71 protein-coding genes, 2 rRNA genes and 1 riboswitch (2 of these 74 running past the window's edge) are annotated in these 88000 nt (G+C 47.3%); of the genes, 24 read left to right on the top strand and 49 right to left on the bottom strand.

Annotated elements, in window-relative coordinates; all coding sequences use genetic code 11:
• Window positions 1–732: the 3' portion of a LacI family DNA-binding transcriptional regulator gene (locus tag ABXS70_RS21405; RefSeq protein WP_342556235.1), read on the top strand. 303 nt of this gene lie to the left of the window's left edge; only the last 732 of its 1035 coding nucleotides appear in the window; its start codon lies beyond the left edge, outside the window; it ends in the stop codon at window positions 730–732.
• A gap of 237 nt (window positions 733–969) precedes the next feature.
• On the opposite strand, the gene ABXS70_RS21410 is transcribed toward ABXS70_RS21405, so the two are convergent.
• Entirely contained in the window at window positions 970–1728 is a 759-nt protein-coding gene (locus tag ABXS70_RS21410; protein WP_342554369.1) for an SDR family oxidoreductase, read from the bottom strand.
• A 267-nt stretch (window positions 1729–1995) separates the two neighbouring features.
• Between ABXS70_RS21410 and ABXS70_RS21415 the strand changes: the two genes are divergently transcribed.
• The 4 genes from ABXS70_RS21415 to ABXS70_RS21430 all read left to right on the top strand — a co-directional run bounded on the left by ABXS70_RS21415 (window position 1996) and on the right by ABXS70_RS21430 (window position 5299).
• Window positions 1996–2514, top strand: a complete 519-nt coding sequence (locus ABXS70_RS21415) for a TetR/AcrR family transcriptional regulator (protein ID WP_366290731.1) — start codon at window positions 1996–1998, stop codon at window positions 2512–2514.
• Between the two features lie 83 nt (window positions 2515–2597).
• The gene (locus ABXS70_RS21420) at window positions 2598–3641 is read left to right on the top strand and encodes a cupin domain-containing protein (RefSeq protein WP_342554367.1); all 1044 of its coding nucleotides are present in this window, start codon (window positions 2598–2600) and stop codon (window positions 3639–3641) included.
• 129 nt (window positions 3642–3770) lie between these two features.
• Window positions 3771–4490 (top strand): YoaK family protein, encoded by a 720-nt coding sequence (locus ABXS70_RS21425; RefSeq protein ID WP_342554366.1) that lies wholly within the window; start codon window positions 3771–3773, stop codon window positions 4488–4490.
• Window positions 4491–4684: 194 nt separating this feature from the next.
• A complete protein-coding gene (locus ABXS70_RS21430; protein ID WP_366290735.1) occupies window positions 4685–5299 on the top strand; it encodes a hypothetical protein in 615 nt (204 codons plus the stop codon).
• 93 nt (window positions 5300–5392) lie between these two features.
• On the opposite strand, the gene ABXS70_RS21435 is transcribed toward ABXS70_RS21430, so the two are convergent.
• The 4 genes from ABXS70_RS21435 to ABXS70_RS21450 all read right to left on the bottom strand — a co-directional run bounded on the left by ABXS70_RS21435 (window position 5393) and on the right by ABXS70_RS21450 (window position 12232).
• Window positions 5393–6532, bottom strand: a complete 1140-nt coding sequence (locus tag ABXS70_RS21435) for a toxic anion resistance protein (protein WP_342554364.1) — start codon at window positions 6530–6532, stop codon at window positions 5393–5395.
• Between the two features lie 35 nt (window positions 6533–6567).
• Complete coding sequence (locus ABXS70_RS21440; protein ID WP_342554363.1) at window positions 6568–8256, bottom strand: substrate-binding and VWA domain-containing protein; 1689 nt, start codon at window positions 8254–8256, stop codon at window positions 6568–6570.
• A gap of 12 nt (window positions 8257–8268) precedes the next feature.
• A complete protein-coding gene (locus ABXS70_RS21445; RefSeq protein WP_366296727.1) occupies window positions 8269–9000 on the bottom strand; it encodes a hypothetical protein in 732 nt (243 codons plus the stop codon).
• An 895-nt stretch (window positions 9001–9895) separates the two neighbouring features.
• Window positions 9896–12232 carry a beta-L-arabinofuranosidase domain-containing protein gene (locus tag ABXS70_RS21450; RefSeq protein WP_366290739.1) on the bottom strand — a complete coding sequence of 779 codons (2337 nt, stop codon included), beginning with the start codon at window positions 12230–12232 and terminating at the stop codon, window positions 9896–9898.
• 205 nt (window positions 12233–12437) lie between these two features.
• Between ABXS70_RS21450 and ABXS70_RS21455 the strand changes: the two genes are divergently transcribed.
• Both ABXS70_RS21455 and ABXS70_RS21460 read left to right on the top strand, forming a co-directional pair.
• Window positions 12438–13205 (top strand): AraC family transcriptional regulator, encoded by a 768-nt coding sequence (locus ABXS70_RS21455; protein ID WP_342554361.1) that lies wholly within the window; start codon window positions 12438–12440, stop codon window positions 13203–13205.
• 145 nt (window positions 13206–13350) lie between these two features.
• On the top strand, window positions 13351–13863 hold the full coding sequence (locus ABXS70_RS21460) for a GNAT family N-acetyltransferase (protein ID WP_366290742.1): 513 nt from the start codon (window positions 13351–13353) through the stop codon (window positions 13861–13863).
• Between the two features lie 217 nt (window positions 13864–14080).
• On the opposite strand, the gene ABXS70_RS21465 is transcribed toward ABXS70_RS21460, so the two are convergent.
• Window positions 14081–15124 carry a 2,3-butanediol dehydrogenase gene (locus ABXS70_RS21465; RefSeq protein ID WP_342554359.1) on the bottom strand — a complete coding sequence of 348 codons (1044 nt, stop codon included), beginning with the start codon at window positions 15122–15124 and terminating at the stop codon, window positions 14081–14083.
• A gap of 351 nt (window positions 15125–15475) precedes the next feature.
• Here ABXS70_RS21465 and ABXS70_RS21470 point away from each other — a divergent pair, with 351 nt between their 5' ends.
• Entirely contained in the window at window positions 15476–16381 is a 906-nt protein-coding gene (locus ABXS70_RS21470; RefSeq protein WP_366290745.1) for a LysR family transcriptional regulator, read from the top strand.
• Window positions 16382–16618: 237 nt separating this feature from the next.
• Here the strand turns inward: ABXS70_RS21470 and ABXS70_RS21475 are convergent, their stop codons facing one another.
• The 14 genes from ABXS70_RS21475 to ABXS70_RS21540 all read right to left on the bottom strand — a co-directional run bounded on the left by ABXS70_RS21475 (window position 16619) and on the right by ABXS70_RS21540 (window position 34004).
• Window positions 16619–18373 (bottom strand): methyl-accepting chemotaxis protein, encoded by a 1755-nt coding sequence (locus tag ABXS70_RS21475; RefSeq protein ID WP_342554357.1) that lies wholly within the window; start codon window positions 18371–18373, stop codon window positions 16619–16621.
• 304 nt (window positions 18374–18677) lie between these two features.
• Window positions 18678–19178: a hypothetical protein gene (locus ABXS70_RS21480; protein WP_342554356.1), complete on the bottom strand. Its 501-nt coding sequence runs from the start codon at window positions 19176–19178 to the stop codon at window positions 18678–18680.
• A 15-nt stretch (window positions 19179–19193) separates the two neighbouring features.
• A complete protein-coding gene (locus tag ABXS70_RS21485) occupies window positions 19194–19508 on the bottom strand; it encodes a hypothetical protein (RefSeq protein WP_342554355.1) in 315 nt (104 codons plus the stop codon).
• A gap of 221 nt (window positions 19509–19729) precedes the next feature.
• The gene (locus tag ABXS70_RS21490; RefSeq protein WP_342554354.1) at window positions 19730–19999 is read right to left on the bottom strand and encodes a hypothetical protein; all 270 of its coding nucleotides are present in this window, start codon (window positions 19997–19999) and stop codon (window positions 19730–19732) included.
• Between the two features lie 15 nt (window positions 20000–20014).
• Window positions 20015–21187: a hypothetical protein gene (locus tag ABXS70_RS21495; protein ID WP_366290749.1), complete on the bottom strand. Its 1173-nt coding sequence runs from the start codon at window positions 21185–21187 to the stop codon at window positions 20015–20017.
• A gap of 91 nt (window positions 21188–21278) precedes the next feature.
• The gene (locus ABXS70_RS21500) at window positions 21279–21998 is read right to left on the bottom strand and encodes a YiiX/YebB-like N1pC/P60 family cysteine hydrolase (RefSeq protein ID WP_342554352.1); all 720 of its coding nucleotides are present in this window, start codon (window positions 21996–21998) and stop codon (window positions 21279–21281) included.
• A gap of 355 nt (window positions 21999–22353) precedes the next feature.
• Complete coding sequence (locus ABXS70_RS21505) at window positions 22354–23718, bottom strand: amino acid permease (RefSeq protein WP_342554351.1); 1365 nt, start codon at window positions 23716–23718, stop codon at window positions 22354–22356.
• A 134-nt stretch (window positions 23719–23852) separates the two neighbouring features.
• Window positions 23853–24134 (bottom strand): hypothetical protein, encoded by a 282-nt coding sequence (locus ABXS70_RS21510; protein ID WP_366290752.1) that lies wholly within the window; start codon window positions 24132–24134, stop codon window positions 23853–23855.
• 164 nt (window positions 24135–24298) lie between these two features.
• On the bottom strand, window positions 24299–24757 hold the full coding sequence (locus ABXS70_RS21515; protein WP_366290755.1) for a GNAT family N-acetyltransferase: 459 nt from the start codon (window positions 24755–24757) through the stop codon (window positions 24299–24301).
• 653 nt (window positions 24758–25410) lie between these two features.
• Entirely contained in the window at window positions 25411–26874 is a 1464-nt protein-coding gene (locus ABXS70_RS21520) for a DUF1963 domain-containing protein (protein WP_366290758.1), read from the bottom strand.
• 19 nt (window positions 26875–26893) lie between these two features.
• Complete coding sequence (locus ABXS70_RS21525) at window positions 26894–28075, bottom strand: alanyl-tRNA editing protein (RefSeq protein WP_366290761.1); 1182 nt, start codon at window positions 28073–28075, stop codon at window positions 26894–26896.
• A gap of 377 nt (window positions 28076–28452) precedes the next feature.
• Window positions 28453–30600 carry a hypothetical protein gene (locus ABXS70_RS21530; RefSeq protein WP_342554346.1) on the bottom strand — a complete coding sequence of 716 codons (2148 nt, stop codon included), beginning with the start codon at window positions 30598–30600 and terminating at the stop codon, window positions 28453–28455.
• A 494-nt stretch (window positions 30601–31094) separates the two neighbouring features.
• A complete protein-coding gene (gene dhaK / locus ABXS70_RS21535) occupies window positions 31095–32864 on the bottom strand; it encodes a dihydroxyacetone kinase subunit DhaK (RefSeq protein WP_342554345.1) in 1770 nt (589 codons plus the stop codon).
• Window positions 32865–34004 carry a glycerol dehydrogenase gene (locus ABXS70_RS21540; protein ID WP_090917434.1) on the bottom strand — a complete coding sequence of 380 codons (1140 nt, stop codon included), beginning with the start codon at window positions 34002–34004 and terminating at the stop codon, window positions 32865–32867.
• Between the two features lie 367 nt (window positions 34005–34371).
• On the opposite strand from ABXS70_RS21540, the gene ABXS70_RS21545 reads away from it, so the two are divergent.
• Together ABXS70_RS21545 and ABXS70_RS21550 are read left to right on the top strand one after the other, a co-directional pair.
• Entirely contained in the window at window positions 34372–35403 is a 1032-nt protein-coding gene (locus tag ABXS70_RS21545) for a PocR ligand-binding domain-containing protein (protein ID WP_342554344.1), read from the top strand.
• 106 nt (window positions 35404–35509) lie between these two features.
• A complete protein-coding gene (locus ABXS70_RS21550) occupies window positions 35510–36499 on the top strand; it encodes an aldo/keto reductase family protein (RefSeq protein ID WP_366290766.1) in 990 nt (329 codons plus the stop codon).
• 6 nt (window positions 36500–36505) lie between these two features.
• Here ABXS70_RS21550 and ABXS70_RS21555 read toward each other — a convergent pair whose 3' ends face one another.
• From ABXS70_RS21555 to ABXS70_RS21570, 4 genes are read right to left on the bottom strand one after another with little or no spacing between them, the layout of a single operon-like run.
• The gene (locus tag ABXS70_RS21555; protein WP_342554342.1) at window positions 36506–37381 is read right to left on the bottom strand and encodes a LysR family transcriptional regulator; all 876 of its coding nucleotides are present in this window, start codon (window positions 37379–37381) and stop codon (window positions 36506–36508) included.
• Between the two features lie 28 nt (window positions 37382–37409).
• Window positions 37410–37883, bottom strand: a complete 474-nt coding sequence (locus ABXS70_RS21560) for an SMI1/KNR4 family protein (protein ID WP_342554341.1) — start codon at window positions 37881–37883, stop codon at window positions 37410–37412.
• Window positions 37880–39013 (bottom strand): beta-eliminating lyase-related protein, encoded by a 1134-nt coding sequence (locus ABXS70_RS21565; RefSeq protein WP_366290770.1) that lies wholly within the window; start codon window positions 39011–39013, stop codon window positions 37880–37882. Before ABXS70_RS21565 ends, ABXS70_RS21560 begins: the two co-directional genes overlap by 4 nt.
• Window positions 39014–39027: 14 nt before the next feature.
• The gene (locus ABXS70_RS21570; protein ID WP_342554339.1) at window positions 39028–39888 is read right to left on the bottom strand and encodes a LysR family transcriptional regulator; all 861 of its coding nucleotides are present in this window, start codon (window positions 39886–39888) and stop codon (window positions 39028–39030) included.
• Window positions 39889–40143: 255 nt separating this feature from the next.
• Here ABXS70_RS21570 and ABXS70_RS21575 point away from each other — a divergent pair, with 255 nt between their 5' ends.
• The 5 genes from ABXS70_RS21575 to ABXS70_RS21595 all read left to right on the top strand — a co-directional run bounded on the left by ABXS70_RS21575 (window position 40144) and on the right by ABXS70_RS21595 (window position 43593).
• A complete protein-coding gene (locus ABXS70_RS21575) occupies window positions 40144–41136 on the top strand; it encodes a zinc-binding dehydrogenase (RefSeq protein WP_366296729.1) in 993 nt (330 codons plus the stop codon).
• A gap of 264 nt (window positions 41137–41400) precedes the next feature.
• Window positions 41401–41619 carry a hypothetical protein gene (locus ABXS70_RS21580; protein WP_342554338.1) on the top strand — a complete coding sequence of 73 codons (219 nt, stop codon included), beginning with the start codon at window positions 41401–41403 and terminating at the stop codon, window positions 41617–41619.
• A gap of 25 nt (window positions 41620–41644) precedes the next feature.
• Window positions 41645–42163 (top strand): HEAT repeat domain-containing protein, encoded by a 519-nt coding sequence (locus ABXS70_RS21585; RefSeq protein ID WP_342554337.1) that lies wholly within the window; start codon window positions 41645–41647, stop codon window positions 42161–42163.
• Complete coding sequence (locus tag ABXS70_RS21590) at window positions 42160–42573, top strand: hypothetical protein (protein WP_342554336.1); 414 nt, start codon at window positions 42160–42162, stop codon at window positions 42571–42573. Before ABXS70_RS21585 ends, ABXS70_RS21590 begins: the two co-directional genes overlap by 4 nt.
• A gap of 231 nt (window positions 42574–42804) precedes the next feature.
• Window positions 42805–43593 carry a formate/nitrite transporter family protein gene (locus ABXS70_RS21595; RefSeq protein WP_342554335.1) on the top strand — a complete coding sequence of 263 codons (789 nt, stop codon included), beginning with the start codon at window positions 42805–42807 and terminating at the stop codon, window positions 43591–43593.
• Between the two features lie 227 nt (window positions 43594–43820).
• Here the strand turns inward: ABXS70_RS21595 and ABXS70_RS21600 are convergent, their stop codons facing one another.
• The 5 genes from ABXS70_RS21600 to ABXS70_RS21620 form a co-directional block, all read right to left on the bottom strand.
• Window positions 43821–44279, bottom strand: coding sequence for a GNAT family N-acetyltransferase (locus ABXS70_RS21600; RefSeq protein ID WP_342556232.1), 459 nt, complete (start codon window positions 44277–44279; stop codon window positions 43821–43823).
• 243 nt (window positions 44280–44522) lie between these two features.
• Window positions 44523–49499, bottom strand: a complete 4977-nt coding sequence (locus tag ABXS70_RS21605) for a DUF4132 domain-containing protein (RefSeq protein WP_366290777.1) — start codon at window positions 49497–49499, stop codon at window positions 44523–44525.
• 31 nt (window positions 49500–49530) lie between these two features.
• Window positions 49531–49950 (bottom strand): hypothetical protein, encoded by a 420-nt coding sequence (locus tag ABXS70_RS21610; protein WP_366290780.1) that lies wholly within the window; start codon window positions 49948–49950, stop codon window positions 49531–49533.
• 329 nt (window positions 49951–50279) lie between these two features.
• A complete protein-coding gene (locus ABXS70_RS21615) occupies window positions 50280–52409 on the bottom strand; it encodes a molybdopterin oxidoreductase family protein (protein WP_342554332.1) in 2130 nt (709 codons plus the stop codon).
• Window positions 52410–52447: 38 nt separating this feature from the next.
• Window positions 52448–54700 carry an FAD-dependent oxidoreductase gene (locus ABXS70_RS21620; protein WP_342554331.1) on the bottom strand — a complete coding sequence of 751 codons (2253 nt, stop codon included), beginning with the start codon at window positions 54698–54700 and terminating at the stop codon, window positions 52448–52450.
• Window positions 54701–55232: 532 nt separating this feature from the next.
• Here ABXS70_RS21620 and ABXS70_RS21625 point away from each other — a divergent pair.
• Window positions 55233–56465 (top strand): nitrate/nitrite transporter, encoded by a 1233-nt coding sequence (locus tag ABXS70_RS21625; RefSeq protein ID WP_366290784.1) that lies wholly within the window; start codon window positions 55233–55235, stop codon window positions 56463–56465.
• 89 nt (window positions 56466–56554) lie between these two features.
• Here the strand turns inward: ABXS70_RS21625 and fabF are convergent, their stop codons facing one another.
• Complete coding sequence (gene fabF / locus ABXS70_RS21630; protein ID WP_342556231.1) at window positions 56555–57793, bottom strand: beta-ketoacyl-ACP synthase II; 1239 nt, start codon at window positions 57791–57793, stop codon at window positions 56555–56557.
• Window positions 57794–57937: 144 nt separating this feature from the next.
• Here fabF and ABXS70_RS21635 point away from each other — a divergent pair, with 144 nt between their 5' ends.
• Together ABXS70_RS21635 and ABXS70_RS21640 are read left to right on the top strand one after the other, a co-directional pair.
• On the top strand, window positions 57938–58786 hold the full coding sequence (locus ABXS70_RS21635) for a helix-turn-helix transcriptional regulator (protein WP_342554329.1): 849 nt from the start codon (window positions 57938–57940) through the stop codon (window positions 58784–58786).
• A gap of 76 nt (window positions 58787–58862) precedes the next feature.
• Window positions 58863–59537 carry a response regulator transcription factor gene (locus ABXS70_RS21640; protein ID WP_342554328.1) on the top strand — a complete coding sequence of 225 codons (675 nt, stop codon included), beginning with the start codon at window positions 58863–58865 and terminating at the stop codon, window positions 59535–59537.
• A 32-nt stretch (window positions 59538–59569) separates the two neighbouring features.
• Here the strand turns inward: ABXS70_RS21640 and ABXS70_RS21645 are convergent, their stop codons facing one another.
• From ABXS70_RS21645 to ABXS70_RS21665, 5 genes are all read right to left on the bottom strand, one after another.
• Window positions 59570–62794 (bottom strand): response regulator, encoded by a 3225-nt coding sequence (locus ABXS70_RS21645; RefSeq protein WP_366290789.1) that lies wholly within the window; start codon window positions 62792–62794, stop codon window positions 59570–59572.
• A 305-nt stretch (window positions 62795–63099) separates the two neighbouring features.
• The gene (locus ABXS70_RS21650) at window positions 63100–63936 is read right to left on the bottom strand and encodes a MetQ/NlpA family ABC transporter substrate-binding protein (protein WP_342554326.1); all 837 of its coding nucleotides are present in this window, start codon (window positions 63934–63936) and stop codon (window positions 63100–63102) included.
• A gap of 68 nt (window positions 63937–64004) precedes the next feature.
• Window positions 64005–64676 carry a methionine ABC transporter permease gene (locus ABXS70_RS21655; protein WP_366290792.1) on the bottom strand — a complete coding sequence of 224 codons (672 nt, stop codon included), beginning with the start codon at window positions 64674–64676 and terminating at the stop codon, window positions 64005–64007.
• Window positions 64673–65482: an ATP-binding cassette domain-containing protein gene (locus tag ABXS70_RS21660; protein WP_342554324.1), complete on the bottom strand. Its 810-nt coding sequence runs from the start codon at window positions 65480–65482 to the stop codon at window positions 64673–64675. The genes ABXS70_RS21655 and ABXS70_RS21660 overlap by 4 nt, the downstream gene beginning before the upstream one ends.
• Window positions 65483–65615: 133 nt before the next feature.
• Window positions 65616–68054, bottom strand: coding sequence for a PQQ-binding-like beta-propeller repeat protein (locus ABXS70_RS21665; protein ID WP_366290796.1), 2439 nt, complete (start codon window positions 68052–68054; stop codon window positions 65616–65618).
• 275 nt (window positions 68055–68329) lie between these two features.
• Between ABXS70_RS21665 and ABXS70_RS21670 the strand changes: the two genes are divergently transcribed.
• The gene (locus ABXS70_RS21670; protein ID WP_366290798.1) at window positions 68330–69292 is read left to right on the top strand and encodes a copper amine oxidase N-terminal domain-containing protein; all 963 of its coding nucleotides are present in this window, start codon (window positions 68330–68332) and stop codon (window positions 69290–69292) included.
• Between the two features lie 131 nt (window positions 69293–69423).
• Here ABXS70_RS21670 and ABXS70_RS21675 read toward each other — a convergent pair whose 3' ends face one another.
• The 6 genes from ABXS70_RS21675 to ABXS70_RS21700 form a co-directional block, all read right to left on the bottom strand.
• Window positions 69424–70125 carry an ankyrin repeat domain-containing protein gene (locus ABXS70_RS21675; RefSeq protein ID WP_366290801.1) on the bottom strand — a complete coding sequence of 234 codons (702 nt, stop codon included), beginning with the start codon at window positions 70123–70125 and terminating at the stop codon, window positions 69424–69426.
• Window positions 70126–70134: 9 nt separating this feature from the next.
• Window positions 70135–71643, bottom strand: a complete 1509-nt coding sequence (locus ABXS70_RS21680; protein ID WP_366290804.1) for an S-layer homology domain-containing protein — start codon at window positions 71641–71643, stop codon at window positions 70135–70137.
• Window positions 71644–71767: 124 nt separating this feature from the next.
• Window positions 71768–72460, bottom strand: a complete 693-nt coding sequence (locus ABXS70_RS21685; RefSeq protein WP_342554319.1) for a response regulator transcription factor — start codon at window positions 72458–72460, stop codon at window positions 71768–71770.
• Window positions 72457–73935, bottom strand: coding sequence for a HAMP domain-containing sensor histidine kinase (locus ABXS70_RS21690; RefSeq protein WP_342554318.1), 1479 nt, complete (start codon window positions 73933–73935; stop codon window positions 72457–72459). The genes ABXS70_RS21685 and ABXS70_RS21690 overlap by 4 nt, the downstream gene beginning before the upstream one ends.
• Before the next feature lie 332 nt (window positions 73936–74267).
• A complete protein-coding gene (locus ABXS70_RS21695; protein ID WP_342556230.1) occupies window positions 74268–74936 on the bottom strand; it encodes a pectate lyase in 669 nt (222 codons plus the stop codon).
• Window positions 74937–75316: 380 nt separating this feature from the next.
• Complete coding sequence (locus tag ABXS70_RS21700; protein WP_342554317.1) at window positions 75317–76198, bottom strand: radical SAM/SPASM domain-containing protein; 882 nt, start codon at window positions 76196–76198, stop codon at window positions 75317–75319.
• Between the two features lie 247 nt (window positions 76199–76445).
• Window positions 76446–76548: riboswitch (TPP riboswitch) on the top strand.
• Between the two features lie 205 nt (window positions 76549–76753).
• Between ABXS70_RS21700 and thiM the strand changes: the two genes are divergently transcribed.
• From thiM to ABXS70_RS21720, 4 genes are all read left to right on the top strand, one after another.
• Window positions 76754–77566 carry a hydroxyethylthiazole kinase gene (gene thiM, locus ABXS70_RS21705; protein ID WP_366290809.1) on the top strand — a complete coding sequence of 271 codons (813 nt, stop codon included), beginning with the start codon at window positions 76754–76756 and terminating at the stop codon, window positions 77564–77566.
• Window positions 77563–78375, top strand: a complete 813-nt coding sequence (gene thiD, locus ABXS70_RS21710; protein WP_342554315.1) for a bifunctional hydroxymethylpyrimidine kinase/phosphomethylpyrimidine kinase — start codon at window positions 77563–77565, stop codon at window positions 78373–78375. The genes thiM and thiD overlap by 4 nt, the downstream gene beginning before the upstream one ends.
• On the top strand, window positions 78375–79040 hold the full coding sequence (thiE, locus tag ABXS70_RS21715; RefSeq protein WP_366290813.1) for a thiamine phosphate synthase: 666 nt from the start codon (window positions 78375–78377) through the stop codon (window positions 79038–79040). Before thiD ends, thiE begins: the two co-directional genes overlap by 1 nt.
• A gap of 388 nt (window positions 79041–79428) precedes the next feature.
• On the top strand, window positions 79429–79884 hold the full coding sequence (locus ABXS70_RS21720) for a winged helix-turn-helix transcriptional regulator (protein ID WP_342554313.1): 456 nt from the start codon (window positions 79429–79431) through the stop codon (window positions 79882–79884).
• Between the two features lie 34 nt (window positions 79885–79918).
• On the opposite strand, the gene ABXS70_RS21725 is transcribed toward ABXS70_RS21720, so the two are convergent.
• Window positions 79919–81106: an MFS transporter gene (locus ABXS70_RS21725; protein ID WP_342556229.1), complete on the bottom strand. Its 1188-nt coding sequence runs from the start codon at window positions 81104–81106 to the stop codon at window positions 79919–79921.
• A gap of 338 nt (window positions 81107–81444) precedes the next feature.
• Here ABXS70_RS21725 and ABXS70_RS21730 point away from each other — a divergent pair, with 338 nt between their 5' ends.
• A complete protein-coding gene (locus tag ABXS70_RS21730) occupies window positions 81445–82194 on the top strand; it encodes a MerR family transcriptional regulator (RefSeq protein ID WP_342554312.1) in 750 nt (249 codons plus the stop codon).
• Between the two features lie 201 nt (window positions 82195–82395).
• Here the strand turns inward: ABXS70_RS21730 and ABXS70_RS21735 are convergent, their stop codons facing one another.
• The 7 genes from ABXS70_RS21735 to ABXS70_RS21765 form a co-directional block, all read right to left on the bottom strand.
• Window positions 82396–82878 (bottom strand): hypothetical protein, encoded by a 483-nt coding sequence (locus tag ABXS70_RS21735; RefSeq protein ID WP_366290816.1) that lies wholly within the window; start codon window positions 82876–82878, stop codon window positions 82396–82398.
• A gap of 258 nt (window positions 82879–83136) precedes the next feature.
• Window positions 83137–83793, bottom strand: coding sequence for a deoxynucleoside kinase (locus tag ABXS70_RS21740; RefSeq protein WP_342554310.1), 657 nt, complete (start codon window positions 83791–83793; stop codon window positions 83137–83139).
• Window positions 83790–84413: a deoxynucleoside kinase gene (locus tag ABXS70_RS21745; RefSeq protein ID WP_366290819.1), complete on the bottom strand. Its 624-nt coding sequence runs from the start codon at window positions 84411–84413 to the stop codon at window positions 83790–83792. Before ABXS70_RS21745 ends, ABXS70_RS21740 begins: the two co-directional genes overlap by 4 nt.
• 330 nt (window positions 84414–84743) lie before the next feature.
• Window positions 84744–85217, bottom strand: a complete 474-nt coding sequence (gene tnpA / locus ABXS70_RS21750; RefSeq protein ID WP_366290822.1) for an IS200/IS605 family transposase — start codon at window positions 85215–85217, stop codon at window positions 84744–84746.
• 285 nt (window positions 85218–85502) lie between these two features.
• Window positions 85503–85976, bottom strand: coding sequence for an IS200/IS605 family transposase (tnpA, locus tag ABXS70_RS21755; protein WP_366290822.1), 474 nt, complete (start codon window positions 85974–85976; stop codon window positions 85503–85505).
• A 186-nt stretch (window positions 85977–86162) separates the two neighbouring features.
• Window positions 86163–86279 (bottom strand): 5S ribosomal RNA (gene rrf, locus ABXS70_RS21760).
• A gap of 150 nt (window positions 86280–86429) precedes the next feature.
• A 23S ribosomal RNA gene (locus ABXS70_RS21765) occupies window positions 86430–88000 on the bottom strand; it runs 1355 nt beyond the window's last position.

An 88000-nucleotide genomic window follows, 5' to 3' on the forward strand; every position in this document is an offset into this window, starting at 1 on the left:
GAAACGTCCTCCGATGATGAATTACAGGCGATTTCCCGTCTTGTGCATGGTCGCAGGGTCGACGGCATTCTGCTGCTCGGTTCCAAACGCGATGATCCCATCATCTCTTTTTTGGAAGAGGAGAAATTTCCCTTTGTGCTGATTGGCCGGAGTGAAACCCACCCGAATGCACCGATGGTCGATAACGATAATGTGCAGACCGCGTATGATGCAACGCAGCATCTGATTGCTCAAGGTCACACACGTATCGGATTTGTGAGCGGCCCGCCGGACATTACGTTATCGCATGATCGCATGCGTGGATATCGGAAGGCTCTTGATGAATCGGGGCTAACGGCTAATAACGACTGGATTGTGGAGGGGGAATTTCTGCAGGAAAGCGGCTTCCGGGCTATGTCCCTGTTCATGTCGCTGCCCGACAGACCTACCGCCATTGTCGTTATCGATGATAATGTTGCTTTCGGTGTGCTGAGAGCGCTTGCCGAGCTTGGATACCAAGTGCCTGAGGACATCAGCGTGGTCAGTTTTAACAATATCGCTTTGTCCGAACTTGCTTCGCCTCCGCTCAGTTCCATTGATATCGGGACATATCAGCTCGGGTATACCGCCGTTCAGGTTCTGCTCAAAATACTCAGCAGCGAGCCTCTTGCTCAGAACCCGGTGATTATCCCCCACCGCCTGATCGTACGTGAATCCTCACTGTATTCGAAGGCAAAGCCCTTCCTGAGTTAAGCGCTCTACCTCATTTTTTGTATTATGCAAACGTTTGTCTAACCGTCCTTTTTTCTTCAGGACTTGAATGCTGCAGAAGACAATTCTAAGGCGCATGCCGAGATGCTGAAGAATGGTCATAACATGAAGAACGAGAATGACAAAGAAGCCGTAATCATACGGCTTCTTTGGTTATCGTATATTTACGAGTCATGAATCGTTGTCCCACCTGTCGGTTTAATCAGAACAAGAAGCAGATTAGTAAGAACTCCAGCCTGCGTCAGCCGTAATTACGGTACCATTTACAAAACTGGATTCGTCCGATCCGAGGAATAAAGCCACTTTGGCAATCTCTTCACTCGTTCCGACCCGTGGGTTGATGGCCATTCCCTGCTGCTGTCGTCCCGCTCCGAATGGGTTAATGCCCGTCATGGATGCACCGATATTCGTTGCAACCGCTCCCGGTGCAATGGCATTGCAGCGAATACCCTGCTCGGCGTACATGTATCCTGTATTTTTGGTGAAGCCCACCACAGCATGTTTTGATGCCGTATATGCGCCTCCAGCCCGTCCACCATGCAGGCCACCCGCTGAAGCAATATTTACGATCACCCCCTGCTGTTTTTCCAGAAAAATCGGCAGCACTTTGCGTGTTGTGCGCATCACACTTGTTGTGTTCACGGCAAATACCTTCTCCCACCGCTCATCCGTAATATCCGCTGCCGGCTCCATCCCGTCCATAATGCCCGCATTGTTCACCAGAATATCTACTGTTCCGTATCGGCTTACCGCTTGATCAATAAGCTGCTGTACATCTTCCTCTTTCGCAACATTAGCCAGAATAACGAAGGCTTCCCCACCGTCTGCCTCTATTTCTTGAACGACAGCCTGAGCAGCTTCTTCGTTAATATCGGAAACAACGACCCTTGCTCCTTCCTGCGCATACAATGCGGCAATGGCCTTTCCCATTCCCGAGCCTGCACCTGTGACAATAGCCACTTTATTTTGAAGTTTCATATCGTTACGCCTCCTCTGATGTATTCGTTTACACAAAGATACCAAACAAATGTTCATTATCTCTTATCCTTAGTATAATAAGTCATAGCTTTTCGATACAATCAGTAAAACCTTGTCCCATTGTACGTTAAACAACAGGCTGTCACCTGTTTGTACGTTATCTTTTATAAATATCATCAGGGAGGAATTCCAATGCCCGAAACATCAGACGCAATAGATCGAAGAATCCGAAAATCCAAAGCTGCGTTGAAGGAGGCTCTCCTTCATTTGATGCAGCAACGTAATTTCAAGGAAATCTCCATCTCGGATATTGTGCAGCAGGCTGACCTGAATCGGGGAACCTTTTACAGACATTATCAATATAAGGAAGACTTGTTCAACGAAATCCTGCATGATGTTACCCAGGATCTGGTAACTTCATTCCGTAAACCTTATGAGGGGATGAAGGAATTTCAGGTGGGACGGATGCCCTCTTCCGCCATTACCATCTTCGAACATGTGCATCAGCATGCCCAATTCTATACACTCGTGGTGCAGTCCGAAGCATCATCCAGCTTTCAGCGTATGATCTGTGATGTACTGCGTGATTTGTCTTTACAGGATCTGAATCATATTTTCCCGCCCCATATTAACCACGAACTGCTTGCAAGCTATCAGTCTCATGCCATATTCGGCATGATCATGGAGTGGATCAGACAGGATTTCAAGCACAGTCCTGCTTACATGGCGGAAGAGTTGTTCAAAATTATTCATTTTACGCCCGCACACGATTTAAAAAATGAATAATTTCTCAGAATATGGGTATAATATTATAGTTATATTCAATTATTTACACATTGTCTACTGAATTCAAATTTGAAGCAGGAGGTATGATGATGAAATCTTTCAAGTATCGTCTTGAGCAAAAAGAACCCCGTACCGGTCCCGGCGGCATTACTCGCGGAGCCTCGGTTCATGACTTCCCCGCATCCATCGGCATTGCGGGAGTATCCATGCGCCTGGAACCAGGCGGCATGCGCGAACTGCACTGGCATGCGAACGCGGCCGAGTGGGCGTACGTCATCAGCGGTTCCTGCCGCACAACCGTCATTCATCCCGATGGTCATGCGTATACCGATACCTTCGAACCCGGAGATGTATGGTATTTCCCGCGTGGATATGGTCACTCCATTCAGGGGCTTGGACCGGAGGAATGCCACTTCATTTTGATTTTTGACAATGGAGATTTCTCAGAAGACCACACGTTCAGCATCACCGACTTCCTGACTCAGACACCAGACGCCATTGTTGCCCAGAACCTTGGTATCTCCCTCGAGCAGGCAGCCAAGCTCAATCAGGGCGAAGCCTATTTTGCCAAAGGTCCGGTACCCGATGACAGCTCCTCCTCAGCAACTTATCGCCGTAATTCTGAGCTGACCACCCCACACCGTTATCCGTTACACGCCAAACAGCCGCGCCGGGCACCAGGCGGGGGTACACAGCGGACGGTAACCGTCGAAGACTTCCCGATCTCCACCACGATGGCGGGATCTCTGATCGAGCTTCAGCCGGGCGCTCTGCGAGAACTGCACTGGCACCCCAATGCGGATGAGTGGCAGTACTATATCAGCGGCAGCGCCGAAATGACCGTCTTTCTCGCCGAAGGGCAGGCCGTAACCGAGCAGTTTGAAGCTGGAGACATTGGTTACGCTCCGATGGGTGCAGGGCATTACATCAAAAATACGGGTGATGATGTCTGCCGTGTACTCATTGGATTCAACAGTGGACATTATGAAGCCATTGATCTTAGTGAATGGATCGCAGGCAACCCGGTAGATGTGCTCTCCACGAATCTGGGCATCTCTCGTGAGGAAGCTGAACAACTCCCTGACGATACGTTGTTTATTGCACCGGATCAGAACAAGGGAAAATAACAAAGAAAGCTATAAGTTAACGCTGCAAGGTTCATTCCCGGCGATTAGCTTATTTAAGGGAATGTCAGCTTAAACTCAAGCGAGATTAAGCGAACCCGATGGTTACCCGAAAATGGAGGACAGATGCCTATGCATTCCGTACATGACTCGTCTTCCCCGAAAGTTAACAACGAGAGTATCGGACACACGGTAGAACGTTTGGAGCCGGGATTTTCCCGGCTTTTGTTATCTTCCGTTCTTGTACTGCTCGCCGGTTTCATCGATTCCATTGGATATTTGGGGCTGGGTAAAGTGTATTTATCCTTCATGAGCGGCAACAGCACCAAGCTGGGCATCGCTCTTTTTGAGGCAGATTATGCGTTATGGGCAGCGACCGGGACTGTCGTTCTTTTATTTATTGCAGGAGCATTTGTCGGCACTTTCATTACAGAGTCATGGTGGAAATGGCATCTGACCCTTATTTTGATCGTGGAGTGTGTATTGTTTCTTTTCGCAATCATGTTGTCAATCCTGTTCCACACGCAATACATCATATTCCCGATCGCCATGGCGATGGGCATGCAAAATACGATGCACCAGATGGTTGCCCATGCAGATGTAGGCAAAGGTTTTGTTTCAGGTACGCTTTTTGGTATCGGTCAGGCCTTGGCCAAAGCTGCACGCGGCAAAGCTCCGGCTTCCGAGTGGGCCGTGCTTGCACTGTCTTGGTTTATATTTGTCATTGGCGCGGCGCTGGGCGCCTGGATGCTCGTTAATAGCGGTCTGCTCCTATCCCTCATTACAGCGCTGTTGTTTCTTGTCCTGATTATCCCCTATGTCATTTATATGCAGCGTCTAAAAAACGGTTGACCCGAAATCGCGGGCCAACCGTTTTTCACCTTTAGTTCTAGCAAACCTTACTCGGCTTCATATATACTATATGAGGAAGGATTAGCCATGACTCTGACAAATTTCCTAGTGATCTAGGATCTGTCTATTGGTTGGCAGGATTTACCATGTGACATTACGTGCAGAAAACAGGATAAAAGGAGGTGACATTTCACGTGAAAAGATCAAGTATTATATCATTAATGACCAGTTTCATTTTACTTGGCGGGGTGCTTCTCTTTCCTGCTCCTCAAGCCAATGCTGCCGTAGAAGAATTCTCTACATATTGGGTTCAGGACGAGTTTGCGGACGAATATCAGTCTGAAGTAGATTTAATAGACGATGCAGAAGAGCCTGAGGCAGTAGATGAGTTTATTCAGGAAAAAGCGGAATTAAAAAAATATCTGGATCAGATTTTTGCTATCGAGCCCTATGAGTCTAGAGCTCTTGATTCCTTGAGTAGTGTTGGTAACACCGTATCTTCAGCGAATCGAAAATCGATGTTTCTGAAGCTGACGAATACGGTAATTCCGAATTATACCAAATTCGTCTCCAAAGCAAAACTGATCCAATCCAACAACCCAGAAATCAAAAAAATTCATACCTCCTTCATCAAAGGAACTTATATGCAGCTTGAAGGTTACATCCTTTACAAGCAAGCTGTTTCCAAGAACAACGTGAACTACACGATCCTTCAACAAGGTAATGCTAAAGTTCAAGCTGCCGATGCTATTCTTGACCAAGTTACTGACTCATTGTTAGCGTATGCTGACAAAATTGGGTACGAGTAATCCCTGTATGCAATCACTGCAAAAAAAGCAACCATCCTTAACTAGTCATTAGGGAATGGTTGCTTTTTCTAGTCATTCTCATTGATTGATTGATTACAGACCAAGCTTCTGCCCTTTCTCCAATCGCTGAATCTGCTGTTCTCCGGTCTCCGCCAATTCACGGAACTGACCGATGGTTTCGCGCATTCTTGGCAGGGCTTCCTGTTTATAGACCGAAATGGAGTCGAGCGCGGACAGCACATCCGTAAAGGCCTGCTTCATCGTATCCACCGAGATGCTTGCCTCGTACGCCTGCTTCTGGATCGCGGTCCCCTGATCCTTCAGCATTTTGGATGTACCGGCGATTAGATCGTTGGTGGTACGGTTAAGCAGTTCAATCTTCTGCAATACAATCTTCTGATTGTACAGCGCACTGGCAACGGTGACCGCAATTTTCAGTGCGGAGATCGTCACATTTTTCGCCCGATCCACGCCGCGAATCAACTCTTTGTTGTTCCGGATAACCACTTCGATCGCCATAATCCCCTGCTGGTTTACAACCAGCATCTGCTGCAGATCCATTACCCGCTGACGGAGTGGGAAGAGCACTTCTTCGGTAATAAAACGCACTTTCTCGGGGTCTTCGTTACGAACCTTGGCTGCCTCAATCTGCGCATCGATCGATTCATCCATCAGCATGCCAAGCTGAATCTCCTTCTGAAGCCGCTTGGTCAGTTCGCGCAGGCTCTGCTGCTCGATCTCAAGCGTGGTATTGTCATTACGGAGCGTTGCACGTCCCTTGTCGAGTGAAACGACAATATCGGCGATAACGGCGTCAGCTTTCTGGTACTTGAGAAAATACGCGCGCAGCGGGTTGAACAGCTTGCCCAGAAAGCCTGTTTTGGCGAAATCGACCACGCTCGGGTCGAGATCCTTCAGCTGCATGTGCAGTTCGGTCAGGCCTTTGGCGACCTGGCCGCCCTCGTCTCCCGTCTTGGACAGATGTCCGACGGAGACTTGAAGCAGCGCGTTTTTCTCGGAAGAGGATCGCATCGTGTTCATGCCAAAGCCGTCAATCGACTGCAAAATCTCCTTGCGTTTCTCCAGGGATTCCAGGTCCAGGTTCATAATCATATCCACATTGGAATTCGCTACCTGCTGCAGCTCCGCCACCTCGGCGGGCACCGGTTTGATCTCTTCTTCAATCACCTTCTGAATTTCCTTCTGGCTCGGTATCTCCATTGTAAAGGACATCCGCAGTTCCCCCTTTTAGTTACATCGGCTTAGGCTTACATCTGTACGTTAAACAGGTTTCCGATTTTGTAGACGACATCGTCAGTGTCCGCGTTAATGCTCGCAGCTTCGTTAATGCTGGAGATGCTCTCCAGTGCTTTGATGTCTGCATTGTAGCCGATGGTATAGATCGGTACTTTGTATGTCTCAACCAGACCCCGGATATCCTTCAGCGTATGACCTTCGTTCGTCTCCCCGTCACTCAGGACAAAGATCAGCGGTTTCACGTTAGGGTTCGCGGTCATATAGTCCTCCAGCATCTTCATCGCGACAACGATGCCATCAAAAGTCGCTGTGCCCCCTCCAGCCTGAAGGCTGTCTACCGTTCCTACAAACATGGACTGCTGATTCGTATCATACTTTGCAATCGGGAGATTGACGGTAACTCCGCTGGAGTATGAGACCAGTCCAATGCTGTTTTCCGTACCCAGATATTTCTGGCCTTTGCGCAGTGATTCCTTAAGTCGGTTCAGCGGCTCCCCGTCCATGCTTCCAGATACATCCGTGACAAATACAGCTGCAATCGGTTTGCTTCCGTTTTTCTTCTCTTTCCAGACTTTCTGTGCAGACAGCAGTGTACCGCCGTCCACGGAAGCCAGTTCAGATTTGTAATCCTGCAGGCCGTTAAAGCCGAAGTCCTCTGCTTTTTTCTGATACTGATCCTGCGTGACAAAGTCGGCAAACTTCTGGACGATCTCCTGCTTGTTCTGCGGCAGTTGACCGAGTTCATACAGCGGGCTGTCATGTCTTGCACCAAAAGGAGTGAAGACGTATCCGCTTTTGAGATCTGCTGTATTAACATATGTCTGGTACTCCAGAACGAAGGCGTCGAGTCTACCCGACTTGGCTGCTTCCCGCATCTGAATGGTAGTAGATGCTGTGAATGGCACGTTTGCCTGGAATTTTTCGAAGCCTTGAATGGCTTTCTCGCCGAGTGGATTGGCACCGTCATATGTGTTTAGTGCAGTGACGAGGAAATTGAGTCCCGTCGAACTGGCAAATGGATCCGTATACCCCATCGAAAGTTCATTGTTTGCAATGGCTTCGGTTACCGTTTTGACGTTCACAGAGCCGTAGGTGTCCACTAAAGCATCATATTTAGCTTTGGAGATAACGATTCCTGGCACATTGCCCACCAGCCGCTTAGTAACCAGCTTGGTCTTCACCCCGCTCGCCTCCACCATTGCGCCCCACAGCTCATTGGACGGTGTGAAGGCATCAGGAACATATTTGCCGGACTTAATGTAATCCGCAGCAGTACCGGAGGCAATATTGCGGATTTTGACCGAGATCGGTTTGCCGCCAGCCGTGATGTTCGCTTGGTTAAATGCCTCTGCTGTCTCGGTTAACCATCCATCCACTCCGCTGCCCGACTTCTCGGGGGAGGAGAAAATTTCAACATAATCATTCGTTGTGTTCTCCACTGTAATGGGGAACTTCGAAATATCTGGCAGCGATTCTGCAACATCCACCGGATCGAGATCAATCTGTCCTTTGACCGGCTCTGCCGTGGCTGGTGCGATGTCAGCGTACAATTTGCCAAGTTCCTTACCTGCATTTTCGGTCGTGACTTGTGTGGACGTTTTGCCAAAGTTCGATGTCAGTGTGATCCCGGCATAGACTAGGCCAAACACCAGTACCAGCATGATGATCGATATGAACAAAAACTTTCCCTTCTTCGCCATACGTACAACCCCTCACTGTCTGTATAATTTGGTATGTTTGATCAACTGATCAATCTCCTGCATACAAGGCATCTGTTCAATATCTCCGGCTTCAAAGCTGTCCAGCCGTGAAATCTCCAGCAGCAGCTGATCCAGCTTAAGCAAAATCTCTTCATTCGTGTGAAGCGAGTCTTTCACATAAGTCAGGTAATCGTTGTATACTTTTGTCTTTTCCTGAAAAAGCTTCTGCGGCAGATTCACCGATTTGGATTTCATCATGCTGGCATAATCGGCTTCATCAAAGACATTGAGTCGGTTCAGGATGCTGCGAATATTCAGATATAGCAGCTTCTCCACCTCTTCGGCGACCGAAGCAAATTTCTTAAAGCTCAGCTCGCCAGGATCAAACCGCTGATGAAGCACGTTCATCAGGGTTTCCTTTTTCTTTTTCATCCGGTTCAGTTGGGACAGCCCCAGCGTAATGTCTTCTTCAAGGATTCTGATGCGTCTGTAAAAAGATAAAGCTTCTACATAATCTTCATGTGTTTCGATCTGTTTCACAGGTAAAACGACCGGCTGCTTGAACAATAAAGTGTAACTGCCATAGAAGAGTGCGAGTGTGCTGCCGAACAGCAATGTTACGGAAAGGGCTGTCTGGAAAGCACTCTCTCCAAATCCGAGTCCCGCAAAGCCTGGGGAGAAGGCCAGAACGTCCACAGCCACAATGCCGAGGATGAGTGCAAAAAATTGTATGTACCTGGTCATGGGCAATCATCCGACCTCCTTTCATGTTAGATATTAGAACTTCCTGTCGTTTATTCCCTGTCATCCTTATTGCTATTGTACATGATGTGAGCGCTCTCAGGTGGATAGGATTGGAAATTGCGGTGTGAATATTGGGCCTTCATGCAGGCTGGAATATCAAGGATCAGATAATTGGCCCTTATGATCGATTAAAGATTGGATTGTAAACAGTGATACAATAATATACGTGGCTCGGGCTTATCCCATTATCTTTTTAATGGACAACACAGAACGGCTGGCTGTGTAGGCTGCAGGTTCATTTAGTATAGTTACGGGTTTTATCGCCATCCCCGTGGTACATCGGGAGTGCGGAATAAATACAGTTATTGGGTAATACGTGGAAATTCGAGCTGCGTGTCATTTTTTATATACGCCTTGTCTTCGCGAATCCGGAGCTTGCTGCGTGTTTTTCTGAGTCATGACCAAAAAGACAAAAACGGCGAACTCCACCGTTTTCGTCTCTTGTCATTATTGCATATATCATTCTATTTGCATGCTGGCACACGGTCTTGATCACACCATGTGCATCCGAATAAATCAGGCTAACGATGCCAGATGATTCTATTTGGTACTTTTCAGCTCATCTAACCATGTAACGATTCCAAGAAACGCTATTCCAACATTGGAAGCATATATTCGTCCATTTTGGCCTGTTTCGGCTGTAATAGCGTCGATGGGAATCGTTAGATTTCGGAACAGGCCTAATTTGCCCAAATAAGCTCTGTACGAATCGTTAGAATTTCAAGCAGCGTATTGAAACCAATCCAAGCCTTTCAACATCATTCCATTCACATCAACTCGTAACATGACCCGAACTTTAGCTAACTAAAACTCCTCAGGCTTATACTACTCCTCTTTACACCTGACTACCGAAGACATCCAGAAACTCCGGCCTGCTGCGTGTCGTGCGAACTTCGGTTACTTTCCCGGCGCATCCGCTGTCTCCACTGGCTTGAAAGGTCACTTTCACACTCTCTTTACCTCTGGTGATTACCTCAGGAATGTCATAGACAGCATAAAATACCTCGCCAATTTTATTCATATGAATGCGCTGCTCTCCGATAACAGTATCTTCCACCAAAATGCTGAACTGCCTTTCATACCGAACTCCTTCTCGCTCAAAATGCAGGTAATCCCCGCCCCAATAGGCTGCGCACAAATAATTCGAGGCACCCGGGTCCACAGCCAAACGATAGCTGAACGCTGCTTCTTTCACACCGTACGCCTCCCGCCACATATAGAGCCTGCTGCGGCCATCTGTACCAGAACCGTTGTACTTCTCTCCACGGCAGCTGCTTTCCAACTGATGCCCGATTTCATCCTGCTGACCATCTGGCTGCACGCTGTCGATTGTGATGTCATTCAGTGCCTTCTCCAACACATCGCCCTCATCATTTAACGACCAATACACCGTATAGAACTCATGGTGCACGTCATAGAACGGGATCAGCTTCACAGCTTCCCCGGTGGACGTGACTTCCTCGCTAAGTTCAAATGTAAGTGTCTCTTTATCAACAACCCTGATCCACTCGTTCACATCCTCTTCCTCCGTGCGAATGACGGGGACAGGAGCTGTCTTCGGATTCAGCGCGGTTTCGTCAATAATGGTATCTTCGGGAAGCCCTTCGCTTCCGAGCGCACCAGCAAGCACAATCGGGCCGTAAAGAAAAGCTGCCTTGTGAGCATCATCACGGGCTGTATATTTACGCAGTGCCATCGGCAGCGTAATCGTAATGACATCGCCCGCTGTCCAAGTGCGGTCGATGGACAGGTAACCGGGTTCCAGCTGTGTATACGACTGGCCCGAATTCCCGTTAACTACTGCTGTCATCGGCTCCTGGAGCCAGGACGGCACACGTAATTTGAGACAAGCCGAAGTGCTGCCTTCGGTGATCGTCAGGGTCCCTTTTTCCGAATAAGGGAAGTCGGTTTCCAGTTTCAATGTCAGCCCCTGCGAAACCCAATCCAGCTCCGAGGCGATGAACAGGTTAACATACAGATCATGTCCATCCTCATAGTAGATCGCCTCGGCATATTTGCCGGGGTTCTCCATGCCTGATCCGGTGCAGCACCACCAAGCGGTATCACGTGTGCCGTAAATTTTGTAATGACCCTGCAGGGTGGAGGCAAAGTACGTTTTATTGCCCGTATCCGGGTCCTGTGTGCCGAGAATATGGTTATAGACAGCGTTCTCATAATAGTCCATATAACCACTGTCCGGATTCCAGGCAAACAGCTGCTTCGTCAGATGCATCATGTTGTGGGTACAGCAGCTCTCTCCGGTTTTGATGCCAAGACTTTCCATACCCTTTGCCTCGTAATGCTCGGATATGCTCGTCGCGCCAAACACATATGAACGATGCTTCACCGTCGTATCCCAGAAAAATTGCGCTGCTGTCCGATACTTCGTCTGTACCGGGTCTTGATTATAGATTTCGGCTGCGCCGATGACTTTGGGAATCTGGGTGTTGGCATGCCTTCCCTGCAGTTCATCCCTCTCCTGCTCCAACGGCTCCAGAATGAGTTCATGTGTGAACTGCCCGGCTGCTTTCAGATATACTGCGTTTCCTGTAATTCCGTACAGCTGGGCAAACACTTCGTTCATCCCGCCATGCTCACACAGCAGCATCGTCTGAATCTGCTCCTCGGTCATGAAGTTCAGTCCCTCCACTGCCCAATCCGCAAAACGTATAACCACGCCCAGTGCCTGCTCATTGCCCGTCATTTGATAAGCGTCAATCAGACCGCGATAGATTTTATGCACGCTGTACCACGGAACCCAATATTCACCGATGTTGAATCCGCCGATATGTTCCGCACGAAAAGCAATACGGAAAGCCTCCTCAGGCAAACCTCCGATATATCCGCTGCCCGTCGTCTGTTGAATTGCCGCCAGTTCACTCACAGCATAATCAAGCGTTTGCTTTAATGCGGAATTGCCCGTCGCCTGATATGTTACCGCGAGAGCCGACATGTAATGTCCTAGGGAATGTCCGCTAATCGAGCGCGCCTCCCAGCCTGCATAACGTTCCTTGCGAGGTGTTAACCCGTGAGCTTCATAACACGGCGCCAGAAAACGGTCAATTTCCAGAGATACCAAGTAGCGTTCTCCGGTATGCTGCGACGTTTGAAATGGGCCTTCCAGCAAATCAACGTGTGCGGGACCCAGAAATCCTTTTCTTGTATCGATCATGCCGCTCGCTCCTTTGACATATGTAATAACTTCAAATGATTTTTTCGGTAGGACTGGATGCAGCAGAAAAGGATAAAATCCGTGCTGTACTCCGGCCAGAACTTATCTCTACCATCTAGCTTTTCCCTTGAATGTCCTCATATTATCAAATAAACTACAGTTACAGCAGACTCAGAATCCAAGAAAAGGTGGATAAATCCGTTCTATGTCAAAACTAGTGGAGCACTATTTATGCGGAAAATTTATATCAGAGGGTAACTGGAGTCACATGCGGCGCAGCATGCCGGTTCACGAGATGATTTTGATGCTGGAGGGTGAGATGTATATTGCCGAGGATCAGGAACAATACGTTGTTCGTGCCCATGATCTGCTGTTTCTACAGGCCGGGCGGACTCACTATGGTTACCAAATAAGCGATGCACCTGTCAGCTTTTATTGGGTACATTACGGGTCGGCGCAGGGCACATTTTGCAATTTTCCAACGCATGCATCCATTCAGGTTCCTTCCATGGCCAATCAGCTGTTTAAGCAGCTGCTGCATGTGTCCTCCTTCTCGTCCGATGAGGCAGATGCTGCTGCATTACTGCTCTTCAAGGAACTGGAACGCAATCTGCGAACGGACTACCGTCCTCATAATGCTGTCGTGGATCACATCTGTAAATGGGTCGATATCCATCTGCATACCCACATTACAGTGAGCGAGATCGCGGAGAATTTTAATTTTAACAAGGACTATATTTCCAAAATGGTAAAGCGGGAAAAAGGGATCGGGCTCAAAACGTATATCCTCAACGAACGCATGCGCCGTGCCAAACGACTGCTGCTGAATACCAACGCCAGTGTGAAGGAGATTTCAGCCCAATGCGGCTTTAGTGACTACAAGCTGTTTCTGCGCACATTCAAGCAGCACGAGGGAAGCACGCCAACCGAATATCGTAATCATCTATACAGTACTCAGCTTAATCGTTTATGAGAATGGACATGATAGCCTTAGTCAAAGATATAGAAATGTTGAAATCCCTTATAAAATATTCCGATACATTGGCTCCAATTGCCCGTGATATAATGCAAAGAAACATCATATCCCACTTCACGCATAAGAGAAGGAGAATTAAAATATGACCACGGCCGCCATTACGATTCATCCCGCTGACCCAGCTGACTATGCCGAGATTGTTGACATTCTGGTTGCCAGTTACGCTGAGTATCAGACATCGTTCGAACAATCTGATCGCTGGGAAGCCTATCTGAAAGATATCCGGGATTCCTTGGATAATCCGCACTTAACCGAATTATGGATCGCCAAGATTGAAGATCGGATTGTCGGCACTGTTCAGTTGTTCGAAACTGCACATCATGCTTACCCGAACTTTGAGCTGCCAATTGTTTATCCATTTATCCGCCTGCTGGGTGTTGATCCCGAATGGAGAGGACACGGCATTGCGCGTGAGCTGCTTCAGCGTTGTGTACAATCTGCGAAAGAGATGGGGAAAAACACAGTATATCTGTACACCGGCGGTCAGATGCTGAATGCCATTCGGCTGTATGAACGATTCGGGTTTATCGAAGACCCCGAGTTCAGTTCCGTGAATGGCGGAGGCAATGCCATCTGTTATCGGTATGATTTCTGACAAACGGCCGGGATCGGAAGCTGCTGCTTGTTATCCACAGGATACAGCTCTTTCGGGCTGGGCCTGGCATCCCAAGATTTGACGTATGAATCAAGAATAAGGGCTGTCCCGATGCCATCTTATAGATGACATGATGGGAACAGCCCTTCTACATTTTACGTTTACCGTTTACCGTTATAACTTGTTGGCATCAGTTGTTAACATCCGAAAACTGATCCTAGCCGCCAATTTCAATCAAAATTTTCGCATGACTCTTATCGCTCATCAGCAGTTCCAAGCCATCCTGTACAACATCCTGCAGTTTGATTTTTTTCGTAATAACCTGCTTCACATCCAGTGCTCCTTCAGCAATCAGAGCGATCACTTCAGGGAAAATGTGTCGGTAAGCCAACGTAGCCGTCAGATTGGCCTCTTTCACCAGCATGTCGAAGAAATTCACCTGCAGCGGATTTGGAATTGCCGCGATTACTACGACTTCCCCGCCCTTTTTGATTACTGAAACAGCACTATCCATCGTTGGCTGCACACCAGCTGCTTCATACGCCACATCAATCCCGCCAGATTGCTCCGTAATGACCTGAGTTGCATCCACCTTGCTGCTGTTCACCGGGATTGCGCCAAGTTTAGCCGCCAGTTCCAGACGATCCTCGAATACATCGACAGCATACACCTCAGATGCTCCGGCTGCTTTGGCTGACAGGATTGTTAACAGGCCGATTGGACCTGCTCCGTATACAGCGACCTTGTTCCCCACCTGCAGCTTACTGTGACGTACAGCATGAAAAGCAACCGCAGTCGGTTCAACGAGTGCCCCTTCTTCAAAGGAAACATTGTCTGGTATTGGGTGTACCATGTAAGATTCAACTACTACGTATTCAGCAAAACCACCATCACCGTTTAACCCTACAAAACCAAACTGTGTACACTGATTATATCTGCCTTGGATACAGTACTCGCAGGTTCCGCAGTGGTAAAGCGGTTCTACCACGACTCGATCACCGATGTTGATACCGCTTACACCATTACCTATACCACTAACCGTACCTGCAAATTCATGCCCCAGCGTCAATGGTGCTTTTTGACCCGAAAGTGGGTGATTTTCTCCCTCTTGAATACCTACGCCATGGTGATAAGCGTGCAGGTCACTGCCGCAGATTCCGGCGTACTCAACTTTGATCTGAACCTGTCCTGACTGAGCAACCGGCACTTCGCGATCTTCCACACGTACGTCTTTGTGTCCATACCATACTGCTGCCTTCATTCTGTCATCCCCTTTTTAAATTAGTCGAACTAAGATGTTCACACTGAGCACTCCGATGACAAAATAACCTTTCACGGTTGCGCTCCGATTTTTTTTGCTTCCATTCTGCAAAGGTAAAAATCAGATGATAAATGCGGAGCGTATGCTTCCGATGCCAGCCTGCTCTCAGAAAGCTTGCAGCTTCGATCTTTCAGGTTTTCTGTCCTCTTCGTTACTGTGTAAATAAAAGTTCAACTAATAATGAACTAGTATCCTGCTTGTCTATATATTATATCGCTATTCGTTCATTATTCATATTTATAGATATTTATGTTAACATTACTTTTACTAATGTTGAACGGGGATGAACCCATGAATCTGGAACAGCTCGAATACGTTGTTGAAATCGCAAAAACCCAATCTTTCTCCGCTGCATCAGAGCAGCTTCACGTCACTCAATCTGCTATTAGCCAATCCGTTCACCGTTTGGAAAAAGAGCTGGGCCTGATTCTATTCGTGCGTTCCAGACAGGGCACCCATCCCACACCGGAAGGCAGACAATTTATCGCCAAAGCGCTGGACATCCTGCAGCGAATCGATGAATTGAAAGCTTTGAATGAAGCCGCCTCTACGCTGACAGGTGATCTGCATGTTGCTACTTTTCCAAGTGTCATGCATTATCTGGTGCAGTCAGCTGCCGACATGAAGCGGGACCATCCGCAGCTGAGACTGTCCATTGAAGAGAAAGGTTCCATGGAAGTCATTGAAGACATTCGTATGAACAAGACACATCTGGGCTTTATCGCCATTTACGCGAAACAACTGCGCGAATTGGATGGACTGCATTTTACACCAATGTATTCAAGCAAGCTTGTTGTATGCACCCATCAGCTGTCCGAACTGGCCAAACACACACGTGTCACCCCTGAGCAGCTAAAAGAACATAAACTCGCGTTATATCGGGACGGTTTTATTGAGGATTTCCTGCAAGAGTTCACCTATGAATATGGGCATCTGTCCATCTTATTCAAGACCAATAATTCGGAAGCCATCAGCACGGTGTTGAAAAATAACATCGCCGCAACCATCGGGCATGACTTCTCCTTTCACCAGCACCCGCTTTGGAAAGAAGGATTGATTAAGATGGTCGAGATTACCGAGATCCAGCAGCCCAAAATGCAGATCGGCTTCGTGCAGACAGAATCCAGAGAGGCTGCGGCTGCGGCAGAACAATTTGCCCGACGCTTCAAACAAGCGATTGAACTGGGCCATCTGTGATCTGTTATCCCGTGATCTGATATCTTCGCCGCAAGGTGCTATCTGCTCTCATCAAAAAGTGCTCCTCCACTTGGGCGGAGCACTTTTGCTTATTAACTCTGATGTTATATCTTTTTGTCTTTATATATCTACCGTTGATCTCGTTACATTTCCTGTATCATGTTTCTTTTCAAATCTTTCTATCTGCTTGTCTTCTATTCGTAGTCATTAAGGGGTTTACTTTTCCTATAACTAAATTTATACCTTCACTTTTTCTACGGCTTCGCTCATCTCATTCGTCTGCTGTTCCAGCATCGTAGATGTTTCCGCGACCTTACGGAACATCACGGATTGATCCTGCATCAGACGGTAAATCTCATCCGAATGATCGGACACGCCTGCAGAAATCTGTGAAATGGTGTTGACGGAAGCTGCCGCTTCTTCCGAGCCCGCTGTAATTTCCTCAGCCGCAGCAGAAACCTCTTGAATACGCTGGGTTACCAGTTGAAATGCATCTACAACCTGTGAGAACGTCAGCTCTGCCTCGGCTGTATATATTACGCCTTGACCGATCTCCTGAGCGGTATCAACCATACGGGTACCAATCTGCTGTGATTCCTGTTCAATGCGAAGCAGCAGATCCGAGATTCGTTCCATCGATGAACTGGAAGCTTCGGCAAGTTTTCTCACTTCTTCCGCAACCACGGCAAATCCTCTGCCATGCTCACCCGCATGGGCCGCCTCGATCGAAGCATTAAGTGCCAGCAGTTTGGTCTGACTTGCAAAGTCACGCACCGTATGCAGTGCACCGCTGATTTCAGCAGAATAGTTGTTCAGCACCTGCACCATCGTGGTAACCTCCCCAGATACCTCAGAGATGTTTTCCATTTGTTTCTTCATCACGGTCATGCGCTGCTGCCCCGATTCCGCCGCAGTAAGAGCTGCTGCTGCCGCATCTGACACTACATTGGAGGATTCAGATATATCATTGATGCCTTTTGCAATCTCTTCCATCGCATGGGCGCTGTCACTGGCACTTTGCTTCTGGGTATGCGCACCTTGTCTAATCTCCTCCACAGCACGATCCACAGTTCGGCTCATAGCAAGCATCTCATCCGTGCTTCGATTAAACGCCTTGGTGGATTCGGATAACAATTCGGTTGTTGAGGCCACTCCACCAACCATATCACTTACGATTTTATTCAGGTTACCAGACATATGTATCATCGCTTCATATGTTGTTCCAATCTCATCTTTACTCCGCAAACGGTATGCTGTCAAAGTACGATTAGCTTCGGCAAGCTCGCCTTGTGCCATCTTTTCTACACTTGATTTAAGTGGATGAAGCGGACGCAATCCTCTAACGATAAACCACATCACTACAGCTATACCGACAAGTGCTGCGATAAGCAGGATCACATACAGCGGAAGACTTGATTTCAATATATCAGTCTCAATACCTCCGATGACAGCTATCCCTGTATCAATTCCAATCACACCTGCCAGACCACCGCTGCTGTCCAGAATCGGTGCATAGGACGAAATATAGTCGCCATACTCCGGATTATTAATGATCGGCGAACTTGCTGTTTCCCCCTGCAGCAGCTTCTGAACCGCATTGGCTGGAATGTCGGTCACTTCGTTGATCGCTGAAGCTTTATCCGCATCCTTCATCCCGTCCACCATTATAAGCGGGCTTCCTTTTTCGTCAATTTTGACGAAATATACATACATGGCACCAATACGCACACGAAAATCATCCAGTTCATCCCGAATGCGGAGATACTCCTCATTCTCCTTGGGATCCTTGGCAAATCCCAGATAGGATGCTGTATCCAGCTGCTTTACATAACTTTCGGCAATCTGGATATTGTAACTCGCGATAGCCCGCTGTGCAGCAAGCTTCACATTAGCGATCTGCGTCAGCATGCTTCCCACCGCTATAATCGTAATGACCAGTGTTACCACAGCCGCAATTCGCATCACCAGGCGTTTTCTGAAAAAACCGATCATTCGCTCCCTCTTCCTCCCCACAAACCCAAGCCTTTTTGACTAGGTCATACCCAAAAAACATGCGCTTGAAGCACTAAGTTATGGGAAAATAGTATACGAATATGTCGAATTAGGCAAGAAAATATTGGATTTACATAAAAACGCTATCATTGTAGTGTTAGTTTTGGTATTGGTGGCTTTATAAGGCTTATGAAACGAAGTGTTTCAGAGAGTTTTAGGCAAAGAAAACCTCCAACATGGTAGTTGGAGGTTTTCTTTAAGATTCTATTATCTTTATCGGATTACTTTGGGGTCGTTTCTGTAATCAAACAGTAAACTCCCCTAACTGATCTATTTCAAGGGAGTTCATGTTCACAAAATTTTCATACCAGTCTTCTAAAGGGATATGTGATCCATTCACAATATCCAAAGCATTTATTCTAAGAACAAACATCCCCTTCCTTTCAAGAATTTTAATCAAAGGTTCATATACATTCAAATGCCTATATGTTTCTGGGCGTTCTTCAGCATACTTAGCAAGATGTAAATAATATTGAATAATATTCTTCACATATATATTTTCTCCTAAAAACTCAACAACTTCTGAATTGAAATAATCCGATACCTCCACTTCTTCAGTATCACCTAGTAATTTTGCTATGTCAGCAACTAAAGGTTTTATCGGTCTGATCCCCTCTTCTTTGAAAAAACAGGCCAATCTTCGCAGGAATTCACACGCCAAGTCAGCCTCCACTTTAGAAGCAATACTGCCCACCAAGCTCCAATCAATATTATTTATCCTCGCAACTGCTTGTTTAAGATACATGCTCTCACCTCATATTTAATAATCAATCCCATCATCCATATGTTTAATATAATCTGAACCAGAATCATAGCCTGGGAAGGATGCTGTTGGATTGGGATCTGTTATATTTGCCTTATCGTGTGCATTTTTCAAAGGATCCGGATCAAATCTTTTTGTGTCATTATTCCATGTAGACGGATCTCTTAAGGGCATACCGCCATCCATATATTGCTTTTCTTTAAGCTCATGATTGGCTAGTTTTTTGAACCATTCTATTTCCTTTTCAGTTAGTGCGGTCTTTTGAGCCTTCTGCCATGCGTGTGCAATATCAGCGTCTGCCTGAAAGTACAACTCCTATCATCCCGATAACCGGCTTTCCATCTTCCGAAATCGAATCAAAGACCAGATCGTCAGCAGTGCAAGTACGCCGAGGCAGAAGCTGATGCTGAATCGATTCCCTTCTCAAACACAAACATCAGAGCAATGGCACCTTAAGCAGCTAACACCGATTTATTTATGTACAGACTTAAAACAGCCATATCTCAGGCTGTCTTCTTTGTAGTATTTATATTTTATTTTTTTAGAAAACCTAGAAACTTGTAAACAATTAATGTAATGATACTGTAACCTATTCCATATATTATCCATGCTCCAATATTGGCTTTGAATGTAGCTGCATTGACAGCTATAAATAACAAGGGTAACAAAAAAGAAATACACATGCCTAGGACAAGGTTTAATTTACCAAAATGCGCCATCGTCCCTATAAGAATCACAATAATAGGACAGATTATAAAAACAGGTATCATTGGATTAAGCCCACTATAAAACCAATAAATCACGTGCACACCTCCTATTCAATTCAAACTAAAAAATTTTATTATTTCTTTGTCGGACCGATAATTCAATGTTATTTTGACTTCTTCATCTCCTGTTTCCAGATTGTACGCCCTTATTTCTCTGTTCCTTTTGGATGGAACTTCCTTAACAAAATCATACAATATATATATTTGGTTTCCAATGATTTTTATGCCTGATATATTGCCTCTGTCTGATTCCCTCTTTTTCACAAAATTTTTATCTTGATCTAAATGAACTGTTTTGCTCTTGTCACTTAATCCATTATATTCAATAAAACTAGAGTCACTTGAGATTATATATAGCTTATCTTCATGCACTTGTGTGTCATAAACCTCAAAATCTTGGTTTGAAATGGATAATTCCTGCTCAAGTTTTCCACTATCAGGATTAATAATCTGCATAATAGGTCGATGTTGAGTATCTTTTGTGTTTCCGTCCAAGATAAGTATTAATTTATTTTGATATACTTGTAGGGGAGATCCATTGTTCAGCCCAGTCGGAAAGTAGCCTTCGAACTGCTTAAGGTGGTTGTCTATAGGTATTGTTTTAATTGCTTTATTTTCCAATAAATCTATTACATATATTCCTAGTTTATTATTATTCCCATTAAAAGATAAAACATATGCCTTGTTATTTTGTTCAACAACCGATTGAATATATCCTGACAATTCTATGTTCCTACTTTTAGAACCATCAAAATATACCAGCTCACTCATATATTCATTGGGTGAATACTCGGGATTAATTCCAACATTCATGGAATAAAACATATACTTCTCGCTACTACGTGAAAAAGCTGATCCTATATTTCGATCCTTTTCATATTTTTCAGGCCCAAAAAGCAGGTTAACTTCTCCATCCTCATTCAAAATATAATGACGATTTTTACGTTCTGACATTAAATAATAATTATCCTTGAATTCTGAAAAGTAATATATGGCTTGACCCTCTTTGAATCTTTGTTCGTTTAGTATATTTCCACGATTATCATACTTCACCACTTCGAATCCTTCGTCCATCGCATTGGAGTATACAACTGCAAATTCGATGCCCGTATTAGTATTTGTCGATGTTATTTTTTGAAAGGGTGTGTACAACAGTATGGAAATAGCTATCGCAAACAGACTAATGATTGTAGTTAGAATTAATTTTTTGTTTTTTATGTTCACTTCTCCATCGTTCCCTCCCTTTATAAAAGAAAATCAGGAGTGAAGAAAAAGCCCCTTCTTCCTCACTCTGATTTCCCGAAATATCAATTATTTAGTTGCTGTAGTAGATCAATGTATTGCCTGATTTAGCTATTTCCATAGGAGTTACAATAGGATCAATCGTTATATAATCCACATCTATCCCTTGTGTTTTCCATGCTTTCCATACCAATTGAGAACAATAAAATTTATCCTCAGTCCACGGGTTAACAAAGTTCCAGTTATACGGCTTTCCAATTTGTTGTGCAGCGTAATTTGCTGCTTTATTATACTGACTTGCAGTTGCTCCTTTAACGTTCATTGCATACACATTGGAACGATTCCCCCAATCGTTTACATGATACTGCACTCCATCATCAGGGAAAGATTCAACGGTTCGAGTATTAGCTATTGCAACAATAGCAGCATGTCCTGGATAACCAAAATCTATGCCCCAAGAACTAGCGTTATACGCGACTAAAATGTCACCGTATGTACCTAATACAGAGGATGCCAAAGATTTTTCCTTATTTGGAATGTTCGAGAGTAACTTCTGATCATTCAGAGCTTTCCTCTCTAAACCACCCTCACTTAAAAATTTGAGATCTTCAGCATTTTTCCGTTGTAATGTCTGAATGTCCTTATCCGTCATTCCTGCTTCCTTCATTTTCTGATAGACATTCATATCAGTTTTAATAGAAACTTCTTGACTTGCGCTCACATGGCTTGAAGGAAAAATAAGAACACTCAGTGCCAGACTCATAGAAAGAGCTAAACTAACGATCTTTTTCATTTTTAATTCCTCCCAAATTGTAATTAAAAAAAGAAAAAACGACCTTGATTACATCTTTTAAATGAATTGAAAATAATAACTTTAAACACTAATCACCTCATTAATGGATATATTTGGTCTTTCAATCCTATATTATCCTTTTTTTCTTCATAGGGTCAAGCGTTTTATACAAATGAATATCGGACAACTGTTGTTTCAAGATATTATTTATGTAATAAGGCCATACCTATATCCTACTCACATCCTTGTTAATAAAAAAATCCCGGCGCAAGCACCGAGATCTTTATCCAAAATATATGATCGTTATATCTGTTTTTTAATAGGCTCTGTTTTACACTGGATTTATCCAGGTTTCCTATCGTCCCGACAACCGGCTTTCCATCTTCCGAAATCGAATCAAAGACCAGATCGTCAGCAGTGCAAGTACGCCGAGACAAATGCTTATGCTGAATCGATTCCCTTCATCAAACACAAACATCAGAGCAATGATGCTGAGTATCATAACAACCGTTCCGGTAATGTAAGGGAACCCCCATACCTTGAAGGTAGGCTGAACCGGATATTTTTTACGCAATTTGAGCTGTGACGCAGCGATGCAGATCCAGACCAGAATAACGACAAAGCCAGGAACAGCAAGCAGCACTCTAAACAGCTGATCTTGTGCAAACAGTCCTAGCATAGAACCAGCCAGCAGAACAACTGTACACACCAGCAAGGTGTTAATCGGACTGCCATTGCGATTGGTCTTGGCAAGTGCTTTTGGAGCTTCCCCGCCGACAGCCATGGAATGCATCATGCGGGATGCTCCGTAGATACCCGAGTTCGCTGCAGACAGCACCGCCGTCACCAGAATAAAGTTCATAATATGTGCAGCCCCCGGCAGGCCAGTGGACGCCAACACCTGTACAAACGGACTGCTTTCCGGTCCAATCTCGTTCCACGGAATCAGACCACAGATAATCAGAATGGGCAGCGTGAAGAACAAGATGATTCTGAGCATAAAATTGCCCACGATCTTAGGCATCACTTTCTCCGCATTTTCCGTCTCTGTCAGCGTCAAACCAATCAGCTCTGACCCACCATACGAGAACATGACTACGAGCAGTGCTGAGAAAATCGACGTCCAGCCATTCGGGAAAAACCCGCCAGCTTGTGTATAGTTCTGCAGATAAGGTGTGTTATCGCTTGGAATGAGGCCAAAGATCAGCCCCGCCCCAAGAACGATAAAGATAATGATCATCGCAATTTTGATCCCGGCCAGCCAGAACTCAAATTCCCCGAACACACCAACGCTGAGCAGATTCACCAATATTATAAATGCCGCGCACGCCAGACTGAGCATCCACAGCGGAACATCTGCAAACCAATACTGCAGGAAGCTGCCTGCAGCAATCACCTCAATGACACACACCGATAACCACAGGAAGCAGTACATCCATCCCATAATAAATGAAACTCGGCTGCCAAATGCCTCTTGTACAAAATCTTTCATGTTTCTATTCTTGTATACCGTAGCCATCTCTGCCATCGCAGCCATGACCACAAGTAACAGCAGCCCCGCGAAAATGTACGTCACAATAACACCCGGGCCTGCCAGACCGATCGTGCCCGCACTGCCTTTAAAAATACCTGTCCCAATGACACCACCCATCGCCATAAAAGTGATGTGTCTGGGTTTTAATTTTTTCTGTAATGATTCTTCCGTCTGAGTCTGAGCCAATTGAAATCCTCCTGAGGTACAAAACGTCTGTAATCCTGTCTATTTTTGAACAATATAATGTCCAGTATACCCTATCAAAGGCGAATCAGCCCACCTATTCTGTGCGGCCAATTCATCCCAAACATAGGATATGCCTATGATTTATACCCTTTAAACGTACAAAGTAATCGGTAAGCCGACCAAGTGATCAGACCATACATGATCCCATACATCAGCCACGCACCCAGATTAGCGGTAAACGTCATCCAGTCAGTGGTTATATACAGCAAAGGTAACAGAAAGGATACGCCCAAAGCGATTGTCCGGCTGCACCATGCTGCGTTATACCAGCAGACTCCTATCAGTACGGCAATTAAGGGGCACAGCACAAAAACAATGAATAATGGGTTCATTTCCTCAAACCACCAGTAGATCATCACCTTCACCCTCCATTTCATTGATGCGTCACAGCGTTCAAATCCCGAATTTTAGTTTACCACTTTTTACGCGGCATGGACTGTATCAAATGTTTCATTTTAAACGGAATAAAACCAGTCCCCATGTTATAGAGACTGGTTTCTTTACAGATTCATCCATGATTTCATCCAATTACTCTGGTCATAAATGCACTGTTCGGATCTAAAATATAATCAGCAAACGGCTCGCAATATTCGAACCCGAAATCCTCATAAAGTTTCCGTGCCGGGATAAATGAATCCATGGAGCCCGTCTCCAGACTGATTCGTTGATAACCGCGAGCGACCGCTTCGTCGATAATGTGAGCCAGAATTCCACGGGCTACTCCTTTGCGCAAGTGAGCCGAAGCCGTACGCATTGACTTCAGTTCAGCATGTTCTGCGTTTAGCTCCTTGATCGCTCCGCAGCCGAGCAGTTCCTCTCCGTCCCATGCACACCAGAATGTAATCTCTGGCTTTTTCAGTCCATCCAGATTCAAAGCATGTATACTCTCGGGCGGCGAATCCGCCGCCATACCCAATAAATGTTCCGCGATTAACGCCTTTACCTGGTTACCACTCAGATCATCCACTCTAATTTCCATCGTTCCCACTCCTGCCGACATTTTGTAAATGACACATCACTACGAATTGAATCAATGATTTCATCTTACAACGATGTCAGGTTTTGTGACAACAATAGTTTGGTTTAGTGAAAGGAGTTGGCATAGTCCAATACAGAAGGGTTTATTTTATCCTACCAAGGTTTAATTTCGCTGTTGAAGTTATCTGCCTAAGCTTTACATGCACGCTTACGATTACCGTCATCAAACGTCCGCTCTCTCTGCTGCTATCCGCAAAGAACAAGCCTTTAGAAGTATTCAACACCATGTTATATGAAAGTTCTCGTGCTCTACTTTAACTCACAGTGTATCTTGGCAACCAACTGGATATGCATCGGCTTGGTATTCGCGCTCGCCCCCGCTTCACTTCACTTTACTCCACTGCAGATTTCTACGACTATCAATGAAAACTATCACCACCGCTAACGATCCGTAGGGAGCTTATTTGGGCAAAATACGGCCTAAAAAAACCTAACGATCCTCAGATCAGGTGTTTTCAAGCGAAAAGAACCCTTTGACAACGAAATAACGTCCCTACGGATCGTTAGAATTCTAAAACAGTCTGAATCGCTCAAATAAGGATTCCTGTGATCGTTAGAGTGGAAAACGGCCAGAAACAGCTTACGCCTTAAACCTCAAGACTGCTGATACGATACTGCCGTCATCTGGCATGGCTCACAAGCGAACATGTAATATACACCTTCACCATGCTCCTGAATTAATTCGCCATCCAACTGACCGAGCGCCTTCATCGTAGTAGAGCAGGCAGGACATTCTGGATAGTCTGCATCCTGCACCCATCCGGGGTGCCCGCCAACCTGAGACAGCGAAGGTTCCATGGCCCATTCACTGCCATGAAAAGGTCGGCGTGGTTCAGGCGCAATGCAGAATGAACGGCGCTGTACCTGCTTCTGCTTCTGCTTTTGCTCCTGCACCGACTCCTGTTCCTTTCCCTGCTGCCATCCCTGTTCCTGCTCTCCTTCTTCTATCCCGATCTGTGCCAGTGACTCTCCTTCTTCTGCTCCTGCGTAATCCAATGTACGAGACACTAATCCCGAAATATCCAACTTCATCTCTTCTATATCTAACTCATCGAATCCATCAGGCTTCACATTATGCTTGCTCCAGACTGGATTGCCTGTGGAATCCATCTCCATGTAGACCACGCCATAACAGCTGCATATCAGACAGGTCTGCACATCAAGTTGTGGAGAATTCCAGTGGACGGACTGAAGCGATGGATGCTTCACATGTAAATTCATTAAGCTGACGATTGGATTGCTGCACCACGGGCAATGATAGAAACTTGGTGCGAGCAAAGAAACTAGATCACCAGCAAGGTTGTCGCTCTCACTTCTCGCTGCATTACTCTCCCCTGCTTCATACAATGAATAACTCGGGGTCATAAATAACTCTCTTCGCTGCCCTTCTTCGGTTAACTCCCAACCCGCCTGCAGCGCGTAAGCATCAGGGGCGGCATACAGCTTGTCAGTCCACTCTGGTGGAGACTGCTTCCACTGCCAGAACTGCTGCACAACAACATCGTCGCCAATGAAGGCCAGCATGATCAAGATAAGGTTGCGATTTCCCTCATCGGTGTTCACCTGCTGCAGCAGATGATCTCGCGTCTCACCAGAGGCGCTTTTGAACAAAACAGCCGGATAAACGATGTCCCGATCCAGAAGCTCCGGAATCTCCGCAGTCAGGGGCAGATCATGGTAACACACGAGATATACCAAAATATCTTTGCCGGTATCCTCATCATCTGATCGGATCAGCTCCATCGCATATTGTTTCATCTCCTGCTGCTGCTCTGCTGAAAGAGATAGATATACCTGTTCCATGGAATATTTATACGGTACATATCGAACAAGTTCATCATATGTGCGAGATTCATGCATGATTTTCAAAATCTGTACCTCATCCGTAATCCCTTCATACAGATTCACATCCCGCCGATTTGCCTCAATGTACCGCTGGTGGGCTTCACGCTCCATTTCCTGCTTGCAGGGCATGCAGTACCCGCCCGTTTTGGCAGCGGTCGCTGGTAAAATCTTATGATCGCACCCTTCGCTTATACATGGGATACGTTCTGACATGCTTCAGCCTCCTCCAAATTTAGGAATGGTGTCCAAGCTGCTCCTTCGTGAATTCATAAAATGCCAGCGCATCCTCACTGCTCGCGAAACCCGCCTGAGCTAATTTCTCACTGCCGCCGCCTTTACCCTGGTAAGCCCCCAGATTGCCTTTGAAAAATGGCCCGCATGCCCATTCCGGCGGCTGTCCGTTCTGTGCCAGCACAACCTTCGCTTCCGAGATGCTGGCAAACAGCACCAAACCTTCATGCTCTGCGGTAAGTTTGGTGGCAAGACTTTGCATGTCCTTGAGAGATTTATCCTCGAAAATCTGGGCAATGACCAGCCCTTCCCGTGCCGCAAGCAGTTCCTGTGCATAGTAAGAATCGTTGGTCGATTTTACTGCATTCAGCTCGTTTTGCAGCAGCTTTTGCTCCTGCTCCATTTTCTCAATGCGCTCCAGCAGCTCGTCCCGACTTGTCTTTAACTTTGCCGTTATCCCGTTTAGTACCTGTTGTGCTGCTGTAAATTCGTTCAAAGCTCTCATTCCGCATTTGAAATATATTCGAGTACCGCCCTTCACCTTCTCCGTTCTCAGCAGCTTAATGATGCCAATCTCGCCTGTTGCCGCCACATGCGTGCCGCCACAAGCATTGTACTCGACACCCTCGATCTCCACGATGCGAATGTCCTCCGTCACCGTCGGCTGCTTCACCAAAGGCAAACGTGCGGCTTCTTCGGCGGTAACCCATGAAGCGCGAACCGGAGCATTGCGAACAATCTGCCGATTCACCTCCTGCTCAATCGCAGCCAGCTGTTCCGCGCTGAGAGTCTCTGCAGCCACATCAATCGTTGCGTAGTCTGTGCCCAAGTGAAAGCTGAGCGTCATGGCATCCGTCAGCTTCAATGTAATTGCCGATAACAAATGCTGGCCCGTATGCTGCTGCATGTGGTCGAATCTTCGCTCCCAATCCAGTTCACAGTCCACTTCATCCTGCTCCGGTGAACGCTCCAGCTTATGCCATATTTCTCCGTCCTCCAGGTTCACATCCAGAACAGCAATGCCGCCAATCTGTCCCAGATCACACGGCTGTCCGCCTCCATGAGGATAAAATGCCGTCTCGACCAGCGTAACGTATACGCCATCTTCTTTCGTCACTCGATTTGTAATATGTGTATGCCACTGGCGTGTATACGCAGCGTCATAGTAAATTTTTTGAGTCATTAGATGTTTCGTTCCCTTCTCGTTCAAGTAAGTTACTTCTACTCTCAGATTACACTATTTCCCACAGCTAACGCCAATTTCGGTTAACTCTAATCACGTGTAGTCTCACAAAAAAGACCGCTCTGTAGGCCAAGCCCACAGAGCGGTCTATATTTTATCCAACGTTTAATTTGAAAACGTTGGATATGAACGTTCTCATAGATTACACCGAAACGGAGATGGAAGACTAATGCTGGAGAAGCGGAGCGTCCGCCTTTATCACCCGATTTTCCCCATAGGAAAAGTTCAATAAAATCGGGGGATAACAGCGATCGAAAGCATAGTCGCCATCGGAGTGGTCAAGTGTAATCTAAAGGCACACCATATCTTTTTTCACACTAAACCAAGTTCCAGAAGAGAACTGTATTTGCCACCGTCACCATCGTAAACAGCAGCGTATTCACAAATGCCGCGAGCCATACATTGTTCGTTTTCTCAAACAATTTGCGTGCGTATACCGCAGCGATGATCAGACATGGCACCAGCGCGAACAACAGGATGCCGTTCAGTGCTTGAGTTGGATACAGCGCCACACCTGTCATAAAGTCTTTGCCATACTGTGCCAGCATCCACAATACCAGTCCGCCAACATTCAGTACAATCGCAAGGAACATACCGCCGCGTTTGCCGCGTGTATTGGCGTTCAGCGCAATGGCACTCACAAAGTAATAGATTAGGAACAGTGGTGCATAACGCAGTGCAGTAACGAAATGTGCCTGTTCAAACGTACGTACTGCAAATGTCCAGATGCGGAAGTCCGTTCCGAAGATTGCCTGTACTGCGAACAGCAGTGCATACCCGATTACAATCGCGAGTACAGCTGTTACGAGGCTGGCAATGATGGTTCCGATATTCAAGCTAATCCCGTAATCGCTGAAACGGGTACCTGCATCCTTTTTGGAGAAATAGTGGAATGCAAAGGTCACCAGCATCATAATTAACGCCGATACCAACGCCCAGTATACGATCTGGTTCGTCGTTGGTTCATTGAAGTATGTGCCTGTAACGACAATTTTGCTCGCATAGTTAAACACAATCCACATGGCAAGAGATACAATGGCGAGCAGCACGCTTCCTACGCCGATATTTTTCATCCGGCGGCTTGCCGCATAATCATTCTTTTTGCTTCCAGCCAAGACAAATCCAATGACTGCAGCAAGCACACTTACAATCAACAGAATCAGAGCAATGATACGCAGTACATTCAATCCGTCTGCCGATTTATCCATCAGCGTTGGGAAAAGAATGGCCGGAATCAGCGTGCTGAACGCAATCGCAAGCCAGTACATTGTTTTTTGTCTGCCGCTTACGGCAGCGGATACCGTTGCAATCTCACTGCTAACCGCTTTACGCAGCAATGGCAGTCTGAGCAGCAGCGTAATCAGAGGCACAATCATCAGGAAGAAGCCGATCAAAGATACAAAGTTAAAGGCTTCCTTCGCCCACCAGATCTGATTTCCCGATCCCAGATTCACATTGGTCTGGTTCGGTGACGTTACCCCATTGAAAGCATGAGCATAAAAGTCGATCAGATGTCCCGTTGTCGTTGGCGAAAAATGGTTCCACGGGTGAGTCTGATTCGGTGTAAACATGATGTGCTCGCCCGTTTGCGAAGGGCGTACTACTTTGCCATCCACCAACAGGTCTCCGGACTGTACTTCTGTAAACTTGTCCGTTTCCGCTCTTGGCGCATCTGCTGCCAGTCCGAGGAATGCTTTACCCGAAGTCGTTGCGGCAAAATCTTTGCGCATCACGGTACCTTTGATTTCTTTTTCAGCGGCTGTTTTCTCTTCGTCGGATTTGTTAAAGAAAAACTCGTCATACTTACCCGCAATCATCCCTACTGTTCGGCTTCCAAAAGCCGCCTGCAGCTGGTCTTGCGGAGCCACGGCTGCCGCATACGAATAGTCTGCGCCTACAGAGATTCCGGTATAGATCATGCGGTGCCCTGTTTGCAATGACGTCATCTCATCCATGTACATGGAGAGCAGTGTCGAGAATCCCCCCATGGAGTGACCGCTAACCGCAACATACGCGTTACCCTTGTCATCCTTTTTCGTGTATTCCTGATCATAGATATATTTAGCTGCATCGAATTGAGAATAAATCCAGAATGTGCCAAACATATCTTTCACCGGAATTGGTGCATTCCAGCGGGAATCCCCGTGATCGTACATATCGAGCGCCAGCACAATGTAACCACGTCTGGACATCTCAATGGCAGGTGCATCCTGCATTTCTTTCGTGTTCAAATAACCATGTGTTGTAATAATAACCGGTCTTTTGTCATCGGCACCCGCGCCTTTTGGCATGTACAGCAGACCCGATAACGTTCCGTGGTCGGCCTGGAATTTGATCTCTTTAACCTTGACGGAATAGAACGATGTGTTAAACATACCGGCAAACAAGCTGCCGAAAATGACCAGCGCGAGTGATAAAACCAGCAACCCCTGCGGTTTTTTCAAGAATGATGTGACTGTTCTCATAGTTGGCTCCTTTAAGTAATATAAAATGCGATATAATTTGAACTAAAGATGTTTACACATGCACTTCGATGACAGAATAACCTTCCGATCGCTGTTATCCCCGGATTTTTTGATTCCCTTTTAAAAAGGGAAAATCCGGTGATAAAGGCGAACGCTTCGCTTCTTCAGGTTTTTTCTATCCTCTCCGTTATTGTGTAATTTAATAGTTCAAATTATATAGATAAATAGATATCACTATGCATACGCTCCCGTTCATAATAATGAGCGAAACAGCATGTCATTATGCAGCTAACAATACAAGCCAACAATAAAACTAAATTAAACTATTCAAATTAGATGTAAATGAGTACATGTAAATATTGACTCAATATGGCCTAAAAAAAGCACACATAACGACGCCGGACTCCGGCGCCGTCACCTGTGTCTGTTCATAACTTATCATCTTATCTATTCTATATCGTCATCCGAGCTTATTTTAATTAATGAAGTATCTTCTACTTCAAAGACTCGGACAGCTCAGTGAAAATAACACCCAGTGCATACGCACCAGCATCCGGATATCCCAGGCTGCGGTCACCGACCGTACCTGCGCGTCCCATACGTGCTACGATATCTTCGGTTTTCTTCGCACCATCAACCGCTGCCGCTGCACCTTTGGCAAATGCGGATTTGAAGCCGTCTCCAGATTCCGCGCTTTGCGTCCAGGCATCTGCGCATGGAACGAGTGCATCGATCAGCGTTTTGTCACCCACAACTGCACCGCGTCCGAAGGAACGTTCACCTGTTGCTTGAATGCCTTGAACCGCTGCCTGCATTATTTCAGCAAACTCAGCAACATTCAACTGTTGTTTCTCACCTGCCGCTTTGCCCGCTGCACGGAATGCCGAACCCCAGATTGGGCCGGATGCTCCGCCGCAATACTCCATGATGACGAGAGAACATGCATCGAGGAATGAACCGATATCTTTTTTCTCTTCGTTAACGATGTGGTTCCACTCACGCTTCAATTGACGGAAGCCTTTGGCTACACTCATTCCGAAATCGCCGTCACCGGCATGGGAATCCAGTTCACAGAACGGTACTTCGTTCTTGATGATGATCTCGCCCATTTTATCGATCAGGTAAACCATGTTATCCAGTGAGAACTGATTGTTTTCAACAACAGCTGCTGACGCATCCGTCTGCACTTCATAAGATACTGGAGCATCCTCAGTCACAACCGCTTCCAGCGCTTCGGAGTAAGCAACTTGCGCCACTGGAGGGCCAGACACTTTAAATGCAGGTGTGTCGCTTTCCTTAAACAGCAAGGTTTTCAATTCCTCATCCAGCTTCAGAATGGTAACTGATGCACCTGCCATGTCGATACTGGTCATGTAGTTGCCTACAAATGTCGTTGCTACGTTAAGACCTGCATGTCCTGCAAGCTCACGCTGCACCGAGTTGTTGAGCAAGTACAGCTCTTGCAGAGGTGTCGCACCAAAACCGTTCACAAGCACAGCGATCTCGGCGGACGCATTTTGATCCAGCTTCATATCTTTGAGCAATGCGGAAACCATACGTCCTGCAAGCTCATCTGCAGAGACGATTTTCTCCCGGCGAATACCAGGCTCACCGTGAATACCAACGCCAAACTCCATCTCGTCTTCCGCAATTTCGAAGGTTGGTGTTCCTTTGGCAGGAACCGTACAAGAAGTGAAACCAAAGCCGATACTGCGCACGTTCTGCGCCGCTTTCTCGGCAGCAGCCTTCACTTCTTCCAGGCTGCGTCCTTCTTCTGCTGCGGCACCGGCAATTTTGTGAACCAGAACAGTTCCAGCTACACCGCGGCGTCCTACCGTGTACAAGCTGTCCTGCACAGCGATGTCATCTTCCACACGTACATACTGCACGTGGATGCCATCTTCTTCAGCCAGATGTGCTGCGTTTTTGAAGTTCATCATGTCGCCGCTGTAGTTTTTGATGATAAGCAGTGTACCTTTGCTGCTTGCCGTTGCTTTGATCGCTTGATAAACCTGGATTTGGGAAGGGGATGCAAATACATCTCCGCACACAGCCGCATCCAGCATACCTTTACCGACATAACCTGCATGTGCTGGCTCGTGACCGCTGCCGCCGCCGCTGATCAGGCTGACTTTGTCAGTTTGAATCTCTCTGCGTTTGATCACTTTATATTTTTTTAGGAATTCCAGCTCCGGGTGCGCGAGCGCAATCCCGTTGCACATTTCCATGACAACATGTTCAGCTTGGTTGATGATTTTTTTCATTTATTTTGCCTCCTGGCGAGCTTTGTACTCCCGTCCGATTCGGTCAGCTGCTGCAATCGCTGCGGCTACTTCAGGAACTGTAATCGGGAATGGCATCGCGTGGATGGATTCCTCTGGAATGCACGCAATCTCTGCTACTTTCAACAATTCTTCTTGTGTAATGGTTTCTACGCCGATATCTGCAAGACTTACAGGCAATCCTACGGAAAGACAGAAGTCCATCACTTGGTGCAGTTCTTCGGTTGGTGCATTTTCAAGGACGAGCTGTGCAATCGTACCGAAGGATACTTTTTCACCGTGGAAATAGTGGTGTGTACCTTCCAGAACCGTCAGACCATTGTGAATCGCGTGAGCTGCAGCCAGACCGCCGCTTTCGAATCCAAGACCAGACAACAGGATGTTCGTTTCTACGATGTTTTCCAGGGCTTGAGTTACCACGTTGCTGTCGCTCGCTACTTTTGCTTTGGCGCCGTCCGTAAGCAGCATTTCGTAACACAATTTAGCAAGCGCCAGCGCTGCGTTGGTTCCTACAGCAGAAGGCGTGTACCCCTCGCGGGAACCCATTGGCAGACTTGCATTCACACGGGAATAGGATTTCGCTGTTGCTCTTGCCTCGAAGTATGTGGACAATGCATCTCCCATACCGGATACGAGGAAACGTGTTGGTGCATTAGCGATAACGGTTGTATCTACGAGCACCACGCTTGGGCTTTGCTTGAAGTATGCGTAATCGTCAAAAGAACCTTCTGGTGTGTACAATACTGCCGAGTGACTTGTCGGTGCGTCTGTTGCTGCAATCGTTGGGCAGATGATCAGTGCATCGCCTTCAGCAACACATTTCGCGGCATCAATGGCTTTACCGCCACCGAGACCGATCGTGCATGTGCAGCCTTTTTCTTTCGCGATTTCTTGCAAACGAGCAACTTCCTCACGTGAACATTCGCCTCTAAAACCGCTTTCAACAAACGTGATATTGAATTTTTCTGCTGTTGCATCCAGCTTGGCTTTGACACGCTGTACATCATCCGGGTGTGCAATCAACAATGCAGAATCTCCGAAGGATTTTACGAAATAACCCAGGTTCAACAATTCGTCTTCGCCTTGCACGTATTTGGTTGGGCTGATAAATGCTTTTCTCATAATATGATATGCCTCCTAAAAGTAGATTTAATAGAATGTTTTGCGCGGCAGCACTCGTCCCTCTTAACTGAAATTCAAAGGTGAAGCGGCCTTGCTCCGTGTTACATCAAATTTTAACTGTTGCAATTGACCTAAATATAACGCAGAAACAAGAGGTTTACAGTGGACTTTGATAACAAATTATTATAATTTGCAATCGTAATTTTTTGTTTTTTCGCATAATCGTGGTATGTTATTGTCATGAGATGGTTGAATTTTGACCTCCTATTTTCCATTACCCGTCCTGTTCACGTCTTAATATGTACAACTTTTAACTTTTTAACGACTCTCCGATCGATGAGTTCGATCTGCTACGGAGGTTTTTCACATGATTAAAGAATATCTGCACATCAATAAAATACTGGATCTAGACAAGTGGAAACGCCTTCAAGATTCCCTTGCCACCGTCACCAAACTTGCCATTCTTACCGTCGATTATAAAGGCATACCCGTTACCAGCCATAGCAGCTGTCAAGCATTCTGCCAGAACGTTCGCAAAGACCCCGAGCTTCTTCCCTATTGTCAAAAATGCGATTCCCGCGGCGGTCTGGAGGCTGTTCGCCTTAACGAACCTTACGTGTATCTCTGTCATTTCAATATTATTGATATTGCGATTCCGATTACGATTGATGGAAAATATATCGGTGCGGTGATGGCTGGACAAGTCAAACTCGCCGATCCCGAGAAAGGGAATGACCTGGAGCAGATTGTGACGTCCAAAAACGTACCGATGCATGATGCGAAAATGAAGGAGCTGCAGGCAGACTACGACCAATTACCCGTCATGACGTACGAGGAGATTGTGAAGATTTCCAATATGTTATCCCTGCTCTGCAACTATATTGTCGAGGAAGCCTTGAACAAAAACTTGCTGGTGGAGATGTTCGAAAAAGCTTCTGGCAATCAGGAATCCGTCAACTTGTCCACCATCCTGCCGGGGTATTCGATCCGCAACATCGAGTCGATCAAAAAGGAAATGACCAATGCCATTGCGGATGCTTATCTCAAAAATAGTCCAAGTGATACAGAGAGTCTCAATCCGGTACTCCAGCCTGCTTTTGAATATATCCATAGCCATAAGAGCGAACAAGTATCGCTAAAGCAGGCAGCCGATCTGTGCCACTTGAGTCCAAGCTATTTCAGCAGATTATTTGCCAAAGAGACGGGTGAAAATTTCACCACGTATCTCGCCAAGCTCAAAATCAAGTGGGCCAAGCAGCTGCTGGAGGTCACAGACATGCCTGTTTCGCAGATCAGCGATGAGTTGGGATTTAATGAAGCGGGGTATTTTATTAAAATATTTAAAAAGTTCGAGGAAATCACGCCTGCCCTCTATCGTAAATATATTCAGGAGAGCTGATTAACCTGTGATATGTTTTTCATATCAATCATGTGCTTAATAGATATTTCACCTGATCATCTGCACTTGCTACAATGAAGTCCAGATGAGTAAGGAGGCATGACAAATGGAATATCGCAAATTGGGAAACAGCGGTTTAACCGTCAGTGGGATTTCGCTGGGCAACTGGATTACACATGGATCACAAGTTGACGATCCAACAGCACAAGCTTGTGTCCAAGCTGCATTGGAGGCAGGTATTACGACATTTGATACGGCAGACGTATATTCGAATACCAAGGCGGAAACTGTGTTGGGAGAGGCTCTCAAGGGAGTACCAAGAGAGAGTATTGAACTATGCACCAAAGTCTGTCATCCAACCGGTCCAGGTCACAATAACAGAGGACTTTCCCGCAAACATATTATGGAAGCCTGCAGTGCTTCATTACAACGATTGCAAACAGATTATATCGATGTCTATTACGCTCACCGCTATGATCCACACACTCCACTGGAAGAGACATTCCTTGCGTTTGCTGATCTTGTTCGTCAAGGCAAGGTTCATTATATCGGGGTTAGCGAATGGACAGCTGCTCAGATTGAGCAGGGCTCCGCACTAGCTAAAGAGTTGCGTGTACCTTTCATCGCGAGTCAGCCGCAGTATTCGATGTTATGGCGTGTAATTGAGCAAGAAGTTGTGCCAGCAAGCGTACAAGCAGGTCTGGGACAGATTACATGGTCTCCACTCGCTCAAGGCATACTATCGGGTAAATACCTTCCGTATTCAGCAGTGCCGCCCGGATCACGGGCAGCAGCCAAAGCAGGGAAACCATTCTTCAACAAGCTTGCCGGTCATTGGCTGCACGATGATGTGCTGACTGCTGTACAACAGCTTCTTCCTCTAGCGAAGGAACTAGGTCTGACTCTTCCTCAACTCGCCGTTGCCTGGGTTCTTCATCATCCTTATGTCAGCTCAGTGATTATTGGGGCATCCGGGCCAGAACAAGTACTGGAAAATGTAAAAGCTTCCGGTGTGAAACTGGATCAGGATATCCTCACTCGAATTGATGAAATATTAGGGAAATGGATTGAGAGGAATCCTGTCCTGACGGGTTAATGTAGATTAGTCGCTCCTGTCCATGTGTATAAAACGGGTGATCACACCCTGATTCATGTCCGTCCGCCATGCCATGTATAAGGGTACGGAGGGCGGTTTTTCTATTAAAGGTAAAAATACCACACCTCTGCGCTGAAACACCTCCACCGAAGAAGGAACTATGGAGATTCCCATGCCTGCAGCAACGAGGTTCACAATCGTATACATCTGGATTGCTTCCTGCTTAATTCGCGGTTCTACTCCATGCTCCCTGCAGTACTCCCGAACGAGACGATGAAACGGTGAACCCAGATGGCTAGGGAACAATATAAAATCCTCTTCCGCCAAGTCAGTAATCGACACTTGAATCTGCTCTGCCAAAGGGTGATCGTCTGGAACCACCGCCATTAACGTTTCTTCCTGGAAGACCTGGAAGGATACATTTGGCGTATGCTCCTGATATCGTAAAAATCCAATATGGATTTGTCCATCCTGCAGTGCCTGCAGCTGTTCAGAAGATGTCATCTCACGTAGTGTAATTTCGATCTGTGGGTACGCTGCTCGAAATCTCCTTAACACATCGACCATCATACTGCCTGAAGCCGAATCCACAAAAGCTACCGTTATATGACCAACGATGCCTTGGTCAACCTTCTGTGTGAGATGGATAGATCGTTCAAGCTGAGCCAAAATTAGTCTTGCCTGATCCAGAAACACAGCTCCCGCAGGTGTCAGCCTAACCATCTTTTTCGTACGTTCCAACAGCTTTACGCCAAGTTCTTCTTCCAGATTTTGAATCTGTTGACTCAGAGGCGGTTGAGTCATGTTTAATCTTTCGGCCGCACGGTGGAAATGAAGTTCCTCTGCCACGGCGATAAAGTAGCGTAACTTTCGAATATCCATTACACCTGATACACCTCCCCTCTCCCCGTTACTTCATCTGCTCCTCCACCCAGATTGCAGACTCTGCATGCATCGTCATGAGTGCACAAAAATCAGACTCGATCTCTACTAAAGGAATATCCTCGCCGCTGTCATGAATGAGCATCATCACTTTGCCAGAGGATTCATCCAAAACGGCCATGCTGCCCTCACCGAATCCGCCGATTGGAAATAGCTTCAGCCCGTCAGGCAGGTCGTATTCCTTCTCGTACTCTCGATAGGCATCCAGAAACTCGGGATACGCCCAGTCCAGCTCTTTGACTGAATACAAAGCGGGGTCACCAAAGTTGCACGCCCCGAATTCTAGCAGCAGCGCACGGTATGCCGAAGGCAGCTTCACTTGGTACTTTTGCTCGAAACTCTCGATGTCCTGCTCGGTATCAGGTTTACTGCCACTCCCCATCGTTGTACCATATGCCTGCACCAACAAATCCCGAATCGGGTCTAGTTCTACGGATTTCATCTGTTTTGCAACTCCCCGTCCAGCCAGGTCAGCGCGGCCTGCAGCTTGTCCTGCGGCACCAGATCATATCGATCCCCTGTCGACATTTCGAATGAGCAACTGTTACCTCCGGTTTTGTTCAGATACGATGTAATCGCGATATCAAACTGCTGCGCCATCTGCACAAGCAGTGGTTCAACTTCGGAAGCGGCAAGTGCAAAATGAATGTGAAACATATTGGAGACGGGAATTTCAGGGATCGTGCGAATCCCGCGGCATGCATTGAACAATGCGGCCAGTTCTTTGGCCTGCTCGTAATAATGCCCCATTTTGCCGACACGTTCGTTGTAATAATACCGGGAGCTTAGAATATACGGGTACAGTCCAATCAGATCGCCGCCATGCCGCCGCTTCCACACCTTGGATTCCTGCATTATGTCCGTATCTCCGGCAAGAATGGCACCCGCAATGCCGCCAATCCCTTTGTAAAAAGAGATGTAAACACTATCAAACAAACTGCAAATCTCCGCAGGTGTTTTCTCGTAATAAGGCGTGATCTCAAACAGCCGCGCTCCGTCCAGATGCAGCTTAATTCCCCGCTCACGGCAGTACGCCGAGATCGCCTCCAGTTCCTCATAAGCTGGTAACTGCCCGCCAATCTCGCGCTGCGGCAGTTCAAGAAGCAGACATGCAATCTCTTGATTCGTTCCTTTCAGATCTTCCAGTGTAATCAAACGATCCGCTTCACCCAGCAAAACACTCTCAATCTGATGAAGCTCTTTCAGTCCATCCTCTTCATGTATCTCCAGATGAGCCAGCGGATGATATGCCACTCGTTTCACGCCAGCCCGATCACACCAGATGCGAAGGGCAATCTGCTGCGCCATCGTGCCGCTTGGAAAAAAAACCGCCGATTCCTTCCCTAGCACATCTGCCATTTCCTGTTGGAACTCATCAATAATTGAACCGTGACCGTAGTGGTCACTGAATGTTTCTCCATCTACCTGTTCCAGCGCCTCCTGCAGCACTTTCACTTTGCGGCTGCCGTGCCCGCCTACAATATACGCTGCCTGACCGAATGCATCAGCAAGCGTTAATTTGTTATTTGGATCTACATCATGTTCCTTTTCAGAGCCTGTACGTTTAACCAAAATCAACCTCTCCTTTACTGTTCGGGTACCGTCATAATCTCCACTAGAGCCTGAAGCGCGTTTGAACTATGTTCACCACGAGCGTACACAAATCCTACCTCCAGACGAGAATACGGATCAGGGAGTGATACGATTTCGACCTCACCTCTAGAGGCTGCTTGAACTACCGAAGAGCGGGGAAGCAAGGATACGCCTAACCCGGCAGTAACCCCATCGATAATCGTGGCCAGTGTTCCATATTCCATGACGTTCAACGAATGAACCCCTTGAGTTTTTAAAAAATCCTCGGCCTGGGCTCGGTGGCTGCATCCAACCTCAAAAAATAACATTGGCCTGCTGAGCAGCACAGACATGTCATGCTCACCCGGTTTAACAATGAGCACCAGTTCATCGCTGTACATTTTTATATAATTCAGCTTCGCATGATGAACCGGACCATACACCAAAGCGCCATGTAATTCATGTTCAATAACCTTCTGATTCAGCTCATGCGTACCACCTGTGACAAGGGAATAATGTACCTTCGGATAACATGCGCAGTACTCCGCCAGAAGTGGTGTCAGGAAACGAGAAGCTGCGGTCTCGATCGAACCCAAACGAAGATTTCCCGCCGGTGGACTTCCATCTTGTGCTGCCTGCTCTGCTTCATTTAATAATTCCAATATTCGATCTGCATATCCCAGCAGGTTCTCCCCTGCTGGAGTGAGCAGCATCCCCCGATTGGAGCGATGAAACAGCGATACCTGCAGCTGTGCTTCCAACTGCCTGATCCGTGTGGTCACATTAGACTGTACATAATTCAGTGCAATTGCCGCTTTACTGATACTGCCTTCACGGGCAACCGCCTGGAATATTTTCAAATCACCTGCATCCATTCATTCTTCACCTGCTTATCGTTATATGAGCGTATTAATACATATCCAAATCTCATGTAAGCACCAAAATGCTCTATTATTCTTATCTATCATTAATAATGATACTCACCTTCGTTTTTGTTTATTTTACGTGTTTCTATCTCGACTGTACAATGACTCCATAACGAGCAGCCTGAGTGCTTCTCAAGGAATACTCCGATGACAGAGTAACCTATATTATACAGGGAGGTAACATCCATGAACGTATCCAAAACGATGAGTGCAATTATACATTCAGGTCACAGCGGCCTTGAAGGTCTTCAATATTCAACCTGTGCAGTCCCTGAAGCAGAACCCGGACATGTCCTTGTAAAGCTCCACTCTGCCGGACTTAACCATCGCGATCTCTTCATAATGTCAGATCGCACGCCCCAAGACACTCCGCTCATTCCCGGATCGGACGGCGCTGGCATTGTCGTAGAAGTTGGCGAAGGGGTACAGCATCTCTTCGTAGGTGACCAGGTAATTATTCACCCTACTCTCGGTTGGGAACATACCGCAGACGTGCCTGTCGTTCCAGGAATTGTTGGTGGCCCGTCGGATGGAACACTGGCACAATATACTGCACTGCCTGCAGGCAATGTCCTGCCCAAGCCCGCTCATCTCTCCTGGAGCGAAGCTGGTGTGCTGTCTCTTTCTGCGCTGACGGCTTATCGGGCATTATTTACTCGAGGTGGACTGAAATCAGGTGAGCATATTCTCATTCCTGGCATTGGAGGCGGCGTCGCTACGTATGCCCTGCTTATGGCTGCAGCTGCAGGAGCGAAGGTAACCGTAACATCCAGAAGCGAGGCGAAACGAGCCGAGGCACTGCGGCTGGGAGCCGATCAAGCTTTGGACAGTCATGCCGACTGGAGCAATATCAAGTCTGACCTCGCTCCAGTGGATATCGTTCTGGACAGCATCGGACAAGCAATGTTCTCCAAATATGAAAGTGTCATTAGACCTGGCGGGCGAATTGTCATGTTTGGAGCAAGCTCCGGCGACGACCTGCATCTGCCGATTCGCTCGATCTTTTTTCCACAGATCAGCCTGATTGGAACTTCTATGGGCAGCCGTGAAGAGTTTGTTCAGATGCTGGAATGGGTAGAGAAATATCAGATCCATCCTGTTGTGGACAGCATCTATTCCCTGCAAAATACTTCACAGGCATTTGAACGCATGGAAAAAGGCGAGCAGTTTGGCAATATTGCCATTCAGATAAACTAAGCTCGCCATAATGACATATGTTCTTTAAATTCTCAGCATATCAAATTAATATCCTTAAATACTTAAAGTAAAGAATAAAAAGTGACCTTGTGACCATGATCTTTCCCCTTATCAATGATAGACTTATGCTTGGACATCGTCATCGGATAAGGGGAATTTGTCTTTGACACGTTTTATTAAACGGCATCTGAAACGCGCTATTATTATACTGATCGTAATCATGCTGTTGGCATTCATTCAATTAATTATTCAGGAGGTATGATCATGCCAAATCATGAACATCTCATCGTGTTAGTTCGCAAAATTATGAATGCGGAAGGAACGGAAGAAGAGTTGGATGACATGTTAACAGAGGTGCAGCAGGCGCTGCCATATGCAGAGGTCAGTAATCTGATATTTTGGGATGAACGTGAATTAACCCCGGAGCAGGTTGTGGAGGAGGCTCTTCAAGCTCGCCCGATTCAACTCCCGCCCCAATCTTAAACTCATTCAGGAGGTGAAGGATATTATGTCTGCTGAAGAAATGCACAACCGTCTTATAGCTCTTGATTTGAACACAGCCGCTTCAGAAGATAAGCAGGAAGCACTCCGCCAGATCATCGAATTACATGATCCAGAACTCACTGCACAAGTCCTTGCTCTTGGTATGAATACACAGGAGGAAGATTTAGTACGTATTGAAGCTTGGCGAGCCCTCGGTATGGCGGAAACTTCTCCACTTTTGAATAATATCCGTGAAGCGGCAGGACAGCTGGTACGTAACTCGGAAGAGGACGAGGATGTGCAGATTTATGCTTTACAGGCGTTAGCCCTGCTCCCTGTAACCGATGCTGAAATTCAGCTCGCTCAGGAGGTTATTGAATCGGATGCCTACATCCTGGTTCAAAGTGCTGCTTTCGCTATTGTAAGAGCAAACAAACATATCCCGCAAGCTGTACTTGCGCTGGAATCACTTCAAACCCATCCCGAGTTCGGCGCTTCGGCAGCAAGGGAGCTTCAATCTAGATCAGGACGTGATGATCAATGAATTCAAGTAATGAACAGCAATCACAAGAGCAAGATGATGAACATTTAACAGAGGAAACCACTCAGGCGGTGTACCTTACTCAAGGCGAGATTCATGCCATTCAGAAGGCACTTCTTTTTCTCAAATTTGAATGTGAAGAGACCGAGTCTCTGCTGTACGCAGGCAGTCCTTTATTAAACAGTGTGCTGAGCAAAATGAGAGAAATCGATGTCCACGGCGAATTCGCCAAAACATTTCACTCGCGCCCTAACCCCCGTGCGGAAGCCGTTATGCGTGAGAAGCTGGAGCGCTCCTATGCCGAAGAGCATGTTCCGCATGAACGGACAGAAGCGCAGCTGGATGAAATTTGGCAGAGCTGCATGTTTCCTTTTCCCGTAAACCCATACAAACAAAAGTCTGATCCCGAATAGGTAAAGTCCTTCCCTCGCGGAAGGACACTTCACAACATTACTCTTTTTCCATGTAAAAAATCCCCCGTTGAATTTTCTAAAGATCATTCGTTACAGCACATATCCGCCCCGGATATTCCTTAATAACTCCTAATGCAAAGTTTAAATTCTTTCATTTCGTTAAGCTATTTAAACAAATTACAGGTATAATGTAGAAAACTTGGATGATTCATGACACACAGGAGGCGAATTATGGAAACGGAAGGTTTGCGGGGTGTGGAGCAGCTTGCTCTAAAGAAACATAAAATTTATAAACAAAGCCTGATTCGGTATCTGGCACGCTCCATGCTGGCCAGCATGTTCATTGGCTTCGGCGTAATTGTGGCATTTAAGACGGGCAATTTCTTCTATATGGAAGATTCCCCGTTTACATACCCTATGGCAGCCATTACGTTCGGTGCGGCAATTATTTTGATTGCCTATGGCGGTGGTGACTTATTTACAGGCAACACATTCTATTACACCTATGCGGCACTGCGCAAGAAACTGCGCTGGTTTGAAGTCGTCAAGCTGTGGGTTGCGAGCTACAGCGGGAATCTGATGGGTGCGGCGGTATTTGCCCTGCTGATCTACCTGACGGGACTGTTCGACTCAGCACAGGTGAATGGTTTTCTGCTGAGTGTGGTCGAGCACAAAATGGAAGCTCCTGCGATGCAGCTCTTTTTCCGCGGTATCCTCTGTAACTGGCTCGTGTGCCTAGCGTTCTTTGTGCCGATGTTCATGAAGGAGAACGGCGCCAAAATGTTTGCGATGATGCTCTTTGTATTCTGCTTTTTCATCTCGGGATATGAGCACAGCATCGCGAACATGTGTACATTCGCGATTGCGCTAGTGTTAAATCACCCGGGCACAATCTCTTTTGGCGGCGTAATTCACAACCTGGTACCGGTGACACTTGGCAATCTGGTGGGCGGCGTGCTGCTGATGGGCTTTATGTATTATGCAGTGAACAAACCCTTTCTGGACGAAGAGACACATTAAGATTTTCGAAAAAAACTCCCCTCTCTGCCCGGTCGAATGACTGCCGTTCATCGGTAAGAGAAACCCAAAACCCCAGGTGGAATCTCTTGATTAGAGATTCCACCTGGGGTTTTCCTTTTACCTGTCTTCATGCTGTAGATAATAGTCGTTTTTCAAGCAATCCTGTCATCAGCGTTTCCGTGTGATCATCATGGTTCTCTAGTTACAGCCAGATGATTCAACCTTATTCAAGCCTTAGCCTTCTTCATTTCCAGATGCAGCAGCGGGAAAGGATTGCCTGAGCTGTCCAGTTCAGAACGTCCCGTCTGAACAAAACCCAATTTTGAATAAAACCGGGCTGCATCTTCATTCTGTTCATTTACATCTACCCGAAGCTCCGTGCCCTTCATTTTCATCGTTTGAAAGACTAGAAATTTACCAACGCCCTGCCCCTGAAAATACTCATCTACAAACAGCATCTCAATAAAAGTATTGTCCAAGCCGATGAAACCGATGGGCTCCTGCTCGGTATCCAGCGCCTCCCAGACCTCCACCTGCTGCTGCTCCAAAGCTTCACTGACCATTTTTTTATAAAACAGGATATGATGCTCCTCCAGAAATGTATGTGTCGCCCGAACAGCGCGCTCCCAGATGGCTACCAGCTTGGCGTGATCCTGCTCCCGGTAAGGTACCATTAACATGTCTATTCCCTCTCCTTTGTCCAAAAGCATTATGCAGGTGCATCATTCCGAACTGCTCTAGTTCTCCAAAATGATGTATACCCGTTAATCCTGCGTATATTTTACCATGTCCTCCTTGCCCGGGCATCTCCAAACCAGCTGCAGCGTCACAGCTGCTCCTACGATCATGCAGCCTGTCTGCTGCAAGAAAAGAGCACAGCCCCCGCAGACCGCCCTATACGAGGCGATCTGTAGGCTGTGCACTTCATGTTATGTGTGCTGCAGCTGTGCGAGAATCTGCGGATCTTTAATCTTCTTATCTTCAGCCAGCAGTACAATCTTGGACAAAATCTCGGCCGTTCTTGGGTCTTCATCCAGAAACGGCAGGAAGATCCGACCACGATGCTGGCTTTGTACAGGCACAATGTACAATGCACCGGATGCCTGTTTGAAGACATTGCCGCTGCCCAAATGAACTGCATATTCACCCAGTTCACCGTCGATTCGTGCATAATTCCCGTCCAGACGAACATTGTTTATCTTGAGCAGGCGCAGAGATTCATTCACAATGACATGACGCATCTCAATCGTTGTCAGGCTGGCCTCCGGATCAACTCCGCCAACATGGGCGATGCTGACAACCAGATCAATATCACGCATGACTTCAGAGAAGAATACGGATGGTACATCCTTCAGCTCCACAGGCTTATAGGTGCGGCGATCATAAAATTGAACTGTCTCCAGCGTAGGTGCTTCTGTATCGGCAGGAGAGAACCAATCAGCCATCGCATAGAGGTTAGCGATCAGATTGTACTCATAACTTACCTTTTGCAGACCCTCCTCATAACTTACGGTCCACTGACGTCCTTTCAACAGGCTTACCGTTTTATTCGGCTGAATCTGATATCCCGCATATCGGCGAGATACTGTGCCTTGAGCAAGCTCATCTTCATTAGGCAGGTACAGTTCGCGGAAAACCTGCTTAAACGGCTGACGCTCCTGACGATTGAACAGATCGCGCTGGAACTCGCTCCACCTGCCGCTCTGATACAGATGCAGCGGATGTGCAATCAACAGCGGATCCTCTTCCTTCAAGGCATGAATCATTTCTTCGGCCCCTGGAGCAAGCAGCCCACCAGAGGCGGCATCGAATCGTCCCAGCTGTTCACCCGACTTGAAAATCAACGTCCTGAGCAGCGGCCGAATAACGGGATTGTTCATCAGACTTGCAATCTCCTGACGCGTAAAGGCCGTGCCTGCGACCATGGAGCGTTCCAATTCCAGCCTAGCCCGCCGATACTGATCCACAAGATCGGATTTCAACTCTTTCAATGCTGCAATATAACCATCTTTTTTGAAGCGAGCCGGTACAGATTTCAGCACTTTGCCTTTGCTGACAACAATCAGATCGGACTGCCCTTCCTCATTAATGACGAGTTGAGCCGTCGTATCGTCATCCAGTGCATGCGGTTCGAAATAAGCTTTCATCTCATCCAGCTTACGTGCCTCCATATCCCACATGAGACGTGTCACATCAGCATAACCTGCGTTCCGTGCAAGGTTACCCAGTGCAATCTGGGACGCCAGTCCTTCGCTGGCACGGCGCTGCGCCCCATACTGCTTGCTCTGCAGCTGGAACTTCTGGATAAAATCATAACGCTCCCTTAGATCCTGATCCCGTTCCCCCGCCAGCGGAATCAGACTGTAGGTCAACAAGTGATCCTTGTTGCGCTTATCGGCAACCGAATCATGCATGTCTTTCAGACTGAGCTTGCCAAGTGCAGCATCTGCGAATAATTGAGATCTTCGATGATTGGACCCACCGGAGATATATTTGGCACAATCGTACAGCAGGTTGAAGCGTTCTTCCCCAACCGCAGCATAAGCCTCTTCAAACCAGGCGATATCGAAGGCCCCGTCATTAAAATCCTGCGGCGTAATGGGTGAATAGTGGGCGACAATGGTTTCCTTCTCTGCACTGAACTGTTCATTGATGTGAGCATGGAAGTACCATGCAGCACTGCGGAGCCCTTCCCAGTTCAGATACTTCGCCACAAGTTCCATCCATTGCGGTGCATACATCGCGGCCTCCAGCAGCTTTTTCTCCTTAACCGGATATTTCTGCAGCAGCACCGCCAGCAGCTGTTCATCCTCCCCGGCACGTGGATGACAATGCTTAATGAGATAGCTGAACGTTTCTTTACGGGTCGTGCTTCCTTCACTATAGCTGTAGATATAACCACGAACAAAAGTATCCTGATCCATGGCAGAGACCAGATGTACCCAATGCTCCATGCCCTCGATTCGTTCCAACTTCATGGCCAGGGGACTAACTTCAGTGGACAGCTCTCCCCGAGTGAGCTCGATCTCCAGAATTCGGTTTACGACCGTATCTCGCAGGTGAATCAGCTTGGGATCATCTTTAATCCGCTCCGTACGAGCTGATGTCATATCACGGATAAATAGATAACGCTGCTGTCCAGCCATCAATTGACGGCAGATCTCCTGCTCATCAATCAGTTCTAACTGATATGCTCGCAGGAAATCATCGAGTGACAGGGGAGACATCGGATAATACGGCTCGGCCAGATGAGAGAATTGATATGCTGTCTGGAAATATCGCTTGAAGCTCGCATCGTCATATACGGTATTCCTAACGATATATTTCCACGGATCTGTCAGAATCTGAAGCATACCCAATTCCTTCTCCATTTGCTCTGCAGGCATACTTGAAATTATCGAAGCCCAAGCCTTTTCTGCACGCTCGAAGATTTCAGCTGCATCACAATCCAGGAACGCAGCCGAGATCAGTCCATGAACCTGATCCTTATATGGAAGTGTACCGATCATCTCATGCAGCTTCAGTACATCGTTTAATGCATAGGTCTCTTCGGCAAATATTTTGCGCCAACCCTCCAGTAAAGGGATTTTTCTTAATTCATCATAATCATACTGCTCTCGATAAAGAGAGTAATGTTCATCCAGTTTGCTGTTCAGCCTGCCTAATTGGAGTTCGACATAGAGCTGCAGCAGTTCGATGCTGCTAAGTCCGCTCTGCTTAAAAAATTCTTTCCACGCTTCAGCGAGTGGAAACTGATCCAGCTGTTTTATTTTTGCCCGCTCTGCATAAGGAACCTTGGAGCGAAGGTTGGTTCCAACGAGTAAAGTATCTTTATACCCTGCATAATACTCCACCACATATTCATGCTCCCTGTGCTCATGAACCAATTCATTTAACTCTTTGAGGAATATACTGATCCTGTCCAGAGTTACATCAAAAATATCCTTCGGTTTGCAGCCGGAAAGATTACGTTCTTCATCCAACAGCGGCTGTCGATCGTTTGGATCAAATAAACCATATCCATTGGAGGCCGTGTAACGACTTCCTTCATCCAGCAGTTTGTCGAGCAGCTTCTGTTCCTTGGCTGTAGGCTTCTCCAGTTCTTCTGCAAACGGCTTGAGCTGTTCCAACTGTTCTGCCCGTTCTGCATCCGTTTTGATCTCCGTTAACAGTTCAAGTGCACCCAGACGCTGCAGCTCGATCTTGGACTTCAGCAAACGCTGAACCGAATCCTTCAACTTTTCAACCGGCTGCAGCAGCAGAACTTGAATCACCTTTTGCCGGAGCGATCCTGTTTTCAGTTTTAACAGTACTTCCATCTGCTGCATCTCATCTGCGGTTAACATTAACTTCTTCACTTTTTTCAGTGCACTTTCACGATTGCTCATGCTTTTATCAGATAAACTCTCAAAAATAAACTGGCGCTGTATCTCATGATCCGGCTCCTGTACAAATTGAGACAAGAGCTCGCCGCGCATCTCTGAACTTAATCGATCTTTGAGAGCGATAATTTCACCAATCCATTCGGCATCCATATCATAAGCGGCCAAATACAACATTTTTTTGATGACATCATCAAGATCGATTCGATAATGGACAAAATCCAGCACTCCAGAAGGCCCACTTGAACCGCCCTTTGGAATGAAATGCAGCATCTGTTTGAATTGATCAAAATCATGGCGGCGTGCCTGTTTATCTTCAAGCACATCCCAGCGAGGAACATAGACACTGCGCTGATGCTCTCCCTCTTCAAAACTCCAATTATGCACATACTCTGCCGTATAATTTTTCACAACCCAGTGCATCAGTTCCGGGTGCTGCACATCCAAATGATTGCGCGCCACAGCAAGACGAAGCCCCAGATACTGACTATTCGCGAGAACGTACTGGGCCGCGATCTTTTGATACAATTCTCCCTCATCCATGATCTGTGCAGCCTTATGCTGCAAATCACGTTCTTCAATGACTGCCGCTGCCCATAGGCTGATATACAATTTATTGGCATTTTTTTCCTGAAGCCATGCCTCACGAATCTCTTCATTTACAAGAGCCTCATAGGCTTGTTCGAGTAATTGTGCTGCCACGCGCTGGTTGGCCGCCTCAATGCCGATCCCTGTCCATACCCCCAGCGCTCTTACGACAGAACTGAACCGAATCAGATTGTTGTCCAGAATTATTTTTAGTATGTAAATATACGCTTCAAGTGTGCCTTCGTCCATCCGTTCCACAATGCTCTGGCGAAGTCCTTCCTGCAGCCGTGCTGCAACAAGCAGCTCCCCCACCATCTGATAGGCGTCTGCCTGTTCGCTCATAAAGATTCCTTTAATCATCTCACCAGTTAGTAAGGCAGCCTGGTTATCGCCATAGATAATGTCGTGCAGTGCCTGTTTGACTTCAGCGTTCGAATGATCCAGTTCATAGGCAATACAGTCTGGTATTACCGTACGAAATTCATGCTGATGAAGCATGTTTGGCTCGCGAAGGGTCAAATACTCCGTCAGATTAAACCCTCTAGCCTCCATGCGAAACAAACCGAGCAGCTTGCGCAGCACGTGAATGACATGTTGTCTGGGATCGGATGTCCGGAATGGTCTGCGTTCATAGCTTGTACTATATGGATAGAGCGTCGCCCCCTCAGCAATATAGCGGAATTTAGCAGCAAAACTCTCAGAGGTCAGATGTTCGAGCACCTCAAGGATTGGCTGGAATAACGACTGCTGCGTCTCCATTGCAAGGTTGGTAAGCTGTTTTTCTGTATTTAAATAGTCTCCTTCATCCCCACGCAAGTATGTTGACTCTGCCAGCGTTACCATGTATTTCGCTATTTCCAGCTTCGTGCCTGTAAGCGTATCTGCTTTTTCCCGCAATCCCTCAACGTACACTTCTGCCTGCTCTTCCTGATTCATCCCATTCTCCTCCTTGTTATTCTGCTTCTGCCTACCACAGACGCCCGGCCAGCATCGTAAAGCGGATAAATGTCACATTGGCATCATTCTCTATGCTCAGCGGCTCATCCAGTTGATCCAGCTCTTTATCATTCAGAAATACTCTGTACAGCCCGTCTTCATATGCAAGGATCGCAGCTCCCTTCGCCTCGCTAAGATCGGGAATGCCCTCCCCATGTACCGCGCCAAAGCCCACTTTACCCGCAGCACCCTGCGCATCGATGTCTTCCGGCATAAGATAGACAAGCATCTCTGCTGCATCCTTTCTCTTCCGATAAGCCTCGACCTGCAGTTCAACCATATTCTCAATGAGCAGCCGAAGTGTGCGGGTTGTTTCCGGAAGTTCCAATATTTGTTTGGCGAGAGCCGGCCTGCGTTTGCCCAGACTTTTCACCGTAATCCATACTTTCAATACACTGCGCCTCCTCTCATCCCTTTGTCAGATAACCAATTTATCCCAAATACCTGCAATCTTCTACAAACATGAGTTAATACCCGAATAATCATCCTATTAAAACAAACAAAATACGTACATATGTACCCCTAATGAACATCATAACCAAAATACCAGTCTCTTTCATGGGCCCATTTTCATATTTACCTCGAACCTGCGAACTAATGAGAAACTTGCACATAAAACGCAAAAAAACCGCTCCATCCCGCATAAATCAGGAGATGGGCGGTCTCATATCCTCTAACAGTTCAATGCATGCCGTTTATTACGCGAATTAAAAAAGCTTGTTATACCAGCCGCATAGGTTTAATGGCTGCCGCAGTCGTCTTAAAACCGGGCATCCGGCAGTGGGGGTCCAGTTCCGGTCTCGTTGCCCGGTTCACATTCTGCATACCACCCCAGTGCATCGGTACAAACAGCGTATCCTCCCTTATCGATTCTCTGACTCGCGAGCGTACAGCGAAACTGCCGTAGGCCGACTGAATCTCTACCCACTCACCGTCACGAATACGATGACGCGCTGCCGTCGACGGGTGAAGCTCAACAAAGTTCTCCAGTTCGCGAGCCGCCAGTGCCGGACTTCGCCTTGTCTGCACACCGGTCAGGTAATGAGGAAGAATTCGGCCATTCGTCAAGATTAGGGGAAAAGCTTCCGAGTTGTTATCCCATCCTTCACTTGAACCCAAGGTAAACACGGCTTTTCCGTCAGCATGGGCGAATCGATCATAAAATAACAGCCCTTCTCCCTGGTCATCTATGGAAGGACAAGGCCAGAATACCCCCTGCTCGTTACGCAGACGTTCATAGGTGATTCCATAATAGTCCGCTGTTCCGCCGCGACTTGCAATTCGCAATTCATCGAATATATCCTCAGCTTTCGTGTATTGGAACAGCGAACCTTTGCCCAGCTGCGCAGCAATCCGGCATAAAATGTCCCAATCATCCAGCGTTTCACCCGGTGCAGCCCTTCCCTTTTCCCGCAGCAGTACTCGCCCCTCCAGATTCGTGAGTGTACCTTCATTCTCCATATAGGCTGTTACGGGCAGCACAAGATCAGCCATTCTCGCTGTCTCGGATAGAAACATATCGGCAACAACCAGGAAATCAAGCCTGCGCAGCCCTTCCTCCACCAAGCGTACATTAGGATTCGAAACCACCGGATTGGAGCCCACAACGAGCAGAGCACGGATGTCCTGATCATGGATTTTTTCCATCATCTCATAAGCTGATACACCTTTGCCTGGCAAAAGAGCAGGATCTACATCCCAAACAGACGCAATATATGCACGATCCTGCTCATTCTCAATAGAACGGTAACCCGGCAGCTGATCTGACTTCTGCCCATGCTCCCTTCCCCCCTGTCCGTTACCCTGCCCGGTAACAGCCCCATATCCACAACCGGCTCTGCCAATCTTGCCAGTTGCCAGTACCAGATTCAGGAAATGACGAACAGCCATATGTCCGTCCGTTTGCTGCTCTACCCCGCGTGCCGTCATAATCATGCCGGTCTGTGCTTCACCGTAGGCCATCGCCGCCTGACGGATCTTCTCCAGTTCAACTCCGCATGCTGCTGCGGCCTGTTCCAGCTTCAGCTCTTTCATCTCCTGTACCAGCTGCTCATATCCGGTTGTTCGCTCTTGAACAAATCGGGAATCTGTCAATCCGGCATCCATGATGACCTTCAGCATTGTATCAGCCAGCAGTGAATCCATACCAGGCTTTACCTGAAGGTGCAGATCAGCAATGGCTGCGGTCGCCGTCCTTCGCGGATCAATCACAATAATAAACGTCCCATTATCCTTGGCCTCATTAAAGTAAGGCAAAAGTGTTGGCTGACATTCGGCTATATTTGTTCCTGCCAGAATAATGCAGCCGGCTTTGGGAATATCGGACAGTGGAAAGGTTAAACCGCGGTCCATTCCAAACACTTTGCTCCCGGCGGAAGCTGCTGCTGACATGCAGAAGCGGCCGTTATAGTCGATGTATTTACTTCCTAGAGCCACTCGTGTGAATTTGCCAAGCAAATATGCGGTTTCATTGGTCAACGAGCCGCCGCCATATACTCCGACAGTATGGGGACCGTAGGTATGCTGAAGCTGCCGCAGACGATCAGCAATCGTCTGAATCGCCTCCTCCCATGTACAGGGCTCCAGTTCTCCCTGGCGGCGGATGAGCGGATACATCAGACGCTCGGAACTGAATACCTGCTGGTGAGCGTTCATGCCCTTCACACACAGGCGGCCCTGTGAAGCCTTATTGGGTACGCCCTGAACCCTGTACTCTGCTGGTCTCTGACCTGCAGCAGGAGCGGCAAGCTCTTCGACTGACATCCTGCACTGCACGCTGCAGTAAGGACATTGGGTTTCTTTTACATATAACCTTGATGCAGCTTGTTCCGTATTCACTGCTTCCATCATGATCCACTCCTGCCTTCCCGGGTTATATATTTAAGTCTTTATGCTTCTACCTGAACACTGGGTACTTCGATGGATATCCGTTCCGCCTGTGCAGCATCAACGCCGCGTTCCTGTTCACGAATGAATCCGAGTTCGTGCTGCAGGCGTGTATCCAAAAGCGTTTCCCGAATCAGCATGATGCCAAGTCGTTCCGTCCACATCCATAACGGTTCATCAAACCAAGCCGTCTGCCGATACCACTGCAGACAGGCTGACGAGAGATCAGCGGCCTGCTGCGCTGAATCAGCTGTGCCCAGCAGCAGACCTTCTTTCACCGGATGTCCTGCATGGCCTCCAGCATAAATCTCCCATCCAGCCGGGGAAGCCAGCAGACCTATGTCTGCCACCAGCGCACTCACCGGAGAACGAATACCCGAGGCAATACCTATGTTGACTTGGGACGGCATCACTGCATTTTTCCACATGATGCGAAGCTGAGTCTCTAGATCACCTGCAGCAGTGCTGGAAGCCAATGATGAAATGTGGTGATCCGAATAGAGGTGTATCCCCTGATGATGTTCCAGTCCTGTTTTCAATTCTTTTTCAACGGAGTACGGTATGAGTCTTGAGATATGAGCATAATAGCGAACTGCAGGAAGGCATACGGAGCAGCCAAGTTCGGACTGCCATTTCAGCTGCTTCAGAAGCGAAGTGAATTGTTTTTCGCCAACGGGGGCGACCCCAGACTCTAAATTCGGGCTTCTGGTTTTGTCCGGATCTGCTGTCACCATAACATCCAATCGACGTTTAAGCTCTTCATGACCCATGTCGGTGCAGCGGCATACAGGCATTACGGTAGACTTTTTTTCCGCAGCATCTGCATCTGCACTTATATCTGCACCTCCATCACGCTTCACGCGTTGAGCGTGTTTCAGCAGGGCAGCCACCATGGGTTTGCATCCACCGCATGAACCTGAAGCTTTGGTTTGCTGTTTCACTTGTTCGACAGTCTCCAGCCCCCGCTCCTGAATGGCCTTCAGAATCGCTGCTTTGGTTACATTGCTGCAGGCACATACCGTATCCTGACTTGGAAGCGCAGCTGCGGCTGTCTCTGCTGGGTCTGGGACATCTTCCCGGGGAGCAAGCTCGGCTATATCTGCTCCGCGCCGCACAAGACCAAGCAGAGCCGTGCCTTCAACCGTGTTTCCAAACAGTATGGCACCTCTAATCCTGCCAGCCTGCATCAGCACTTTTTTGTACGTGCCTTGAATGCCATCCAAATGCTGAACTGCCGTCTGCAGCAGGTCGCCGCTGATCTCCCCTGCCGAGAAGACATCCACACCCGACACTTTCAGCTGTGAATACGGGACAGAACCTGCATACCCGGGAATCTCCTGTCCGCATAACGTACGCGCCAGCACCTTCCCCTGCTCATACAGCGGTGCTACCAGACCATAACTGATGCCCCGATGCTCTGCACATTCTCCAACGGCATATATATCCGGCACACTGGTACGCATATAATCGTCGACTACAACAGCACGTTGTGTGGCGATGCCGCTTCTCCTGGCTAAATCCACATTCGGCCGAATCCCGACAGCGACAATAACCACCTGTGCCTCAAGCTTCGAACCATCTGTGAACAGAAGTCCCTGCGCTTGTGAACGTCCGGTGATTTTCTGCGTGTTTTTATTTAAAAGAAAGGACATGCCCTGAGCTTCAAGCTCAGCCTGAAGCATCGATGCAGCCTCGTAATCCAGCTGCCGGTTCATAATATAAGGCGCATTATGAACCACCACCGCTTCCATACCCAGATGCAGCAGTCCCCGTGCAGCTTCCAGCCCAAGCAGTCCGCCGCCGATGACAGCTGCTTTACGATATTCTTTGGAGTACTTGGCCATACGAGTGCAGTCATCGATCGTCCGGAAGGACATGACACGTTCCTTATCCATCCCAGGGATCGGCGGAATAAACGGGGAAGAACCTGTTGCGAGAATCAATATGTCGTACGTTTCCCGTTTGCCAGATTCCGTTTCAATGAATTTGTCACGAGGCTCGATCCGATGCACGGTTTCCCCCGTACAAAGCCTTATTTTACGTTCCGCATACCAGGTCCAGTCATTCATAATGATATCCTGTATGGAATGCTCACCTTGGAGAACTTTGGATAACATAATGCGATTGTAGTTAGGCCGGGGTTCTGTTCCGTAGATCACAATCTCATACGCATTCGGCTCCAGGTTAATAATCTCTTCCACACATTTCACTCCTGCCATGCCGTTGCCGACTACGACCAATTTCTTTCTGCTCATGGGCACTCCCCCTATCGCTTTTACATCTGCAAATAAAACAGAACTGCCTATCTCTGATCGACCCGGAACCATTCCTTCTCCCGATTTAAAACACAATAACCCCTTTTTCGATTTAAAGCACAATAACCCCTTTTTCCGATTTAAAGCACAATAACCCCTTTTCCATTAAGGGAAAAGGGGCACCATTGCCTCCGAGCTCTACACGCCATTGTGCAGATTTTTATTAAATTAAGATTAATTGAATCCAAAGTACATGTCAACTAATTTGACACCAAAAGCAATATTCATGCGAAAAAATAATTATTTTAAAATTTAATGTTATTTTTATTGACATTATCTTTTTCCCTTTTTATAATTTGAATCAAAATCACAGCGATGTGATCATCTCAGGAGCGGGACACAAAGACGTGTACCGCCTGTCGGCAGCGGGGCCGCAAATCGTTCTGGATCAGGACGACTTGCGGCCTTTTTCTGCCTGAATGAACACGTAGAGACATAATAAAGAACCTACTTGGATGAGGAGCGATGAGGAATGGTAGAGAGCAAAAGTTTTTGGAAAAGCGGGCATAAGCCCACGCTGTTCGGAGCATTTATGTATTTTGACATCAGTTTTATGATCTGGGGGATGCTCGGTCCGCTTGCTGTAATTATTGCCATGGATTATCCGATGACCCCATTGGAAAAAGCAAATTTGGTCGCCCTGCCCATTCTCGGGGGTTCCATTCTGCGGCTTGTGCTTGGTTTCATGTCCGACTATATCGGTCCCAAATTAACCGCACAGATTGGCATGTTATTGACACTTGTTCCATTGCTGCTGGGCTGGTTATGGGTTGATTCCCTCAGTCAGCTCTATGTCGTGGCTCTTCTGCTTGGCGTAGCGGGTGCTTCATTTGCAGCGGCACTACCGCTTGCAGGCCAGTGGTATCCAAAAGAACACCAAGGTCTTGCCATGGGTATAGCCGGGGCAGGTAACAGCGGAACGGTACTCGCCACCTTATTCGCTAACCGTCTTGCCACTCACTTTGGCAGTTGGGAGATCGTTTTTGGACTCGCAATCATTCCGATTGTAATCGTCTTTATCCTATTTTCCCTCTTTGCCAAGAATAGTCCGAATCGTCCAGAGCCCAAAAAGCTGTCTCAATACAGTTCGCTGCTTAAACAAAAAGATGCATGGGTCTTCTGTGCATTCTATTGTGTCACTTTCGGAGGTTTCGTTGGCCTCTGTAACTATCTGACCATTTTCTTTAATACCCAATACGGCCTTTCTGCAGTGCATGCCGCCGACATTACGACGTTCTGTGTGATTGCAGGCAGTTTCTTCCGGCCTGTTGGCGGTTTTCTGGCTGATAAAATGGGTGGAACCCGAATGCTGACTTTTCTATACTCAGGCGCCTGCATCATGCTTCTCGGCGTATCCTTCCTGCCCCCTCTTCCTGTAGTGATCGTCATGCTGTTCCTGGGTATGATGTGCCTTGGGGCTGGAAACGGATCTGTATTTCAATTAGTTCCGCAGCGTTTCGGAAGCGAGATCGGTCTGATGACAGGCATCGTCGGTGCTGCCGGCGGATTGGGCGGCTACGCCCTGCCGCTCATTCTGGGCCAGCTGTACAGCACATATCAATCTTACACGCCAGGCTTTATTATTCTTAGTCTCATTGCTGCCGCATCCTTGTGCCTTGTACTCTTTATGCAATCCCGCTGGCGTGTAAGCTGGCTGAACAGAGGGAGCACAGGCATAGCCGATTCAACCTCGCTGACGTCCTGATTCTCTACCTGCACAAACAAACAGCAGCACAGCCAGATAGGCAGTGCTGCTGTTTGTTCTAATACAACCTACTATTCAACCCTTTCTGCTCATGCCGAGTACTTCTGAAGAATAATAACTGCATTATGCCCGCCAAATCCAAAGGAATTGGATATGCCAATCTGTAAATCCGCTTCTCTCGCTGTATTCGGGACGTAATCCAGATCACATTCAGGGTCCTGCTGCTCCTGATTAATCGTAGGCGGGATAATACCATGCCTCAGCGTTTGGACTAGAGATATTGCCTCAGCTCCTCCTGCGGCACCGAGCATATGTCCGGTCATCGATTTGTTCGCTGTAATTGGAATACGATAGGCACTCTCTCCAAAAAGCTGTTTGATCGCTCTGGTCTCAGAGAGATCACCTGCCTCTGTACTGGTCGCATGGGCGTTAATGACATCAATATCTCCGGGCTGCAGCTGTGCGTCTCGCAGTGCTGCCTTCATGGCCAGATAAGCTCCCCTTCCTTCCGGGTGAGTCGCCACCATATGATACGCATCCGAAGAAGCTCCGTATCCGGTAACTTCAGCGAGAATATTCGCGCCTCTTGCCAGTGCATGAGACAGGGATTCCACAACCAGAATACCAGCTCCCTCTGCCATGACAAACCCGTCTCTGCCTGCGTCAAACGGCCGGCTTGCGGCTGTAAAAGCTTCATTTCTAGTCGATAATGCCGTAGCATTGCTGAAGCTGGCGAGGGATATCTCTGTCACCGCTGCTTCCGTTCCTCCAGCAAAAATGACATCTGCTCCTCCGTGACGAATCAGCCGGTAGGCTTCGCCAATGGCTGTGTTGCCAATGGAACAAGCCGTAACCGGGGAGAGCGTAGGCCCCCAGCATCCAAACCTCATACTGACTGCGGCTGCCGCCATATTGGATATCATCATGGGTACAAGCGTCGGGCTAACTCGCGATGCTCCCCGTTCCGATAAAATGCTGCCCTGATCCATCAAAGTTTGAATCCCGCCGATGCCCGAGCCGATATATACACCGATCCGCTCCCGGTCTAGTGACTCCAGCACAAGACCTGAATCTGCTAACGCCTGATCTGCAGCCGCAGCAGCAAACTGCACAAAGCGATCCATACGCCTTGCCTCCTTACGACCAAATCGAGCTTCACCATCAAAATCAAGAACCATACCAGCGATTCTCGTTTTATACAGCGCACTGTCCAGATGTTGAATCGGGGTGATTCCCGATTTCCCTTCCTTCAATGCGTTCCAGAATGTATCCACATCATTGCCGAGCGGAGAAATCACACCCATTCCTGTAATCACGACACGTTCCATACTCATATTATTTTCCTCCTTGAACGATCTTCACTTGTGAAATAAAGCTTATGTATTCATAGTGCCATTTCTATATATCCTATTACAAGTTGTCATTTATCATAGTATAATGACTACCATGATAAACAGATTGAAGGTGATCCTATGAGTGAAACGAATCGATTGCAAGCCCTGTCTGCTTTTTTAAAAACACAGCGCTCCAAGCTCTCTCCGGAATCGGTTGGCTTGCCTGCCAGCGGCAGGCGAAGAACTCCCGGACTGAGAAGAGAGGAAGTAGCACAGCTCGCGGGTGTGAGCACAACCTGGTATACCTGGTTGGAACAAGGGCGGAGCATCCAGGTTTCACATTCCGTACTGGACAGCATTGCTTCTGCACTCAGACTCACTGCGGATGAACGCAAATATTTATTTTCGCTGGCTGTGGAGCATTATTCAGATCTGCCTGTACCGGAACCGGAAACACTGCAGCTTCATCCGTCATTGCAAAAAATTTTGCAAGAACTGCGGTATTGTCCCACCATCATTTCAGATCGACGCTGTTTTATCGTAGGCTGGAACGAAGCTGCCGCACAAGTTTTTATGAACTTTGAACAGATTCCTTTCGAGCAGCGCAACATGATCAGTCTGCTGTTTGACCGAAAAGAGCTGCGCAGACTTGCAGTGAACTGGGAGGACTTTGTCAGCGGATTTTTATCTATTTTTCGCGGCTATTATGGTCGTTATGTCGACGATGAATGGTATAATCTATTTTTGGATGATATGATGAGCCGCCACTCCGATTTTCAGTCCTTGTGGAAACAAAGCAGCGTAAGCAGTGCTCCTGATGTTTGGATCGAGTTCAGACATTCCAAAGCAGGTAAAATGTTATTTGACCTGACTTCATTACAAGTTCAAGGCAATTCCGATCTGCGATGCAGCATCTATACACCAGCACCTGAAACGGCAACGGAGCGAAAATTAATGCAGCTGCTTGAACGCAAAAATGAATCCTGAACAGCTTGCTCATGACCACGGGAAAAGGTAGGGATTAGCCCGTAAATTTTATAACGTGGATTCAGAAAGGAACACCATGACCAAAGTGCTTATTATAGAGGATGATAATATGCTGGGGGACACCCTATCCTTGTATTTACAAGGTGAAGGATACGATGTATTTCGTGTGGATACTATCGGCGCGGCACTTTTGCAGCTGGACACCAGGCCAAATATCATTTTAATTGACCTGATGTTACCTGATTCGGGAGAGAAGAATCCATGTGCCTTCATGCGTGAACATACCTCCATACCGATGATTGTCATCTCTTCGTTAACCGAAGTGTCTGAGCGTATCCGTTCATTAACCGATGGTGCGGACGACTTTGTATGCAAACCTTTCAGTATGCAGGAGCTGAAGGCACGAATCGAGGCTGTTTTACGCCGATATGCGATATTGAACAGCTCTTCATTGAATGATAAGGAAACAGGGCTGACCCTTGATCTCGCACGCCGAACAATCCTGTTGAATAATCGCAAAGTCGAAATGACCTTTTCCGAATTCGAAATTATGAAGCTGTTTGTACATAATCCGGACAAGGTATTCAGCCGTTACGCGCTCATCGAATCCATCCGTGGAATTGATGCTTACATTAATGATCGAACAATTGATGTACATATCACGAAACTGCGCAGGAAAATTGAAGACAACCCCAAAAACCCCCAATTTATTCAAACGATCTGGGGGGTCGGATATAAATTCACACCTTAAACATGACCAAGGCTGCTGTATATACACCATGTTTACCATGGCAGTGACTCTGTAATGTGATTAATTTCCTGCTGTACCTGCTGCAGGATCGAGGACAGTTCCTCTTCGGAGCTTGAATTGGATAATAAAAGTGATTCCAGGTGCCGCACCGACTGCAGCAGATTTACAGCATGCAGATGGGCTGCAGCTCCTTTGAGAGAATGCGTACTGCGTAAAGCATCATGCTTCTGTTCCTGTCTTAAATATGCCTGTATTTTCCGTTCATATTCGCTGTATTCCAGAGAAAACTTGGTCAGCGCAAATTGTAAAACATGCAGTTTGTCACCCATCTGCTGCAGCGCCTTATCTGTATCAACCCCCTTGATCTCATGCATGCCCTTCAGATCAATCCAGGCTGCCAGTGTGTCTTTAATCTGCCTCTCATCAATCGGTTTAGTGAGAACAGCATTCATACCTGCCTCTAAATAGTCTTTATGGTCCCTTTTTGAGCTGTTTGCTGTAAGTGCAATGATGGGCATGGAATGATACTCTCTCATCTGACGAATATGTTTAACAGCCTCCAGTCCGTTCATTTCCGGCATGTATAGATCCATCAAAATCAGCTTCCACCGCTGCACATGCAGTTTCTGCAGCAGCTCTTTTCCATTATTCACGATCGTTACTTCAAACCCCAGCGGCTGCAGCATGGCCCGAATAGCAATCTGGTTAATCTCATGATCTTCTGCCACTAGAATCGATCCCTGATTCTTCCGTTCTAAGAATTCATCCTTATATTGAGTTTGGTTCAGTTCCTGCACTTCTTCTTCCTGCAGTGTCAACAGCGCCTCAAATAGACCGATACGGGTGATCGGTTTGAATATTACAGCCTTCGGTCCGCTGTAGTGCAGTCTACTTGCAGGAGCACTGCTGCTGGATGCACGGGAATATGCTAATACCTGAATCCGGGTATCCTGCATCCTGGTAGTGAAACGACACCAGTTCAGCACCGAGTCTATCTCTTCTGTATCCATATCCAGCATGATCAGGAGAGAAGACGATCCATCCCCATCCGGATCTATCCTGCAGCTGTCTACCACCCCTTGGAAAGAGGTATAGGTTTCAGACCTGAGACCGAATGAGCGGAGCATCTGCTGCAAATTTTCGGCCGCCCTTCTGTCATTCTCCACAATGATTACATCATTCACAGCGTATAACAAAGGGTACGTTGGAAGAAAGGAAATATCCTCTATTTCTGTCAGTTCATATTTCAGATCAAAGGTGAACATGCTGTATTCACCAAGTACACTCTCGACTTGCAGACTGCCTCCTAACGAGGTGATCAAAAGATAACAAATGACCAATCCTAATCCTGATCCCCCGTACGTGCGATAGGTCGATGGTTCAGCTTGACCGAAAGGGACAAATAAACGTTCCATCTGTTCGGGTGAGATACCAATACCGGTATCTTCTACCTCAAAGCGGATTACGACACGCTTTTCCTCAAATGCAAGTACTTCTGCATGAAATATGACATACCCTTGGTCCGTAAATTTTATTGCATTGTTAAGCAGATTAATAAGTACCTGTTCCAGTCGGAACGGATCACCAACTACCGTTAAAGGCAGATCGGAATCTGTCTGAAAAATAATCTCGATGTCTTTGTTCCCGATCGTTGTACTGATCTGATCAGCCACCCGTTTAAATACATCCTCCAGAGAAAAGGGGACATTCTCCATATTAAACATGCCTGCTTCAATTTTCGAAAAATCCAGGATATCTTTCACTAAGGTCAGTAAGGACTCGGAGGACGCCGTGATTTTGCTTACATAATCCTGCTGCTGCGTAGTAAGATTCGTCCGCTGCAGCAGGGAGCTGAAACTGGTGATACTGTTTAGTGGTGTACGCATTTCATGACTCATCAAGGCCAGGAACTCGCTCTTCGCCTGACTTGCTTTATCCGCTTTCACCCGTCTGTACTGATCCGTAGTATCCTGAAAAACAGCTTTAATCTGCTCACTGGACCCGGATGTCTTGATCGGGTATAGATGAACGCGAACGTGCAGTTCGTCACTCTCTCCGATCCGTAAGATGGACTCCGTTTCCTGCGTGGTTTTGGATAACAGTGCTTGATCAAAGGCCTGGAACCAGCACTCCGATTTGTCCATCACGAGCAGGTCTACAAGCTCACGCCCAATAACCTGCTGCCTGTCCGCCTGGAGAACATCCAGAAACTTCTGGTTAATCGAGACGATACGCCCGGCGCTGTCCAGTCCTGCTACCCAGTTGGCGGACAATCGCTCCAGCATTCGGTAACGCTCCTCACTTTCCTGAATCCTTCGTCTTACAGCTCGGTGTTCTGTAATATCAAGTCCATACCCGATCACATACTTCACCACGCCGTCCTCCAGAAAAGGAGCCAGCTTGACCAATGCATAATTCCCTTTATGCTCTATCTCAAAAAAAAAGAATTCGCCTCTCCATGCCCGGTTAAATTGTGTCTTCAAAAACTGAATTTTGTCTGGAGGCAGCGCGTTAATGGTTCCCAGTTGGAAGCTCTGTTCCAGACTTCGCATGTCCATACCCAGATGAGACAGCATCTCTCCTTCAAGCAGCAGAAACTCGAATTTGCCGTTATGCTTTCGGAGTTTAAACGTAAATCCGGGCTGCCTGCGCAGCATTTCCAGCACCTCCTGCTTTCTTTGAAACGCCAGCTGTTTGTAATGATGGTTCTGGTTGAGGAAGTACATAAATAATACAAGCAGTACCATGCACATGCTTTGAAGCAGCAGGGTAATACCATGGCTGAAAAGTGACGATGATGGATGGGTTATCGACATCGTGAACTGATAAACTACGAGCAGCAGCAGTGAACCAGACAGCCACTGGTAAACAAAATGGTGAATATACTTGAAATTCAGGAATGCAGCCAAAACAAACATCAATTCACACAAGGCATATTCCAAGTTTTCAATCGAGGGCCAGAATCCCAGGTTGATCCGAAAAGCCCACAGTCCTGCATAGGTAATGAATGCTGTTCCTCCTCCCCCATAGTAGGCGGCAAGGAGGTAAACAACGGATCTGAAGTTCAGCAGCGTGCCATCATCCAATACAATCGAGAAATAGTATAATGCTGTTCCCAGCATGCTCATAGCAATTCCGATAATGATCCGAGTGGTGAAAGAAGGTTTCTTTCGATTGCTTGATTGATTTAGATAGTGATGGACCAGAAAGACAATGATTAATATTAATGTAAAATTTAAAACAAGATCGCGCAGCAAATTTCACCATCCAGGTTACGACTTCAAGGTTCATTAACTTACGAAAAATAGAACAGGTTAGCATTACCTCTCTGTAATAATCAATCATATTACGCGAAACTCCCTTATTCAATTGTGGATATGGATATGCAATTCTCCCGTCTTCCTTCATCTCTTCTAACATTTACCGAGCGCTATATATCCCAGAAATTTACACATAAAACCAGAGTAAAGGTCGACAAGACTATGTCAGTTCCTATATAAAAAATATGCCGCAAAGAAAAAGACCCGAGCACCACTGCTCGGGTCTGCAATAATCTATCAACTTAAAATGCGGGGATGGCAATATCGGCATAGTTTTTCTCAAAAAAAGCTTTCACTTCAGGACCTGCCATGCGTTTAGCCAGCTTTTGGATTGCTTCAGAATCTTTATTATCCTCACGAGCTACCATCGTGATCGCAAAATGGGAATCATCCTTTTCAGTCAGCAAAGCATCCTTCTTCGGTGTGAGACCCAGTGGGCTGGCATAGGCCGGAGTCATGGCAACCAGGTCTGCATCATCCATCATGCGGGCAAGCATCAGCAGATCCACTTCTTTGAACTTAAAGTTCTTTTGGTTTTCGGTAATGTCTGCTTGCGTAGCATTAAAGCCTACGCCCTCTTTAAGTTTGATCAGACCGTTTTGTTCCAGCATGACCAGGGAACGTCCGATGTTCGACGGATCATTGGCAATGGCAATGACCGCACCTTCGGGCAGCTCATCCATGGACTTGTACTTCTTGGAGTAACCACCATAGATTGCATTGTAGATGGGCTGTACAGGGACCAGATTGGCATTGTTCGCCTCATTATACTGCTTCATATACGGGACGTGCTGGAAGAAGTTAGCATCCACTTCCTTGTTCGCCAGTGCTGTGTTTGGCTGCACGTTATCGGACAGCACCACAACCTCCAGATTGATGCCATCCTCTTTAAGAAGTGGTTTAACGATATCCAGCACATCCGTCATTGGCGGAATTAGTGTGGCTACTTTCAAAGTGACTTCCTGTCCGGCTTGTGTTTCCTGTTTGGTACCTTCAGCAGCTGGTGTTTCTTCTTTTTTCCCACAGGCAGATACAACCAGCATAACTGCAAGCAGCATGAGCATTAATTTTGCTTTCATTAAATGTTTACCCCTTATCTGTAATAATCTGTTGTTGTTTTTAGCAGTTCATAACCGCCTGCCGTGCATCAGGATCTGCGATCCAGCCAGCGAGACAGCCGACTGCCCGTAAATTGAATCAGCTGTACGAAAATAATCATGATGATAATCGTAAATATCATAATCTCCGTTTCGAAGCGCTGATAACCGTAACGAATGGCAAAATCACCAACACCGCCGCCACCAACAATACCCATTACGGTGGAATAGGAAATAAAGCTGATCGCTGCCGTAGTTAGTCCCAGTACAAGACCTGAACGGGCCTCCACATACAGGAACTTAACGACCAACTGCAGCGTGGAAGCTCCCATAGACGAAGCCGCTTCAATTACGCCTTTTGGCACGTCCAGCAGAGCCTGTTCAACCAGCCTGGCATAATAGGCAATAGCAATGACTGATAGAGGCACCGTCGCTGCTAACGTACCGATCGATGTTCCCACAATCATACGAGTGAAGGGGATCATGAATACAACCAGCAGCAGGAACGGAAAGGAACGAATGATATTGACAAGGCTGCCCAGTACCGTAAACAAAGCCCTATTCTGATATCGCTGCCCCCGGCGGAACAGGTAGAGCAGTGTACCAAGCGGCAGACCGACCAAAACAGCTGCTGCGATGGAGATGCCCACCATTACAAATGTCTCTCCGATGGCCTGCCAGATTTCGTGCTGATATTTCAGCACTGATTCAGGTAACATCATCGGCTGCCCTCCTGTTCCACGATACGATGTGCAGCCGAGCCCATTTCTTCCAATGAATCACCTGCAAGCAGTGAAGTCAGCAGATCGGGCTGCGGTGCAGGAATACTTCTGACCTCTGCTTTGGAAAGTGTGCGCACAATCTGACCATCCTTCATCATTGAAATACGATGACATAATCGCCGAGCCGCTTCCATCTCATGGGTAACAACTACAATCGTCACTCCCATCGTCTCGTTTACATGGCGCAGCACATCCAATATTCCACCTGTTGTCTGCGGATCAAGCGAAGATGTAGGCTCGTCACATAGCAGTACGGCTGGATGACTGGCAAGCGCTCTGGCGATAGCGACACGCTGCTTCTGTCCTCCGCTCAGCTGAGCCGGATACTGGTCCGCCTTATCTTCCAGCCCCACGAATCGAAGTACTTCCAACCCTCGCTCTCTCCGCTGTGAACGTGACTTCCCCACCAGTTCCAGCGGCATACTCACATTGCCCAGAACCGTCCGGTTGCTGACCAGGTTGAAGTGCTGGAAGATCATGCCGATAGATCGGCGTGCCTCACGCAGTTTCCGCTCATTCATCCCGGACAGATGCTGGCCATTAACAATAACTTCTCCAGCATCAGGATGCTCCAAACCGTTAAGCATGCGCAGCAGGGTAGACTTTCCCGCTCCACTGGAGCCAATGATACCGTGAATCTCACCTTGTTCCACTTCGAGTGAGACAGACCGCAAGGCCTCAAATCCCTGATCAGCACGGGAACCGCGCTCGTTGAACCGCTTGCTTACACCATATAATGAAATCATGGAGATTCCCTCCCGTGTTGGATCATGTATGGTTCTGTCCAGAACACATGAAGAAAGCCCGCACAGCCGAGAACCGGAGCGCGAGCAATCCTGTTTATTTATAATAAAACAACATGAGGGCCCAGACAAGCTTTTACGGAGATATATCTCCTTCCATCAGATTGGCTGGAAGAACACGGAAACGTCCATTGGCTGATCCGACGTATACTTCACTGCCAGCCCGGTTGATCATGCCATTTTTCGCCTCCCGATCCCGATGTTCCGGCGTGCCCATGACAACATCCTGTACACGTCCCAGCAGCGTACCATCCTTTTTATTCATCACAAGTAAATTTTCATGCATCGGCAGCAGCAGTCGTTCTCCAATCACAAGATAACTGCCCTGATTCAAAGCATATCGGTTCCTTCCAATGGATTCCTTGGCAATCCAGCGTGTCTCCCCCGTGCGATAATCAATGGCTGCAGGATATCCATTCATGATTACATACAGGCGATCTCCCTCAATCAATCCCCGTTCAATCTTTGCATCCAGCTTCCAGCGAACTTTTCCTGATTCCGGATCGTATAAGGCAGTTGTATAATCTTCGTAATCGCCGTAAAGATCCCCTTTTTTATGCTCACGAATCAGCATCATGCCATCCTGCAGCAGCTCAGGCTGCTGACCTCCACGGGCCGGAAATCGAGAGAGTTTCCTGCCAGAAGACAGATCCAGCAGCACCCATTGGTCGTTCAGCAGCATCCAGCGCTGCAGCGGGACCGAAGCGAACGGATCAGAACGATAGATTCCATCGAAATAAGGATTATTTTCGATATAATCAAACACTGATTTTTCCGAATCAACCTGCCACATCGTTCTTCCTGTCAGCGGATCTGCTGCAGTGAGCTTGTTCTGCTCCCAATACATAACATAAGGCTCATCCGCACTTTGGTTCATCAATTGATATCCTGTCGTTAATTTCCTGCTCCATAACGGTTTACCGTTTGAACTATTCAACACATGGATTCGTCCGTTACTGGAATTTTTAGCAGCGAAGGTATCCACAATAACTACATTTTGGGCCGCTTTAATGCCTTTTAATTCAACAATGTCACCAGCGGAATCCGTAGGTTTGGTACGCTGCTTATTCGAACTGTTCGGTGGGTTCTCCTTTGCAGGCTTGTATTCCCATATCACCTTCCCATTCTTCAGGTTCATATGCCGCACACGATCCACATACTGCTTACGTTCCGTATCATAACTGGTGTACAACGTAACCGCATCACGTTTGTAATTTAGAAAGGCTTGGGCAGGGCCATATCCGGCATGTACCCTCCACAGCATTTTTCCAGTCTGCCGATCGAGAGCGTAATAGGCATCCTCATAGTGCATGCCGCTGAATCCACCATCATCCCCTTTCATGAGAAGGACATCATCTGTGCCCGCTTGCAGAAAGGTGTAGTTCAGATTCCCTTGATTCACCCATTTCGGTTTCCAGGACAGCGTTGGCGGCATGGACTTACCGGTTACTTGAGCAGTGTAAGAAAATACATTAAATCGACTGCTGCTCCAATAGGGGATTTCGTTGTTACTTTGGTCAGATGGCACATTCCAGCGAACTTCAGTCAACTTGTTATTTTTATTAAACGTTAACAATACATGCGCTTCCTGACGCTCATACCTCCAGGTCTGGCCGATTCGCATCGGATAACCGGTATCATTCAAATTTCGGGATTGTTCCTTCCAATCCGGCTCACCTAACCACTTTACTGCCTGCTTCGTGGTTGTCGTCTGATTTAGTCTGGCATCTGTCAGGTGCCGAATGAAAGATATAGACAAAGGTTGTTCTTTGGTGAACCAGCCATCGCTTATAAGCTTTTGGTCCGTGATATCTTTTTTCTTGATCCACAGCAGCACATGCTGGAAGCTTGTTTCTTCCTTATTCCAGATGCGCGGGGCTATGGATACTCCATACCATTCTTTCCATTCCGCCACAAGGAGGGCCTGATTCGTCAGCACTTGGTTGGCTTGCCAGGTTACAGCACTGTCGGGGGTCAAGTGCAGCTTGCTTCCAGTTCGAACTTCGAAAGTACGAAGATCGGTCTCCGTCATGCTTCCGCTCTGTTTGAGCGCATACCAGCCAGGGAGCCAGTAACGGTCTTTTCCCCTCGTCTTGAGCTGTATCCAATCTCCCTGAACATCTGTTAATGTATATGTTTCACTTGGTATCGTACGATATGTAATCTTCATCTGATCCGCAGCAGTGCGGCTATCCTTTCGTCCGCTGAACAGCGGCAGTCCATCTGCCAGATTCACCTTCTCCCCTTTCTTGTACGGTATCTTGATGGAAGTATTCTTCGCTGTAAGCGGCGTTAGAGAAGACAACAGCATTGAGTGATTATACATTGTGTTGGAGATTTGCAGTTGAGCAGCTTTCACGTCCGGCGTCGGTAATGCCGACTTCTGAGCCTGTCCGCCCCATGCATTCGTTTGAGGTTCCGGCATCATGCATCCTGTGAGGAGTACGAGTACAATTCCGGTTAAGGCAGCGCTTCCGGTATACCCCACGGTTTTCCGATCAGTCACCTTCTTCACACGTATCCATCCCCCAATAGAAGTTATTTCCATATAAGACGCTCTGCGCTGCAAAAAGTTACCTATTTTCCACATGAGTTTTGGAAAATCACACCTTTTTGCTCTATTGTATGCCGGGTGAGACAGCATCAGTATCTCCGCTACTGCATCAGCATCTTACACTCTGCTTCGAAGTTTAATATACAAGATTTGGGTTAATATCTTATGGATGTTCCATTAATATGCAACTTTTGGGATAATCCGCCCGTCTAATGAACTGAAAGGAGAATGATACTATGAAAAAAACACCCGAATCCACCAGCACACGTTGGAAGCAAAAGAAATGGAAAGTGATGCTTGCCGCCTCGATTTTGACTGCAGGAGCGGCACCTGCCCTGTACACCCCATCGGTGGCTGAAGCAGCAGCTGTAACCAAACCAGCAGCTTACATTAACAATATGCCTGCTGAATATGATGTGGTCATCCGCCAGGGTGTCACGTACATTGCACTAACTGAACTGCAATTTCTCGGAGATTACACCTTCGGTTACGATAATAAGACCAAACAAATCAGCATTAAGGCAGGCAGTGACAAATACGTGCTTACACCCAACAGCAAAACGATGACAAAGAATGGACAAAAGGCCTCCCTGTCTTCGGCTCCAATTCTGGTCAAAGGAAAAGCAATGCTGCCTCTACGAGCCATCGGAGAAACGTTTGGCGCACAAGTACGCTGGAATCAGGCTGCCAAGGAAGCCTATATCTACAATACAAATGCTTCCGTCGTTAAAGACTACAATGGTTCCGATCTGACGGCTGCACGTGAAGCAGCTCTGCAGCTGCCTCGATTCTCGGATCTCGGTCAACCGCGCCTGCAGGTGAAAGAGCCGCTTGGCCCGGTTGATGCATCAACCGTTTATATTTTTGAACAAGGCAAAAAAGACCGCTTCTTCACAATCCAGGACAGCGATCTGGTCAGCTACTATACCATTACAAACGGAAGTGCTGTGCTGAAATGGCAGGCAAATCTGGGCAAAGAGGCCGGAACGGTTGGTGATCTGTTCTTTATCAAAACCAAGTCCACCGCCGAAGTAGGAACGCGGCCTTCTGCTGCAGGTAAAACACTCGTATCCTTCAAGTATTCCCTCATGCTGGAGGAAACAGCCTATGACCTGATGAACAAGTCGGGCTCTGTTAAAAGCGGCTCTGCTGCTCCGGCGAAAGGAAAAATCATTGTTGAGGTGCCTGAGGAGAAATAAGCCAATAAAGAAAAACGGGATGAAGCAGTGTAAACTGCCTCATCCCGTTTTTCTATGCATGAATTATGATTTTGGTATATCCATTCATTCATTCAATGAACGAACGGATGGCATCCCCATCAATCACACTGCTATTTGGCTCCAGCCCGGACCAGAATCTGTTCTATTTCCTTAAAGCCTTTATTCTTCGCATGACTGAGCGGAGATACGCCATCGCCATCAGCCAAGTTGACATCAGCTCCATGGCTGATTAACAGTTCAATCGTCTTCTGCTGCCGTTCATTACCGTCGTTTAGAATGATTGCTTCCAGCAGTGCTGTCCATCCTAATTTATTGACATGGTTCACATCTACCGAGGTATTCGTCAGCAGCTCTTGAACTACGTCAACATATCCGTGCTCCGAAGCCGGTATCAGTGCCGTGCCCCCGTAACGGTTCGTAATGGAAGGATCTGCTCCGGCTTGAATGGTCATTTTTAGAATATCCAGATATCCTTCAGCACCTGCATACAAAAACGGACTGTTTAACATGTTATCCTGCAGATTAACATCCGCACCCGCTTCAATCAGCTTTTGGGCAGATGCTGCATCATGATTGTATGTCGCAATCATCAGAGCTGTTCTTCCGCTCTGATCCTGAGCCTGAACATCGGCTCCTTCCTGAAGGAGCTTTACCAGACCTTCGGTATCTTTTGCCTCCGCTGCGCTGAACAGCTGCTGATTCAATGAAGCCATCTTGTTCTCCTCCCTAGAGTTACCTTTTTCGTCAAGCGTGCAGCCTTGAACGAACAGCACACTGCTGATCAGAATAATCAGCATCAAGGATTTGTTCATGTGTCCTCCTTACTGATTTATCACAGTTACCGATGAAGCGACACTCCAATCACCAACTGGATTCAGCGTATAGATTGTACCCGGAATCATCTTACCTTCCTGCGTAATCTCGAATATTCCAGCTGCGCCTTTTCTACTTGAATATTTATATACAGCTGTCAGGACATGTCCGTCAGGTGCTGTCAGAGTTACACTTCGTCCTGAGAATAATTCATCTCCCGGGTCCTGGGCAAGCGTAACTTCAATTGCGGTATCATCTGCAGCCTTGGCACTTTCAATATTTAACGCTTCGATTGTCTTCGCAGTGAACGAAGCATTCTGGATATTGGCCCAATCGGAAGTCACGGTATAGGATACCCCTGGTTTCAGAACCTGCCCTTCAGGCAGTCGGAATTTAGGCTCTTGTCTGCCATCTGTGGATTGGGTAAATGGAACATATTTCGCAATGATCGGCTCTCCATTCTCAGGTGTAATCGTAACCTGTCTCGCCTGCATGGAAGAGATGACCTGATATGTTGTGCCGTCCGCCTGCTCCCGATCGTTCAGTACAAAAGCATTCGCCCCCCGGCCAGCACTGTATGCAGCAATGACATAACCGTAATCTACAACTCCATTCCCCTTCAAAGCTTCAATCTCAAAGGTATCATTCGTCACTTGACGCACCTCAGTCATGTTTACTTTGACGTCACTGCCTGTAAAGGAACCTGCATCTTGACCTTTATATGTAAGGCTGTATGCTTCCCCAGCCTGCTGCACAGATGTTGGCACAATATATGTGGATGCAGATCCCGTTTTCAGTCGAGGCATATTGGTCAAGGTCAGTCCTCCGCTGAATACAAAATCCGTTTTGGATTTAGCAAAAACTTCATCTGCTGCCGTAAGCGGCTTGTCGAACGTAACGATCAGCGTCATGTTATTCAGCGCTCTCACACTCTCAACTCCTGCCTGCTCTGAAGGAATAGCTTGATAAGCCTTTTGCAGCAGCACCGCTGTTTCTCCTCGTGTCACAGAGCCAGTGTCCTCGAAAAATGAACTCATCCAATGATGTACGGACTTTACATCCCTTTTCAGAGCTTTAGATACGACCTCTTCCAGCTCCGCATCGGTCACCAGACGCTGAGGTTGGAATTGACCATCAACGGCCTGCATTACACCCAGCTCTACAAGTTTGGCGGCATAAGGCGCGTACCAAGCATCAGGGTTGACATCTGTTATCAATGCACCTTCACCTGTCTGATTTCCCAAATCAAATGTTCTGTACACCAACGAAGCTAATTCTGCACGAGTGATGGTCCGATGTTCACCCATGGATTGATCGCTGTATCCGTTCATGATGCCCAGACGGTTCAGTTCCTTAACGGCAGCCTGCACCTGCTGATCGGTAAGCTGTGCTGCGGCAGCGGAAATAGAAGTGGTGAAGCCGGATGCCTGAGCTTGATGTGTTGTAAATGGGAATGCTGCTGTGCCCAATGCGGTTATCGTTAATAATGCTGCGAGTTTACGAGCTGTAAATTTCATGAAAAGTTCTTCCCCTCTATAGATAGTTGCTGCTTGCTTCTATCTACAGCGTAGAGGATAAAAAGAAACTGCAGAGGACAAATATATTAACAAATTATAAACTGCGGCTAATCTTTCTCTAAACTTATATCGTAAAACGGTAGCCCGCACCCCAGACCGTTTCAATATACTCCGGATGTTTAGGATCGCTTTCCAGTTTCCCCCGCAGTTTACGGATATGTACGGTAACGGTTGCGATATCCCCATTGGATTCCATGCCCCAGATTCGTTCAAACAGATCCGATTTGCTGAACACACGGTTCGGATGACTCGCCAAGAATACAAGCAGGTCAAACTCTTTAGTGGTGATCTGCACCTCTTCTCCATTCAGGAAAACGCGGCGTGATCCTTTATCCACGTGCAGCCCGCGAATGTGGATTTCATCTTTTTCAGCGGGTTTGCTCTTGCCAAGCAGTCGATCGTAACGTGTCAAATGAGCCTTGGCTCTTGCAACCAGCTCGCTTGGGCTGAACGGTTTGGTAATAAAATCATCGACCCCCAGATTAAATGTTCGAATTTTGTCGATCTCCTCTTTCTTTGCGGAAACAACGAGAATCGGCACCTCCTTCTCCTCGCGAATGAGCCTGCATAGTTCAAATCCATCCATACCCGGGAGCATGAGATCCACAATGATAAGGCGATAATCCTCATGCAGAGCACGGCGCAGGCCTTCATCACCGTTATGGCATAATTCCACCGAAAATCCGTGGAGTTCGAAATAGTCCCGCTCCAGTTCGGCAATCGTTATTTCATCCTCAATGATCAGAATATCGGTCATAACTGTTCCCCCCTCTCGCCCGGCAGCCGTTTTAATTGGATGTGGATGCTTGTGCCTTCACCAAGCTTGCTGTCTGCCCAGATCAGGCCGCCATGTCCATCTATAATCTGACGCACGATGGCCAGTCCAAGCCCGCTTCCGCCTGTAGACGAACTGCGCGATTGTTCGGCACGGTAGAATCGCTCAAAGATGTGCGGCAGCGCCTCTGCTGATATTCCTTCTCCATTATCCTTGAAAATAATCGTATTCCAGTCCCCATCTGCTTCCAAAATAATAGTGAATTGCTTATCGTCATTGTGCATATATTTCAGTGCATTATCTACAATGTTCACCACGGTGCGTTTTAATTTATCCAGATCGACCGCAGACACAACCGGACCCGAGGCCCGGTTATGCCAATGCAGCTGCACTCCTTTATCCTCCAGATCATATCGCAGCTCCTCGATGCTGTCTTCCAGAAATTCCACCAGATCCACCGGATTAAATACAAACGGTTCTTGGTTCAAATCCAGCTTGGAGTATAGAAACAGTTCATCCACCAGCTTATCCATACTGACCGCCTTGGCATGAATGATATTGACGTAAGTCTCCATTTTCTCTGGTGTATTTGCTACCCCGTCGCGAATCCCCTCAATGTATCCTTTGATGTTGGTGATCGGGGTGCGCAGATCATGCGAAATGTTGGAAATCAGCTCTCTGCGGCTGGCCTCATCCTGCTGTCTCAGCTCATTGGAACGCTGTAACTGTTTCCGCATGCTCTCAAAAGCTTCGCTAAGCTGCCCAACCTCGTCATTAGAGGCAGGCTGCAGCTCGAAGGACAAATTGCCGTTCTTAATCTGATCGGCCGAGCTTCGCAGCTGATGCAGCGGTTGAATGAAGCTGCGTGTAATCCAGCGGAACAGAAGCAGGTTAGCGATAACAAGCACACCAATTAACAGAAGAGACATGACGGGCAGCAGTTTGCGAGTCAGCTCGGCAAATGGACTTCTCTCCCGAATGACAAAAATACTACCGCGTTTCCCATCTGAATATTGGAAATCAAACTTGGCATAGGCGTAGAAGCGCTCACTGATATTGAATGTGCTTCGGATCTGATTGTTGTTCAGGTCATAGGCAGGCAGTGCCTGCCTCAGCCCCGGTTGATGGAAAGTCCGCGATTCAAAGATCGGACTGTTCTCACGCCTGACGTAGAGCCCCGATTTCTCGGCTCGAAGCTTCATATCGAATTCCCGGAGCAGTACCTTGTTCTGCAGCTCGTCCGGCTTATTTTTAGCCATAAACTTCATCTCTTGAAAGATTGCCTCTCCCTGCTCCGTGAGTGGATTGATCTGATAATGGACTTTATAAATATCGCGAAAACTTTGCAGATCTCCTGTAGCCGCAATGGTATAGAGACTGGCAGTAAGCAGAATGAACATGAGACTGATCACAAGCATGCCTGTGAAAGAAAGCAGCATTTTGATTCGAATTGACATAGTATCCCCTCTTAACATGCGATTGGTAGAGTTAGTGCACATGTTATCACAAGATGGTTCCCATTGCCCATATGCAAATCAAGATGGCTGATCGACTGTCTGCTGTGAGGATAACATGAAGATATAAAAAACAGGATGAAGCAGTATTTCTCTGCTCACCCTGTTTGATTTGCTGCATGCTCAGCAATAAAAACATGTGTAGTGAAAAGCATAAACGGTTAGTTTATTGGGTAGATAGGTCCAGTATGGGATATTTCACTGCATCTGTATCGCATCAGCGCAGCTCCTTGGTTACAGCATCTGGTTTGTTTGATCTCTTCGCATGGTGCAGTTTAATACTGCGTATTACCGGACTGGCTCGTTTTACCTGAAGCAAAACCCTTGAATAGTGTCGGTACTTTGGAATAGCGGGTATTGGTGATTTTTCCTTGAGATACAGGGCTGTCCGTACGCATAATAGCATCTTTCACATTGGAAATATTGGAGTTATCCAGCGTCATGTTGACTGCAAAGGTTGTGCCTCCATTTTGCCGAACCAGCTTGCCGATATCATCGGCACGGAAGTTTTTGATGTTAATGGTGCCTGCTGCATTGATCTGAAACACTTTATCGTATGCCTTGTATGCGGCACCACCTGTAATGTTCACTGTTCCTGATGATTTTAGTGTTAACGCATCCTCGCCTACATCCTGCCATACCACATTTGAGATGTTACAGCTGCCATAACAATGCACACCATCTGCTGCTGGCGCACCGAGGATGACATTTTTCAGGGTAGCGCCTGCTTCGAGCCGGAAGACCGGCTTTTGATTTTCTGCCTGAGAACCATCACCCAGTGTAGACGGGTTGGCTACAAAGGTTTTTCCCTGTCCATCATACGTTGTGCCCTTAGGTACAACAATCGTTGAATTTACAACCGTTGGCGCAGCCGCCGCAGGCATAACACCAAATATGGAAGCAACCAGACCAGCGGACAACAACAGCGTTAACATCTTTTTCATCATCAACATCCTCCCTATAATTTAAATGGATTTGTCTGCAAGCCGCAGGCTTGTCTCACGGAACCGCAGCAGTAAGCACTGCCCGGAACCTGTCTTAATCCTACATAAAAAGGAAGATTACAGGAATAATCCCTGGATCACATTTACATTCCCCGGCATAAAAACGGATCGAACTGTATTTATCATCATATTCCATTCCGATGATATGTACCGATATTAACTTGGTATATGCTGTTTTTTACCGTCCTAATTACCATCAAGTTCATCAAAAAAGACTCTATCGTCTGCTTGCAGACAGTAGAGTCTTGGAGTATCTTATTCCTTTTTCGGCAGATCAGTCCTGATCTCGTGTAATCCATCCTGCTATTCTAACTCTTGTCTCAGGCTCCGGCTCCGAACCGCTGACGGTACCCACACTTGCGGCATAATTCCTCTACAGCCTCACGTTTAGAGAAACCGTACACCAGATTGTTCGCACGCTCTCCATCCACAATTTCCGAGAAAGACTTCTCATGGATGTTACCCAGGTTAATAACACCCTCTCCATCCAGACAGCAGGGAACGACGGTTCCGTCCACCAGCACAGCGGCCTGACTGCGCAGTGCATGGCAGAAGCCCCTACCATCATCTTCAGGTGCATCCAGACTTGGCCACTGGAATTCATGATCCTGATTCAGGTACACATTCGGCGCGATTTTTATGCCGCTGCCTGGAACGACTTTTTCCTCAATCCGGAAGTCCAGATTGAATTCACGCTCCAGCACCTCCAGCGTCTCTCGGTTTCGATTCCTCTGTGCATTCGTAAAGTTGTCCTGTGTCAGATTCCATAATCGAAACGAGACAATGACATTATGTTTCACGGCTTCACGTACAAAAGTCAAAATGTTACGCAGATATCCGTCACGGTCGGTAGAGCCTTCATGACCGTCGAAGCTGTGCAGCGAGAAATTCATCTGTCTCAGTGCAGGTTTACCTATCAATTTATGCTGTGTTTTCGGCAGCAGTGTACCGTTCGTTGTAATGTTTACTTTGAATCCTTTGGCATGGGCGGAGTCCAGCAGCACGTCAATTTTGGGATGCAGCAGCGGTTCCCCTTTGACGTGCAGGTAGATGTGTTTGGTGTGCGGTTTGATCTGATCCAATATATTATTAAAGACTTCAGGGTCGATAAATCCTTTGGCACGCTTCGTTTGTGGACAAAAGCTGCATGCCAGATTACAGATGCTCGTAATTTCAATGTATACTTTCTTGAACGTTTTCAACTCAGGGTCCCCATTCTGCCGGGAGGAACACATGTCCTGCCCTCATTCGTAATACGGCCGTATGGGCCAATCTCCATTATATCGGGTTAATGAACGAAGGTAAATCCGAATAACGAATCAAGATAAACCAAATTATTCAGAAACATCTTCTTTTTCTGCGCAGCTTTCAACGTATTCACAGTCAGCCAGTCCTCTTTACATTATGGCAGGATGTGATATAGACTGGGGACATAACTCCATATTTTGCACAATACACTAGGGGAGCCTTACGGCTGAGACGAATCGTTATATTCGGACCCTTTGAACCTGATCTGGATTATACCAGCGGAGGGAAGTGAGCAGCCTTTATGAATAGTGGATTCTCCCTAGTTGTTAAGGGGAACCATCACCATAGTTACAACTGGAAGCCCTGCTCATTTCTCCGGAAATGGGTGGGGCTTTTTTTATATTCCATCGCAAAGGAACCGGACGATTATCTTCTCTATTCCCAACGTGCAAATGGATGTCACATGATTCACCATCATCAGATCATTTTAGATCAAGGAGGAAATTGCGATGTCATATCTTCAACGTGTACGTACACTCAATCCTTTGATTCATAACATTACCAACCTTGTGGTTGCTCCTTTTACTGCAAATGGTCTGCTTGCCCTTGGTGCCTCTCCGTTCATGGCTTATGCTCATGAAGAAGCCGCTGATGCTGCCCGTATGGCTGGAGCAGTCGTTCTGAACATTGGCACATTGGATGAAAGAGTTGTTCAGTCGATCCTGCTGGCCGGGAAGTCTGCCAATGCACATCATGTACCTGTTGTACTTGATCCGGTTGGTGCGGGAGCAACCGCTTATCGCACCGATACGGTGCAGAAGCTGGTTCGTGAGCTTCGTCTCACTGTGCTGCGCGGTAATGCTGCCGAGGTGGCCCATGTCATTGGGGTGCCGTGGAATATCAAAGGTGTGGATGCCGGAACTGGAGAGGGTGACCGGATTGACATTGCGGAGCGCGCTGCACAGCGGCTGGGCTGCATTATCGTCATTACAGGTCAGTACGATGTTATTACGGACGGGTATCAAACATTTCTGACCAGCAACGGACATGCTTTACTCACCCAAGTGACAGGCGCAGGCTGCCTTCTAAGCTCGGTGATTGGTGCTTTCGCTGCCGCTGCCGCACCAGGAGATGATTTACTGCACAGTGTGACCGAGGCAGCTGCCTTTTATGGTGTTTCCGCTGAACGGGCTGCAGCTCGAACAGCTCATCAGGGCCCTGGCAGCTTCCAGATGGAATTTCTAAATCAATTAGCACAGGTGACACCTGAACTGCTCTCGGAGCACGCGCAGATTCGCCAGATTCGGGGAGGTGTACGATGAACATTACGCAGGCATTAACGATTGCAGGTTCTGATAACGGTGGCGGTGCCGGAATTCAGGCTGATCTCAAAACCTTCCAGGAGCTTGGTGTATACGGAATGACGGTGATTACTGCGATCGCTGCACAGAACACTATGGGTGTGCAGGGCGTATTTCCCATCAGTTATGAAGGCATAGCCCAGCAGCTCGATTCAACGGGAGAAGACTTTCAGCCGCGTGCGGTCAAGACAGGCATGCTGTATAGTGCCGAGATTATTCGTCTTGTCGCGGCAAAATGGCAGCAGTTCGGCTGGACCAATCTGGTGATCGATCCGGTGATGGTAGCTAAAGGCGGTGCACCTCTCCTCCAGCAGGAGGCGGTGCAGGCACTTGTTGAGGAGCTGATGCCCCATGCCCTGCTCACAACACCTAACATCCCGGAAGCTGAACTGCTTACGGGTATGAACATAACCAATCTGAACGAACGCGAAGAAGCTGCAAAACAATTGGTACAGATGGGCACAACGTATGCCCTGATCAAAGGAGGACATGAGACTGGTAGCGGAACGGTAGTGGATGTTCTGTACGACGGGCAGTCCTTTCATTACCTGGAGAACCTGCGTGTAATGACACGTCATACGCACGGAACCGGCTGCACCTTCTCTGCTGCCATTACGGCCGAACTGGCCAAGGGTTCTTCTGTTCTGGCTGCCGTTACAACCGCGCGAGCCTTCATTCAGGCAGCCATTGAAGATGAGCTGGGATTCGGGGCCGGGCACGGACCGACGAATCACTTCGCGTACCAGCGCAGACAGCGAGGTGCATGCTGATGCGTAGATGGGATACGGAAGCGGTACGCCGTGCGCTGCAGTTGTATTTGGTGATGGGCAGCGTCAATACGACGCGTGACCCGGTGGAGGTGCTGCGCCAGGCGATCGCTGGCGGCATCACGCTGTTCCAGTTCCGCGAGAAGGGAACTGGCGCCCTGACAGGCGAAGCCCGAACAGCGCTTGCGCTGCGGCTTCGCGAGGTGTGCAGCCAGCACGGGATACCGTTCATCGTGAACGATGATGTGGAGCTGGCTGTGGCTGTAGAGGCCGACGGTGTACACGTCGGTCAGGACGATGCGGACGCGGCGCTGGTGCGCGCCCGCATTGGCGAAGGGCGGATGCTTGGCGTATCCGCCCACTCCGCCCTTGAAGCCCGCCTTGCCGTGCAGGCGGGCGCAGACTATCTTGGCATCGGGCCAATGTACCCGACGCGCTCCAAAGCGGATGCCCACGCTGTGCTGGGCCCCGCCGGGATGGCGGAACTGCGCGCCGCAGGCATCGCGGTTCCGGTGGTTGGTATCGGCGGCATTACGCCCGATACCGCGGCCGCCGTGATGGCGGCTGGAGCCGACGGCGTCGCCGTCATCTCCGCCATCGCGGGCGCGGCCGATGTGCACGCAGCGGCTGCACAGCTCGCCGCGATCCTGCGCAGGGAGCAGGCATAGCCGTGCTCCCTGCCCGAGAATGCAAAGGCTGCAGCCACTCGGTCTGCAGCCTTTGCATTCTTGTTTTATTCTTCTCCTCCTTTGCCTTGTTCTGCAAACTACACATCCTCCTGCATCATTTTTCATCCTTATCCTTCCGCAAACAGTTCATCCTGCAGCGCACCATATCTCCTTCTGTATCCTTTAAATCCTTTCACCTTTCTCACCTTCTTCCCACCTTGCATCACGCACATATCTATTTCATCCCCCACCCCTCCATCCCAAGCATATTTAATATATAAATCATTTCTGTTATAAAGCTTCACATTTACAAAACATTATCTTTTAATTACTATGAATATAAAAGTCTCTTCACGAAATAACCTATATAATAAAAGGGAGTGAGTTTATGGATCAGATCGATAGAAACATCCTGTTCCATATGGAAAACCAAGCCAGATTGTCCATGACCGAATTAGGAAAATTGGTGGGACTTTCACAGCCAGCCGTCACAGAACGTGTAAAACGACTGGAGGAAAGCGGTGTTATTGAAGGGTATCGCACCGTCCTTAATCCGCAAAAATTAGGAAAACAAAGTACATCCTATCTACTATTTCGAACTAGAGAATGCACTGCTTTCCTTGATTTCTGCCGTGTTTCGCCCGAAGTTGTAGAATGTTATCGCGTCAGTGGAGAACATAATTATTTATTGAAAATCATGACAGATTCTATCGCAGACTTAGAGGCATTTGGAAACCAATGTGACAAATATGGAACCTATACTACACTTATCGCAATGTCCTCGCCTATTGCATGTAAAAACCTAATGGAAGAACCCCAGTTCCTGATCTCAAAGGATTCCTAACCGTCCATCTTTTCTAATTTAGATATCTACATTTTTAAGGTGAACTAGGAAATCCGTGTTTTTTAGAGCTCAACGTAATAAGAAGAGCAATAAACAACAATAGCACCAATGAACCTGGCAGGAATCTAGCTCCGATCCAATGAAGCAGGATAGCACCAATCATACCTCCCGCACCGATCCCTAGATTCCATGCTGTTACCAACATCGATTGGGCGATATCGGCACTGCGACCTCCTGCATGTGCAATAGCTGTTTGGAGTAACGTTGCTGCTCCGCCAAAGGTCAATCCCCATGCAGTCACTCCTATAATGATAACAGCCGGCTGATTGCTCCAGATTCCTATCGCCGCTGAGGCAAAAGCAAATATTGCAATACTTAATAGAACCAGTATCCTTAAGTAACGATCAATCAGCAGCCCAATAATCCAAATGCCCATCACTGAAGTTACGCCAAATAGGAGTAAAATCAGATCAACTCTATGGGCCAGTGCTGTATTTGCCAGAAAAGGAGAAATATAAGTATACAAAATATTATGAGCCAGCACCCAGGCCAGCACCACAAGTAAAATAGGCCGGATTCCAGGAAGAAACAGGATTTTATGCAGTGAGAGTTGATTCTGCTTGACCTCGCCTTCATAATCTGGAACTTTCCAGAACACCCATAAGATAAGCGCAAGCGTCAATATAGATATTGTTCCAAAGATTAAACGCCAGCCTACATACGTCCCAAAAAAAGTGCCGATCGGAACACCAAGCGCTAATGCCAAAGGTGTACCTGCCATAGCAACGGCTATGGCTTTTCCTTTTAATGACTCGGGCACCATCCGACGTGCATATCCAGCGGTCATTCCCCACAGCACACCCGCTGCTATTCCTGCACAAAAACGCGCGATTAACGTTATAACATATACCGAAGATACAGCAGTCACCGTGTTAAACAGGAGAAAGCCTATAATACATAACAGCAAAAGAGGTCTACGTCTCCACCCGCGAGTTGCCACAGTCAGTGGAATTGCAGCTGCCAGAGAGCCCGCAGCATACAACGTAACAAGTTGTCCGGCTTTTGCCTGCGTTATGCCAAGACCAATGGCAATCTGAGGGAGTAGTCCAGCAGGCAGGCTTTCAGTAAGTATGCAGATAAATCCTGCCATAGCTAACGCCAGTAGAGCCGCCCATGGAAGGCTTTGTTTTTGGGCATATGTATCATCTTTAATGGAATACATCTCGTTTGAAATCACAATGAAAGCCCCTTTATTCTGTATTTTGGATAGCCCGAATGTTCACTTGCTATCTTTAATAAGCTTACAGAAATGAGCAGGGATTTTGCATACAGTATTAAAGGTACTTGAGCTTGTTAACGAAGAAAAACCTTATTTTTTGCAAGCTTTGCTTTGAATTCCTATGACCCTCTTTTTTGCACCCATGAATGGACAGCGTGTCCGTCCCATGAACGAAAAATAGTCATTCAACTTGGCAGCCTTCCTCCTTCCTCACATAATTAACATGTTGACTCTCACGTAACGTGACAATGTACAATTCATGTTGTAAGGAGGTTTCACTCATGGCCATGAAAGTAAAAGAAGTTTCCGAGCTTGCCTCGATCAGTGTGCGCACACTGCATCACTATGACGAGATTGGGCTGCTCGTCCCGGACGAGTTCACTGCTGCCGGATATCGAATGTATTCCGATGCCAACCTGGAACGATTACAGCAGATTTTATTTTTCAAAGAACTCGGCTTCTCCCTAAAAGAAATCAAAAACATTATAGACGATCCCGCCTTTGATGCGGAGGAAGCACTGCAGATGCACAAGCTCATTTTGCTGGAAAAACGTCAGCGTCTTGATCAAATGATAGCCACCATCGATAAAACCGTATTACACCTGAGAGGAGAAATTAAAATGACTGCCAAAGAACAATTTCGGGGCTTTGATTTTAGTCAAAATCCGTATGAACAGGAAGCTCGTCAGCGCTGGGGCGACCAAGCTGTCAATGAAGCAAACAACCATTTGCAGCATCAGCCTGCAGATAAACAAAAAGAACTGGCTGAGCAGATGAATAACATCTTCAGACGGCTGGCAGCTATTCGCCATACTGCACCTGAATCAGCCGAAGCACAGGCCGAGATTAAACAATGGTACATGGTTCTGAATCAAATCGGAAGCTACTCTCCAGAAGCCTTCGAAGTACTTGGCCAGATGTATGTAGATGATGAACGCTTTACACGAAATATGGATCAGTTTGGTGAAGGACTAGCACAATTCATGTGCAGTGCCATGTCCGTATTTGCCAACTCAAACAAGCAGCAGTAACAAAAAGGACGTAACGCCTGAGGGGCATTACGTCCTTTCTCTATTCCCACTCCCGGCCGCAATGTGAACTATCCTTGTGCCGATGTCCACTCCGAGAACTCCGTAGTTTGATCTTTTCTTACTTTGTTCATCCTGGCTGTACGCTGCTTCGCTGCCCTGCTCCATAACGAAATCACATAACTTACAACCTTTTATCTAACCTTACGCTCTCGGTGCTTGATCCGAGGCAGAAGCTTCTGACGCCATGCTTGTTTTCGCCATCCGGCCTGGAATTTGCCAAGCCGATACAATCGCGAGTGCGATGAACAACCAATCTGTTGGCTCGCTGAAATATTCCTTAATCGTTTCCGTAAACGCACTAATCATTTCTCCATCAAACACCAATGTCAGTGTACTCACATCCGTAAACAACTCCGATGTAAAATAAACCACTGTCAAGTATTTACCGAGCAAAATGCCCACCAGTGCGAACACAACAGCAAAAATTTTATGCATTGTTGCGATTTGTTTGTTCGAGAACAACACGACAGCGTACCCGCAAAGCACACCAACCAGTATGGCAATAAGTCCAACCTCATACTCCGTCATGGCTGCAACCGCAGCCCATACCACACCTCCCAGTATGGCAGCAATCAATCCACCGATGATTGGCATCCCGATTTTAATTCCTTGTTTTTCTTCCACGATGTCTTTCCCTCCTGAGTCATGCTTATACTATATTTCCAGAATTCACCTTTCCTATAAAACCACAAAATGCTTCAAATTTCAACAACTTTCTGAGCTTTTATACTCATATAAATACATATTTATACAAAACATCATCACCTGGACTCTTCATCTTAGAATTATTTTTATAAAAAAACACCTCTCTTACAGCTTGAATCGCTGTAAAAGAGATGTCTATTTCCTCTGAGCTTAATCTTTCAGATGATCTATCCAATATTATAGCTGAGCCTCTTTGGAAGGCTGTATGACAGCTGCAATCTGCTTTAGAATGGCATCGACCGATGCCGGATCATGTACATCATATTCATCAATGTTCAGACGCAGCACAGGGCATGCAGTAAACTGGTTAATCCACACGGAATAGCGCTCATGCATGTGCTCCCAATACGAGCGATCTGTCTGAATCTCCATCTCACGTCCGCGTTCCGTAATCCGATTCAGAATCGATGGCAGACTGCCTTCCAGATAGATCAGAACATCCGGGTGTGGAAAATAAGGCGTCATCACCATCGCTTCAAACAAGCTGCTGTATGTCTCAAAATCGGTAGCCGACATTGTACCCTGATCGGCATGCATCTGTGCAAAAATCCCTGTATCCTCATAAATTGAGCGATCCTGTACGAAACCGCCGCCCATCTCAAAAATCTTTTTCTGCTCCTTAAAACGCTCAGCGAGGAAGTAAATTTGCAGATGAAAGCTCCAGCGCTCAAAATCGTGATAGAACTTTTCCAAGTACGGATTATGATCAACCTGCTCCAGTGAAGTTTTAAAATTCAAACGATCGGCAAGCGCTGCTGTCAGAGTAGATTTCCCCACTCCCACTGTCCCTGCTACTGTGATTAACGCATTCGCCGGAATGCCATAGTTATTCATATGATAAGCTCCTTTACCTGATTAACAATCTGCCTGAAGTGTTCAGGATGTTCCACAAAGTCCAGCTGCTCTGCATCAATTTTAAGAATAATCGGTGGATTTGCCCCATTTGCCAGGTAATCCATACCTGTTTTATAGTCAGCAATCAACTGTTCCATATATGCGGGGTCCATATCCTGCTCAAAGGAACGCCCACGTTTATTAATCCGGTACATCAACGTATCCAACTCAGCTTCGATGTAAAGTACCAGATTAGGTTTTGGCAGGTCATCTGTTAACAAATGATAGATCTGGCGGTATTTATCCCGCTTCGTTCCTTTTAAAGTGCGTTCAGCAAATATCATATTTTTATAGATATGATAATCCGAAATGACCGGGCTGTTCTGTTCAATAAAGTGTGCGCCTGTGTCTTCCAGCTGCTTAAACCGGTTGCACAGAAAAAACATTTCGAGTTGGAAACTCCACTCGTCGATATCCTGATAAAAGGAGGCCAGAAATGGGTTCTCCTCGACAATTTCTTTAACCAGTGGAAGGTTCAATTCCTGGGAAAGCATCGTAGCCAACGTTGTTTTCCCCGCTCCGATCGGACCTTCAACGGCAATAAACGGGGCTGATTTCATTGTGTTACTGTTCCTCCTCGTATATATGCGTGTTCCGTTTCTATATAGACCTCACCTATTGTATCACAGCTTGGAGCATTGGAAGGGCAGTATTTTATGTATATAAAAAGTCAAATCGACATGATTAGCCAAACGTTCTTCATGTAATGAATGGAACGGCATATTGCTCAGCTTATCATTATCATCTAAATCAGGACCACCCGTCCAACGGGTGGTTTGCTCTTGGGGTATAACCCCCTGTTGCCAAACTGCGCCTAAAGACGCTAGCCTGACAGCAGGGCTGTTCAGGCTCAGTGTAATTTGTCTCTTTCACTTACCAGTAAACTGGTTTTACTTCTTTTTGCTTCGATTACTGCTGAATGGATCTTCGTATTCTTTTACACTCAGCTTATCTACCGCCTGATCATGTGCTTCTTGCTCACGAATATACTTTCTTACGGCTGCTTCATTTAGACCCACTGTGCTCACATAGTACCCTTCGGCCCAAAATTTTCGATTTCCGTATTTATACTTAAGCTGGGCATGTTTTTCGAAGATCATGAGCGAACTTTTTCCCTTTAGATATCCCATAAACGTGGAGACCGCAATTTTTGGAGGGATGGCTACTAACATATGGACATGATCGGGCATCATGTGACCTTCTATGATTTCGACTCCTTTGTACTTGCACAAACGTTTAAAGATTTCGATTAAATCTCTTCTCACTTGATTATAGATTTCTTTCCGTCTATACTTCGGGGTGAACACAATGTGGTACTTACACATCCACTTTGTGTGAGCTAGGCTGTAGCTCTTGGTTGCCATGAATGACCATTCCTTTCTTTTTGAGCCTGAACATCTCAATTGTATTGGAATGGTCATAATGGTCAAACCCTTCATCCCTCCACCCGCATAGCGGGTGGTTTTTTGTTTCGCGCGTTTCACGCACTCAACTGGCTAAAGCCATAAATCAGGACCACCCGTCCAACGGGTGGTTTGCTCTTGGGGTATAACCCCCTGTTGCCAAACTGCGCCTAAAGACGCTAGCCTGACAGCAGGGCTGTTCAGGCTCAGTGTAATTTGTCTCTTTCACTTACCAGTAAACTGGTTTTACTTCTTTTTGCTTCGATTACTGCTGAATGGATCTTCGTATTCTTTTACACTCAGCTTATCTACCGCCTGATCATGTGCTTCTTGCTCACGAATATACTTTCTTACGGCTGCTTCATTTAGACCCACTGTGCTCACATAGTACCCTTCGGCCCAAAATTTTCGATTTCCGTATTTATACTTAAGCTGGGCATGTTTTTCGAAGATCATGAGCGAACTTTTTCCCTTTAGATATCCCATAAACGTGGAGACCGCAATTTTTGGAGGGATGGCTACTAACATATGGACATGATCGGGCATCATGTGACCTTCTATGATTTCGACTCCTTTGTACTTGCACAAACGTTTAAAGATTTCGATTAAATCTCTTCTCACTTGATTATAGATTTCTTTCCGTCTATACTTCGGGGTGAACACAATGTGGTACTTACACATCCACTTTGTGTGAGCTAGGCTGTAGCTCTTGGTTGCCATGAATGACCATTCCTTTCTTTTTGAGCCTGAACATCTCAATTGTATTGGAATGGTCATAATGGTCAAACCCTTCATCCCTCCACCCGCATAGCGGGTGGTTTTTTGTTTCGCGCGTTTCACGCACTCAACTGGCTAAAGCCATAACAAAAAGACACACTTGATATGATCAAGTGTGTCTTTGATTTTGCTTGGCGGCGTCCTACTCTCCCAGGACCCTGCGGTCCAAGTACCATCGGCGCTAGAGGGCTTAACGGTCGTGTTCGGGATGGGTACGTGTGGAACCCCTCCGCCATCGCCACCAAACGCGATTGGATCGAAGCTGTGCTTCTTTCCATTCAGATGAAACTGAAAACCAACCACACCTTAAGGGATGTACCGATTTTCATGTCATTCAGAGTGTTGTTCTCTGAAAACTAGATTCGAAACGAAACTTACGCGACTCAAAACCTGCTATTGGATAAGCCCTCGACCGATTAGTACTGGTCAGCTCCATGCATTGCTGCACTTCCACCCCCAGCCTATCTACCTCGTCGTCTTCAAGGGGTCTTACATACTGGGAAATCTCATCTTGAGGGGGGCTTCACGCTTAGATGCTTTCAGCGCTTATCCCGTCCGTACATAGCTACCCAGCGGTGCTCCTGGCGGAACAACTGGTACACCAGCGGTACGTCCATCCCGGTCCTCTCGTACTAAGGACAGCTCCTCTCAAATTTCCTACGCCCACGACAGATAGGGACCGAACTGTCTCACGACGTTCTGAACCCAGCTCGCGTACCGCTTTAATGGGCGAACAGCCCAACCCTTGGGACCTACTTCAGCCCCAGGATGCGATGAGCCGACATCGAGGTGCCAAACCTCCCCGTCGATGTGGACTCTTGGGGGAGATAAGCCTGTTATCCCCAGGGTAGCTTTTATCCGTTGAGCGATGGCCCTTCCATGCGGTACCACCGGATCACTAAGCCCGACTTTCGTCCCTGCTCGACTTGTAGGTCTCGCAGTCAAGCTCCCTTATGCCTTTGCACTCTTCGAATGATTTCCAACCATTCTGAGGGAACCTTTGGGCGCCTCCGTTACTCTTTAGGAGGCGACCGCCCCAGTCAAACTGCCCACCTGACACTGTCCCCGTACCCGCTAAGGGCACCAGGTTAGAACCTAGATACGATCAGGGTGGTATCCCAACGGTGCCTCCACACAAGCTGGCGCTCATGCTTCAAAGGCTCCCACCTATCCTGTACAGATCGTACCCAAATTCAATATCAAGCTGCAGTAAAGCTCCATGGGGTCTTTCCGTCTTGTCGCGGGTAACCTGCATCTTCACAGGTATTAAAATTTCACCGGATCTCTCGTTGAGACAGCGCCCAAGTCGTTACGCCATTCGTGCGGGTCAGAATTTACCTGACAAGGAATTTCGCTACCTTAGGACCGTTATAGTTACGGCCGCCGTTTACTGGGGCTTCGGTTCACAGCTTCGGATTGCTCCTAACCACTCCCCTTAACCTTCCAGCACCGGGCAGGCGTCAGCCCGTATACTTCGCCTTACGGCTTCGCACAGACCTGTGTTTTTGCTAAACAGTCGCTTGGGCCTTTTCACTGCGGCCCCCTCGTGCTATTCACACTACCGGGGCACCCCTTCTCCCGAAGTTACGGGGTCATTTTGCCGAGTTCCTTAACGAGAGTTCTTCCGCGCGCCTTAGAATTCTCTTCTCGCCTACCTGTGTCGGTTTGCGGTACGGGCACCTTCATCTGGCTAGAGGCTTTTCTTGGCAGTGTGAGATCATGACCTTCGCTACTGTAATTTTCACTCCCCATCACAGCTCAGCCTTATGATGTGCGGATTTGCCTACACATCAGCCTTACTGCTTGGACAGGCATCCATCAGCCTGCGTCACTACCCTACTGCGTCCCCCCATCGCTCGTAACGATTTACGGTGGTACAGGAATTTCGACCTGTTGTCCTTCGACTACGCCTTTCGGCCTCGCCTTAGGTCCCGACTTACCCTGAGCGGACGAGCCTTCCTCAGGAA

Origin of the sequence: Paenibacillus sp. AN1007 (assembly GCF_040702995.1) — a bacterium.
Taxonomy (GTDB): Bacteria; Bacillota; Bacilli; order Paenibacillales; family Paenibacillaceae; genus Paenibacillus.

What these genes read in the sequence shown, in the direction of transcription:
- ABXS70_RS21730 (WP_342554312.1), top strand. Translation starts at nt 81,445, where the DNA reads ATGGCCATGAAAGTAAAAGAAGTTTCCGAGCTTGCCTCGATCAGTGTG.
- ABXS70_RS21660 (WP_342554324.1), bottom strand. Translation starts at nt 65,482, where the DNA reads ATGATTTCATTATATGGTGTAAGCAAGCGGTTCAACGAGCGCGGTTCC.
- ABXS70_RS21725 (WP_342556229.1), bottom strand. Translation starts at nt 81,106, where the DNA reads ATGTATTCCATTAAAGATGATACATATGCCCAAAAACAAAGCCTTCCA.
- ABXS70_RS21625 (WP_366290784.1), top strand. Translation starts at nt 55,233, where the DNA reads ATGGTAGAGAGCAAAAGTTTTTGGAAAAGCGGGCATAAGCCCACGCTG.
- ABXS70_RS21720 (WP_342554313.1), top strand. Translation starts at nt 79,429, where the DNA reads ATGGATCAGATCGATAGAAACATCCTGTTCCATATGGAAAACCAAGCC.
- ABXS70_RS21695 (WP_342556230.1), bottom strand. Translation starts at nt 74,936, where the DNA reads ATGAAAAAGATGTTAACGCTGTTGTTGTCCGCTGGTCTGGTTGCTTCC.
- ABXS70_RS21510 (WP_366290752.1), bottom strand. Translation starts at nt 24,134, where the DNA reads ATGATCTACTGGTGGTTTGAGGAAATGAACCCATTATTCATTGTTTTT.
- ABXS70_RS21575 (WP_366296729.1), top strand. Translation starts at nt 40,144, where the DNA reads ATGAGTGCAATTATACATTCAGGTCACAGCGGCCTTGAAGGTCTTCAA.
- tnpA (WP_366290822.1), bottom strand. Translation starts at nt 85,976, where the DNA reads ATGGCAACCAAGAGCTACAGCCTAGCTCACACAAAGTGGATGTGTAAG.
- dhaK (WP_342554345.1), bottom strand. Translation starts at nt 32,864, where the DNA reads ATGAAAAAAATCATCAACCAAGCTGAACATGTTGTCATGGAAATGTGC.
- ABXS70_RS21455 (WP_342554361.1), top strand. Translation starts at nt 12,438, where the DNA reads ATGTCAAAACTAGTGGAGCACTATTTATGCGGAAAATTTATATCAGAG.
- ABXS70_RS21615 (WP_342554332.1), bottom strand. Translation starts at nt 52,409, where the DNA reads ATGATGGAAGCAGTGAATACGGAACAAGCTGCATCAAGGTTATATGTA.
- ABXS70_RS21425 (WP_342554366.1), top strand. Translation starts at nt 3,771, where the DNA reads ATGCATTCCGTACATGACTCGTCTTCCCCGAAAGTTAACAACGAGAGT.
- ABXS70_RS21690 (WP_342554318.1), bottom strand. Translation starts at nt 73,935, where the DNA reads ATGTCAATTCGAATCAAAATGCTGCTTTCTTTCACAGGCATGCTTGTG.
- ABXS70_RS21445 (WP_366296727.1), bottom strand. Translation starts at nt 9,000, where the DNA reads ATGACCAGGTACATACAATTTTTTGCACTCATCCTCGGCATTGTGGCT.
- thiM (WP_366290809.1), top strand. Translation starts at nt 76,754, where the DNA reads ATGTCATATCTTCAACGTGTACGTACACTCAATCCTTTGATTCATAAC.
- thiD (WP_342554315.1), top strand. Translation starts at nt 77,563, where the DNA reads ATGAACATTACGCAGGCATTAACGATTGCAGGTTCTGATAACGGTGGC.
- ABXS70_RS21450 (WP_366290739.1), bottom strand. Translation starts at nt 12,232, where the DNA reads ATGATCGATACAAGAAAAGGATTTCTGGGTCCCGCACACGTTGATTTG.
- ABXS70_RS21560 (WP_342554341.1), bottom strand. Translation starts at nt 37,883, where the DNA reads ATGAAATCCGTAGAACTAGACCCGATTCGGGATTTGTTGGTGCAGGCA.
- ABXS70_RS21475 (WP_342554357.1), bottom strand. Translation starts at nt 18,373, where the DNA reads ATGATCGGTTTTTTCAGAAAACGCCTGGTGATGCGAATTGCGGCTGTG.
- ABXS70_RS21460 (WP_366290742.1), top strand. Translation starts at nt 13,351, where the DNA reads ATGACCACGGCCGCCATTACGATTCATCCCGCTGACCCAGCTGACTAT.
- ABXS70_RS21555 (WP_342554342.1), bottom strand. Translation starts at nt 37,381, where the DNA reads ATGGATATTCGAAAGTTACGCTACTTTATCGCCGTGGCAGAGGAACTT.
- ABXS70_RS21515 (WP_366290755.1), bottom strand. Translation starts at nt 24,757, where the DNA reads ATGGAAATTAGAGTGGATGATCTGAGTGGTAACCAGGTAAAGGCGTTA.
- ABXS70_RS21550 (WP_366290766.1), top strand. Translation starts at nt 35,510, where the DNA reads ATGGAATATCGCAAATTGGGAAACAGCGGTTTAACCGTCAGTGGGATT.
- ABXS70_RS21500 (WP_342554352.1), bottom strand. Translation starts at nt 21,998, where the DNA reads ATGAAAAAGATCGTTAGTTTAGCTCTTTCTATGAGTCTGGCACTGAGT.
- ABXS70_RS21745 (WP_366290819.1), bottom strand. Translation starts at nt 84,413, where the DNA reads ATGAAATCAGCCCCGTTTATTGCCGTTGAAGGTCCGATCGGAGCGGGG.
- ABXS70_RS21465 (WP_342554359.1), bottom strand. Translation starts at nt 15,124, where the DNA reads ATGAAGGCAGCAGTATGGTATGGACACAAAGACGTACGTGTGGAAGAT.
- ABXS70_RS21410 (WP_342554369.1), bottom strand. Translation starts at nt 1,728, where the DNA reads ATGAAACTTCAAAATAAAGTGGCTATTGTCACAGGTGCAGGCTCGGGA.
- ABXS70_RS21470 (WP_366290745.1), top strand. Translation starts at nt 15,476, where the DNA reads ATGAATCTGGAACAGCTCGAATACGTTGTTGAAATCGCAAAAACCCAA.
- ABXS70_RS21480 (WP_342554356.1), bottom strand. Translation starts at nt 19,178, where the DNA reads ATGTATCTTAAACAAGCAGTTGCGAGGATAAATAATATTGATTGGAGC.
- ABXS70_RS21680 (WP_366290804.1), bottom strand. Translation starts at nt 71,643, where the DNA reads ATGAAATTTACAGCTCGTAAACTCGCAGCATTATTAACGATAACCGCA.
- ABXS70_RS21520 (WP_366290758.1), bottom strand. Translation starts at nt 26,874, where the DNA reads ATGTCAGAACGTATCCCATGTATAAGCGAAGGGTGCGATCATAAGATT.
- fabF (WP_342556231.1), bottom strand. Translation starts at nt 57,793, where the DNA reads ATGGAACGTGTCGTGATTACAGGAATGGGTGTGATTTCTCCGCTCGGC.
- ABXS70_RS21635 (WP_342554329.1), top strand. Translation starts at nt 57,938, where the DNA reads ATGAGTGAAACGAATCGATTGCAAGCCCTGTCTGCTTTTTTAAAAACA.
- ABXS70_RS21570 (WP_342554339.1), bottom strand. Translation starts at nt 39,888, where the DNA reads ATGGATGCAGGTGATTTGAAAATATTCCAGGCGGTTGCCCGTGAAGGC.
- ABXS70_RS21435 (WP_342554364.1), bottom strand. Translation starts at nt 6,532, where the DNA reads ATGTCCTTTACAATGGAGATACCGAGCCAGAAGGAAATTCAGAAGGTG.
- ABXS70_RS21620 (WP_342554331.1), bottom strand. Translation starts at nt 54,700, where the DNA reads ATGAGCAGAAAGAAATTGGTCGTAGTCGGCAACGGCATGGCAGGAGTG.
- ABXS70_RS21640 (WP_342554328.1), top strand. Translation starts at nt 58,863, where the DNA reads ATGACCAAAGTGCTTATTATAGAGGATGATAATATGCTGGGGGACACC.
- ABXS70_RS21595 (WP_342554335.1), top strand. Translation starts at nt 42,805, where the DNA reads ATGGAAACGGAAGGTTTGCGGGGTGTGGAGCAGCTTGCTCTAAAGAAA.
- ABXS70_RS21580 (WP_342554338.1), top strand. Translation starts at nt 41,401, where the DNA reads ATGCCAAATCATGAACATCTCATCGTGTTAGTTCGCAAAATTATGAAT.
- ABXS70_RS21605 (WP_366290777.1), bottom strand. Translation starts at nt 49,499, where the DNA reads ATGAATCAGGAAGAGCAGGCAGAAGTGTACGTTGAGGGATTGCGGGAA.
- ABXS70_RS21525 (WP_366290761.1), bottom strand. Translation starts at nt 28,075, where the DNA reads ATGACTCAAAAAATTTACTATGACGCTGCGTATACACGCCAGTGGCAT.
- ABXS70_RS21655 (WP_366290792.1), bottom strand. Translation starts at nt 64,676, where the DNA reads ATGATGTTACCTGAATCAGTGCTGAAATATCAGCACGAAATCTGGCAG.
- ABXS70_RS21530 (WP_342554346.1), bottom strand. Translation starts at nt 30,600, where the DNA reads ATGAGAACAGTCACATCATTCTTGAAAAAACCGCAGGGGTTGCTGGTT.
- ABXS70_RS21740 (WP_342554310.1), bottom strand. Translation starts at nt 83,793, where the DNA reads ATGAATAACTATGGCATTCCGGCGAATGCGTTAATCACAGTAGCAGGG.
- ABXS70_RS21545 (WP_342554344.1), top strand. Translation starts at nt 34,372, where the DNA reads ATGATTAAAGAATATCTGCACATCAATAAAATACTGGATCTAGACAAG.
- ABXS70_RS21590 (WP_342554336.1), top strand. Translation starts at nt 42,160, where the DNA reads ATGAATTCAAGTAATGAACAGCAATCACAAGAGCAAGATGATGAACAT.
- ABXS70_RS21670 (WP_366290798.1), top strand. Translation starts at nt 68,330, where the DNA reads ATGAAAAAAACACCCGAATCCACCAGCACACGTTGGAAGCAAAAGAAA.
- ABXS70_RS21420 (WP_342554367.1), top strand. Translation starts at nt 2,598, where the DNA reads ATGATGATGAAATCTTTCAAGTATCGTCTTGAGCAAAAAGAACCCCGT.
- tnpA (WP_366290822.1), bottom strand. Translation starts at nt 85,217, where the DNA reads ATGGCAACCAAGAGCTACAGCCTAGCTCACACAAAGTGGATGTGTAAG.
- ABXS70_RS21440 (WP_342554363.1), bottom strand. Translation starts at nt 8,256, where the DNA reads ATGGCGAAGAAGGGAAAGTTTTTGTTCATATCGATCATCATGCTGGTA.
- thiE (WP_366290813.1), top strand. Translation starts at nt 78,375, where the DNA reads ATGCGTAGATGGGATACGGAAGCGGTACGCCGTGCGCTGCAGTTGTAT.
- ABXS70_RS21675 (WP_366290801.1), bottom strand. Translation starts at nt 70,125, where the DNA reads ATGAACAAATCCTTGATGCTGATTATTCTGATCAGCAGTGTGCTGTTC.
- ABXS70_RS21540 (WP_090917434.1), bottom strand. Translation starts at nt 34,004, where the DNA reads ATGAGAAAAGCATTTATCAGCCCAACCAAATACGTGCAAGGCGAAGAC.
- ABXS70_RS21685 (WP_342554319.1), bottom strand. Translation starts at nt 72,460, where the DNA reads ATGACCGATATTCTGATCATTGAGGATGAAATAACGATTGCCGAACTG.
- ABXS70_RS21585 (WP_342554337.1), top strand. Translation starts at nt 41,645, where the DNA reads ATGTCTGCTGAAGAAATGCACAACCGTCTTATAGCTCTTGATTTGAAC.
- ABXS70_RS21650 (WP_342554326.1), bottom strand. Translation starts at nt 63,936, where the DNA reads ATGAAAGCAAAATTAATGCTCATGCTGCTTGCAGTTATGCTGGTTGTA.